The 115,343-nt window shown below is 43.3% G+C and carries 106 protein-coding genes, 2 rRNA genes and 1 riboswitch (1 of these 109 running past the window's edge); of the genes, 81 read left to right on the top strand and 27 right to left on the bottom strand.

What is annotated here, in order from left to right:
- The 9 genes from IEW05_RS00005 to IEW05_RS00045 all read left to right on the top strand — a co-directional run.
- Window positions 1–93 (top strand): 23S ribosomal RNA (locus IEW05_RS00005); the annotation flags it as partial.
- A 93-nt stretch (window positions 94–186) separates the two neighbouring features.
- A 5S ribosomal RNA gene (gene rrf / locus IEW05_RS00010) occupies window positions 187–303 on the top strand.
- 168 nt (window positions 304–471) lie between these two features.
- Window positions 472–2,103 (top strand): formate--tetrahydrofolate ligase, encoded by a 1,632-nt coding sequence (locus tag IEW05_RS00015; RefSeq protein ID WP_188534603.1) that lies wholly within the window; start codon window positions 472–474, stop codon window positions 2,101–2,103.
- Between the two features lie 186 nt (window positions 2,104–2,289).
- A complete protein-coding gene (locus tag IEW05_RS00020) occupies window positions 2,290–3,636 on the top strand; it encodes an ABC transporter substrate-binding protein (RefSeq protein ID WP_188534605.1) in 1,347 nt (448 codons plus the stop codon).
- A gap of 100 nt (window positions 3,637–3,736) precedes the next feature.
- Window positions 3,737–4,696, top strand: coding sequence for a carbohydrate ABC transporter permease (locus IEW05_RS00025; protein WP_188534607.1), 960 nt, complete (start codon window positions 3,737–3,739; stop codon window positions 4,694–4,696).
- Window positions 4,693–5,556 (top strand): carbohydrate ABC transporter permease, encoded by an 864-nt coding sequence (locus tag IEW05_RS00030; RefSeq protein WP_188534608.1) that lies wholly within the window; start codon window positions 4,693–4,695, stop codon window positions 5,554–5,556. The genes IEW05_RS00025 and IEW05_RS00030 overlap by 4 nt, the downstream gene beginning before the upstream one ends.
- A gap of 107 nt (window positions 5,557–5,663) precedes the next feature.
- Window positions 5,664–7,385 (top strand): sensor histidine kinase, encoded by a 1,722-nt coding sequence (locus IEW05_RS00035; protein WP_188534610.1) that lies wholly within the window; start codon window positions 5,664–5,666, stop codon window positions 7,383–7,385.
- A gap of 14 nt (window positions 7,386–7,399) precedes the next feature.
- The gene (locus tag IEW05_RS00040) at window positions 7,400–8,743 is read left to right on the top strand and encodes an ABC transporter substrate-binding protein (protein ID WP_188534612.1); all 1,344 of its coding nucleotides are present in this window, start codon (window positions 7,400–7,402) and stop codon (window positions 8,741–8,743) included.
- A 23-nt stretch (window positions 8,744–8,766) separates the two neighbouring features.
- Window positions 8,767–10,356: a response regulator gene (locus tag IEW05_RS00045; RefSeq protein WP_188534614.1), complete on the top strand. Its 1,590-nt coding sequence runs from the start codon at window positions 8,767–8,769 to the stop codon at window positions 10,354–10,356.
- Window positions 10,357–10,426: 70 nt separating this feature from the next.
- On the opposite strand, the gene IEW05_RS00050 is transcribed toward IEW05_RS00045, so the two are convergent.
- From IEW05_RS00050 to IEW05_RS00065, 4 genes are all read right to left on the bottom strand, one after another.
- Entirely contained in the window at window positions 10,427–10,684 is a 258-nt protein-coding gene (locus tag IEW05_RS00050) for a GlsB/YeaQ/YmgE family stress response membrane protein (protein WP_188534616.1), read from the bottom strand.
- A 168-nt stretch (window positions 10,685–10,852) separates the two neighbouring features.
- On the bottom strand, window positions 10,853–12,859 hold the full coding sequence (locus tag IEW05_RS25675; protein ID WP_229753196.1) for a CotH kinase family protein: 2,007 nt from the start codon (window positions 12,857–12,859) through the stop codon (window positions 10,853–10,855).
- 15 nt (window positions 12,860–12,874) lie between these two features.
- Window positions 12,875–13,576, bottom strand: a complete 702-nt coding sequence (locus IEW05_RS00060) for a DUF4956 domain-containing protein (RefSeq protein WP_188534618.1) — start codon at window positions 13,574–13,576, stop codon at window positions 12,875–12,877.
- Between the two features lie 3 nt (window positions 13,577–13,579).
- A complete protein-coding gene (locus tag IEW05_RS00065; RefSeq protein ID WP_188534620.1) occupies window positions 13,580–14,293 on the bottom strand; it encodes a polyphosphate polymerase domain-containing protein in 714 nt (237 codons plus the stop codon).
- Window positions 14,294–14,509: 216 nt separating this feature from the next.
- On the opposite strand from IEW05_RS00065, the gene IEW05_RS00070 reads away from it, so the two are divergent.
- Window positions 14,510–15,733: a purple acid phosphatase family protein gene (locus IEW05_RS00070; protein ID WP_188534622.1), complete on the top strand. Its 1,224-nt coding sequence runs from the start codon at window positions 14,510–14,512 to the stop codon at window positions 15,731–15,733.
- Window positions 15,734–15,768: 35 nt separating this feature from the next.
- Here the strand turns inward: IEW05_RS00070 and IEW05_RS00075 are convergent, their stop codons facing one another.
- Entirely contained in the window at window positions 15,769–16,563 is a 795-nt protein-coding gene (locus IEW05_RS00075) for a histidinol-phosphatase (RefSeq protein ID WP_229753197.1), read from the bottom strand.
- Between the two features lie 150 nt (window positions 16,564–16,713).
- Here IEW05_RS00075 and IEW05_RS00080 point away from each other — a divergent pair, with 150 nt between their 5' ends.
- Complete coding sequence (locus tag IEW05_RS00080; RefSeq protein ID WP_188534624.1) at window positions 16,714–17,559, top strand: AraC family transcriptional regulator; 846 nt, start codon at window positions 16,714–16,716, stop codon at window positions 17,557–17,559.
- 202 nt (window positions 17,560–17,761) lie between these two features.
- Here the strand turns inward: IEW05_RS00080 and IEW05_RS00085 are convergent, their stop codons facing one another.
- Window positions 17,762–19,504, bottom strand: coding sequence for a SulP family inorganic anion transporter (locus IEW05_RS00085; RefSeq protein ID WP_188540605.1), 1,743 nt, complete (start codon window positions 19,502–19,504; stop codon window positions 17,762–17,764).
- Between the two features lie 89 nt (window positions 19,505–19,593).
- Entirely contained in the window at window positions 19,594–19,923 is a 330-nt protein-coding gene (locus IEW05_RS00090; RefSeq protein WP_188534626.1) for an ArsR/SmtB family transcription factor, read from the bottom strand.
- Between the two features lie 237 nt (window positions 19,924–20,160).
- Here IEW05_RS00090 and deoD point away from each other — a divergent pair, with 237 nt between their 5' ends.
- On the top strand, window positions 20,161–20,868 hold the full coding sequence (deoD, locus tag IEW05_RS00095) for a purine-nucleoside phosphorylase (protein ID WP_188534628.1): 708 nt from the start codon (window positions 20,161–20,163) through the stop codon (window positions 20,866–20,868).
- 92 nt (window positions 20,869–20,960) lie between these two features.
- Here deoD and IEW05_RS00100 read toward each other — a convergent pair whose 3' ends face one another.
- A complete protein-coding gene (locus tag IEW05_RS00100) occupies window positions 20,961–22,103 on the bottom strand; it encodes an MFS transporter (RefSeq protein WP_188534630.1) in 1,143 nt (380 codons plus the stop codon).
- A 154-nt stretch (window positions 22,104–22,257) separates the two neighbouring features.
- On the opposite strand from IEW05_RS00100, the gene IEW05_RS00105 reads away from it, so the two are divergent.
- The 3 genes from IEW05_RS00105 (at window position 22,258) to IEW05_RS00115 (ending at window position 24,405) form a co-directional block, all read left to right on the top strand.
- Entirely contained in the window at window positions 22,258–23,031 is a 774-nt protein-coding gene (locus IEW05_RS00105) for an exodeoxyribonuclease III (RefSeq protein ID WP_188534632.1), read from the top strand.
- 3 nt (window positions 23,032–23,034) lie between these two features.
- Window positions 23,035–23,988 (top strand): DMT family transporter, encoded by a 954-nt coding sequence (locus tag IEW05_RS00110; protein WP_188534634.1) that lies wholly within the window; start codon window positions 23,035–23,037, stop codon window positions 23,986–23,988.
- 78 nt (window positions 23,989–24,066) lie between these two features.
- Window positions 24,067–24,405 carry an antibiotic biosynthesis monooxygenase gene (locus tag IEW05_RS00115; RefSeq protein WP_188534636.1) on the top strand — a complete coding sequence of 113 codons (339 nt, stop codon included), beginning with the start codon at window positions 24,067–24,069 and terminating at the stop codon, window positions 24,403–24,405.
- A 54-nt stretch (window positions 24,406–24,459) separates the two neighbouring features.
- On the opposite strand, the gene IEW05_RS00120 is transcribed toward IEW05_RS00115, so the two are convergent.
- Window positions 24,460–25,689, bottom strand: coding sequence for an aminopeptidase (locus tag IEW05_RS00120; RefSeq protein WP_188540607.1), 1,230 nt, complete (start codon window positions 25,687–25,689; stop codon window positions 24,460–24,462).
- A gap of 333 nt (window positions 25,690–26,022) precedes the next feature.
- On the opposite strand from IEW05_RS00120, the gene IEW05_RS00125 reads away from it, so the two are divergent.
- From IEW05_RS00125 to IEW05_RS00135, 3 genes are all read left to right on the top strand, one after another.
- Window positions 26,023–26,670 (top strand): FusB/FusC family EF-G-binding protein, encoded by a 648-nt coding sequence (locus tag IEW05_RS00125; RefSeq protein ID WP_188534638.1) that lies wholly within the window; start codon window positions 26,023–26,025, stop codon window positions 26,668–26,670.
- Window positions 26,671–26,892: 222 nt separating this feature from the next.
- Window positions 26,893–28,332 carry a DHA2 family efflux MFS transporter permease subunit gene (locus IEW05_RS00130; protein ID WP_188540609.1) on the top strand — a complete coding sequence of 480 codons (1,440 nt, stop codon included), beginning with the start codon at window positions 26,893–26,895 and terminating at the stop codon, window positions 28,330–28,332.
- A gap of 158 nt (window positions 28,333–28,490) precedes the next feature.
- Window positions 28,491–29,168: a class I SAM-dependent methyltransferase gene (locus tag IEW05_RS00135; RefSeq protein ID WP_188534640.1), complete on the top strand. Its 678-nt coding sequence runs from the start codon at window positions 28,491–28,493 to the stop codon at window positions 29,166–29,168.
- Between the two features lie 27 nt (window positions 29,169–29,195).
- On the opposite strand, the gene abc-f is transcribed toward IEW05_RS00135, so the two are convergent.
- Window positions 29,196–30,941 (bottom strand): ribosomal protection-like ABC-F family protein, encoded by a 1,746-nt coding sequence (abc-f, locus tag IEW05_RS00140; protein ID WP_188534642.1) that lies wholly within the window; start codon window positions 30,939–30,941, stop codon window positions 29,196–29,198.
- A gap of 463 nt (window positions 30,942–31,404) precedes the next feature.
- On the opposite strand from abc-f, the gene IEW05_RS00145 reads away from it, so the two are divergent.
- From IEW05_RS00145 to IEW05_RS00170, 6 genes are all read left to right on the top strand, one after another.
- Window positions 31,405–32,319 (top strand): winged helix-turn-helix domain-containing protein, encoded by a 915-nt coding sequence (locus IEW05_RS00145; protein WP_188534644.1) that lies wholly within the window; start codon window positions 31,405–31,407, stop codon window positions 32,317–32,319.
- A 239-nt stretch (window positions 32,320–32,558) separates the two neighbouring features.
- Entirely contained in the window at window positions 32,559–34,280 is a 1,722-nt protein-coding gene (locus IEW05_RS00150) for an ABC transporter substrate-binding protein (RefSeq protein WP_188534646.1), read from the top strand.
- Window positions 34,281–34,335: 55 nt separating this feature from the next.
- Window positions 34,336–35,292 (top strand): ABC transporter permease, encoded by a 957-nt coding sequence (locus IEW05_RS00155; protein WP_188534647.1) that lies wholly within the window; start codon window positions 34,336–34,338, stop codon window positions 35,290–35,292.
- Window positions 35,293–35,304: 12 nt separating this feature from the next.
- A complete protein-coding gene (gene opp4C / locus IEW05_RS00160; protein WP_188534649.1) occupies window positions 35,305–36,234 on the top strand; it encodes an oligopeptide ABC transporter permease in 930 nt (309 codons plus the stop codon).
- A 14-nt stretch (window positions 36,235–36,248) separates the two neighbouring features.
- Window positions 36,249–37,232 (top strand): ABC transporter ATP-binding protein, encoded by a 984-nt coding sequence (locus IEW05_RS00165; RefSeq protein WP_188534651.1) that lies wholly within the window; start codon window positions 36,249–36,251, stop codon window positions 37,230–37,232.
- Window positions 37,225–38,190 carry an ABC transporter ATP-binding protein gene (locus tag IEW05_RS00170; protein WP_188534653.1) on the top strand — a complete coding sequence of 322 codons (966 nt, stop codon included), beginning with the start codon at window positions 37,225–37,227 and terminating at the stop codon, window positions 38,188–38,190. The genes IEW05_RS00165 and IEW05_RS00170 overlap by 8 nt, the downstream gene beginning before the upstream one ends.
- A 55-nt stretch (window positions 38,191–38,245) precedes the next feature.
- Here IEW05_RS00170 and IEW05_RS00175 read toward each other — a convergent pair whose 3' ends face one another.
- Window positions 38,246–39,130, bottom strand: a complete 885-nt coding sequence (locus tag IEW05_RS00175) for a helix-turn-helix domain-containing protein (protein ID WP_188534655.1) — start codon at window positions 39,128–39,130, stop codon at window positions 38,246–38,248.
- A gap of 207 nt (window positions 39,131–39,337) precedes the next feature.
- Between IEW05_RS00175 and IEW05_RS00180 the strand changes: the two genes are divergently transcribed.
- From IEW05_RS00180 to IEW05_RS00205, 6 genes are all read left to right on the top strand, one after another.
- Entirely contained in the window at window positions 39,338–40,948 is a 1,611-nt protein-coding gene (locus IEW05_RS00180) for a glycoside hydrolase family 43 protein (RefSeq protein ID WP_188534658.1), read from the top strand.
- A 206-nt stretch (window positions 40,949–41,154) separates the two neighbouring features.
- A complete protein-coding gene (locus tag IEW05_RS00185; protein WP_373285812.1) occupies window positions 41,155–42,864 on the top strand; it encodes a sensor histidine kinase in 1,710 nt (569 codons plus the stop codon).
- Window positions 42,861–43,649 carry a response regulator transcription factor gene (locus tag IEW05_RS00190; RefSeq protein ID WP_188534661.1) on the top strand — a complete coding sequence of 263 codons (789 nt, stop codon included), beginning with the start codon at window positions 42,861–42,863 and terminating at the stop codon, window positions 43,647–43,649. Before IEW05_RS00185 ends, IEW05_RS00190 begins: the two co-directional genes overlap by 4 nt.
- A 111-nt stretch (window positions 43,650–43,760) precedes the next feature.
- Entirely contained in the window at window positions 43,761–45,083 is a 1,323-nt protein-coding gene (locus IEW05_RS00195) for an extracellular solute-binding protein (RefSeq protein WP_188534663.1), read from the top strand.
- A gap of 101 nt (window positions 45,084–45,184) precedes the next feature.
- Window positions 45,185–46,066, top strand: a complete 882-nt coding sequence (locus IEW05_RS00200) for a carbohydrate ABC transporter permease (protein WP_188534665.1) — start codon at window positions 45,185–45,187, stop codon at window positions 46,064–46,066.
- 13 nt (window positions 46,067–46,079) lie between these two features.
- Window positions 46,080–46,967, top strand: a complete 888-nt coding sequence (locus IEW05_RS00205; protein WP_188534667.1) for a carbohydrate ABC transporter permease — start codon at window positions 46,080–46,082, stop codon at window positions 46,965–46,967.
- An 83-nt stretch (window positions 46,968–47,050) separates the two neighbouring features.
- On the opposite strand, the gene IEW05_RS00210 is transcribed toward IEW05_RS00205, so the two are convergent.
- Window positions 47,051–47,497: an OsmC family protein gene (locus IEW05_RS00210; protein WP_188534669.1), complete on the bottom strand. Its 447-nt coding sequence runs from the start codon at window positions 47,495–47,497 to the stop codon at window positions 47,051–47,053.
- Window positions 47,498–47,765: 268 nt separating this feature from the next.
- Here IEW05_RS00210 and IEW05_RS00215 point away from each other — a divergent pair, with 268 nt between their 5' ends.
- A complete protein-coding gene (locus tag IEW05_RS00215; RefSeq protein WP_188534671.1) occupies window positions 47,766–48,875 on the top strand; it encodes a nitric oxide synthase oxygenase in 1,110 nt (369 codons plus the stop codon).
- A 341-nt stretch (window positions 48,876–49,216) separates the two neighbouring features.
- Here the strand turns inward: IEW05_RS00215 and IEW05_RS00220 are convergent, their stop codons facing one another.
- The 3 genes from IEW05_RS00220 to IEW05_RS00230 form a co-directional block, all read right to left on the bottom strand.
- Window positions 49,217–50,077: an AraC family transcriptional regulator gene (locus IEW05_RS00220; RefSeq protein WP_188534673.1), complete on the bottom strand. Its 861-nt coding sequence runs from the start codon at window positions 50,075–50,077 to the stop codon at window positions 49,217–49,219.
- 289 nt (window positions 50,078–50,366) lie between these two features.
- Entirely contained in the window at window positions 50,367–51,560 is a 1,194-nt protein-coding gene (locus tag IEW05_RS00225; protein ID WP_188534675.1) for an oxalate decarboxylase family bicupin, read from the bottom strand.
- 185 nt (window positions 51,561–51,745) lie between these two features.
- A complete protein-coding gene (locus IEW05_RS00230; RefSeq protein ID WP_188534677.1) occupies window positions 51,746–52,501 on the bottom strand; it encodes a class I SAM-dependent methyltransferase in 756 nt (251 codons plus the stop codon).
- A 265-nt stretch (window positions 52,502–52,766) separates the two neighbouring features.
- Between IEW05_RS00230 and IEW05_RS00235 the strand changes: the two genes are divergently transcribed.
- Window positions 52,767–53,288: a TetR/AcrR family transcriptional regulator gene (locus IEW05_RS00235; protein ID WP_188534679.1), complete on the top strand. Its 522-nt coding sequence runs from the start codon at window positions 52,767–52,769 to the stop codon at window positions 53,286–53,288.
- A gap of 62 nt (window positions 53,289–53,350) precedes the next feature.
- Window positions 53,351–54,754: an MFS transporter gene (locus IEW05_RS00240; RefSeq protein WP_188534682.1), complete on the top strand. Its 1,404-nt coding sequence runs from the start codon at window positions 53,351–53,353 to the stop codon at window positions 54,752–54,754.
- Between the two features lie 5 nt (window positions 54,755–54,759).
- On the opposite strand, the gene IEW05_RS00245 is transcribed toward IEW05_RS00240, so the two are convergent.
- Window positions 54,760–55,380 carry an HAD family hydrolase gene (locus tag IEW05_RS00245; protein WP_188534684.1) on the bottom strand — a complete coding sequence of 207 codons (621 nt, stop codon included), beginning with the start codon at window positions 55,378–55,380 and terminating at the stop codon, window positions 54,760–54,762.
- 244 nt (window positions 55,381–55,624) lie between these two features.
- Window positions 55,625–56,146 (bottom strand): signal peptidase II, encoded by a 522-nt coding sequence (locus IEW05_RS00250; protein WP_188534686.1) that lies wholly within the window; start codon window positions 56,144–56,146, stop codon window positions 55,625–55,627.
- A gap of 323 nt (window positions 56,147–56,469) precedes the next feature.
- On the opposite strand from IEW05_RS00250, the gene IEW05_RS00255 reads away from it, so the two are divergent.
- From IEW05_RS00255 to IEW05_RS25680, 8 genes are all read left to right on the top strand, one after another.
- Window positions 56,470–56,652, top strand: coding sequence for an MmyB family transcriptional regulator (locus tag IEW05_RS00255; protein ID WP_188534689.1), 183 nt, complete (start codon window positions 56,470–56,472; stop codon window positions 56,650–56,652).
- A gap of 272 nt (window positions 56,653–56,924) precedes the next feature.
- Window positions 56,925–57,497, top strand: a complete 573-nt coding sequence (locus tag IEW05_RS00260; RefSeq protein WP_188534691.1) for a dihydrofolate reductase family protein — start codon at window positions 56,925–56,927, stop codon at window positions 57,495–57,497.
- A 60-nt stretch (window positions 57,498–57,557) separates the two neighbouring features.
- Window positions 57,558–58,370: an alpha/beta fold hydrolase gene (locus IEW05_RS00265; protein ID WP_188534693.1), complete on the top strand. Its 813-nt coding sequence runs from the start codon at window positions 57,558–57,560 to the stop codon at window positions 58,368–58,370.
- A 43-nt stretch (window positions 58,371–58,413) separates the two neighbouring features.
- Entirely contained in the window at window positions 58,414–58,848 is a 435-nt protein-coding gene (locus tag IEW05_RS00270; RefSeq protein WP_188534695.1) for a YciI family protein, read from the top strand.
- The gene (locus IEW05_RS00275; protein ID WP_188534697.1) at window positions 58,845–60,110 is read left to right on the top strand and encodes an RNA polymerase sigma factor; all 1,266 of its coding nucleotides are present in this window, start codon (window positions 58,845–58,847) and stop codon (window positions 60,108–60,110) included. Before IEW05_RS00270 ends, IEW05_RS00275 begins: the two co-directional genes overlap by 4 nt.
- 110 nt (window positions 60,111–60,220) lie before the next feature.
- Window positions 60,221–60,652, top strand: a complete 432-nt coding sequence (locus tag IEW05_RS00280; protein WP_188534699.1) for a YciI family protein — start codon at window positions 60,221–60,223, stop codon at window positions 60,650–60,652.
- A gap of 31 nt (window positions 60,653–60,683) precedes the next feature.
- Window positions 60,684–61,025, top strand: coding sequence for a DUF1801 domain-containing protein (locus tag IEW05_RS00285; RefSeq protein ID WP_188534701.1), 342 nt, complete (start codon window positions 60,684–60,686; stop codon window positions 61,023–61,025).
- Between the two features lie 69 nt (window positions 61,026–61,094).
- The gene (locus IEW05_RS25680) at window positions 61,095–61,265 is read left to right on the top strand and encodes a VOC family protein (RefSeq protein WP_229753199.1); all 171 of its coding nucleotides are present in this window, start codon (window positions 61,095–61,097) and stop codon (window positions 61,263–61,265) included.
- 276 nt (window positions 61,266–61,541) lie between these two features.
- On the opposite strand, the gene fabF is transcribed toward IEW05_RS25680, so the two are convergent.
- The gene (gene fabF, locus IEW05_RS00290; RefSeq protein WP_188534703.1) at window positions 61,542–62,780 is read right to left on the bottom strand and encodes a beta-ketoacyl-ACP synthase II; all 1,239 of its coding nucleotides are present in this window, start codon (window positions 62,778–62,780) and stop codon (window positions 61,542–61,544) included.
- 132 nt (window positions 62,781–62,912) lie between these two features.
- Between fabF and IEW05_RS00295 the strand changes: the two genes are divergently transcribed.
- From IEW05_RS00295 to IEW05_RS00305, 3 genes are all read left to right on the top strand, one after another.
- Complete coding sequence (locus tag IEW05_RS00295; protein ID WP_188534705.1) at window positions 62,913–63,752, top strand: helix-turn-helix transcriptional regulator; 840 nt, start codon at window positions 62,913–62,915, stop codon at window positions 63,750–63,752.
- 82 nt (window positions 63,753–63,834) lie between these two features.
- The gene (locus IEW05_RS00300; protein ID WP_229753200.1) at window positions 63,835–64,461 is read left to right on the top strand and encodes a carbohydrate-binding family 9-like protein; all 627 of its coding nucleotides are present in this window, start codon (window positions 63,835–63,837) and stop codon (window positions 64,459–64,461) included.
- A gap of 214 nt (window positions 64,462–64,675) precedes the next feature.
- Complete coding sequence (locus IEW05_RS00305) at window positions 64,676–66,007, top strand: alpha/beta hydrolase (RefSeq protein WP_188534707.1); 1,332 nt, start codon at window positions 64,676–64,678, stop codon at window positions 66,005–66,007.
- 99 nt (window positions 66,008–66,106) lie between these two features.
- On the opposite strand, the gene IEW05_RS00310 is transcribed toward IEW05_RS00305, so the two are convergent.
- A complete protein-coding gene (locus IEW05_RS00310; protein WP_188534709.1) occupies window positions 66,107–66,556 on the bottom strand; it encodes an SRPBCC family protein in 450 nt (149 codons plus the stop codon).
- Window positions 66,557–66,685: 129 nt separating this feature from the next.
- Between IEW05_RS00310 and IEW05_RS00315 the strand changes: the two genes are divergently transcribed.
- Entirely contained in the window at window positions 66,686–67,519 is an 834-nt protein-coding gene (locus IEW05_RS00315; protein ID WP_188534711.1) for a helix-turn-helix domain-containing protein, read from the top strand.
- A gap of 57 nt (window positions 67,520–67,576) precedes the next feature.
- Here the strand turns inward: IEW05_RS00315 and trpS are convergent, their stop codons facing one another.
- Window positions 67,577–68,566 carry a tryptophan--tRNA ligase gene (gene trpS / locus IEW05_RS00320; RefSeq protein ID WP_188534713.1) on the bottom strand — a complete coding sequence of 330 codons (990 nt, stop codon included), beginning with the start codon at window positions 68,564–68,566 and terminating at the stop codon, window positions 67,577–67,579.
- Between the two features lie 520 nt (window positions 68,567–69,086).
- On the opposite strand from trpS, the gene IEW05_RS00325 reads away from it, so the two are divergent.
- On the top strand, window positions 69,087–69,926 hold the full coding sequence (locus IEW05_RS00325; protein ID WP_188534715.1) for an ROK family protein: 840 nt from the start codon (window positions 69,087–69,089) through the stop codon (window positions 69,924–69,926).
- Window positions 69,927–69,948: 22 nt separating this feature from the next.
- Here the strand turns inward: IEW05_RS00325 and IEW05_RS00330 are convergent, their stop codons facing one another.
- Window positions 69,949–70,566 (bottom strand): DUF1349 domain-containing protein, encoded by a 618-nt coding sequence (locus IEW05_RS00330; protein ID WP_188534717.1) that lies wholly within the window; start codon window positions 70,564–70,566, stop codon window positions 69,949–69,951.
- Between the two features lie 282 nt (window positions 70,567–70,848).
- Window positions 70,849–71,430, bottom strand: coding sequence for a TetR/AcrR family transcriptional regulator (locus IEW05_RS00335; RefSeq protein ID WP_188534719.1), 582 nt, complete (start codon window positions 71,428–71,430; stop codon window positions 70,849–70,851).
- A gap of 294 nt (window positions 71,431–71,724) precedes the next feature.
- On the opposite strand from IEW05_RS00335, the gene IEW05_RS00340 reads away from it, so the two are divergent.
- The 4 genes from IEW05_RS00340 (at window position 71,725) to IEW05_RS00355 (ending at window position 76,812) form a co-directional block, all read left to right on the top strand.
- Complete coding sequence (locus IEW05_RS00340) at window positions 71,725–72,879, top strand: MFS transporter (RefSeq protein ID WP_188540613.1); 1,155 nt, start codon at window positions 71,725–71,727, stop codon at window positions 72,877–72,879.
- Window positions 72,880–73,073: 194 nt separating this feature from the next.
- Window positions 73,074–73,436, top strand: a complete 363-nt coding sequence (locus IEW05_RS00345) for a BlaI/MecI/CopY family transcriptional regulator (RefSeq protein ID WP_188534720.1) — start codon at window positions 73,074–73,076, stop codon at window positions 73,434–73,436.
- Window positions 73,437–73,438: 2 nt separating this feature from the next.
- A complete protein-coding gene (locus IEW05_RS00350) occupies window positions 73,439–75,514 on the top strand; it encodes a M56 family metallopeptidase (RefSeq protein ID WP_188534723.1) in 2,076 nt (691 codons plus the stop codon).
- 323 nt (window positions 75,515–75,837) lie between these two features.
- Entirely contained in the window at window positions 75,838–76,812 is a 975-nt protein-coding gene (locus IEW05_RS00355; protein WP_188534725.1) for an iron-hydroxamate ABC transporter substrate-binding protein, read from the top strand.
- 216 nt (window positions 76,813–77,028) lie between these two features.
- Here IEW05_RS00355 and IEW05_RS00360 read toward each other — a convergent pair whose 3' ends face one another.
- The gene (locus IEW05_RS00360; RefSeq protein ID WP_188534727.1) at window positions 77,029–79,305 is read right to left on the bottom strand and encodes a preprotein translocase subunit SecA; all 2,277 of its coding nucleotides are present in this window, start codon (window positions 79,303–79,305) and stop codon (window positions 77,029–77,031) included.
- Between the two features lie 432 nt (window positions 79,306–79,737).
- Between IEW05_RS00360 and IEW05_RS25685 the strand changes: the two genes are divergently transcribed.
- The 3 genes from IEW05_RS25685 (at window position 79,738) to IEW05_RS00370 (ending at window position 81,126) form a co-directional block, all read left to right on the top strand.
- On the top strand, window positions 79,738–80,097 hold the full coding sequence (locus IEW05_RS25685; RefSeq protein WP_229753201.1) for a hypothetical protein: 360 nt from the start codon (window positions 79,738–79,740) through the stop codon (window positions 80,095–80,097).
- A 58-nt stretch (window positions 80,098–80,155) separates the two neighbouring features.
- A complete protein-coding gene (locus tag IEW05_RS25690; protein WP_229753202.1) occupies window positions 80,156–80,422 on the top strand; it encodes a type IV toxin-antitoxin system AbiEi family antitoxin domain-containing protein in 267 nt (88 codons plus the stop codon).
- 443 nt (window positions 80,423–80,865) lie between these two features.
- Window positions 80,866–81,126, top strand: a complete 261-nt coding sequence (locus IEW05_RS00370) for a hypothetical protein (RefSeq protein ID WP_188534729.1) — start codon at window positions 80,866–80,868, stop codon at window positions 81,124–81,126.
- A gap of 323 nt (window positions 81,127–81,449) precedes the next feature.
- On the opposite strand, the gene IEW05_RS00375 is transcribed toward IEW05_RS00370, so the two are convergent.
- Both IEW05_RS00375 and IEW05_RS00380 read right to left on the bottom strand, forming a co-directional pair.
- Window positions 81,450–82,298, bottom strand: coding sequence for a sulfurtransferase (locus tag IEW05_RS00375; RefSeq protein WP_188540615.1), 849 nt, complete (start codon window positions 82,296–82,298; stop codon window positions 81,450–81,452).
- A 138-nt stretch (window positions 82,299–82,436) separates the two neighbouring features.
- The gene (locus IEW05_RS00380; RefSeq protein WP_188534731.1) at window positions 82,437–82,649 is read right to left on the bottom strand and encodes a hypothetical protein; all 213 of its coding nucleotides are present in this window, start codon (window positions 82,647–82,649) and stop codon (window positions 82,437–82,439) included.
- Window positions 82,650–83,218: 569 nt separating this feature from the next.
- Here IEW05_RS00380 and IEW05_RS00385 point away from each other — a divergent pair.
- The 14 genes from IEW05_RS00385 (at window position 83,219) to IEW05_RS00450 (ending at window position 99,654) form a co-directional block, all read left to right on the top strand.
- Window positions 83,219–84,016 (top strand): hypothetical protein, encoded by a 798-nt coding sequence (locus tag IEW05_RS00385; protein ID WP_188534733.1) that lies wholly within the window; start codon window positions 83,219–83,221, stop codon window positions 84,014–84,016.
- Between the two features lie 34 nt (window positions 84,017–84,050).
- On the top strand, window positions 84,051–85,370 hold the full coding sequence (locus IEW05_RS00390) for a GGDEF domain-containing protein (RefSeq protein ID WP_188534735.1): 1,320 nt from the start codon (window positions 84,051–84,053) through the stop codon (window positions 85,368–85,370).
- Between the two features lie 91 nt (window positions 85,371–85,461).
- Complete coding sequence (locus IEW05_RS00395; RefSeq protein ID WP_373285766.1) at window positions 85,462–86,484, top strand: NAD-dependent epimerase/dehydratase family protein; 1,023 nt, start codon at window positions 85,462–85,464, stop codon at window positions 86,482–86,484.
- Window positions 86,484–87,554, top strand: coding sequence for a dihydrodipicolinate synthase family protein (locus IEW05_RS00400; RefSeq protein WP_188534739.1), 1,071 nt, complete (start codon window positions 86,484–86,486; stop codon window positions 87,552–87,554). The genes IEW05_RS00395 and IEW05_RS00400 overlap by 1 nt, the downstream gene beginning before the upstream one ends.
- 17 nt (window positions 87,555–87,571) lie before the next feature.
- On the top strand, window positions 87,572–88,255 hold the full coding sequence (gene sdaAB, locus IEW05_RS00405) for an L-serine ammonia-lyase, iron-sulfur-dependent subunit beta (protein ID WP_188534741.1): 684 nt from the start codon (window positions 87,572–87,574) through the stop codon (window positions 88,253–88,255).
- A complete protein-coding gene (gene sdaAA, locus IEW05_RS00410; RefSeq protein ID WP_188534743.1) occupies window positions 88,252–89,136 on the top strand; it encodes an L-serine ammonia-lyase, iron-sulfur-dependent, subunit alpha in 885 nt (294 codons plus the stop codon). Before sdaAB ends, sdaAA begins: the two co-directional genes overlap by 4 nt.
- Before the next feature lie 2 nt (window positions 89,137–89,138).
- Window positions 89,139–90,308, top strand: a complete 1,170-nt coding sequence (locus IEW05_RS00415; protein WP_188534745.1) for a M20 metallopeptidase family protein — start codon at window positions 89,139–89,141, stop codon at window positions 90,306–90,308.
- Between the two features lie 32 nt (window positions 90,309–90,340).
- Window positions 90,341–91,258, top strand: coding sequence for a Gfo/Idh/MocA family protein (locus IEW05_RS00420; protein WP_229753203.1), 918 nt, complete (start codon window positions 90,341–90,343; stop codon window positions 91,256–91,258).
- Between the two features lie 318 nt (window positions 91,259–91,576).
- Window positions 91,577–93,196: an extracellular solute-binding protein gene (locus IEW05_RS00425; protein WP_188534750.1), complete on the top strand. Its 1,620-nt coding sequence runs from the start codon at window positions 91,577–91,579 to the stop codon at window positions 93,194–93,196.
- 142 nt (window positions 93,197–93,338) lie between these two features.
- Window positions 93,339–94,265, top strand: coding sequence for an ABC transporter permease (locus tag IEW05_RS00430; RefSeq protein WP_188540617.1), 927 nt, complete (start codon window positions 93,339–93,341; stop codon window positions 94,263–94,265).
- Entirely contained in the window at window positions 94,259–95,122 is an 864-nt protein-coding gene (locus IEW05_RS00435) for a carbohydrate ABC transporter permease (protein WP_188534752.1), read from the top strand. Before IEW05_RS00430 ends, IEW05_RS00435 begins: the two co-directional genes overlap by 7 nt.
- Before the next feature lie 34 nt (window positions 95,123–95,156).
- Window positions 95,157–97,415 (top strand): helix-turn-helix transcriptional regulator, encoded by a 2,259-nt coding sequence (locus IEW05_RS00440; RefSeq protein WP_188534754.1) that lies wholly within the window; start codon window positions 95,157–95,159, stop codon window positions 97,413–97,415.
- Window positions 97,416–97,441: 26 nt separating this feature from the next.
- Window positions 97,442–98,437: a zinc-dependent alcohol dehydrogenase gene (locus tag IEW05_RS00445; protein WP_188534756.1), complete on the top strand. Its 996-nt coding sequence runs from the start codon at window positions 97,442–97,444 to the stop codon at window positions 98,435–98,437.
- A gap of 14 nt (window positions 98,438–98,451) precedes the next feature.
- Window positions 98,452–99,654, top strand: a complete 1,203-nt coding sequence (locus IEW05_RS00450) for a GNAT family N-acetyltransferase (RefSeq protein WP_188534758.1) — start codon at window positions 98,452–98,454, stop codon at window positions 99,652–99,654.
- Window positions 99,655–99,830: 176 nt separating this feature from the next.
- Here IEW05_RS00450 and IEW05_RS00455 read toward each other — a convergent pair whose 3' ends face one another.
- The gene (locus tag IEW05_RS00455) at window positions 99,831–100,838 is read right to left on the bottom strand and encodes a ketoacyl-ACP synthase III (RefSeq protein WP_188534760.1); all 1,008 of its coding nucleotides are present in this window, start codon (window positions 100,836–100,838) and stop codon (window positions 99,831–99,833) included.
- Between the two features lie 266 nt (window positions 100,839–101,104).
- Here IEW05_RS00455 and IEW05_RS00460 point away from each other — a divergent pair, with 266 nt between their 5' ends.
- The 3 genes from IEW05_RS00460 to IEW05_RS00470 are packed head-to-tail and all read left to right on the top strand — an operon-like array spanning window position 101,105 to window position 103,902.
- Complete coding sequence (locus tag IEW05_RS00460) at window positions 101,105–101,536, top strand: DUF4183 domain-containing protein (protein ID WP_229753204.1); 432 nt, start codon at window positions 101,105–101,107, stop codon at window positions 101,534–101,536.
- Between the two features lie 45 nt (window positions 101,537–101,581).
- Entirely contained in the window at window positions 101,582–103,708 is a 2,127-nt protein-coding gene (locus IEW05_RS00465; protein WP_188534762.1) for a DNA topoisomerase III, read from the top strand.
- A 56-nt stretch (window positions 103,709–103,764) separates the two neighbouring features.
- A complete protein-coding gene (locus tag IEW05_RS00470; RefSeq protein ID WP_188534764.1) occupies window positions 103,765–103,902 on the top strand; it encodes a hypothetical protein in 138 nt (45 codons plus the stop codon).
- A gap of 121 nt (window positions 103,903–104,023) precedes the next feature.
- On the opposite strand, the gene IEW05_RS00475 is transcribed toward IEW05_RS00470, so the two are convergent.
- Window positions 104,024–105,289: a Gfo/Idh/MocA family protein gene (locus IEW05_RS00475; RefSeq protein WP_188534767.1), complete on the bottom strand. Its 1,266-nt coding sequence runs from the start codon at window positions 105,287–105,289 to the stop codon at window positions 104,024–104,026.
- A 270-nt stretch (window positions 105,290–105,559) separates the two neighbouring features.
- Here IEW05_RS00475 and IEW05_RS00480 point away from each other — a divergent pair, with 270 nt between their 5' ends.
- The 11 genes from IEW05_RS00480 to purF all read left to right on the top strand — a co-directional run.
- Window positions 105,560–106,210 (top strand): TetR/AcrR family transcriptional regulator, encoded by a 651-nt coding sequence (locus tag IEW05_RS00480; RefSeq protein ID WP_229753205.1) that lies wholly within the window; start codon window positions 105,560–105,562, stop codon window positions 106,208–106,210.
- A gap of 164 nt (window positions 106,211–106,374) precedes the next feature.
- A complete protein-coding gene (locus IEW05_RS00485) occupies window positions 106,375–106,638 on the top strand; it encodes a DUF1294 domain-containing protein (protein WP_188534768.1) in 264 nt (87 codons plus the stop codon).
- An 18-nt stretch (window positions 106,639–106,656) separates the two neighbouring features.
- The gene (locus IEW05_RS00490) at window positions 106,657–107,091 is read left to right on the top strand and encodes a universal stress protein (RefSeq protein WP_188534770.1); all 435 of its coding nucleotides are present in this window, start codon (window positions 106,657–106,659) and stop codon (window positions 107,089–107,091) included.
- A gap of 206 nt (window positions 107,092–107,297) precedes the next feature.
- Window positions 107,298–107,399: riboswitch (purine riboswitch) on the top strand.
- A 214-nt stretch (window positions 107,400–107,613) separates the two neighbouring features.
- Window positions 107,614–108,111, top strand: coding sequence for a 5-(carboxyamino)imidazole ribonucleotide mutase (gene purE / locus IEW05_RS00495; protein WP_188534772.1), 498 nt, complete (start codon window positions 107,614–107,616; stop codon window positions 108,109–108,111).
- A complete protein-coding gene (purK, locus tag IEW05_RS00500) occupies window positions 108,111–109,295 on the top strand; it encodes a 5-(carboxyamino)imidazole ribonucleotide synthase (RefSeq protein WP_188534774.1) in 1,185 nt (394 codons plus the stop codon). Before purE ends, purK begins: the two co-directional genes overlap by 1 nt.
- Window positions 109,292–110,590 (top strand): adenylosuccinate lyase, encoded by a 1,299-nt coding sequence (gene purB, locus IEW05_RS00505; protein ID WP_188534776.1) that lies wholly within the window; start codon window positions 109,292–109,294, stop codon window positions 110,588–110,590. Before purK ends, purB begins: the two co-directional genes overlap by 4 nt.
- A 78-nt stretch (window positions 110,591–110,668) precedes the next feature.
- A complete protein-coding gene (locus tag IEW05_RS00510) occupies window positions 110,669–111,568 on the top strand; it encodes a phosphoribosylaminoimidazolesuccinocarboxamide synthase (RefSeq protein ID WP_188534778.1) in 900 nt (299 codons plus the stop codon).
- A gap of 64 nt (window positions 111,569–111,632) precedes the next feature.
- Window positions 111,633–111,878, top strand: coding sequence for a phosphoribosylformylglycinamidine synthase subunit PurS (purS, locus tag IEW05_RS00515; protein ID WP_188534780.1), 246 nt, complete (start codon window positions 111,633–111,635; stop codon window positions 111,876–111,878).
- Between the two features lie 3 nt (window positions 111,879–111,881).
- On the top strand, window positions 111,882–112,571 hold the full coding sequence (purQ, locus tag IEW05_RS00520; RefSeq protein WP_188534783.1) for a phosphoribosylformylglycinamidine synthase subunit PurQ: 690 nt from the start codon (window positions 111,882–111,884) through the stop codon (window positions 112,569–112,571).
- A complete protein-coding gene (gene purL / locus IEW05_RS00525) occupies window positions 112,549–114,792 on the top strand; it encodes a phosphoribosylformylglycinamidine synthase subunit PurL (RefSeq protein ID WP_188534785.1) in 2,244 nt (747 codons plus the stop codon). Before purQ ends, purL begins: the two co-directional genes overlap by 23 nt.
- Window positions 114,777–115,343, top strand: partial view of an amidophosphoribosyltransferase gene (gene purF, locus IEW05_RS00530; RefSeq protein WP_188534787.1) — the start only. 909 nt of this gene lie beyond the right edge of the window; the window shows 567 of its 1,476 coding nt (coding positions 1–567); the start codon lies at window positions 114,777–114,779; its stop codon lies beyond the right edge, outside the window. Before purL ends, purF begins: the two co-directional genes overlap by 16 nt.

The raw sequence follows: 115,343 nt of genomic DNA on the forward strand, positions 1-115,343 counted from the left end.
GACCCCTTGAAGACGACGAGGTAGATAGGTTGGAGGTGGAAGTGCAGCAATGCATGGAGCTGACCAATACTAATCGGTCGAGGGCTTATCCTAAAAGCTTTACGGTTATATCGTAAGCATAGGCGATTACACACTACACACAATGAATTTCGTATCCAGTTTTCAAGGATTAAACCTTGAACCATGTTTGGTGGCGATGGCGGAGGGGTTCCACACGTACCCATCCCGAACACGACCGTTAAGCCCTCCAGCGCCGATGGTACTTGGACCGCAGGGTCCTGGGAGAGTAGGACGCCGCCAAGCAACTGAAACACTACCTAGACATTAGGTAGTGTTTTTTTTGTGTTGATTTACTTAATATTATTGTTTTAGTACAGATGTTACTGCATATTTAATCCTATCTGATGTACAATAATAAGGGTCTTTTATCGGGAATAACAGTGCTAGAATTACTGGAGGTAGTCTGCTAGAATGAAGCCTATTATTGAGATTGCACGTTCTTTTGGTATTAATGAGGATCATCTGGAGTTGTACGGCAAGTATAAGTGTAAATTAGATTTATCCCTCGGAGAAGAGTTACAAGATGGGCCGGACGGGAAGCTAGTTCTAGTTACGGCGATGAACCCCACGCCTGCTGGCGAAGGGAAAACATTGACGACTATAGGGCTGGCACAGGCGCTAAATGCAATAGGAGAACCTACGATAGCAGCGCTTAGAGAACCATCGCTGGGTCCTTGCTTTGGGATGAAGGGTGGAGCAACTGGAAGCAATAAGGCGCAAATTATCCCCTCAGAGGATATAAACCTTCATTTTACTGGTGATATTCATGCGATAACCTCAGCTCACAATTTGCTCTCAGCAATGATTGATAATCATATTTTTCAAGGGAATGCATTACGGATAAATCCACAACGAATTTTGTGGAAACGCGCGATGGATATGAATGATCGAAGCTTGCGCAACATTGTGACAGGTCTTGGTAGTGGAAATGGAGTAGTCCAAGAGACCGGATTTATGATTACGACAGCATCTGAGATTATGGCAGTTCTATGCCTAAGTCAGGACTTGATTGATCTTGAGCAGCGGCTAGGGCAAATGCTGGTTGCCTATAACGAGTCTGGTGAAGTGGTGACAGCTTCTCAGCTTGGTGCAGTAGGTGCAATGGTCGTACTCCTTAAGGATGCAATCAAACCTAATTTAGTTCAAACAATAGAAGGCACCCCTGTAGTAGTTCATGGCGGCCCTTTCGCTAATATTGCTCATGGGTGCAGCAGTGTTATTGGAACGAAGCTCTCTTTGAAGTTAGCTAAAGTTGTCGTGACAGAGGCGGGTTTTGGAGCTGATTTGGGCGCTGAGAAATTTTTCGATATAAAATGTCGTCAAGCTGGTCTGATTCCATCCGCGTCTGTCCTTGTAGTAACAGTAAAAGCCCTTAAATATAACGGTGGAGCTTCCAAGTTGGAACTCGATCAACCAAATCAGCAGGCACTTGAATTAGGTCTACCGAATATGAAACGTCATATTGAAAATATACAAAAGTTCGGGGTACCTGTTATGGTTGTCATTAATCACTTTGCATCGGATCTTATGGAAGAGCTTGATCTGGTTATCGATTACTGTAGATCACTGGGTGTTAAGGTGGAGATTTCGAAAGTTTGGGCTGAAGGTAGTCAAGGTGGACTGGGTGTAGCTAAGACACTTACCGAGATACTGAACCAAGAAAACGCTAATTTTTCTACTTTGTATCCAGACAACATGGATACACAAACAAAGATTGAGCAAATTGTACGTGAAATTTATCGCGGAGCTGAAGTATCATTCTCTCCTGCCGCCGTTCGGAGTATGAACGAGATCGAACGTCTTGGATTTAGATCATTGCCTGTTTGTATGGCCAAGACACCGTATTCATTCTCTGATCAACCAAGTTTATTAGGTGCTCCGGAAGGATTCACTTTGCATGTTAGGGCGGTTTCCGTATCTGCGGGAGCTGGTTTTATCGTTGTTCATACTGGAAACATTGTAACCATGCCAGGATTGCCTAAGTCTCCAGCTGCCGAGCAGGTTTATCTGGATGAACAAGGTGAAGTTGTTGGTTTGGAATAGTCAAAGTAAGTTAGAAATTTACGACCTACACTGCTTAAAAACAGTGCTAGGTCGTTTTTTTTAGTAATAAAGACAACTCACCGTAATAATTCCAACCACAAATCGCAAGTTTACCTCCTCAAAATGGAAGATTAATTGCGTTAGACTGAAATAGAAAAATATGTATTAGGAAGGGGTTATAAAAGAATGAAGAGAGCAAAATCTTGGGCAGTTCTGATGGTAGCAGTTCTGATGATCGCCTCATTGGCAGCATGTGGAGGGAAGAATAATACAAGTAGTTCGAATGCTACGAATAAGCCTGCTACTACGAACACAGATACAGCAGCTCCAGCGGAAACAACAGAGCCTGTGGAGGATGTTGTACTTAGTTTCTGGTCACTTGGAACGACAAACTATGAGGATCTTGCCAAAGAATACACAGCGTTACATCCTAATGTAACATTTAAGTTCCAAAATACGTCAGACCAAACAGCTCATCACAACAATTTGACGACAGCATTGTCTGCTGGATCAGGAGCTCCTGACATCTTCATGCTTGAAATCGGATTCATGGAACGCTTTATTGGTGCTCAAGATAAATTTTATAACTTGAATGATCTTGGAGCAAAGGACATTGCTAGCAACTATCTTGATTGGAAATGGAAACAAGCTTCATCTATCGATGGTTCATTCCAATTAGGTCTCCCAACTGATATTGGCCCTACAGTTGCTTATTACCGTACAGATCTAGCAGAACAAGCCGGGTTGCCGACGGATCCGGATCAATTCTCCGCAGCAATCGATACTTGGGATAAATTTGCAACGGTTGCTAAAGCTTTTAAAGATAAGACAGGTAAACCATTTACAGACTTAACTGACCTATTGTTCAACGGTCTGCGTGACCAATCTGCTGATGAGATCTACTTCAGCAAAGCAGATGGTTCATTTATTGGAGATAAGAATCCACAAATTAAAAAAGCATTTGACTTTACAGTAAAAGGGATTCAAGAAGGTTGGGTAGGTAATACTCAGCTATGGTCTCCAGAATGGAATAAAGCAATTAATGATGGAGATTTCGAAGTTATGTTAGGGCCTGCTTGGATGGCTGGTACGATCAAAAATGCTAAGGATACTGCAGGTAAATGGAAAATTGCTCAACTTCCTGAAGGTGCAGGTAACTGGGGTGGTTCCTTCTTAACGCTTCCTAAAGAAGGTAAACATCCGAAAGAAGCATTTGAATTTATTTCATGGTTGGTAAGCAAAGAAAATCAATTGAAATCATTCGAAGCAAGTGGTTTGTTCCCTTCCATTCCAGCACTTTATGATGATCCTGCCTTTACAAAAGGAGACGACTTCTTTGGTGGTCAAGCGATTGCAGGCGAATATGCAAAATCAGCAAATCGTGTTAAACCTGTATACTACGGACCGCTACATGACCAAACAGATGCTTTCTTCAAAAACGCTCTTAAGAACGTTCTAGAGAAAAAAGCAGATCCTGCTAAAGAATGGGATAACGCGATTAAGCAAGCTAAGACTCTTGCAGATCGTAGCTAATATGAAACGAATTGAAGTATAGTTAGTCCTTCTAAATTCGCAAGAAGAGGATATCTTCTTGCGAATTTGGATTTATCTTAACTTCCTAGGAGGTGCATCCATGGCTGAACCAGCTACTGCAACGCCAGCCCAACTCATTAAAAGCAAAAAGCCATTTCTGAATGAGACAAGACGGAGTCGAATTACAGCGTATACGTTTATCTCTCCTTTCTTTATCTTGTTTGCTATCTTTGGTTTATATCCGATATTATTTACGATTTATTTGTCCTTTTTTAAATGGGATGCGCTTGGTCCTATGAAATATGTAGGGTTTAAAAATTACCATCTAATAATTGATGATCCAACCTTTTGGATTTCATTCAGTAATACACTGATCATGGCTTTAATGGGAACGGTACCCCAGCTCATACTAGCCTTATTTGTGGCAGTCATGCTCAATTCTGCGATCAATCGATATAAAAAGACTTTTCGTTTGTTGTTTTTCATGCCGAACATTACTTCCATCGTTGCCGTAACGTTAGTATTCAGTACGATGTTTGGTAACAACGGTATGATTAACTGGGTGCTAAATAGTCTGGGAATGGATAATGTAGCATTTAACTCGGGATGGTGGGGCGTAAAAATTGCAATCTCTACTATGGTGATGTGGCGCTGGATGGGATATAACGCGATTATTTTCTTATCTGGTCTTCAAAGCATTCCAACCGATATTTATGAGGCATCACGAATTGATGGAGCTAATCGAAGTCAGCAATTATTGTTTATTACACTACCGTTATTACGTCCATTTATTTTGTTTGTTACCCTAATCTCTACAATTGGTTCACTTCAACTCTTTACTGAACCGTATGTATTCCTTGGGCAATCGGGTTCAGGAGCAACTCGTCAAGAGGGCGTTACCATGGTTACTTATCTTTACAATGAGGCCTTCAGTAATGGATTCTTTGGTACGGCGGCTGCATCAGCTGTTATGCTGTTAATCGCTACTATTTTCTTCTCCGTCCTGAATATGGTCTTATCTAACCGTTTGGGTGGAGACACAGGGGGGAAAGAAGCATGAGCTCAGCAGCAGTGAATAAGAAAAAACCTGATGATGCGGGAATTTTTCTCAAGATTTTGTTTTATATCTTTTTGATTGCAGGAGCGCTTGTATCGATCTTTCCGTTCTACTGGATGTTTGTCATTGGTACAAATGATAAAACAGGAGCTTTTCATGTTCCACCGTTATTGACACCAGGGAAGGAATTTTTCAATAACTTTCAACGTGTTTTAGATCGGACGGACTTTTTCACAGCCTTAGGAAATTCAGTATTGGTTGCATCCGCAGTAACCATTTCTGTTGTATTCCTCTGTACATTAGCGGGCTATGCGTTTGCCAAGTATGAATTTCCACTAAAAAAAGTATTATTTGTCTTTGTTATTGCAACGATGCTTGTACCCGCGCAATTGGGTGTTCTTCCTTTGTATGTAATCATGGCCAAACTGCATTGGATTGATAGCTATAAAGCTCTGATCGTTCCAGCAATGGTTAATGCATTCGGAATATTCTGGATGAGACAGTATATTTCCTCTGCCGTGCATTCTGAATTAATCGAAGCAGGGCGGATTGATGGCGGGGGTCACTTCCGTATTTTCTGGAATATAGCGATTCCTGTAGTAACTCCAGCAATGGCGACATTGGGAATCCTCAATTTTATGAACGTATGGAATGATTTCTTCTGGCCGTTAGTTGTACTAAAGAATAAAGAGCACTATACGATTCAGCTTGCACTACAACAATTGTTTACAAACAAAGATGGTTTGGATTTTGGGATGATTATGTCCGCAACATTTACGGCTACTTTGCCGCTATTGATCGTGTTCTTATTGTTTAGCAAATGGATTATTGCCGGTCTAACTTCGGGTGCAATTAAAAGTTAAGAAGAACTTTTCGTCAGCATAACTTAATGTTCTACTTAATATAGCAAGGAATATGTAACATAATGAAGAATAATAGAGTTAGGAGATTATGAGGGGGATACCAGGTTATGAAGCTCCGTCGAAAAATCTTGCTGGCTATTATTCTTCTTGTCTTTATTCCGGTCATTCTGATGGGAGCCGTATCCTATTACAGTTTCTCTAAGGCAATGGAGAATAAGTCGAGCAACTTCTATTGGATTTCATTGCAGGAAAGTGATCGTAAGTTGAAGTTTGCTCTAAACGAAATAACGACGCTTTCTAATTCGGCTATTACCCAACCGGTTATTCAACAGATATTGAAACAGCCGAATTTTGTTGTTAATTATGAGAACAAGCAAGTTATAAACAATCAAATTAACCACCCCATGATTAACTCATTCGGATTATATTCTAACGATCGATTGTTATATCAATATAATGAATCCATGTCCTTTAATGAACTGAAAATACAAAGCTGGTATGGTGCGATGAAAGCAGCTGAGGGTCGCCCAATATGGGTTGGTCCAGGTGAGAACGGTTCCGCAGCTGCAGGTAGACCCGTGCTCATTCAGGCTCGATTGATCAAGGATTATGACTCATTAGAGGACATCGGAGCGTTAATTATTTACGTTAAACCGGACATATTGGATCAGGTCTTCTGGGAGGCCGCCATGCTCAAACAGGGGGATATTCTACTGGTGAACAAGCAGGGGAATATCGTTTTTGACAAGTCTGGTAATCATATTGGGGAACAAACACAATTTCCATTTTTAGCAGATGGATATTCGAACGGTAAAGGGTATTATGTTGACAAATACTTAAATGAGAAATCATTGATCACTTATTTACCCTCACAAAACAAGGGATGGTATTTAGTGGCCATCACCCCGCACAAGCTAATCACATCAGAGTCAATAAATATTCGGAATATTGCGATCATTTTAGTGCTGTTCTCGTTAATATCTGCATTCTTATTTGATCGTTATTTCGTTCGAAGAATGGTACGCAGTATTATTAGTGCAGTTAATGGGATGAAGCGCGTGAAGCAGGGGATATTTGTTCCGATTACAACTAATGTACAAACTGAGGATGAAACGGATTTATTAATTGATGGTTTCAACCGAATGAGCACGCAAATTAATGAACTGATTCAGCAGGTACAAGTCGAGCAAGCTAGAAAAAAAGAAGTAGAGCTTCAAGCGTTGGTAGCTCAGATTAATCCTCATTTCATTTATAACTCCTTAGAGTCTATTAATTCTATGGCTGTGCTTCAAGGGAACAAGAACATAAGCAAGATGGTGATTTCTCTTGGCAAGCTTCTGCGAATTAGTATAAGTGAGAATCAAGAACTTATTCCACTAAACATGGAAATGGAGCACGTTAGACATTATCTAGATATCCAAAAGTTTCGTTTTGAAGACAAGTTCTCATATCAAATTGAAATTCCTGATTCATTAAAATACTTTGTAACCCAGAAGCTGATTGTTCAGCCCATCGTAGAGAATGCTCTGTATCATGCGATTGAACCTATGGAGGGTAACGGATTTATTTCAATTGTGGCGAAGGAAAATGGGCGCGATATTCTAATTGATGTAAGCGATAATGGCCCAGGCTTTGATCAAACAACTCTTCTAAACTTGTGGAGTAAGGAACGAGGCAATCTGAAGAAATACCGTGAGAATGGCGTTGGGCTTAAAAATGTCCATGAGCGACTCAGCATCCAATTTGGTGGATATTATGGCATTTTGATATGTTCCTCTCCCGGATTTGGGTCTACTATTCGAATTCGTATTCCCAAAATACTTCCTTAAAGGGGGACATTACCATGAAGTGGATCATGAATTGGGGCTGGATATTACTGTATTCTGTCGTTCTTATGGCTTCTGTGCTGTTTATTGCAGCAGGTAATCGGGAACCGATTGAGGAGGTCCAGACGGAGAAAATAACACTGACGTTTCGTCATTTCTGGATCACGGAACATGACCGTCAGATGTTGGATATTTTTGAGGATGTTGTTCATAAATTTCAAGAATCTCACCCTAATGTTAAAGTGAACTTTGAAGGCATGGACCAGACTGTACATCGTGAACAGAAGCTGAAGAGTGAAATGGTGACTGGAACCCCGCCAGATATGTTCGTTTTATTTGGTGGAGCCGAAATTGAGCCGTATGTTAGGTCTAATCGATTGATGGATTTGAGTGATTTTGTTAAAGAAAACGGATTGCAAGATCAATTTCAGGACCTGCACTTATGGACATTTAATAACAAGATTTATGGTTTGCCTATTGAAGGAAATGCTGAGCCTCTCTACTATAATATGGAGATATTTGAGAAGTTGGGCATTCAGCCACCGGAAACGTTATCTCAATTAAACGATGCTATTGATATCTTGAAGGAGAATGGATATATTCCTTTTGCGCTTGGAAATGAGGAGCGTTGGCCAGCAGGAATCTTTGCCCATTATTTGATGGATCGATTTGCAGGTCCTGAGTTAATCAATGACTTAGTGCAAGGGCAGGAAAGTCAGCGTTTTGATAATATAGATTATTTGCGAGCTTTTGATCAACTGGAACAGTGGATTAAGCAAGAGGCGTTCAGTCCGTCTTCCAATACGTTATCAACTGAAGAAGCGATTAAGCTATTCACTAACGAAAAGGCGGCAATGTATTTGAATGGGAACTGGGACATTAATTTATTCCATGATGAGGATGCGCCGGCCAATTTTCAGGATAAGGTTGGGGTGATTCCTTTTCCCTCCTTGCTAGCTAATGGAAATAGGTCAATAGCTGGTGGATACACAATTGGAATTGGATTATCTTCAAATATGGAGGATGCCAAGAAGGAAGCAGCAGAGGATCTACTTAAGGCGTTGTTTACGAAGGAAGTTCAGAGCAATGTAGTGTATAAAGGATTGCGAATACCTTCGATGAAAGTGTCCTACGATTCGAATAAGACGGGACCGATCTTCGCACAGGTGATAGCACTGATGGACGTCAACCATCAAAGCTTCGTACCCTATGACAACATATTGTCGCCAGAGGTCAAGAAGTCTTTCCTTAAAGTCATTGAGGAAATGATCGCCGGAGACACATCTGCCAAAGAGGCATTAGAGGAGATACAGGTATCTTCTCAGGAGTACTGGAAGCAACGAAGAAACTTCTCGCCCTAATAATCGCCCAGGAGGTATATGATATGGAAGCGTTAGAGAAGAACTATCGCGTGATTCTAGTAGATGATGAACCGATCATTCTGCGCAGTTTGAAGGTAGCTATTCCTTGGAATGAACTAAATCTGACGATTGTTGGTGAGGCGAGGAATGGAGAAGAGGCACTTCGCTTAGTTCGAGAATTGTCGCCGCATATGATCATCAGTGATATTCGCATGCCTGGGATAGATGGAATTACATTGATGAAGGAAGTCTTGGCCGAGAATTCCAAGCGGTTATTTATATTTATTAGCGGTTACGGGGAATTTGAATACGCTAGGGAAGCACTTCGACAGGGTGCGTTCGATTACCTACTGAAGCCGATCGATCACGATGAATTGATTGAAATGATTTTACGAGCTAAACATGCTTTAGAGAAGCAAATGGAAGATGAAAAGCTGCTTCATTCCGTTCAGGTATTGTCTACATTGGCGCGTGAGCGGATGTTTGCGGAGTTTATTGAGGGGAATAGCAGTCCATTGCAACATATGCGCTGGCTAGAGAACAGTGAGCTAGAGCAGGATTATTTCATGGCTGTTATTCAACTAGATCATTATATGAAGCTGAATACACACTGGACTATTGGGGAGAAGAGACTGTGGTTGTTTGCAATCCGTAATATCTTGGGAGAGTGGTCACTTTCCAATGGGGGGCTTACGGTATTTCCTTTTCACAGTGGGGAATGGATACTGTTGTTCTCAGGCTTACAAAGCAGGAATAAAGAGAGCCTTGGAAGAGATGTTATTCAACAAATTAAAATGAATACCAAATTATCCTGTTCGGTTGGGTTCAGTCAAAGTACGGAAGGAATCGAGCAACTTAGCAATGCCTATCAAAGTGCGGTTAAGGCACTGTATCGACGTTTCTACCGCGGAGAAGAAGGAGTATTCGTTGATGGTGGACCAGAGCAGATCATGGATCGCTCTGAGGTAAAGTATCCAAAACATCTGGAAATTCAGTTTCTCGAAAGTATTCGTACGTTGAATAAAGAACGTATGCTCCAATTATTTGATGAGACAAAGCTGTATATTGAGAATCAAGCTCTTACTAAAGAAGTGGCAGAGCGAGTAATTGTCGAGCTGACAGTGGTATTGTATCGGCAGTTTGAGCAGATGAATCTTCTACTGGAATGGTCACTTGAAGGCCTACTACAGGAATTACATTCTCAGGGAACATTAAACGATATTATGGATGTTCTCAGAATAAACTTTGGTAAATGGATCATGGAGGGAGTTGCGAATCACTCCAAAGAGAACGTCCAGTCTGTTATTGCCAAGTCACAAGAATACATCTCCAATAATTATCATAAGGATCTTAGCATTGAAGAGGTTTCTGAGCTTGCCGATCTTAGCATAAGCCATTTTTGCATGTTATTTAAGCAAGTGACGGGATATACTTTTTTGGAGTATTTAACTCAGTGCCGTATAGAGAAAGCCAAGTATATTTTGAAGAACAGTAATGTAAAAGTGTATCAGGTTGCTCCACTAGTTGGGTACCAGGATCCAAGATATTTCACACAAGTATTTAAAAAAGTGACGAGTATGACTCCCTCTGAATATCGGGAAGAAGGGGCATGACCTAAAGGCCAATGATAACGACGAAAAGAGGACTGCCACTTAGGGCAGTCCTGTTCATTTTTAATATATATTAAGAGCGACTCCGTCTCATCATGCTCATAACCATACTAACGATCATTACAAGCACGATCGCACCAATTAGAGCTGGAACAAAGTAGAAGCTCCCAATTACTGGTCCCCAGTTTCCTAAGATAATACTGCCTAGCCAACCTCCAACGAAACCAGCGATAATATTACCAATAGCTCCACCTGGAATATTTCTGTTCATAATCAAACTAGCTAGCCATCCGATGACCCCACCAATAATTAATGACCATATGAAACTCATTCAAATCACCCCTAAATTATTAATTTTCCTTGTTGTTTACTATTAACCAAAGGTAACAATTTTAAACAAGGTAAGAGTATTTTTAGGGGGAGTTAGATAAATTGTAAAAAATAAAGAGACAGCCCGATCATGATGATTTCTCACAATTGGGGCTGTCTACTTTGGATTTTAGAGGCGTTTTCGTTTATAGAAAGCTACGAATATACAGGCGAGGATAACGACTAGGATGGATATACCGGCCGTTAGGGCATTATTGGTATTATCTTGCTCTTGACCAGGTTGATTACCAAAATCACCACCAAATTTTCCGCCAGCACCGCCGTCATTGCCCATAGGGCCACGACCTCCACCAAAACCACCTCCGCCAAACCCACCCTGTTGGGCTTGGCCCTGAGCATTTGGAGCTTGAGGGGCTTGATCGCCCTGTTGGGCTTGACCCTGAGCGTCCGGAGCTTGAGGGGCTTGATCACCCTGTTGGGCTTGGCCCTGAGCGTCCGGAGCTTGAGGGGCTTGATCACCCTGTTGGGTTTGGCCCTGAGCGTCCGGAGCTTGAGGGGCTTGATCGCCCTGTTGTGCTTGGCCCTGAGCGTCCGGAGCTTGAGGGGCTTGATCACCCTGTTGGGCTTGGCCCTGGAAACCGCCTCTCATGCCGCCTCCGCCCATACCGCCACCACTTCCAGAACCATCACCGGATGATGCAATGGTACCATCGAGCTGTTGAGATATGTTATCCACTTGACTTGCATTTGTGGAGATTAACTGAGTAACGCCTTGTTCATATTCCTCATACGTGTAAAAGGCGGTTGGATCTGCCTTCACATATGATGAGATCATCGCAGAGATCTCGTTGACTCGTGCAGTGAAGGTATCATTCGCTAGAAAGCCTTCCACTGCTTGCTTAATAACATTGTGGTACATTTCCTTGTACTCATCAACTTCCAATAGCTTTGCAACCAAAGGACGTTCAGCAACCGCGCCTTGAGTTGGTTCATCAATTAGAAGATGGCTACTTCCGCCCATTCCTCCAAAATTACCAGCATCAAATCCTTCTGGCAGGTCAGGTGGAACCATGCCATCAGCATCAAATCCTTCAGGAAGATCAGGTGGAACCATACCATCATTATTATTATCAGTAGTAGTTGTGTCGGTAGAGGTATCGTTATTTTGAGCGTCTGTCCGTTGTCCACCACGACCGCCAAAGCCACCCATACCACCGCCTCCCAAACCTCCAAAGGCCATGTTATAATCCCATGGAAGAACAGAGAAGACACCGTCGTCTTCATACAAATAATAATTTTGTTTGGTGCTGCCAATGTAACTGTCAGTATTGTTTGTAACGACATTAAGCGCAATGTATTTTAATGCTTCCTCGACGTCAATATATTTCTCATAATCGGAACCATTGTTAAGTTCATTGATCATATCGATCAGGATATCTCCATTAGTGGTGTCCGATTTCAGTGTTAGCCCCTTGTAAGAGTCGGGATTATCATCGATCCAGAGCAAATCGCCCCCGTTTCCGGACATTTCAGCTTTATACAGGGCTCCGTAAGAATTTCCAAAATGTCGCTCTAGATAAGCATCACCGATCTGTTCAACAGCTAAATAGAATCCCCACAGTTCATCATTGATATATACATTGACAAAAGAATGCTTGGGAGTGGGGAGGCCCATCGTTTCGGCTAACTCATAGGTTAGAAATTCACGCATACTACTTGCATCACTGTAGTTATTATTTAGGTTAATTTTGCTGATGCCACCTAGTGTCTGATTTACATATTCATCAAATGACAGCTTGAAGCTATAGCGATCCGAGTCGGTCATTTGAACCACGCTACGTAAAGTTAAGTTACCTTTTGTACGAATGCCGATATTATCGAAATGTTGGCCATTATAATCTACAGAGGCTGTCTTTATCTCTTCGTTACTGGCATTGTCGAGCATATCTTGGAACTCGTCTTCATCAATGGTTATTTTGACATCGACAACCTTATCCTTGGGGAATACTTCTTCATCTAACTTCTGTTCTACCGCGGACACTTTAGTTTGTTCTTTATTTGTAGTGCCACTATCAACGATATTTGCGGAGTTATTCGTTGCCTCACAGGCAACGAGTCCAAAGATCAGAAGCAAGGAGCATAGCCTTAGAAGAAGTGAGGACCACGTTGCTTTCATCTTCTTCACCTCCACTTAGGATACATAGTCCCCGTTATAGCTGATCAGTACCGCGTTCTTTACACCACCTAGCCCCGAGATCTGGTTAACAAAACGTCCTTCATTATCGCGAAGACGGACCTCGAGAGTCATTTCAATATTCCCAGGGGACACTGTTTTTTGTTTCACATTGTAACGTTTGACGAGTGAACCCATTTGGGAATGCACTAATTGTTCACTTTCATCGCCATCACAGTTAATAACGAGAAGATAAGGGGTATCAGCAGATACATTTTTAATAAAGAAGAACATAACTAGACCGATAATTACCGAACCTACGGCAGCTAAAGTAAAGAATCCTGCACCTGTCACGATACCTGCAACAGCAGCCCAGAACAGAAATATCAAATCGGTTGGATCTTTAATAGGTGTTCTGAAACGGACAATAGAAAGGGCACCGACCATACCGAGTGACAGAACTAGGTTAGAGCTGATTGCGATAATAACCATTGCCGTTACCATCGTCATACCGATGAGCGATACATTGAAGCTCTTGGAATATAACACCCCACTAAATACCCGTTTATAAAGAATGAAGATAAAGAGTCCAATAATAAAGGAGATACCGAGTGTAATTAATATTTTGGTTATACTGATATCTGTCGAGAAGCTACTAGCAACCGACTTTTTAATGATATCTCCAAAGTTTACTGTTGTATCTGTAGTTGTTGTATCCATTGATTAATAATCCTCCCATATGTTTGTTTTAAGATATTTGCGGCAAATAACATATTTGGATGCGGACTGTTGATTCAGTCCCTCTAGCTGTAATGCCACGCGGATGTATTCCGGAATGTATTCATCAAATTTCACTTCAAGTATGATTAAGTTATCATCAATCGCAGGTATTGAATTTAAGGATTCATCAAAGATATTCGTGGAATTAAGCCCTGTTCTTAACTCTTTGTCAAACGTAATCCGAACGTTCCCTCTCGGACAAACATAAGGCTCGCGTGCATAATCCACAATAACTTTGGGTCGAAGTAGATTGTTCCTCATCTCGTAATAGAGCTCTTGAAGTAGAGGTCTATCCGGAATGTTTAATACTTCGTAATTTCCGCTGATGATGGAATCGTGCATATCCCGAGTTAGAGGTTCTTTTAACTTGGCGATGAAATCATTAAACTTAATTTTTTTCTCAAAATGAATCAACTTGTCCGAATTGTTGTATATACGAATTCGATACTTAGACCGATCCCGGATCCCACCTAATTTCTCATGAAGAGCCGTATTGTTAATATCATCAAAATACAAGCTTCGGATATGGTATTCTCCTGTAGGCCCTACATGGGAATCTTGTTCAACAATACTCTTCAGTTTTTGGCGTATAACAAAATATTGATGCCGATTAATCATAAATTTGAGCTCATGGCGATATTTTAATTTCGTGTTCACTAGTACACCTCATTTCCGTATGAAAATCTAAGTTTCGCCGTTTGTTACATAACACATCCTAACAGCCCTTCCTGATTGCTCACTTAAGGCTAACTGAAAATAAACTGAAAGTTTTTACACTGCGTTAACAAATGTAGGCGGAAGGTAGATCGTAATTTGACTTTGCAAGACAATGCGAAGTATCGTTATTCACATACGACGAAAGGAGGAACTGGAGTGAATGTAAGTCGAGATATTTACTGGATCGTGTTCGTATGTATTCTCTTGATCGCTGGAGTAGTTGTCATACAGTGGTTACAAGCAGATGGCAAAGCTTCAACGATCCCTAAATCTTTGGTTACAACTTGGAAGGAAGATCCTCGTACATCCAGGGCCTTCACCTGGTATACAGAAGACCCTACAATTCAGGGGATAGTTCAAATCGCTAAAGGAACCGATGCAGCAGACCTTAATGCCGAAGGTGTTAGTGTCTGGAGTGCTGTTTCAACGGTTATCGACACCGGAAAAGGGAAGCAACAAGGTGTTCATAAAGCGGAAGTAACGGGCTTGGAATCCGGGACGGAGTATATATATAGAGTAGGCAGTGGGGAAGCCGGTGGCTGGAGTCAGCCAGCAATATTTAAGACAGAGGAAGATGACATCAAGAGCTTCACTTGGATTAATGTTACAGATTCACAAGGGGAAGTGGAGTCAGATTTTGATTATTGGGGCAAGGTATTGGATCAAGCATTTCGTATATTTCCTGATTCACGTTTCATTGTACACAACGGTGATCTGACGGAAGAACCCGAGGATGAGGCGGGATGGGATTACTTTTTTAACAAGGCAGAGAAGTGGGTATCTCGGATCCCACTCTTACCCGTTACGGGGAACCATGATGAAATAAACGAAGATGCTGACCGCTTCACGTCTCACTTTAACTTGCCGAATAATGGGGCAAAAGATTCTAATCCTGGGACGACATATTCGATTGATTACGGGAATGCCCATTTCGTATTTCTGAATACAGAATCGAATATCAAAGGCCAGAAGAAATGGCTGCGTGAGGACTTGAAGAAGAATACCAAAGAGTGGACTATCGTGGCTATTCATCGGCCTGCATATGGTGGTAATAGTTATGAGAAAATTGAAGACTGGGTAAAGGTATTTGATGAATTTGGTGTTGATCTTGTGCTCCAGGGTCACAATCATGAATACTCACGTTCTTTTCCTTTGAAGAATGGGAAAATCGTAAATGAAGGACAAGGAACCGTATATGTCACAACGAATACAACGGGGCCAAAGTTCAATGAGAAGAAGAGCGATCAGTTTTACCAAGCCATGCATTTTCAGAATAATAAGGGAATGTTTGCGGGCATTACAATCCAAGGAGGCATGTTGACCTACCAGGCTTACGATGTGGAAGGGCAGAAGCTCGATGAATTTACGCTTGAACATTAGATAAATGACCAGCTGGGTAGTCTTTCAATGAATCATTAGAGAGGAATCATCATTCTTTGACGTTTATTAAATATGGCCCATTCGCGGTATCCGATTTCTAATAAATGTTGTCTTACTCCCTCGAAGTGATCCCCGACACGTTCAGGCTCATGCGCGTCTGATCCAAAAGTGACCTTTACACCATAATGGAATGCTCTCTCCAGAAGTACTCCGTTTGGAACCCAATGCTCATCTGAGGAATTAATCTCGATGACTATGTCATTCTCCGCAATCGTTCGAAGTGTCTCATCAGCAACTTCAGTTTGATATTCTTTATAACCGGATAAATAGCGATCTAAGGCATCCACATGCCCTAAAATGTCATATAACCCGCATTTTGCAGATCGAGCAACATGATAATAATAACTGTTCTTATAGTCTAGTTTGCCTTGGGTGGTCAATTGTTCCCAATACTCGGCATTATAGAGACTATTCCCAGCGAATTCGTGCACAGAGCCAATGACATAATCGAATGGATAACTGCCGATAATCTCGCGATATAAGCCTAAGCAATTAGGGATAAAATCGGCTTCTGCACCGAGAAGAACGTCGATCTTTCCAGCGAATTCATGCTTTAGTTGCAGCACTTCATTTACATAATTGGGAAACTCGCTCTTAGCCATGCATTCACCAGGCGAAGGATGATTCGTTTGCTCCGCGAATAAGGGTAGGTGATCTGCGAGTCCAATGATCTGTAAATTGCTCTCTACTGCGGCAATAACATATTCGCGCAATGTTCCTGTAGCATGACCGCAACGTTCATGATGGGTATGGAAGTCAAATTTCATCATAAACAATCCCCCTTATACGTCCAAATGTGCTTTATCTTGAAACAAACTATAACGTATGATAATATCATTTTCATCACATATCCTCTCTATTTTTTATTTTTTCTACGTATATTACTTTGGTAAGTATCACTAGGGTGAGGAGTCGAGCGAATGGAAATGGAATCTGATTTTTATGAAGCTGCGCTCTTTCACATTGACCGCGAGAGGAAGCTATACTCTAGCATGCCCTCACGTCATTATCATAATGGATACGAGATTTTCTACCTGGTATCGGGTGATACTTGCTATTTTGTCGATGATAAAGCCTATCAGGTTGTAGGCGGGGTCCTCATGATCATCAATATGAATGAGATCCATAAGCTTGTGAATTCAAGTGGTGAAACCTTCGAACGGATTACTTTGGAGTTCAAGAGTGAGTTTATTGAGGGGATTTTCCCGGACAATTCATCGATTGATATCTTCTCTAGTTTTACGAAGGGCTTGCCCATGATCAAGTTATCTGGTCAAGAACAAGGTGCTATTGAGAAAAGGTTTGATACGATGATCCACGAGTACACTCAGCAGCCTCCAGGATATGAATCTTATTTGAAAATGTTACTCTTCGAACTCTTGTTGTTTATTTATCGTAAAATGGAATCTAATCCCCGGCCTGCGTTGAACGAAGCGAATCTGGTTCACAAGAAAATATTCGAAATCGTAGATTATCTGAATCGTCATTACGATGAACAGCATACGATTGGGCAAATATCAAAGAATTTTTATATTAGCCCATCGTACTTCTGCAAAACGTTTCGGGAGAATACGGGATTTACATTTACGGAGTATCTTAATAATGTTCGAATTAAGGAAGCACGAAATCTTTTGACTCATGGGACGGATAAAATATCGACCATAGCGGAGAGTGTTGGGTTTGAAAGCTTGACTCACTTTGGGCGAATCTTCAAGGAAATTACGGGGATGTCACCGTTAAAATACCGGCAAAATTATAAAGTGTAAGGGGTCGTCCCAAAAGCCATCTATGGTGACTTTAGGGACAACCCCTTACATGCATTTTACGATAAATTGTGGGACCGAAACTCAAAACTGGAATCGTTCATGTCCTTAGAATTTGAGATAGAGGATTCCTAAGCAAAATAGCGTTACTGTGATCCGATAGAATCAAATGAATGAAATGCACATAAAGGATTCTTCGGTCATCTCAGGAAATATTTTGATGGAGCGGAGCCGGGGTATTCCCACTTAGCTCGGCACATTCTCGGAATGCAAAATGAGAACAACCTTGGCATTTGTGGCCTTGAATTTTTCCTAAGGCGTAGTTGAGTGCGTCTCCAGTATGCTCGAAGAAGTGTTCCTCACCGATAAATTTTCCACAACCAGATCTGTTTAGAAGTTCCTTCGGTTGTGGTCGAAGTCCTGACACGAGAACAGTAACCCCTCGGTGAGTTAGACGTTTCACCAGTTCAGAGAAATTGGATTCACCCGTTGTATCCATAAAGGGCACATTACTCATTCGGAACAACACGACTTCAGGACCTTGATCATCTTTAAGCTGTAGGCCAGAGTGTTCAAGTGCATGAGAAGCTCCAAAGAACAAGGGGCCATCAACGCTGAAAATACCGATTTGAGGGCAGTCATGCTCCTTTGTTACCATGTGTGCCTTGACCTTATCGTTACTGGAGGAATGGTCCGGTAATACTTTTGCTACCGTAAGTATCTCACTCATCCGTTTGACAAAGAGAATGACAGCCAGTACTAAGCCGACCTCTACAGCAGTAGTTAAAGTGGTGAATACGGTCAGCAAAAAGGTGACGATCAGAATGATAGAATCTCCACTACGTGTCTTAACCATATGGGCAAAAGACTTACGTTCACTCATATTCCAGGCTACCAACATGAGAATAGGTGCCATACTAGCTAAAGGAATTTCTGAAGCATACGGAGCAAATAATACGACGACTAATAACACGATCACGCCATGGATAATGCCGGAGAAAGGCGATACAGCCCCACTTTTGATATTCGTTGCCGTTCGGGCAATGGCACCCGTAGCTGGGATTCCTCCGAATAAAGGGGTAACCATGTTGGCAATACCTTGTCCTATTAACTCACGATTACTGTTATGGCGTGTCCTTGTCATTCCATCGGCCACAACGGCAGATAGTAAGGATTCAATACCGCCAAGCATCGCAATAATGAAGGCTGGTTTTATCATCAGGGCAATACGATCCCATGTTAGTGAAATGGGATGGAAGCTTGGTAATCCACCGGGAATAGCCCCGTAGGCTGTACCGATGGTTGTGACTTGACCAGGAAATAACCATGCAGCAACGAGTGTGGATACAATGATACCTATTAGGGATGCAGGCACTTTAGGTAAGTATTTGGGTGTTAATATAAGTGCAGCCAAGCATATGCATGCAGTCAAAATACTGTATATATTTAGGGTTGGAAGACGCTTGATGATTTCGGCCATATTAGATAAGAAGTATTCATGACGTCCAACATCTCGTAGTCCTAGAAAGTTAGCGATCTGCCCGCTAAAGATGGTTACGGCAATCCCTGCAGTAAATCCAATCGTTACGGGCCGAGGAATGAATTTAATTAACACACCTAATCGAAATACACCCATCAGAACAAGTATAATTCCGGCAAGAAAGCCTGCAATCAGTAAATTTTCATAGCCGTATTGCAGAACGATCGCTAATAAAATGGGAATAAATGCTCCGGTAGGCCCTCCGATTTGAAATCTCGAACCTCCAAAGAGTGAGATCAAAATACCTGCGATAATGGTGGTGTATAGTCCATATTCTGGCTTCACACCAGAGGCAATCGAGAAGGCCATTCCAAGTGGGATCGCAACAATCCCGACAATACACCCAGATATTAAATCCTTGCGAAACGCATCTGCAGTATAACCGCTAAATCGTCCCATCCATTTCATTTTCTGTAACCCTTCTTTTCTCATTTACTTTTTTCCATTTTGTACACAAAAAAAGACCCCCGCAGTTTGCGGAGAAAATAATGGCATCCTTAGTTTTGATTGCGTATATCCTCGAGGAGTGTGATGGACTCCACCAAATGATTGTCGAATATCTGCCGCGCTACAGCTAGCAGATCACGAATCAATGGGTCTCTAAGTGAATATACAACGGTCGTTCCTTCCTTGACCGTGTTAACCAGATTTTTGGACCGAAGTACCGCAAGTTGCTGAGAAACGGCCGAACCCTCTGAACCAAGAATACTCTGAAGCTCGTTCACATTACGGTCTTGCTGGCTCAATACCTCCAAAATGCGAATCCGCATTGGATGAGCGAGTGCTTTGAAAAATTCGGCTTTAAACTGCTGAACACTTTTATCCATCGCCTGTTGTCTCCTTGCCTTATATATTCAAATATCTAAAGTTTTGAATATTTGAACAAATATAATGTTAACATCATTTCCAGTCCATATCTATGACAAATATTACAAGGGATACCAATAGATAAACACCATTTGGAGATTTTGTTCTATTTACGGTATGATATGGGAGGAAACGAGAAATGTCAGTTGCTGATGTCCAAGGTTTCTTTTTAATAGTATGAAGGAGGAACGTTATCAATGAGTGTTCATATCGCAGCAAAACCAGGGGAAATTGCGGAAACGATACTACTACCAGGTGATCCACTTCGGGCCAAGTATATTGCGGAAACATATCTTGAGGATGTAACTTGTTACAATGAAGTCCGGGGTATGCTCGGCTTTACAGGACAGTATAAAGGCAAGAGAATTTCTGTTCAAGGAACCGGAATGGGGATTCCTTCGATTAGTATCTATGTTAATGAATTGATGGATGAGTATAAAGTGAAAAATCTAATGCGTGTGGGTACATGTGGAGCAATGCAAGCCGATGTGCATGTCCGTGATATTATTTTGGCGCAGGCGACTTGTACCGATTCCTCCATGAATCGTCATACTTTCGGCGGGTTGGATTATTCTCCGATTGCCAGCTTCCCTTTGCTGTTGAAGGCTTATGAACTAGCTTCATCGCGTGGGTTGAACCCTCATGTCGGAAACATGTTTAGTTCGGACATGTTCTATAGTGATAACAAAACCTTCACCCAGAAGTTGATGGATTATGGGATACTTGGTGTTGAAATGGAAGCAGCAGCACTGTACACATTGGCAGCAAAATATAAGGTAAATGCACTTGCATTACTTACGGTTAGTGATCACCTTATTACAGGTGAAGCGACAACATCGGAAGAACGTCAAACTTCCTTCAATGATATGATCCAAGTCGCTTTGGATACTGCTGCTACACTCTAGTACGTAGATTAATGGCTTATAACCAAACGACCGCACACGAGTGATTCCCGTGGCGGTCGTTTTGTAGTTATTAAGTCTGTTTCTTCTTAGCATTAGGAACGTCTGCCATATTTTCGTGTGAGTACTAAGCCGAACAACATTCCGATAAACGACATAACGGAGATGGAGAGAAATAATGTTTGTCCACCAAAGACTTCATAGATAGCTCCACCTGCATAAGAGGCGATGATTCCCGATACTCCGAAGAAGAGAAGAGCAAGAACCGTTTGGCCGGTTGCGCGCCATTCCTCGGGAACAATACGGTACAAATATTGAATAGCCGCGGTGTAGAAGACCGGAAAGGTCAGCAACTGGAGAATTTGCAGATAGGCAAGCATATGCGTATCCGTAATCCATGCTGAGATGAAAAATCGTAGGAAGTAAAATGCCGCAGCTATGGATATCGTGAGCAGTTCTTTTCCTTGTCGTAACCACCAAAAGCTTAGAGCGAATACAGCAATCTCACTACCAGCTGCAATAAACCAAGCCTGGCCGACTAATTCCGTACCACCACCCAGCTCCGTAATATATACCCCAAGAAACGTATCGTTCATTCGTGCAGGGACTGAACAAATGAAGACAAGAATAAGGAAAAGCAAAGTTTCCTTGTTTCGCAGAAAATTTTTGAGGCTGCTCAAAGTAACGGGCTTCCCTGATACAGGTGCATCCGGTATGGCCAGGATCACGATAAAGCTCACCAATCCGATTCCCATAAAGAGATAGGCAAGACTATGTGGCCCCAGATAGGACATGATGTAACCCGAGCATAGCGCCATAACTCCATAACCCAAAGCACCATAGGTACGTATAGAGCCATAACTGATCCCGGCAGACTCGGAGATTCTAAAGTTGAGGCTTTCGGTTAGTGGATCAATTGGCATAAGGAAAAAGTACACAAACATCGCGAGTAGGATAAGCTCTGAATAACCGGTAGAAGCGAATAACATGTACCCAACTACGCTAGAACATAACAGCAGAAGAAGTAGCACTTTACGAATTGTTTTGGTGCGGTCACTGATCATTCCCCACAGTGGTTGGGCAATAATGGTGATAATCCCTCCGCTACCTACGATTAATCCAATTTGGGCAGGATTTAGTCCCTGTTGGTCCAGGTAAACGGGGAGAAATGGGATGAACATTGCGAGCAGCGCAAAATATAAGAAATTAAACGTGCGTAAAGGAGTGGTTGGTTTCATAAAGTAATTCCGATCTTTTATGGATTTGACTTCAAGAGTAGTGAATGTCCGTTTGTTATTGTAACATATTTTATTTGACGGGTTGGAATGGATGAGTGAGAATGGTAAACGTGAAGATTGAAATTATAGTGAGCTTGTAAGGAGATCGATGAGAATGAAGCTGGTATCATGGAATGTTAATGGTTTAAGAGCATGTGTGAATAAAGGGTTTAATGATTATTTCAAGGCAATTGACGCAGATATATTTTGCATTCAGGAGACCAAGCTGCAAGAAGGACAAATCAATCTGGATCAGATGAAGGAATATCATCAGTATTGGAATTACGCTGAGAAGAAGGGATATTCCGGAACGGCTGTTTTTACTAAAATTAAGCCGCTGTCCGTGCGCTACGGGTTGGAAGCGGATCAAGAACCCGAAGGGCGGATCATCACACTCGAATTCGAATCCTTCTATCTTGTAAATGTATATACACCGAATGCTAAAAGAGACCTATCAAGACTTGATTACAGAATGGAATGGGAAGAGCGGTTTCTAGGTTACCTTCAGGAATTGGACAAGCTTAAACCTGTGGTTACCTGTGGTGACTTAAATGTTGCACACCAAGAAATTGATATAAAGAATGCAAAATCAAATCATAATAATTCTGGATTTACGCCCCAAGAGCGAGGCAAGATGACGCAATTGCTTGAGTCTGGGTTTGTAGACTCCTTTAGATATCTATATCCAGATCGGGAAGACGTGTATAGCTGGTGGTCCTATATGCCAAAAGTGCGAGAACGGAACGTAGGGTGGAGAATCGATTATTTTCTGGTCTCTTCCAGATTGGCATCTTCGATTATTGACGCACAAATTGATTGCCACATTATGGGGAGCGATCATTGTCCAGTGATTCTAGAATTAGAAGATCAACTTACACAAGGAGCATAAGTAATGAACCAGAATGCTCAGTCATCAAGATCTGTGGGACTTTTTTATATCGTTGGTATTATCGCGATCTCTTTTTCATCTATATTTGTACGGTGGTCTAGTGCAGAAGTGTCAGTCATTGCGATGTACCGCCTTTATTTAACCAATTTACTTATGCTGCCACTGCTCTGGAAATACCGTGGTGAAATCCTTCGGCTAACTTCGAAGCAATGGAAGCTATTAATATTATCTGGGTTGTTACTTGGTATCCATTTCTTATTGTGGATGGGGTCACTCCGTTTGACGTCAGTCGCTAGTTCGACCGTCATTTTAACCTTGGAGCCGATTATCGTTATGCTAGGATCTTTCTTCCTGTTTGGCGCACGGATTAATAGGGCAATGATTGTAGGGATGAGTATTGCATTGATTGGTTCGATTGCCATTGGTTCGGGTGATTTCAAATTATCGGGTGATGCTTTACAAGGTGATCTGTTGTCGCTACTTGGGACAATTGCCGTTGCGGCTCACTTACTTGTAGGAAAGTATGTACTGAAAGAAATGAAAGTCTTTGTATATAATTTCTTGGTTTTTGCAATCGCGGCAACATTGCTGGCTGTATACAATATCTTCAATAGTATTCCGTTTACAGGTTACGCTCCAAAAGAGTGGGGCATTTTCTTGCTGCTCGCTATCGTGCCAACGTTATTTGGACACTATTTATTTAATTGGCTGATGACAATTATTAGCGCTTCTGCCGTGTCGATGGCCGTATTAGGGGAACCCGTATTTGCTTCATTGCTGGCTTGGCTGCTACTTAGAGAAGCGCTCACCCCGCTGCAGTTAGGGGCTGGGATTTTTATTCTGTTTGGCGTATGGATATTTATTCGCTATGGAAAAGAAGGATCCAGCCAAGTAGAGGTTGTAGAAGTTAAGGTACAGGTCGAAGGTGATGTAAAAGAATCTGTCAGTTTACTTTGACAATGATAATCACTATCAATTAGTATGGACATATACTTCTTTTATTCTGAGATGATTATTTCATAGGAGGCGTTGTATTTGTTCATTCAAACGAGAACGATTGTGGTGGAGAAGGGCAATAGTGATAAAGTGGTTTCCAGATTTAGTGGAGAGAGTCCTCTTGATAACATGGAAGGCCTTATTGATATCAGCATCATGGTGAATAGAAAGAGTAAAGAACACGAGGAAGTCGTTGTCATTATCCGCTGGGAATCTCAGGAGGCTTGGAAGAACTGGGAGAAGAGTGATGCACATATACAGGGACATCGGGACAAAAAGGGTCAACAACCCCCTTCCTATATCATTAGCACTGTGGTTAATATGTACGATGGGGAAATTGTTAAGCGGGGCAAAGCCTTTGATTCAATAAATCAATAAAATAAGAAAGGAGCTGCTCGGACAAGTACTTATCCGGGAAGCTCCTTTTGCGTATTAAGCCCAGCTACCTTTACGGAATACAGGTTCAATTGTTCCGTCCGCAAGTTCACCGTCAATTTCCAACTCAGCAGAGCCAATCATGAAATCGACATGAGTTAAGCTAACGTTGGCTCCTCTAGCTAATAATTCCTCTTTGCTTAATTTTGTTCCACCTTCGATATTAACCGGATAGGAACTCCCCAGTGCAAAATGGCAGGAAGCATTCTCGTCGACACCCGTATTATAGAATACTCGGTTTAATTGAGAGATGGGTGAGTCATAAGGAACAAGAGCCATTTCACCGAGATAAGATGCGCCCTCGTCTGTATCGAGCAGTGAAGTCAAATGTTCGCGACCTGATTTCGCATCGTATTCAACGACTTTGCCATCTTTGAAAGTCAGTGTAATTCCTTCAACAAGTCGTCCATTTAAATTAAGTGGGAGTGTACTTGTTACGGTACCGTTGACACCTGTCCGATGAGGCATCGTGTAAATTTCTTCGGTAGGCATATTGGCTACAAAATATACGCCGTCCTCTTTCTCATCGCCACCACCGAGCCATAGGTAACCTTCAGGCATCTCAACATGCAAATCGGTTCCCGGAGCACGATAATGTAGGCTCTTGTAGCGTTTCGTATTCATGTAATTTTGTCTTTTCTTCAATTCACTGATATGCTCACGCCATGCTGCAACCGGATCTTCACTACCTACACGGTTCATGAGGAACACGGCATCCCACATTGCTGGAACTCGTTCTTCTTCTGGAAGATCAGCGAATACTTTATTGGCCCAAGCTCGTGTTGGAGCTTTAATTAACGACCAGCTTACTTTGTTGCTTCGTACATAACCCTGATATTTCTCACGTGCGATTGCAGCGGCTTTGACCGCAGTGGATACCTTGGATGAGTCGATGCCGCGGAATAGTTCCGGATCTGGAACCTTAATATGTAGAATGGCTCCACCGCCCTCGGCGAGCTGTTCCATCATGTCAGCTTGCCACTTTGGATAATAGCTGAAAGAATCATCGGCTGCCTTCTCATAACGGATGCGTGTAACCTGTTCATCTTCCCATTCCACTTGAACATATTTTGCCCCGGCTTCATAAGCTTTGGATACCACCAGACGGGTAAAGTCCACGGTTTCCAAAGGCGATTGAACGATAAGAACTTGCCCAGGCTGAATATTTACGCCTACCTTAATGACCAGTTCCGCATACTTCTCTAACATAACTTCGAAATTTTTCATCATACATTCCTCCATGCTCTTAAAAATAAACCAAAACGAGCCATGCTGCAACTTCAGCAGATCCTGGATAGATAGACCAAGGACCCATCATAATAATTGCGGCATATAGGATTATTTGCTATACTTTTCGCATGAATTTTGATTGGGGGTTTTGTAGATGGCATTGTTGAATTGCTCATTTGCTAGGAAGTCCTCATGCAGAGCCTGATCTGGGGCGATACTTTGCGTGAGGTGCGATAGAATAGATTTCATCGCCCAAACTTATCTTTATCGTTTCTAATAACGGCTTTGCACCTTATATTTTTTTCATTATAAATAAGGGGCTGAAGAGCTATGAGTACACCATTTATTAGAAACCATCAATATAACGTCATTAAGAAACAATCGGAATTTCTTCTGAAAACACTGCGTTCCGTGGCGGATCGGCGGGTCTTGGAGACCGTAAGATATCGTGCTGCAACGATCGTTACGGAAGCATTTTCTTCGCTTACGGAGAATCAGCGGCAGATGCTGGAACAAATATCGACCTTGGAGACAGCGTATGATTTCCAGAGATATCTAAGCTCATTAGAGCCATACCTAGAGCCTTATCCACCGATTACGCTGAAACAAATTCAGAAGTTATTCCCTAAGAATAAGAAACTGAAGTTACCTGATCTACAATCCATCGACTTTCGATATGTGACGTATCTGAGTTGGGTAGATATTGCCACGAATAAATTATTCATTGTGTATCCATTTGAAGGACAGTTCATCGGCATTGAGGGAAGAATCACACCGATTAACCAAAAAGGGTATTGCCTGTTCTGCAATCGGCAACAAGAGCTTGCCTTCTTCTCAGTCAGAACCAAGTCTGCGAATGCTTCGCCGGATAATATTTCTGCAATTGGTCAATACGTATGTATGGAGAACCATGGATGTAATCAGAGTATTACCGATACAGGATCACTGGAGAAATTCATTCTCTCAGTTCGTAAATAATGAAATAAGTAGAAATAGGCTGCCCTTAAGGGCAGCCTATTTTGTTCTATATTCTGTTTTTATGGACACTTTGAAAAATCTTTCTTGTATTACGAATGTAAATCATTACTAACAATTAAAATTTGAATAATTGTTGTCACAATTACATCATTTATGTTTTTATTATAGAGATAGAGAGAAAGAGAAGATGATTAGGAGGATGGAAAGAAATTGGAGTCAACTATGCAAGGAACATCAGGAATTGGACAAAAGCAGATTAAAGCTTTACCCATACTGGTCTCATTATTATTAAGTGGATTTATCGGCATGTTTAGTGAAACAGCACTAAATGTCGCTTTAAGCGATTTGATGCAACTGCTCCATATTACACCGGCGACGGCACAGTGGCTAACGACGGGTTATCTACTTACACTAGGTATTTTAGTCCCGGTCTCCGGATTATTGCTACAGTGGTTTACAACAAGACAGTTGTTCATTACATCACTTGCCTTCTCCATTCTAGGTACATTATTGGCAGCCTTATCTCCAACATTTGCATTCTTGCTTACGGCAAGAGTGGTTCAAGCGATTGGAACCGGGCTATTGTTGCCACTGATGTTCAACACCATTTTGGTAATTATTCCAGCGGAGAAACGTGGAGCCGCCATGGGAATGATCGGTCTAGTTATTATGGTAGCACCGGCGATCGGACCGACTGCTGCTGGATTGCTAATTGAGAACTTGAGTTGGCATTGGATTTTTTGGCTGGCTTTGCCGATTCTTATCATTGCACTTATTTGCGGAATTTTATTCATGCAGAATGTAACGTCGATTACAAAACCTAAGATTGACGCGTTATCGATTTTGTTGTCCTCTGTTGGTTTTGGTGGTATTGTCTTCGGATTTAGTAGTGCTGGTGAAAGTGAAGGGTGGAGCAGTCCTAAGGTTATCATCTCGATTATTGTAGGTGCCGTCGCTCTTATCTTATTCGGAATTCGTCAAATGAAGATGAAGCAGCCGATGATTAATCTACGTGCCTTTAGATTTCCGATGTTCTCACTTGGGGTGCTAATGATCGTACTCTGTATGATGGTGATTTTGTCGTCCATGTTAATTCTTCCGATGTATTTGATCAAAGGACAAGGATATTCTGCGTTTAAAGCAGGTTTAATCCTTCTTCCTGGGGGAGTTATTAACGGGATTATGTCACCGATCATGGGGCGGCTGTTCGATAAATATGGACCAAAGTGGCTAGTTATCCCTGGTCTTATCATTGTTAGCATCACCCTTTGGTTCTTCTCAAGCATATCTGAAGCTTCGACCGTTGCTTTTGTTATTGCGATGCATAGCACGCTAATGATTGGCGTTTCTATGATTTTCATGCCAGCTCAAACCAACGGGATAAACCAACTTCCACGTGAACTGTATCCGGATGGTACAGCTATAATGAATACATTACAACAAGTAGCAGGAGCAATTGGTACAGCACTTGCGGTAAGTATTATGGCGGCGGGACAGAAGAGTTATATGAGTAATGTTACGAATCCAGAAGATCCAGCTCATTTCCTTCCGGCATTTACGAATGGAGTACAAGGAGCTTTCATTTTCGGTATGATCGTTGCTATTGTAGGTCTGATCATGTCGTTCTTCATTAAACGTGTTGTTGTTAGTCACAAGAAATAAGAACAAAAGGGCGCCCAGGAGGCGTCCTTTTTCTATATATAGGAATTTCCTATTAGAATCATATATTCTATATATTTCAAATCATTCGATAATAGATGTAATATACAGGATGAATCGGCATTACAATATGATTATTCTGGGTAAAAGGTGGAACGAAGATGAGTGACTCATTAAAGAGACAATTTGATGCTGTGGCGCAGGATTATGACCTTCAACGACGTCAGTTAATTCCTTGCTTTGATGATTTCTACAGCATGGCCACTTCCGCAGTCCATACAGAACAGAAGGCACCTCGAATATTAGACTTAGGTGCGGGAACAGGACTTTTCTCCTCATTTGTGCGCCTGAAATATCCGGATGCATTGCTGACCTTGATGGATCTAAGTGAAGAAATGCTGAAAGGGGCACGTTATAGATTTAGAGATGATCCTTTAGTTCAATATATTACAGCAGACTTTGCAGCTTATGATTTCGGAGAGCAGCGATATGATGCTGTCATTTCATCACTAGCGATCCACCACTTATCTCATCAGGATAAAAGAACCCTATTTCGCAATGTATTCAACCTTCTACCGGAAGGAGGAATCTTCATAAATGCGGATCAGGCCTCCGGCTCATCTCCTTACTTTGATCTTTATTATAAAGAGCAATGGGAGGATACGATTCGCCGGAATGGCCTTACGAACGAAGTCATAGAATCCGCAATTGAACGAAGGAAGCTAGACAGAAACGCATCTGTGAATGATCAGATCAAATGGTTATCAGAGGCAGGGTTCACAGCGTCAGATTGCATCTATAAATATCATGAATTTGCGTTATTCTACTCACGAAAATAGTTGTGGAAGGGAAGCATGAGAAATCAATTACCCTTCTAACAATTGTTGCTTCTGTTTGATAAGTTGCTTAAATTCTTGATCCAAGGTTTCGTACTCCGAATCCCCGGGTTTGTATTTGCTTATCTCACCAAGCACATAAATGATCTGATTTTCAATAATCATCTTTTGTTCTAGGATTTCTTCCTTTTTTTCTTTGGCTGCTGTTTTCTTTTGCTCTGCTCTTGTTTTATATTCTTCATAACCAACTTCGACCTTTTGAATTTTGTTATTGGCAAATACGAGCAATTTATCGCAGGTTGCCTCAAGGAAATATTTATCGTGGGAGACAAGGAGTAGGGTGCCACTGTACGAAGACAATGTCTTCTCTAATTGCTCTCTGCTGACCAGATCAAGATGATTTGTTGGCTCATCCAGAATGAGCAAATCCTGCTCCTCCATAATTAATTGAGCAAGCTTTACCCTAGTCCTTTCCCCAAGACTTAATTGTTTGATCGGCTTCCTCAACATAGCTTCATTAAAGCCCATTCCCGCAAGCAATGTGCGTGCTTTACTGGACTGCTCACGTAGGGGATGGGCCTCGTGAAGAAGATCCAGTACCGTACGTTCTGGATTCAAATCTGTGACATCCTGCGTTAGGTAGGAGATGTTAGCGGTAGGGCTTACCCATAGTTCTCCAGAGTCGGCGCGCGTTCTACCAAGGATCATTTCGAAAAGTGTTGTTTTACCGCAACCATTGGGTCCAAGTAATCCGATTTTCTCTCCCCGTTGAATGTAGAAAGAGCTATTTCGGAACAGTACTCTATCGCCATACGCCTTACTTATCAACTCCGCTTCGACAATTCGTTTGCCACGCTTTACAGGCTGATCCCAGTCAAAATTTACTTTAACTTCTTCTTTAGGTTTCTTAACCCCTTCGATTTCTATCTTCTCGAGACGTTTGATTCGTGACTTAACCTGGTTATCCATTTTCTTCGCTTTGACCCTATAGTACTCTTTAAATCCAACGTGCTTTTCTGCCTTTTTCGTCGATTCGCGATGAGCTTTGGATGACCAGTTTTTAAGTCGTTCGATTTCAGTTTCAATCTTCTGCTCATATTTTCTCTGCTCTTCGTAGTGATGGAGCTGACTTTGAATTCTCCGGTTTTTCTCCTCGCGGTAAAATGTATAGTTACCCGGATAGTTACTCGATATCCCGTCTTCAATTTCAAGGATTCGCTCTACCGATTGGTCAAGAAAATAACGGTCATGTGAAATGATCAAGGTTGTACCAGTGAACGTCTTCAGTTCATTGATTAGCCATTCCACACCCCCAAAATCCAAGTGGTTGGTAGGTTCATCTAAAATAAGTACATCCGGTTTGGATGCCCAAATATGAGCGATTGCGAGTTTGGTTTTCTCTCCGCCGCTTAATCCACTCAAACGTTCCGAATCCCATTCCTGTACTTTTTTTAATCCAAGGTGACTCGTTAACTCTAGAAAATGATGTTCTGAGTCCGATTCATCGCCTGAAGCTACCATCCTGTAAAATGTATTTACTGTATAGGAAGTGGACTGCAATAAATAACCAATCTTCATTCCCTGACGGTGATGGATAAGGGTGCCTTCATCCGGCTGTATATTACCAAATATGAGGTTAGCTAATGTCGTTTTTCCAGCGCCGTTCATCCCAACCAGACCAATTCGTTCCCCGCTAGCGATATCAAATTGGATATTCTTGAGGACGTCCAAATCACCAAATGCTTTCTTAACACCGCGACAGCTTAATATTGTCATAAAATCACCACTTTGCGTTTAGTTTACAAGCTTGCAACGAGGGGCAGATCATTCATAGACAACAAAAAAACCACAGGCTATACCTGTGGTTTGGATATGCGGAAATAAGGAACTAAACACCTCTTGTAGAACCCAAATGACCAAGAGGCTGTGACAAACCGGCCAGCATTAGCATGATAAAAATTGAGCTAATACGGCGGGGTTAGGGAGTATTCTCCTTTAGACACACGTTACCTATTCCGCTCCACGCACAGGCAGAGCATCAATCGTTGTCATACATGAATTTCACGATTGAAACGGAATTAGTTCCACACGATGTCTAAATAGATACCTCCTAAATACTCACAATTAAGCACATTATAACATGAATGTCTTTATATGTGTAACTTGCACATTTCCTATGCTATACAATAAGATTAAGAAACTAGCGAAATTTTGAAATAAAACATAGGAGGTGTATTGTGTGGCTTACCAGGTAGAAGTAGAATTTCATCCTATTCATGAGTTAATGAACAGTGTACATACGTTTCTTTGCAAGAAATCCTACAAGAAAATAGAGTTAGGACCCATTTGGGTCAAAGAAACAGAAAGTAAGCTAAATACCAAGCTATTAGCTCGGTTAGAGGAAACGGAATTAAATAATGATTGGAAAATGATATATTTGCTCATTCATTTATGTCCAAATAAAGAGAGTATTGAGAGTGTTCTTGGGTGGATTGAGGGTCTATCGGTAGGTGAAATCTATGAAGCATTTTCTGGCTATATGAAGACTATTCCGAGCAATATAAATGATTATCGTAAGCGAATTGTTGAGCTGTTATCAGAATGGAATCATCAGTATTTCAGTAGGTGTAATCCCGCCATAATGGATGCGCTACAAAAACACGCTGAGGATAAGAAGAGTGAACTAGCGCGAAGCCTAACGAACACCTCAGAATTTGTGAATACTACTACCAATGGATTTAATTTTGTCCCTGTGGAGGACCTCGAGAAAGTGGTGCTTGTACCGCAATATCATTTTCAACCCGCAAATATTGTTTATGCTTATGGGAAATTAACTTTGTGTCAGTACTCTGCCAGAATTTCACTTGGAGCGGAGCATGATATTTCGCCTTATATGTATCGCACGATCCGAAGCTTAGGTGAGAAGAGTAGATTGAAGATATTACAATCGCTTCATAGTGAACGTAAAACCTTTACCGAAATTGTGAGAAATGTAGGGATTTCAAAAGGTATTGTGCATGATCATATTTTTAATCTTCGTTGTTCGGGTTTACTCCATGCTTATATCGAGGGAGAGAATGTGACGAGTTACAGCTTACGGCTTGAAGGTATTACTACAATGAATCAAGAAATTTTAGATTATTTACAGCGATAAGTATAGATTCACTAAAAATATGGATCCTAGTGTACTTGAAATGAGTACGCTAGGATCCATATTTTTTTGGAAAAAATAGCTTTAATTCTCCGTGTAGAGAAATTTGTTGAAGTTCTCTCTTTACAGAACTGCATTTACTTTTTATAATGGACCTTATTAGTTAGAAATCATACTTAACAGATCGGAATTATAATTAAGGTATCTGATCAAAAAAATTAGAGGGATGTGGGGATGAATTTATGAAAAAGGGAATTTATTTATTAACATCATTGCTTATAGTTGGCTCAATGTTGGTAAGTGCTTGCTCAAGTAACAATAGTAGCAGCAATTCAGCAAGTAATAATAAACCAAACAGTTCGAATACAGAAGCAGCTCCTGCGGTAGGGTTATCCGAACCTTTCACAGCGACTGACTTAACCAAGCTTCCAGCTGTAGCACAAAAGCGTACCGATACAATCATTGTTGGATTAACGGATCCAAGTGGCGCTTTTACTCCTTATTTTCAACAAAGCGGTTATGACGGGAACGTATCCTCACTGTTATATGCATCCCTGGTAAATGTGGATGAGAAAGGTCTTCCTGTGCCCGAGCTTGCAGAGAGTTGGGATGTATCCGAGGATGGACTTACATACACTTTCCATCTCAGACCAGATTTGAAATTCAGTGATGGCTCACCATTAACAGCGGAAGATGTGGCCTTTACATGGACGGTTCTACACGATAAAGCATATGACGGAGATTCCCAGATACCTGCTCTAAAAATTAAAGGTGGATTAGATTACAAAGAAGGTAAAGCTACCTCCATTGAAGGGATTAAAGTAATTGACCCACAAACCATTTCTGCTACATTAGAGCAACCCAATGCCACAGCCGTAACAATGCTTGGTTCAAATGTATTATCAAAAGCCTATTACGGTAAAGATTATAAGTTCGGGCAACTAGATTACATTAAGAAACTCCATGCTAATCCTTTAGGTGATGGACCATATAAGCTCGAGAAATTTATTCCGGGTCAAGAAGTGCGTTTTGTAGCGAATGAATACTATTTCAAAGGTAAGCCTGCTACTGAAAAATTCATATACAAGACCACGGAGGGTGACGTTTGGCAATTCCTTGAGACTGGAGAGGTGGATTATGCTTCATTCAGTGCAACCACGGAGAATATCGACAAGCTAAAAGCAATGGGTTTCGTTAACATCATTCCATATACACCGAGCACATACGGTTTCTTACAAGTGAATCTTGAACATGAACAACTTAAGGATAAGGCGGTTAGACAGGCTTTAACCTATGGTCTTGATCGCAAAAGTATTTATGTTGATGCTACTCAAGGTGCAGGTTCCGTAGCAAATATCCCAGTTTCGCCAATATCGTGGGCATATACAGAGGAAGGTATTAATCCTTATAACTATGATCCCGAGAAGGCGAAGGAGCTACTTGATGGAGCAGGTTGGGTAGTTGGCACAGACGGCATACGTGAGAAGGATGGTAAAAAGTTATCGATTCACTTCCTTGGATCGAAGAATAGTAATACAGATATTTTCATTGCTGTAGCTAAAGAAAATTTCGCCGATTTAGGCATTAAATTTGAACCTGAAGTATTCGCAGATTTCAACTCGCTAGTATCCAAAGTTGAAGGCGGAGATTACGACCTCGTATCCTTCTCTACACCGATGCTGACTGATCCTGCGGATGGAATCCTTCAATTTGTAGACGGAGAAATTAAGGGTTATGACAATCCGAAATTCAAAGAGCTATACGACAAAGGGTTAGCTACGACAGATATTGAGGAACGTAAAAAAATATACGCTGAAATTTACCAACTTCTGAATGATGAGCTACCGGTTATTTTCACAAGCTATAAGAAAACCGTGTATGCATACAATGGCCGAATTGAGAATGTAACCGTGAGTCCTTACATCGGGCTTGCAGGTAGCTTACCTAGTTGGTCTCTAAAGTAAAAAATAGTCATCCCCTGCCAACCAAGGCAGGGGATGCCATCATAAGGAGACGATCATGAGCACTTATTTATCTAAGAGATTGATTTATATGTTGGTTATATTGTTCGCGGCTTCTTTACTCATATTTTGTTTATATGCATTGACACCAGGGGATTTCATCAGTGGAAATATTAAGTTAACACCTGAACGAAAAGCCGAGCTTAGGGAAATCTACGGATTAAATAAGCCTGTGCTAGAGCGATATGGGCAATGGATGTCCAATGCCTTCCATGGGGATTTCGGTTATTCTCTTGCACAGCAGAAACCAGTCCTTCAGCTATTTAACGAATACATTTGGAATTCATTTCTGCTTGCAGCCGTATCTACGTTTCTAACTTGGGTCATTGCCGTTATTGTTGGGGTTGTTTCTGCGTATAAGCAATATTCTTGGTTTGATACGTTGGTGATGGTAGCTATCTTTGCAGCGATGTCGATTCCATCGTTCTTTATTGGTCTGTTCCTGATTAAAATACTGGCTGTTGATTTAAAATGGTTGCCTCCAGGCGGCATGCTTACTACTGGGAGTAACGCCACAGGTATGGCATATCTAAAGGAAGTCATTCATCATATGACACTTCCTGTTGTAGTCATGACATTGCTCGGCGTGGGTTCATTGACACGTTACTTCCGAAGCAACATGATTGATGTCATTAAGCAGGATTATATACGTACTGCTCGGGCGAAAGGGCTTAAAGAGAGCAAGGTATTATTCACGCATGCGCTACGTAATGCGCTTTTACCCGCAATTACTTTGGTAGGCTTCGAGCTTCCCGCATTGTTTGGGGGATCTTTAATTATTGAGAAAATATTTAACTGGCCCGGTATTGGACAGCTATATATGCAATCTTTTGGATTACGAGATTATCCTTTGCTGATGGGCTTTACGATGTTTATTGCTATTCTGACCGTTATTGGAACGTTATTATCGGACATTTTGTACCATGTTGCCGATCCGCGTGTCCGATTGCAGTAAGGAGGAGTAGCTATGATAACAAGTAATAGCAATAAAATATTGAACTCGCACACAACCAAAGCTTCACCTGTGAGGTCTTCATTATTCAGACAATCCATCCGCAAGCTACTCAAGAATAAACTGGCTGTATCGGGTTTTGTTGTCGTCATCGTGATGTTCTTGGCTTGTTTCATTGGTCCATTATTCTCACCATACGCTGATAACAAGATTAATATGGCATTAATGAATAAAGCTCCGAACTTACAACATTGGTTGGGGACGGATGGCCTAGGACGCGATGTATTGACCCGTGTGTTACAGGCTGGACGGATATCACTCACTGTAGGTCTAGCATCGATGATCCTATCGGTATTTATCGGTTCTCTACTGGGTGCTATAGCTGGATATTACCGGGGGATTGTGGATCAAATTATTATGCGTATCGCGGATTTGTTGCTAACGATTCCGAGTCTCCCTTTACTATTTATATTTGGGGCACTGTTATCCGAATGGAAGATTCCAACGGATTATCGCATGTATATCGTGATGTTGATGTTAAGTTTCGTTGGATGGCCTGGTTTGGCGCGGATGGTGAGAGGGCAAATGCTTAGTCTTCGTGAACGTGAATTTATGCAAGCGGCCGTAGTGCTGGGTTTGCGTGACCGCCGGAAGCTGTTCAATCATTTGTTACCGAATATCGTACCGCTGTTAATCGTTATTGCAACCCTAAACATCGGGGGGGCAATCCTTAGCGAATCTGTCCTGAGCTTCTTTGGTCTAGGTGTTATGCCACCTACACCAACCTGGGGAAATATGATCGATGCTGCAAATAATTTGATCGATTTTCAAGATCATCCTTGGTTATGGATTCCACCAGGGTTCTCAATATTCGCTACGGTTATCGCTATTAACATATTCGGGGACGGGCTTAGAGACGTACTCGATCCTAAACAGAAGAGGTAGGTGACATACATCTTATGGACAATTTAATTAAAGTAGATCACCTCAGCACCTACTTTTATTCCGACGAAGGTGCAGTTAAAGCGGTTGATGATGTTAACTTCCGAGTGAAGGCAGGAGAGATCGTTTGTATTGTAGGCGAGTCGGGTTGTGGTAAAAGCGTTACCGCAATGTCGATTATGGGACTTGTAGAGGAACCGGGGGGCAAGGTGGTTTCTGGAAAGATAGAATTTGATGGAGAAGATCTACTTCAACTCGATAAAAATACTTTGCGAAGTATCCGGGGAAACGAGATTGCGATGATTTTTCAAGAGCCGATGTCCTCGCTAAACCCAGTCATGAAGATTGGTGAGCAGATCATGGAACCACTTCTTATCCATTTGAAGATGAGTAAGAAGGAGGCGCGTACCCGGGCGATTGAATTAATTAAGCAAGTGGGAATTTCTCGTCCAGAGGAAATTGCTGACTCTTATCCGCATGAACTCAGCGGGGGGATGTTACAACGGATTATGATCGCCATCTCCATCTCATGTAAACCTAAATTATTGATCGCAGATGAACCAACCACAGCTCTGGATGTGACAATCCAAGCTCAGATTCTCGATTTACTGCGTGAATTTAAAGAAACATCAAATATGTCTATTATGCTCATTACACATGATCTTGGTGTCGTTGCAGAAATGGCTGATTATGTGATTGTAATGTACTCCGGAAAAATTGTAGAAGAAGGAGAGGTTGTGGAGTTATTCGAACGACCTAAGCATCCCTATACTAGAGGACTATTGAAATCAAAACCAATCATTAATCAAAGACAAGAGGAATTATATTCTATCCCTGGTCAAGTGCCGAACCCACTAGAGTTACAGGAATCTTGTTATTTCCATGATCGCTGTGAGCATTGTATGGCCATTTGCCAGACCAAACAACCGCAGTTACAAGAAGTAGGTAATCAACAAAAAGTCGCTTGCTGGCTTTATGAGGAGGCAGTTACTCATGCCTGAAGCTTTACTTGAAGTCAATCATTTGAAGAAGTATTTTCCGATCACCAAAGGATTGCTTAATCGTACGGTAGGTCATGTTAAAGCTGTAGACGATATTAGTATTACATTGAAACCAGGCGAAACCTTTGGGTTAGTTGGAGAATCTGGGAGCGGTAAAAGCACTGTAGGACGGACTATATTACGACTTACAGACAAGACGGATGGCGAGATTAAGTTCAAAGGTCAAGATATTCATAAGCTTAGTCCATCGGAGTTACGTACGATTCGCCCCAAAATGCAATTGATCTTCCAAGACCCGTATAGCTCACTTAACCCTAGGGTTCGGGTGGGCGATGCTATCGGTGAGGCTTTGCTGGATCACGGATTAGCATCAAAAGGTGAAGTACGTGATCAGGTCTTGGAAGTACTAGCCTCATGTGGTTTGTCATCGTATCATATTGATCGATTCCCACACGAATTCTCGGGTGGGCAACGTCAACGGATTGGGATCGCGCGTGCGCTGGTACTAAATCCAGAATTGATTATTGCGGATGAACCGGTATCTGCGCTGGATGTGTCCATACAAGCCCAGATCATTAACTTATTTAGTAAGCTGCAAGAGACACGCAACTTAACCTATTTGTTCATATCCCATGATTTAAGCGTGGTAGAGCATTTGTGCTCTAGAATTGGAGTTATGTACCTAGGTTCCATGGTAGAGACGGCTTCTAGGGATGAACTATTCCGAAACCCACTTCACCCGTATACCAAGGCGCTTCTCTCAGCCGTTCCTATCCCGATTCCGAAGCTGAAGAGGGATAGGATCGTGCTAAAAGGCGATATCCCTAGTCCTGCTAACCCACCTTCTGGTTGCAAATTCCATACTCGGTGCCCGTTTGCTGTGGATATCTGTAAGCAACAGGTTCCAGAATTCCGTGAAGTTGGAAGCCAGCATCATGTCGCTTGTCATTTGGTATAAAATATCTAGTAGATGACCCCTCAATTAAATTTGTGGGGGTCATCTTTTTTTATGTCTACTTGTAAAAGCGACTACGGAAGCTACTAGGTGACTCCCCAGTCCAGCGTTTAAATTGTCTACTGAAATGAGCAATATTCTTGTATCCAAGCTTTGCAGAGATTACTTCTATAGTCAACTCTGTGTCCATCAGCAGTAATTTGGATTTCTTCAACATTAAAGTAGACATATATTGTCGAGGTGATACACCATAGACAGCGGTAAACATCCGATTAACGGAAGACATGCTGTAACCAATTTCTGCTGCGATAGACTCAATCGTTTCGACATCATGCTCGCTCATGCTTTGCTCCTCAGCCTCATCGACAGCACGTTCGAGTCTTGAGGCGATTTGTGAGGCTGCCTGAGACATTCGGGAGACGGCATTGCCATGATCCCATTTGGATAACGTGCCGCTAATCCCGGCGAATAGCTCGAATAGAGCAGATAGGGTGATCATTCGGGATTCAACCCGCTCAGCTCCCTCATCTTGTGTTAATCTGATCAACTTATCTAAAGGAGGCCGAATTGCAGCTGCTAATTCACTATTTGAAGCATGAAAGTATGTTTTGTTACGACATAGAAGTTCGCGTAAGGCCCGTTCATCTACATCAAAATGTAGACAATAATAGGTCATGTTCTCCCTGCCAATCGCTCTACTTTCATGTTCATCTCCAGGACCGAGTAATATGATATCGCCTGGCTTCTGTATATAGCTTGTTCGATTGACAGTCATTTCTTGTGTCCCTGATAGTACTAAATTGACTTCAAAAAGTGGATGCTTATGAAGTGGATACTTCCAGTCCTGGTCAACGGTACGCCAATGAGCTGCAAATACACGGAAAGTTGAATCCATGTCGGGGAGCAAATATTCTTTTCTCATACGCTCAGGTACATCTTCCATACAGATCTATCCCCTCATGTTCGATTCATATAAATTTGTTATTTTGATTGATTTGGGTAAATTATAACTTGGAATGGATATGGGATTAGAAAATAATCACTGATATCATGTAATTATTATACCATGTAATATTGCGTTATTAGATTCGTTGATAAGGGTAAATTAACCAGTATATTAACATCAAATACGTTCATGAAGGAGAATAAAATGGCTACTATTCAAAATCCGATTTTGACGGGCTTTAATCCAGATCCTTGCATTTGTCGTGTTGGGGAAGACTATTATATTGCTGTATCGACCTTTGAATGGTTTCCTGGTGTGCAAATTTATCATTCTAAGGACCTCAAAAACTGGCGTTTAATAGCGAGACCACTAAATAGAATTAGCCAACTTAATATGATGGGGAACCCGGATTCTGGAGGAGTGTGGGCACCACAACTATCCTATTGTGATAATACCTTCTGGCTCATCTATTCGGATGTCAAAGTCGTCGATGGGCAATGGAAGGATGGCCACAATTATCTCGTGACATGCGATACTATTGATGGTGAGTGGTCAGAGCCCATCTATTTGAATAGCTCTGGATTTGATCCATCGTTATTCCATGACGAAGACGGCAAAAAATATTTGGTTAATATGCTATGGGATCATCGTGTAGGCAATCACAATTTCTATGGTATTGTGCTTCAAGAGTATAGCGCCAGCGAGCAAAAGTTAATTGGTAAAACGGAGATCATTTTCAAAGGAACAGATATTAAGCTGACAGAAGCTCCGCATCTATATAAAATAAACGGTTATTATTACTTGCTGACAGCGGAGGGTGGTACAAAATATGATCACGCTTCAACGATTGCTCGTTCCAAGAACTTGCGTGGTCCTTACGAGGTACATCCAGAGAATCCGTTGATCTCGTCCTGGTCTTCACCTCGCATTACTTTGCAAAAGGCAGGACACTCATCAATTGTACAGACACATACAGATGAATGGTTCTTAGTACACTTAACAGGCAGACCGCTATCAAGAGAAGGTCAACCATTGTTAGATCCACGGGGCTATTGTCCACTTGGGAGGGAAACAGCAATCCAACGTTTGGAGTGGAGAAACGACTGGCCTTATGTGGTAGGAGGTAATCAGCCTTCACTTGAGATTGAAGGACCACGGATCGCAGAAGTTCAGTGGGGACCGGATTTCCCAGAAAAAGATGATTTTAATGCGGATGCGCTTAACCCGTACTTTCAAAGCTTACGGATTCCACTCGGGGAGCATATTGTCTCATTAAGTGATAACCCAGGACATCTAAGATTGTATGGGAAGGAATCATTAACGTCTAAATTTACACAAGCTTTTGTTGCAAGACGTTGGCAGCACTTTAATTTCAAAGCAGAAACCAAACTAGCTTTTAACCCAACTACCTTTCAACAGTCGGCAGGGCTAGTGAATTACTATAACACTCAGAACTGGACTTCCTGCCAGATTACGTGGAATGAAGATAAGGGTAGAATCCTTGAACTCGTGTCGTGTGATAACTTTACATTTACGCAACCTATTCAAGGGAATGAAATTGTTGTACCGGAATATGTAGAGTATGTGTATTTGCGGGTCGATGTTAAAAGCGATGTATACCATTATTGGTATTCATTTGACGGAGTAGCATGGACAATCATACCTGTAACATTCCACTCCCATAAGTTGTCGGACGACTATATTCAAGGTGGAGGTTTCTTCACAGGTGCGTTTGTTGGTATGCAATGCCAAGACACTTCCGGGCAAAATAAGCATGCTGATTTTGATTACTTTATGTATAAGAGTCATTCCTGATACACAATGGGTGGATAAGTGTAGTACGCTCGAAAGATATAGATGATTCCTGAAGATTGGGGATCATCTTTTTCGTATGAACCAAGCTTATCTTTTATTTTTAGAATGTGTATAGTAGTCGTACAATGAGATGACAAAAAGGAGTGTAGGAATTGATCAAGCTTGGACAATTAAACACATTACGCAACCAAATTTTCCTAGGTTTCATGTTTGTCATGGTGATTGTGCTAGCAACCGTTGGCTATTTTATGTATGATCAAGTTTCGGTTCTTTTGCGAAATAGTGCAGAGAAGCACATTCAGCAGACTGCAATTCAGGCAACAGGGAAACTGGATGAACTAATTCGGCAGATTAACACTTTGACTGCGCAAGTGGCGACCAATGCCTCCATTCAGCGGTTACTAGCTCAAGAGGTCGATGGGAAGCAGATTAGTTTCACCGAGCGACAAACCATTCAGCAAGAAGTGCGGAAGTATGAGGCGTATTCAACGGGAATTCGCTCAATTGAGCTGTATACGGGTGACTTTCGAAGGTTACTTCCGCTTGATGACACCAGTCTGAGTAGTCGTGTATCTGATGAATGGATCAGTCGTGTGGATAGGGGAAAAGGGCGTCTCGTATGGTTCGGGCTTGATCCAAGGAATTCTGATGTCGTCATCGCTATTCGTAATATTCGACTTATTGACCGATCGTTTATGAAGGCTGGATATATAATGGTTCAAATTGAGAAAAGTTATTTCCAACTAACGGACGAGGTTGATGGCACGCAGAGTGAGACGCGTGAATTAATGAGCCTGTTTGATGAAACGGGACGAACAATCTCTTCTGACTTTTCAGCAGATGTTGACGGGAATACTATACTGGATCATGAAGGAGAAAAGGTTACCGTTAGCGGAGAAGACTACATCGTAGTACAGAAACAGTCGAAGGCAACAGACTGGAGACTTGTTATCCTGACCCCAGTAGATTATACGACTGAGGGTATCTCTGTACTCCGTACAGCTATTATCGTGTCTGGTATTGTAGGTAGTTTATTATTTCTCGTCTTCACCTTTATTCTATCAACGATGATTACACGTCCAATTCTAAATCTGATTAAGGTGATGCGAGGTGCACGATTTGGAACACTGATTCCGATATCTTCTGTTACATCTACAACTATGGAAATCAACGAACTTAATAATACGTATAACCAAATGGTTCACTCTTTGAATGAGCTTATTGAAGTCGTCTATCAGAAGGAGATCATCCAAAGTCGTACTGAACTTAAGGCTCTGCAAGCTCAGATTAATCCGCATTTCCTATTTAACACACTAGAGGCATTTTATTGGTCACTTGATGAAAAAGGTGAAGAAGAACTGGCTCAAATCGTGGTCGCGATGTCGGGGTTATTCCGATACGTTATCAATCGGAGTGACGAGGATGAGTGGGTAACCATTGGTGATGAGTTGGATCATGCTGAAAGATATCTGAAAATTATGGAGATGCGTATGCTCGATAGACTGACTTGGCGAATTGAGTCTGATGAGGCTTGTAGGCGTGTTCCACTACCAAAATTGTTAATCCAGCCTCTTGTTGAGAACGCAATTCTTCATGGAGTAGAGCAAAAGGTCGGGCCGGGAACAGTAAAATTATGTATCAAGCCTTCAAGTCGTCTGGGGTATACAATGGTGATGGTAACTGACGATGGTCCAGGGATGGATGCTGCGAAGATTTCGTCACTTTACTCTGCTATGGAAAAAGGGAGAACGAACTCTACCAAGGGAACCGGAATTGGTATTTCTAATGTAGAGAGGAGACTAAGGCTTAGTTACGAGGATGAAACGGACGGGCTAGAAATACGAAGTGAGGAAGGTCAAGGTACTACCATTCTTTTTGAAATACCGAATGAACATCGAGAGGGGACAGAAACGTGAAGACGATACTTATCGTGGACGACGAACCGAGAACAAGAGAAGGTGTTCGTAAAACATTGGAAGCATGGTCATCAGGTCATTATCGAATTGAGGTAGCAGCAAGTGGGGTAGAAGCACTGGAGTGGCTAAAGGATAATGAAGTCAATCTGCTCATTACCGATGTACGAATGCCTGAAATCGGAGGGCTCGAACTAGTCGAGAAGCTGAATGCAATGGCCCATCCTCCGGTCGTCATCGTGATCTCCGGTCACCCTGAATTTGACTATGCTCAGAAAGCATTGCAGTTTGGTGTTGTTGAATATTTGCTCAAGCCACTCGACAAAACGAAGCTAGTTCAAGCGGTAGAACTGGCATTAAAACGTCAAGATCAGATTCATCGAATTGAACGAATGGAGATGCTTGTCGATCCTAAGCTTATGGAAACGGTACAGCAGGAGAAAGTGTATAGCATTCAAGTAAGTGAGGCGCTCCTTTACTTGGACGAGCATCTCCACGAGGCGGTATCCATGCGTGATATAGCAGATCATTTACACATGAATGCCAGCTATTTTAGCGTTCTCTTTAAAGAACAGACAGGATTAACATACAGTGAATATGTAACTAGAAGGAGAGTACAACGGGCCAAAGAGCTTCTTGTAAGCACACGGCTGTCGATTGCCGAAATCTCGGAACAAGTAGGATATCAAACGGCTAAATATTTTGTAAAGGTGTTTCGTGCACTTGAACACGTTAGTCCAGGGCAATATAGGCAGAATGTCATGAACCCGGAGGAAATAATCCAATAAAAGTGGTATTAGTTCCAATCCTTATGACCTTACGACAACATGAGTCCATTGCTACAATTTAGTTAAGCGGTTTCAAGGCCGCCAGACACCAATAGAAAAGGGGTTGTAAGCGTGTTCAACAAAAAATGGACGATACTGTTTGTAACGATGTGCCTCGTTCTTGTCACAGCCGGTTGTGGTCAAAAAGGAAATGGTGCAGGTGAATCCAAAGGTAATTCAAGTGGGGGCGGAGACAAAGTAACTGTTAACTTCATGCATCTATGGCCTGAAGGCGTATCTGCCGGGCAGAACAAAATTGTTAATCAAATCATTAAAGAATACCAAGCTGAACATCCAAACGTTGTAATCAAGCAAGAAGTTCTGGATAACGAGCAGTATAAAAATAAATTGAAGGTATTGTCCGCTTCCAACGAATTACCCGATGTTGGTGTAACTTGGGCAGCTGGATTCTTACAGCCTTACGTTGAAGGAAACTTGTTCGCGCCTGTAGATGATTTGTTGAATGGAGAATTAAAAGACAAATTCGTATCAGGAACAACGGAGGCTTATGCAATTAACGATAAAACGTATGCGCTTCCACTTGAGTTTAACATCGCTCCAATCTATTACAATAAAGCTATTTTTGAAAAATATAACCTTCAAGTTCCACAAACCTACGAAGAATTTAAACAAGTTGTGAAAGCGCTATCTGAAGGTGGTGTCGCACCGATTGCACTCGGTAACAAGGACCGTTGGACGGGCTCCCTTTGGTACATGTATCTAGCAGATCGGATTGCAGGGCAACAGACGCTGACAAGTGCGATCAGCGGATCGGGATCATTCATGGATGAAGGGCTAGTTAAGGCTGCTTCAGAGGTTCAATCCCTTGTCGACAGCAATGCATTCGTTAAAGGCTTTAACGGATTGTCGAATGAAGAAGCCAAATCTGAATTTGTGAATGGCAAAGCGGCAATGTACATGATGGGCTCATGGGATCTTCCTAACTTCACAACGAACGAAGAAATTCCACTGGAATTCCGTAATAGCGTAGGATTCTTCAAATTTCCAACAGTTGAAGGTGGTAAAGGGGACATCAACAGTTGGGTAGGTGGACCAGGTGTAGGGCTATTCGTTGCTGAGAACTCTGAAGTAAAAGCAGAGGCAAAAGCATTCGTAGAGTATTTCGTGTCCAAATGGGGTGAGCAATCCGTAACTGGAGCGGGTGTTATTCCAGCTACGAAGGTTGATACATCCACATTGGAGCTACCACAATTGTACATTGATCTGTTTAATGAAATGAACAAAGCGAGCAGCATTACTTTATTCGCAGATGTCCAAATGCGTGCAAATGCAGCGGAAACGCATTTGAATATGATTCAGGCACTCTTTGGTAAAGTGATAACACCAGAGAAGTATTCGGAGGAGCATGACGCAGCGATCTCCAAAGGCAACTAAAGCTTCGACAACTAGGTGATGGGGACAAATAGCTTATCCGGCTAGATGATGCCGGATAAGCCTTTCCTCAAACGATTTATGAAGGAAAGGAGTCGGACACTTTGGATAAAGTGATGTCTAACAAAAAGATAATCGCATTGTATGTAATGCCGGCCTTGCTTCTGATTCTGGCCATCGTGTATATACCGATTGTTCTAACTGGTTATTACGGGCTAAATAAATGGAATGGTATAGGCGCTCTGACTTTTATCGGATTGGATAACTATCAAGCCTTAATTAAAGACCAGACGTTCTGGAATAGTGCTTGGCACTCACTGCAATTAGCCGTATTTTCTACCCTTAGTCTCGTTATTTATTTGGCAATTGCTATGGTGTTAGCTGCTCGAATCAAAGGAGCGAACTTATTTAGAAAAATATATCTGATTCCGATGCTGTTATCGTCAGTTGCGATTGCCCAACTTTGGCTAAGAATTTATCATCCGACGAACGGTATTGTGAACAGTTTGTTGGAGTCCATTGGTATTGCTAATCCCCCTGCATGGCTTGCAGAACCATCACTAGTATTGTTTGCATTGTTCATTCCAATTCTGTGGCAATATGCTGGTTTCTATATTCTGATCTATTACGCAGCGCTTAAGAATATCCCGACTTCTTTGGAGGAGGCGGCGAAGATTGACGGTGCTTCCGCACTACAAATCGCCTGGAAAATTAAGCTTCCGCTTGCGATGGAAGTCATTAAGGTTACGATAGTTCTGGCCGTTGTAGGTTCTTTGAAATATTTTGACTTAATTTTTGTTATGACAGATGGAGGGCCAAATGGCTCTAGTGAAGTGATGGCATCTTATATGTATCATCAGGCTTTCAGGGCTTATGATTTCGGATACGGAAGCGCAATTGGATTCTTCCTGCTTGTCATCTGTCTCGTCATTACTTGGGTCATTCGCAAATTAACTGCTACAAAAGATTCGATCCAATACTCATAAGGAGGGACGCTTCATGATGTCTGGAACTGCAGGAAGGCTAGAGGGTGGGGCAGGCGCAGGTGCGGGTGCGGCCGTTACACGTAAGTTCGGCTACTCATTGCTATATATTGTGTTGATTGCCGTTGCTGCTCTGCAATTGTTTCCACTGGTATGGCTGCTGTTTTTCTCATTAAAAAATAATCAGGAAGTGTTCAACCTTCCTGCATTATCGTTGCCAATGAATCCTCATTGGGAGAATTACGCGAAGGTGTGGAATGTAGGGAACATTAATTTGTATTTCTTCAACAGTGTATGGATTACCGTTGTTGCTACTGTGCTAACCGTTATTTTTGGCAGCTTGGTCACGTATGCAGTTACAAGAATGAAGTGGAAGGGAAGTTCTTTTGTACTTGGTTTGTTTATGGTAGCGATGATGATTCCCGTTCACTCTACGCTCATACCGCTATTTAGTATATTTAACAAGGTGGGTTTAACGGATCATCCATTGTCACTTATTTTGTCTTATGTCGCTTTTAACATGCCAATTACGATCATGATTCTACTTGGTTTCTATTACGCACTGCCTCGAGAAGTAGAGGAAGCCGCAGTCATCGATGGTTGTAGCGTTAACAGGATGTTCTTCCGTATCGTGTTTCCTATGACAAGCTCCGTGCTCGCGACGACTGCAATCATCAATATGATCTATAACTGGAACGAATTTATTTTTGTTAATACGTTTATTAGTTCGGATGCTTATAAGACGCTGACTGTTGGAGTTCAAAATTTCATTGGTCAATATACGACGGATTGGGGTGCGATCGGAGCAACGCTTATGATCAGCATACTACCTATCTTGATCACATTCTTGTTCCTTAGTAACCGAATTGTTGAAGGTATTGCAGCAGGTTCGGTTAAAGGTTAAATAGAAAGAAGACCTGAATTTCTCAGTAAGAACACTGAGAGAGATTCCGGCCTTCTTTTTTTATAAGGGAAGTAAGATGAAATTTAATTTTCAATAATAATGTTTGCTAATTGAAGATTAACAGGGTTGGCAATAGTATCTCCAACGGGGCATTTGCTCTCCAAAAAGTGTACAAACTCCTCGACCTTTTCTCTCGGGGAATCGGTTTTGATACGGAACGTATACCGGATGTCAGAATACCCTGGACGAACCTCAGATCTATTGAAGAAACCATCTAAATCGAGATCCCCTTCAACATCCACTTGAAAATCATCGAGTTTAACACCAAACTTAGGTGCATATACTCTAGCAACAATAGACTGACATGCGCCTAACGAGGCGAGCAGAACTTCGACCGGGTTCATACCGGTATCTGTTCCACCTAAGCTTTTTGGTTCATCAATCGTCAATTCAAAATGTCTGGAAGTTGTTTTGACCTGTACCCCATCTTGCAAATGCGCAGTGGCTTTGAAAGTTTGAACAGCAGCCATGTTCTAATCCCCCTTGAGTATGTAGTTAATTTTATTCTACTTGCATTTAAACAAACTTATCCGCTAGGTATTATATGTATTATATTGTTGGTGTTAGATACTGTCAATCTATTAAGTTGAATCTTTCAGGATTAAAGCGAAAATTACAAGTTCCAGCAATACTGTTAAGGGACCGACATTGACTTGACTGCTGATAAGCAATAGCCTATAACAAGATACTTCGATACAAAATGCATCGGCTTGTAATCGCAACGGAGGCAGACATTACATGAATAGAGAAATACATCATAACGAAAATCAACTACAACAAGAAGCAGAGTTGTTCATTCGTAACTGTTACTCTGAGCTAGGGAAAACCACTGACGATATGGAATGTCGGGTTGAGCAGGTTCTTGACGAAATAAATCAAAGTGGATCGTATATCCATTCTTACGAGGAACTAGTGCATGGTGCCAAGATGGCATGGCGCAATTCCAATCGTTGCATTGGTCGATTGTTCTGGAATCGGCTTCATGTCTTTGATGCCCGTGATTTAGATAATGAAGAAATGATATTTCAGGCGTTGCTGAATCATATTGAATTTGCTACTAACGGCGGAGAGATTCGGCCAACCATAACTATATTTAAGCAGGCTGAAGTTGGACGGGAGCCCCATTTAATCTGGAACCATCAGTTGCTTCGCTATGCGGGATATGAAATGCCAAATGGAGATGTGATTGGAGATCCTTCGTCTATTAGGTTTACTAAGGTATGTGAATCTCTGGGCTGGAGAGGCAAAGGAACATCGTTTGATCTGCTTCCAATAGTCATTCAATGCAGCGGAAGGGAACCCCAAGTGTTTGAACTGCCGAAAGAGGTCGTTCTAGAAGTTCCTATACGCCATCCCGAATTGGATCTATTTCATGGGGAGGAAGTGAAATGGTATGCTGTCCCGATTATTTCTGATATGCGTCTGGAGATCGGCGGCATTTCCTATGTTGCTGCTCCGTTTAATGGCTGGTACATGGGAACGGAAATTGGTGCACGTAACTTAGCTGACGAGTTCCGCTACAACATGCTTCCTCGGATAGCCGAAGCTATGGGATTGGATACGACCTCAAGCGTGTCGTTGTGGAAGGATCGGGCGTTGGTTGAATTAAATGTTGCTGTATTACACTCGTTTCGGGAATGCGGGGTCAGCATTGTCGATCACCATACGGCAGCTCAACAATTTGGCGCTTTTCAGAGGAATGAACACAAAGAAGGCCGTGATGTTACTGGACGGTGGTCATGGCTTATTCCGCCAATGTCCCCGGCAACCACAGATATATTTCACAGCACCTTCGATGATCGGATCTTAACTCCTAATTTCTTTCATCAGCCGAATCCATACAGATAGCGCACACGTAAAAACAGGTCAAGATGAGTCACTTGACCTGTCTTTGTGGTAAATTGCTTTAATGATTGGGAACTAAAGGGAAAAACTCCTGTTAATTTGGGTGGAAAACCCAAATGTTTCTTATTTAACTGGAATAACTCCCGTAAATTGGGCTGCTCATCGTCACCATGACTTCAAACCGACGAATTAGATGGAGAAATTCCAGTTATGTCGCTGATTGTGAGCATGCAAGTCGTATGAACTGGAGAAATTCCTGTTAATCGCTCACTTGAATACACCGTGAACATACTATTTGCATATCAAGCATCAGGCAGGGCGATCTAGTTCATGTCTGCTACCCGTTACTTTTTCTTAATTGGTACCCATACTTCGCAGACATAATCCTCAGCATTCGGATCACCTGGTGGATAAAGCTCAAATTCCGGCTTACCCGTATGTTCGTATCCGGAGCTTGGGAACCACTCTTGAAAGATGCGCTCCCATACTTTTTGAATAGCATGCGGCATAGGACCTACAGAGGTGAATACAGCCCAGGTTGCCGCAGGAATAACGGTGGTTGCATAACCCTGTGGGTCGGTATCCGGACCAACTTCTACCGCAATCCAATAAGAAAATGTCTCTTGAGCATAATTCATGTCTTTGCAAATGCCTAGTACATCTTTGTTTACTCCAATTTTGGCGAGTTTATCGGAAGTTCCATCTGTATTTACTTCTTGCCAGAAGAGGGGGATTCCACGTAAATTTTCGCCGTCTTTCGTCGTAAAATCAACCGATTTACCAACGACCGTAAATTCTTCTTTTTCCACGATTTTGTAATCCATTTCTTTATCTCCCTTCAAAGATAGGTGGAAGGAGAGGCGGGGGAAAGCCTTGAGCTGTATCCCAGGTTCTCGCGCAGTCGAAGGTGATATACCGTGCGCTTTGCGAAATGCCTTAGCAAAAGACTCCGGAGAGTCATATCCGTACTTCAGAGCCACATCCAATACTTTGACTTTAGAGATTGCCAGTTCCTGTGCAGCTAGCGTCAATCTCCGTCTACGGATATAATCTGCGACCGATACTCCAGTTATCATGTAGAACATACGTTGAAAGTGGAAGGGGGAAGAGAAAGCTACTTTTGCGATATCATCAATATTTAAGTTGTCCTCCATCTTACTTTCCATGTAATCCAGAGCATCCTTCATTCGGATAAGCCATTCCATGTTTGCCCATCTCCTCTTGAATCCATACTATCATGCTGGCGTTTATTGCTCCTGTTATTCCGTGCTCTCTATAGACAGGTAACAAAGCTCATTTAGTTGATTTTGTATTGTACATTCCTGTTAGCTATTTACTATGCCTAATACAAACCATCATAACCTTTATTGTTAACTGTTTGAATAGTAGGATTTGAGATTCGAGATTCCTCAGTTATACAGCAAAGAGGCCGTGTGATCCACGACCCCAATTTACGAAAATTCCAATGCGGAATAGGCTTTTAAGCATACTTGTTTAGAGCTTACTTGTTATTGTTTCATTTGGATATTTAACAACTGGCCATTTTTCCTTGCGTAGTGCATCTAATAATTCTGGTCCGACATGCAAATTGTCTCCAACTAGGTCGCGAGGAGTAAGTGCCATCCATTGGTTTAATGATACATCGACAAATCGATCGCTCTTGAACATTTCCAAGAACCACAAGGTTTGGTCGCCAGTATTTTGAATGTAGTGGCCGAGAGCGAAGGGAACATAACCAACATCACCAGCTCTATAATCAAAAGTTCGGGCTGTACCGTTTCCTGCAAATACCGTCATACGTCCTTGCCCGGTGAGGTAGTATTGCCACTCGTCATTATTGGGATGCCAATGAAGTTCTCTCATTGCACCAGGTTCAATCTCAACTAGCGCTGCTGCAATGGTTGTAGAAATAGGAAAATTAGAAGAGTCCACGATTCGCACACTACCACCTGGTGTACGAATTGGTGTTTGCGCTAGTAATTGGTGCTTAAAACTTTGGGGAATGGTACCGTAAGGGGACTGAACCTTCTGACTTTCTAGTGAACCGGGAACGTGATCTTGGTAAATATAGACCTGATCAGGGGGAATGTTGTTAAAGGCACTCTCGGGAACGCCAAAATTGGCTGACAGGACATCCTTTGGGGTATGCGCAAACCAATCGGAGATGGATAAGGTATTTAGATCGGAAAAATGACCATCATCAAAGACAAGGAGAAATTCACAACCTTCTGCTAGCCCTTGAATCGAATGAGGGATTCCAGCAGGAAAATACCAAAGGTCACCCGGACCGATATCTGCAATGAAATTTCGCCCATCTTGATCAACTGAGGTGATCCGTGCGCTTCCTAATAGCATATATGCCCACTCTGCTTGCTGATGCCAATGGAGTTCTCGCACACCACCAGGTGTCAGACGCATATTAACGCCAGCTAGTGTGGTCGCAATCGGTAACTCTCTAATGGTAACTTCTCTTGACCAACCACCGTGATTTAACTGCATATGCGCATCAGAGAAAGAAAATTTTAAGTTAGGAATCAGTCCAGCATCTGTAATCGGTGGAACCAGCATATTAGGGTTCTCCATATCCCGCATGACGTCACGGGGACCAAAATCCGTCGCCCCGGCACCATCACTTCTAATCGGTTGCGGTATATTTCCGCTCTCGGGAGTTTTAGGTCTGTTTTCCATGAGACATTTCTCCTCTCAATTGCAATATTACAGGGAAAAATCAGCGTTCTCATTCAAGTAATGTATGATATAAGCTCCCCTAGTATGACTGTAATCGTGTTGTTGTCATTAAATATTGCATAACAAAAAAATCAGCAGGAGTGCGTGTAACTCCTGCTGATTCTTACTTTAAATCTATGGATAATTTATTTCAAAGCGCAGATAAGGAATCGATGTTCAATGGTTTCAATGAATCCATTTTGTTCGACCTTTTCATGTAATAAGCATAGTTGCTCAAAGCATCTCTCTACTGAAAAATCAGGGAATTCCCATTCGATGATTTTGGCGTAATACACCAAAGCGCCGATATCAAAAAAATGATGAGGCTGGAAGCATTCCATAGCATCAAAGATCGTTAAGCCGGCGCTACTAAGATCAGCCTTGGCTTTTTCAAGATTGAAATCAGCATGAATGAGGGGAGTATCATGGCCCAACAAAAATTTGGAGAGCTCTCTATTGTTATGACCACCGACCTGCTGCGTAACAAAGATACCACCGGGCTTTAGAATTCGGAATACCTCTTGCGGTGAAAATGCTTCGTGGTTGTTGATGATTAAATCAAAAAATGAATCTTCAAACGGCAATTCTTCATCATCAAAGATTTGCCGAACATCTATGCCATATTGGGGTAAGGTATTTTTGCAGAGTTCAACATTTGGCGGATAGGCTTCAGTCGCAAATGTTTTACCTTGTGGAGGGTTAAGAGATAGTAGCAACTCTCCACCACCTGTTCCCATGTCTAATATCGTTTTGGAATGATCCATGTATGACGTGACGATTGATCTATAGTCCCAAGGTAGCTGAAGTGTTGAATTGCGTTCTGCAATATAAGAAAAATCCCAGCCCTTGAATGTCTTTTTTTCCTCAGATAACCAAAAGTTTTTTAATTGATTGATGTTCATACTGTAACCTCATTTCACAATTTTGTGGTAAATCCTTGTGAAGAGGTGCAGTTGACTGATAACTTCGTTCTTTATGGCTCGGCACAATCTGTTATCAGATTATTTCAACTGCACCGAGCAGTTACCGAATTTCATCATTGTGGTCACCTTGCTTTCTGGATTGATTCCTATCCATCATAGTACCAAACAAAAAAAAGTCCAAGCATTGAATTGACTAAAGTGAATATTCGTGTTATTTATTGAGTAATAAATAAATTCAAGGAGAATGTTTCCATTGAGTCAAAAAGAAGAAATATCAGCAAACCGTAAAGAACAAATTATGAAGAGTGCAGCTGCCTTATTTGCTACTCAGGGTTATTATAAGACAACAACTGCCCATATTGCAGATGCCGTAGGGGTTACTCAACCCTATGTATTTCATTTTTTTAAAACCAAGGAACAACTGTATTTAGCTGTGCTAGATCGGGCGTTTACTCAAATGGAGTATGCCTTCAATCAAGTAGAAGCTCCAGCAGATAAGTTATGTACAGCGATGGGAAGTGTCTTCGAAGAACTGCTGAATACTCAGCGTAATGAGATGCTTTTGCTTATGCAGTGTTCTGCTACTCCAGAGCCTAAGGTCAAAGAGTTTGCTAGAGAAAAATATACCTTGATTTACGAATCGGTCAAAACTCGCTTTGAGCTAGCAGGGATCAACAATAGCGCTCATGAAGCCAGCATGTTCCTTGCTTATGGCTTGATCATTTCACTATCAGCAGTTCTAGAATTACCGCAGCTAATGCCATAGCGCGGTTTTCTATATACTTCATTTATTTATCAATAAATAAAATAAATAAGGAGGAATATTTTATGTCAACATCAGCCAGAGTTCGTCTGCTTGTTATTACTTGTATTGCCTTGTTCATGGCCATGCTCGATAGTTTGATTCTGGGGGTATCACTTCCTTCCATTCAGAAGGATCTTGGGGCTTCGATGTCCGATCTGGAATGGTTCATGAATGCTTATACGTTGGCCTTTGCTGTTCTAATTATTCCCTTTAGCTTGTTGGGTGAATCCATTGGTAGGAAGAAAGTGTTCTTAGCAGGCGTAGCGATTTTTACATTGGGTTCGTTATTTTCCGGACTAAGTACTTCTTCATCCGCACTCATTGTGTTCCGTACGATTCAGGGAATCGGGGGAGCAGCCATTGTTCCCTTAAGTCTCACACTTGTGAATGCAGCATTTCCTCCTGCAAAAAGAGCACTTGCGATCGGACTATGGTCCGGAATATCGGGATTGGGACTTAGTGTAGGTCCATTGGTTGGCGGTTTGGTCATGGAAGGAGCCCCGTGGCAAATGATTTTCTATATCAATTTACCTGTTGGACTGATTGCGTTGCTTTTGGGTTTAAGTTGGATCAAAGAATCCCGGGGCGTACGCAAGCCACTTGATCCTTTGGGCGTTATTCTGCTGACAACGGGGTTGTTTGGTCTGATTTTTGGTTTGGAAAAAAGTAAACCGCTGGGCTGGGGCGCTCCATTAGTGGTGATATCGTTATTGGTTGGCCTCCTGCTATTGGTTCTATTTTATTATTGGGAAAAAAGGAGAACCAGTCCAACCATAAGATTTGATCTGTTTCGCAATAAAACCTACACCTCGTACATTTTGGCGGGATTCTGGATGTATGCCAGCGTCTTTGGTGCGATATTTATGCTGACTTTATTCCTTCAACAGGCACAGGGATATACTCCCCTTGAGGCTGGAGTCCGGGAGATGGCCTGGACGATCATGACCATGTTAGCAGCACCATTTGCCGGAATGGCGATCGGGAAGTTTGGATCAAAGTGGGTGCTGATTACCGGACTATTCATGCAGGGTGCCGGTCTTAGTTGGTTAGCCATTTTGATAGCTATGAAGGGAGCTATATTTCCTTTTAGTGATGCAATCGTACCTCTGATGTTGGCTGGTGCAGGTATGGGGCTTAGCATTACACCACTATCACATGGACTGCTTGCCTCTGTACCTGAAGAATTTGCAGGTGAAGCGAGCGGGGTAAGCAATACAACCCGGCAGCTTGGGTCCGTATTTGGCATAGCTATCACTGGAATTATTTTTGGGACGGGAGCCTCCATGACATCCCCTGAGCAGTTCGCCGATCATTTGGTGCCGAGCCTAGCTGCTGATTCGGTGATGATGTTTATTGGCCTGCTTGTCATTGCGATCTTCGTCTTTGAAAAGCGCACTGAGGTTATTTCGAATAAGGCTTCTCTATGATTTGATTACAAGAGTTCTAAGATGTCTAGCGGTTCATTCAATTTATACTTAGCATCGATGCCGTTAGGTGATTGGGCCGCTCCCCATACCGCAAGTGCGAAGTCCACTCTGGCATCGGAGGCACACCTCATATCGTAAATTGTGTCTCCGATATAGATGGCTTCGGATTGGTTCGCACCCGATATTTCAAGAAATTTCTGAATGGGTTCCGGATTTGGCTTGTGCTTGAGGGTGTCATCAGCAGTAACAATAAATGGCAAGTATTTCATAAGCCCAAAAGGAACGAAGTCGTCCTGTAGTTCCTGTCTCGTCTTCGAGGTAACAATCCCCGTCATCACATTCCGTTCCTTTAACGTTCGTAATACTTGGTCGATCTCCGGATAGATATGAATATCAGCATAAAAATCCTTCATATTCTCATTCCATCTATCATTAACTTCAGCAATATTCTGAATACCAAGCTTGGGGAGCGAGGTTGTTCCCGGTACGCCCAGCACAAAGGTAAGCTCTTCACGCCCGTATTCGCGGCCTAACACTTCTTTAAGTGTTTTTTGTAAGGAGCCAATCACTGCCTTTTCTGTATTGATGATCGTTCCGTCTACATCGAAAATAATGCATGTATACATATGAATCCCTCCGTTGTTTGGATAATAAAAAGAGCAGCAACATCACAGCCATCTGACATTCCGGTAGTGAAAGATGAAGTGAGTTATCACTAAACAATTATTGCAGTTGGCTGAAGAATTGTTGAAGTAGGATAAAATATAGAATAAGCACGAAGAGGCCACTTCAAAGTGGCCTCTTCGGTTATGCTCTCATGGTTTTAACTCATTACAACCTCGATCAAAATTAGGTGATAGGGGTGACCTTTTATGACAATTTACAGCCATTACTCATCCATGTTTTGAAAGAGATGCTTTCATTTTTCCTAGATTTATAAGCTTTAGAGTTAAACCATATGAGAATACTTATCCATCCAGCATTTAAGAATACATCTTTCATGTCAAAGATATACCAGTCAAACAGGCCGATATAATCAAGACTTCCTCCCCAGAGAACAACATCAAGAAACGAGCAACCAATACCCGCTAATGCCATACAAAAACCCAAACTGAGCCACAGATTTGTCTTTTCACTCGTATATCTTTGATATCTGTAAAATAGGGTTACTGCAATTGCAGCGGACAGCTGAAATACAACCATAAAAAAGATAGGCATAACAATATTCGCCATGCTTGCGAACCAATTTAAATTTGTGTTTTGAAAAGGTTCAAACCGCATAACGTTTGGAATGAAGATTAGTCGTTTCTCTAAGGCAAAATTCCAAATAAAAATCTTTACTAATTGATCAAGTGCTATGAGTAGTCCCGCAATCAACCATTGTTTTTTCATACACATCTCCAAGTTATACTTTATGTATTTCTAATGAGTCATTATATCATGAAAGAATACAAACGCTACTTATAGATTATCTTAATTTCAGTCAACGTGCAGTAAGTACAATCATTACTTTGTCATGAGAAGAAAGCGGATGCTGACAAAATCTCCACATGTTATAATCAAAGAGAAAATTGTGAAATTTTGTAATTTATATCCTTGCATGGAAGAGTAAATCTTTAATAAGGGTTAATTAAGATGTAATAGTATAAAAACTACCAGATTGGAGTCGAGCTCTCATGGAAACTTTCCATCAACGCAAAATATTGGGGGGATTTATGAAAACGCGAAGATCGAATTTAAATCAAATAATCAAAGTAGTGCTTTCCTTCTATAGAACACCTTACGATCGATCCGCCGACCAATCTTGGTATATTAAGCTGATTGGAGAGTTGACCGAACAAAGTAAGGAGTTCAGAGAATTATGGCAGCAATCCACAATGTCAACAGCACGTATTTGAGCGCCCGGCGCCAATGCGGGCTTTTTTTGCATGACTCTTAAATTAACCTGTTAGTTTTATACTAGTTTAAATATGATCTAGCTGTCCCCTCTTTTGAGGTGTAAATTATACAAAAAAAAATTTATGAAATTGCCGGTGGCAAAATGTCGATTTAACCTTCTCTCGTTCGTTGTCTATATAAAGACGAAGTTCGGCGGACTGCGGATAATGGAAATCTGGTAGAAACGCAGCGTTGGAATCGTCCCGAACGACACGAAAGGAAGGGGATAGAGATGAGTAAAATCATCATGCAGCAATTTATTACGTTGGATGGCGTTATGCAGGCGCCAGGCGATCTCCGTGAATTCGAGCATGGGGGATGGCAACGGCCATATGTTGGCGAGGAACACCTGACACTCATTGTTGAACAGGCCCATGAGGTTGGAGCACTCCTCTTAGGACGCAAAACTTACGAGAGCTTTGCGGCAACATGGCCATCCGCGGCCGGTATGCGAGGGCTGGCACATCGGATGAACTGCATACCGAAATTCGTTGCTTCGAGAATCTTGAGCCATGCGGAGTGGAATGCCACAATCATTCAAGGCATTGCGGCAGAAGAAGTAGCGAAACTTAAGCAGAAGTTCAGTGAAGACTTGCTGGTCGTAGGCAGCGGTGATCTGGCTCAGACTCTGATGAAGCATCATCTCATTGATGAATACCGGATCTGGGTTCACCCTGTGATCTTAGGTAGCGGACAACAGCTGTTCAGAGAAGGGAACGAGAAGACTGCTATGCGCCTCATGGATGTCAAAACGTTAAACACTGGTGTCGCGATTCATATCTATCAGCCCGAGATAGTCAATTAAAAATATACGCTCGCGAGTGAAAGAAGAACCAAAAAATATGGAATGAAACGGAGACATACGATGAATACAGTAATTTCAAAAGACGGTACCAAGATTGCTTATGATAGAGTCGGCCAAGGACCATCACTCATTCTGGTAACGGGTGCATTCAGTTATCGTAAATTCCCCGCACAGGTACAACTGGCTAATCTGTTATCGGAGCATTTCACAGTCTACAATTACGATCGACGTGGCCGCGGTGATAGCGAGGATAAGCCGTCATATGCCATTGAACGCGAGATGGAAGATCTTCAAGCCATGATTGATGAAGCCGGTGGCTCGGCTTATGTTTGGGGACTGTCATCTGGCGCGGTTCTGGCTCTGCAGACAGCAGCGAGAGGTGCGAATATTAAGAAGCTCGTATTACACGAACCACCCTTTGTCGTCGATGATGAGGGTCATCAACCGCCAGGAGATTTGTTAAAGCAGGTTTCAATGCTTATATCCTCGAATCGTCGAGGCGAGGCTGTTAAGTATTTTATGACCAAGGGGATGGGGGCGCCTTCATTTGTGGTTAATATGATGAAAGTGATGCCAGGCGTATGGTCCAAGCTCAAGGCGGTTGCACATACACTTCCTTACGATGCGGCCTTGCTAGATGGATATATGGATGGAAAGGCACTGCCTAGTAAATTGTGGGGTGCAGTCACGATGCCAACCCTCGTAATCGAAGGAACGGAGAGTCCAGTTGCGCTACGTCATGGTGCTCAAGCTCTAGCGGGCGTGCTTCCGAATGCAAGATTACTGAGTAAGAAGGGGCTCGGTCATACCCAAAAACTCGATGCCCCAAAGATTTCATCGGAGCTTATAACATTCTTTTTAGATAATCGGTAAGTAACAGACGAAGCTTCTTCATAATATTAGGAGGGATCAACTTATGAGATTTATGATGATTGTCAAAGCCACAACCGATTCAGAGGCAGGAGTTATGCCAAGTCAGGAGCTTATCGATGCCATGCAGAAGTATAACGAGGAATTGGTAAAGGCCGGTGTACTGTTGGCAGCGGATGGACTACAGCCTAGTACAAACGCAATCCGGATTTCTTATCCTGAGCCCGGTGGCAAACCTAAAATGATGGATGGGCCGTTTACGGAAGCAAAAGAGATCATTGCCGGATATACGCTTATTGAGGTCAAATCGAGGGAAGAAGCGATTGAATGGGCGCTGCGCATGCCGGATCCTCATGGGTTTGGCCAGGGTGAGATTGAGCTCAGACAGGTGTTCGAAGTGGAGGACCTCATGGAGAATACCGAAACGTTGGCCAAGGAAACGGCGCTACGCAAACAGGTTCATGAGCAACATAAATCGTGAGTTCGTCTCAGGCACATCGAACCATTGATGCGATTTGGCGAATGGAGTCGGCTAAGCTTATTGCGGGACTAACGCGAATGGTAAGGGATGTTGGTCTTGCGGAGGATCTTGCCCAGGATGCTCTGGTGATTGCCCTGGAGCGGTGGGCTGAGACCGGTATTCCTGACAATCCGGGGGCCTGGCTGATGACGACGGCGAAGCGACGCGCGATCGATTTTATACGTAGGAGCAAGCTGCGCGATCAGAAGTACGTAGAAATCGGGCACTCGATAAATTTGTATACGGAGGATGACGTGGATCAAACGTTGGACGGGGAGATCGGTGACGATCTCCTTCGGCTGATCTTTATGACCTGCCATCCGGTGTTATCGCAGGACGCTCGGGTGGCTCTGACGCTTCGCTTGTTGTGCGGGCTAACCACAGATGAAATCGCACGTTCTTTCCTCGTTGCTGAGTCCACGGTCGCCCAGCGAATTGTGCGGGCGAAGAGGACCCTCAGCGCGGAGAAGATTCCTTTTGAAGTACCGGCACGGGAGGAAATGAAAGATCGTATGTCTGCAGTACTTGAGGTCATCTACTTGATGTTCAATGAAGGGTATTCAGCAACTTCCGGGGATCACTGGATCAGGCCACTGCTATGTCAGGAGGCGCTTAGATTAGGACGCATTCTTGCTGAAATCACACCTCATGAACAGGAAGTTCACGGCCTTGTTGCGCTGATGGAAATCCAAGCTTCAAGATTGAAAACTCGGGTTAATGCTAAGGGAGAACCCATTCTTCTCATGGATCAAAACCGTGCGAAATGGGATCAACTCCTGATCCACCGCGGTTTGGCGGCGCTGGATCGCAGCCGAAAGTTGGGACAAACGCTCGGGCCATACTCACTACAGGCTGCGATTTCCGCTTGTCATGCGAAGGCGCGCTCCGAAGCTGAGACCGATTGGATCCGCATAGCGGCCCTTTACGAAGCGCTTGCGAGAGCGACGCCCTCGCTCATTGTTGAATTAAATCGTGCGGTTGCCATATCTATGGCATTCGGTCCGGCCTTCGGGCTGCAGATTGTCGACGAGCTGAATATCGAACCTTCTTTACAAGGGTACCACCTGCTTCCAAGCGTTCGTGGCGATCTTCTTGCAAAGGTAGGACGTCACGATGAAGCACGAACGGAATTTGAACGCGCTGCATCGATGACTCAGAATACCCGTGAGCGGGAGCTTTTGTTTCAACGGGCAGCAAATCTCAGAGTGGATAGATCTACATAATTTTTTCTCCTTATGTCGATAACATGGTTTCCCGTTCGTCGTGTTAGTAGGGAAAGTGATGACAATGCGTTGCTGTCTCAAGTTATCTTCCCATAGGAGGAGTGACCCAAATGCGATTTATGTTAATAGTCAAGGCGACCGGCTTCTTAGAGGCTGGGATCAATTACAACCAGGAATATGTTGATGCGATGATGGCGTACAAGAAGTCTTTGGCTAGAGTTGGTACGCTTCTAGCTAACGAAGAGCTTCAGCCTAGTTCCAGCGGGATCAGAATATGTTATTCGCCTCAAGGTGGGGAGCCGGAGATACAAGTTGACCCCTTCCCGGCAGATCAAGAGCTTATTGCGGAATATATGGTGATCGATGTAAGAACGGAGAACGATGCCCTGAAATGGGCGCTTCGGATGCCGGTTCCAGCGGACCGTGTGAGTATGATCGAAATACGAAGACTCGGAGAGAATTCGGACACCTTACCTGAGCCTGGCATACAGGCCTTGGAAGCTGATTTGCAGGACCATCTCCACATGTTAAGAAGATTATAGCCACTAACAACTTTAAAGGAGTGTATGAAGAATGAATCAGGAAGTAACCGAATTTATCGAAGCATTAAAGGAACCGTGGCATAGGGAGCTTTCCGGCAATCTGCGTGAAGTCGTCCACCTAGCGATTCCAGATGTACATGAACGTATTCAGTATAAGAAACCTCACTTTTTGAAAAACGGCAAATACGCCGCGGCGATCTCTACATCAAAAGAAGCGGTTAGTTTTACCATCTTTAATTTTTCTGCGTTGGAGCTTCCAGAAGGCATGTTTGATGGTCCTCCAGAAAGAAAAACATTGAAGTTGCATAAAGGGGATACGTTTGATTCCAAGCAACTGGTATCTCTGGTCAGTCAGGCTTCAAGCTCTCTTTAATAGAAAAGCTACCATGCGTATAATCACAATATATTTTTAGAAGCACAAGCCGAATTCTACATCCAAGCATTGGGTGGTGAAATTCAATCGGTGCTGACACACGGCGAATTACCTGGAGCCGCTGAGCAGACCAAGGACAAGGTGATGCACATGGTGCTGACGGTAGCCGGAGGGAAGATGCTGTTCCTGGCCGTGCCTTCGGTCCGGTTGGCACGGAGGGAAGTATTGCATTTGGACTGACCTTTGGCGACGTGGAAACGGCACACCAAGCCTATGCGAACCTCGCGGAGGGCGGAACTCAGATCTATCCATTGAAAATGCAGCCATGGGGGCACACTATGGTGAAGTCGTAGACAAGTTTGGAATCAAATGGATGATTGTACAGCAAGGTTAATCTATATTCAACACTGCAAGTCTCTTTCAACGATATAGCATAAATAAAGGGTTCCACATATTAATCAGATACAATATGTGGAACCCTTTATTTCGAGATCGTAAGCCTGTCGCGAGGCAGCTTCATTCATTGTATTTTTTCAGAATAATAACTGCGTTGTGACCACCAAACCCGAATGAATTGGACATTCCGACCGTTAGATTGGCTGCACGAGCTACGTTAGGAACATAGTCCAAATCACAGTCTTCATCCTTTTCCTGCTGGTTAATGGTTGGGGGAATGATGCCGGTTTGCAAGCTTTTCACCAAAGCAATGGCCTCTACTCCTCCAGCGGCACCAAACATATGCCCCGTCATAGACTTATTAGCCGTAACGGGAATACGATAGGCATCTTCGCCGAACATGTTCTTGATCGCGGCGGTTTCTGACTTATCGCCAACCTCTGTGCTAGTAGCATGAGCGCTGATAACATCTACTTGATTGGGCTTTATGCCCGCTTCTTGCAGCGCCAATTTCATGGCGCGGTATGCCCCATGACCTTCTGATGGTGTTGCCACCATATGATAAGCGTCAGAGCTTGCTCCGTACCCTATAACTTCCGCGTGTATCCTAGCTTTTCGGCGTAAGGCATGGGATAACGATTCGAGTACTAGAATTCCAGCACCTTCCGCCATAACAAAGCCATCCCTACCGGCATCAAATGGTCGGCTAGCTCGTTCAGGCTCGTCGTTTCTCGCCGATAGCGCCGTTGCTTTTGTGAAGCTGGCTAGCGATATTTCGGTTATCGCCGCATCCGATCCTCCAGCGAATAGAACGTCGGCCCTTCCAGATTGAATTTGATAGAAAGCTTCTCCAATAGCTGTATTCCCGATGGAACAAGCGGTTACGGGAGATAAGGAGGAACCTAATGCTCCTAGTCTAATGCTTATTAATGCCGCGGCCATATTGGAAATCATCATCGGGACGAGCGTAGGACTCACCCGATCAGGTCCACGCTGACTTAGTAGGGCTTGTTGGTCCATTAACGTCTGTATTCCTCCGATTCCGGAGCCTACATAAACGCCTAATCTCTCTTTATTTATTTGATTTAGATCGATCCGAGAGTCCGCTAAAGCTTGGTCGGCTGCTGCTAAGGCAAATTGGCTGAACCGATCCATGCGCCTTGCTTCCTTGGGACCCAATAAAGTATCAGCATCAAAATCTCGTACGATTCCGGCAATTTTAACTTTAAAGCGAGTTGTATCAAATGCATCTATAGATGAAATCCCTGAATCTCCACGAACTAGCCGAGTCCAAAAGGTCTCAACATCATTCCCGAGCGGTGTTATAGCTCCCATTCCTGTTATTACAACTCTTTCCACAAGTTATTACCTCCTTGATCATCTTTAAATAACACTCTATACTCATCATGTCACGCATATTATCCTATTACAAGTTGTTGTTTATCCTAGTATAATTAATAACATGATAATTTTACGCAAGGATGTGTAGCCATGAATCCTCAACATAGACTCCAAGCATTGTCACAATTCTTAAAGGCCCAAAGAGCGAAACTCACCCCCGAATCTGTTGGTTTACCCGAAGGAAGTCGGAGAAGGACTCCCGGTCTTAGACGAGAAGAAGTCGCACAGTTAGCAGGTGTGAGTCACACTTGGTATACCTGGTTAGAACAAGGACGGGACATAAAGGTATCATCGTCTGTCCTGGATAACGTGGCCATGGCTCTGCAATTAACCGCCGATGAGCGGAAGTATTTGTTCTCACTGGCACTAGAGACAACTCCAGGTGTAAGCCTCCTTACAGAAGAACTTCCTGAGATTAGTCCCGCTTTAAGGGTCATTCTTCAAGAACTCACCTACTGTCCGACGATTATTTCGGATCGTAGGTGCCAAATCGTCGGATGGAATGATGCAGCTTCACATGTCTTCCTGGACTTCGAGCATATTCCACCCGAACAACGAAACATGATTTCTTTATTATTTACGAGAAAAGAATTTAGGCGCCTAGCTGTGAATTGGGAGCAGTTCGTTAGCGGGTATCTGGCGATATTTCGGGCTTATTACGGACAATATGTTGAGGATGAATGGTACGAGGAGTTTCTAAAGGAAATGAGAGAGACGCATCCTGAATTTAATCGTCTGTGGGACCAAAGCAAGGTGAGCACCGCACCTGAGGTATTACTAGAGTTCAGACATGCCAAGGCAAGAAAGATGCTCTTCCAGCTCACATCGTTACAGGTACATGGCGGCACGGATTTAAGATGCAGTATTTATACACCCGCACCGGATACCTCAACGAAGGCGAAGCTAAAGAAATTGATGCAGGATGATTGAAAAATCGTCTTGTTTACGTGTATTATTACTGGGTAGTAGACGCATTTCGACAAAATGGATTAAGTAAAATTGAGGTGAGAAATTGCAACCCACAATCGTCAAAGAAGATTACGTATATCAATGTAAACAAGTTCAAACAGGATGGAGCTCCATTGATTGGGATAGCTGCGATGTACTCGAATTAAGCGACACGGTCACAGGTTTACCACCGAAAGAGTATACCGAAGTGAGAGCTTGCTGGAACAAGGACTATTTATATGTCCGATTCTTATGTAAGGACAGTTATATTGTGTCTGATTTTACGGAAAGAGATGACCCACTGTACGAGCAGGATGTCGTTGAGTTCTTTATCGACGAGGAGGGCAAGGGTACACGCTATTTGGAACTGGAAGTCAGCCCAAAGAACGTGGTGTTTGATGCTCTAATCGAAAATGATGGCTCAGATTCGGTTAAAGGCTTGGACAAAGTGTGGTGCTTCAAGGATCTTCTTACATCTGTCGACGCAAATCGTGAGGGCTATTTAACCACTTTCATTAGCATTCCAGCATCAAATTTCATTCAGCCACTTCATGAAGGATTGCGTTGGAATGTTAATTTCTATCGAATTGATGAGGATTTAGAAGGAACGAGAGAATACCAGGCATGGAGTCCTACTGGAAAGGTCAATTTTCATATTTCTTCTCGGTTTGGAACAATGGTATTTGTGTAAGTGAAAATGATAAGACTGATTTCAGGTCAGTAACCATTCGAAAGAGTGTTACTGGCCATTTTTATGTGGATTATATGTTAAATAATTCTAGTAACTACAAATTAAAGCGTGTATATTAATAGTTGTGAAAACGTTTGAACTACTAGTTAGGGGGGATTAGATGAACCAAAATGGCCCAATAAGATCATGTTTTTGGGGGTTCATTATAATATGTATGCTAGCCCTGGTAAGTTGCCAGGACAAAGGAAATTCAATCACTACGTCTCCAACATCATATGAGCCCAAGACAAGTGTGGCCGTACAAGCAACCGAGAATCCCACCGGCATGATTGTGGAGCATGGAAGTGTACATATCGATAAACTTGAGAAACGGCGCATTTTTGTTTACCTCCCTCCCGGTTACGAAACCGACAATGAGCGTTACCCCGTTGTGTACATGAACGATGGGCGTAATATATTCCAAACGAATACAAGTTCTTTTCAAAAGGAGTGGAAGGTTGAGAAAATCATAGATCAGCTTGTTGCTGAAGGGAGGATGAAGAAGGTCATCGTGATCGGAGTCGACTCAAGCGAGGGCTCCGAGAGGGGAGAGGAGTACGTACCTTTTCTCGATGAGTCTATTCCGTCCGATGGCAAGAGTGCTGAGGAATTTACCCGTTATTTCATTGATACTGTCATTCCTTATGTTGATGGAACCTACAGAACTAATCCTGACCGAGACAATCGAATGATCATGGGCTCATCCTTTGGTGGTGTACAGGCGTTATGGATGGGTTACCATCACCCAGAGACGTTCTCCTCGATTGGAGCGGTATCCACTTCCACCTGGGTAGCTAAGGGGAGACTGTTTGAAGAACTGGCGAAGGAGAAAGAAAAACCAAACGTGAAGATTTGGTTGGATATGGGATATGCCGAAGGAATGCTTATCGAGCCGTTGGTAGATATTCTGAAATCGAAGGGATTTGTATACGGCCAAGATTTATTTTTTCAGATGGATATTTTAGGTAACCATGACGAGAATTCCTGGTCCAGACGTGTCCACAGTCCGCTACTCATGTTCGCCGGAAAAGCACCCGAACAAGCGGTCGAACTGGCAGTAGATGACTCGCTGATGATCTTCGAACCTGACAGCTCGTATATCCGTCTTAATCCGGTAACGAGTATGGATAATGGGATGGATTATTCCGTTTCTGATGGGGCCGATTATAAAGTACTGAATCCTGAGGTTGGACGGGTAGATGAGTCAGGGAAAGTGAAATTTCTTAAGCCGGAGTCCCTGGATGTGGAAGTGACTTATCAAGGCATTACCGTAGAACATAAAGTAGACTATGATCGTTTGGTAAGGATTCTAAAAAACAAATTGGAGTCACTCGTAACCGAAGAAAAGGATAGTAAGATCAAAGTTTTGCTTAAGCCCACGGCTGAAAATCTGAAAGCGACAACGAAGGAAATTACTGATATAGCGATTTCACTCGAGAGTACAGGACTTTATACCATTGAGGAAGTTCGGGAAGATTATATTCTCCTCTCCTTGAATACAAAATAACTAAGGTGAGGACAAAGATAATAAAGTAAGGGGAAGCCTAAACGGCTTCCCCTTAATACTGTCAAATAGGTATAGTCACTACACGATGAACTTATTAATTTACCAGCCAAACTCCAATGTTTTACCAGTTTCTACATAGGTTTTAAGGTTGCTGAGGATCATCGGCCAAGATGACTTTGTATTTTCGTAAGAAGGGTGGTTCTCTGGCCATTGATCGTTAACTAGCGTAAGCTTCGTACAATTGCCAACTGTCTCTGAAGTTAGCGTAACCCTAGTTTCCAGTTCTGCGTGATTCTCTCTATATGAGGGTCCGGGATGTTCTGTGTAGCTCATGAGTCGATTCTCCTCAAAGGCCAGAACATTACCGTAGACATGCACGGTTTCATCTCCATCGGCACCGGGTCCAATGTAGGCATAAGTTGCACCGATTTCGAAGGTTGATTGGAGAATGCAGCCATAGAATATGGCTTTCGTTCCTTCAGGCGATATCAAGGCTTGCCAAACATCCTCAGGTGTTGCTCCGATATAAATTTCGTACTTAAGATCCATAAATTTTCCTCCGCTCGATTCATATATTAAATTGCCTAATCAACCTCGAACTGCTAGTCTCATTATAGAAAAGATGAAATGGAACGTATTGTAAAAACGCGACAATAGCGGACCGTCTGGAGGTAGTTCATGAAACCAAACGATCAACGATCTGATAAGGGAATTCTGAAAGCAGAAGCAGGTATGCAAAAATTTTCGCTTATGAGATACGAACCTGCTGCTAGTCTGTCTCAATTTATCGAGCATTATTGGGTGGTGCGATGGAACTTAAATGGAAAAGCTCCTTTTCGCCAAGTTATCTTATCTTATCCGAACGTAAACTTAGCGTTTGAGTATGAGAATAACGAGATCTTTACTGGAGTTTATGGAGTTACTACAACTACTTATCCACGCCTTTTGAATGATGAGGGGAGGGTACTGGGGGTCAAATTTCGTCCAGGAGGTTTTTATCCTTTTTGGCAACAGCCTATTCTTCTTCTTACCGATAAGGTTCTAGGCTTTAGAGATGTGTTCGGAATCGATGAGAAGGAACTAGAGCAGCAAATTTTTGCTATGGAGAACGAGGAGGAGATGGTCCAGCTTGCAGAACAATTTCTACTGGATCGCCTTCCAGAGCAGGATGACAACGTTGAGCTAATCAATCGCATTATACAATTCACCGTTGATAATCGTCAGATTACCAAAGTGGAGGACATCGTGCAACAATTCGGCATGAATAAACGGACCTTGCAACGTCTATTCAGTCGTTATGTCGGTGTCAGCCCAAAATGGGTCATCAAGCGGTATCGGCTGCAAGAGGCTGTGGAGATCATGGAAAAAGACGCAGCCCTAGATTGGCCGAAGTTGGCGCAGGATATGGGTTATTACGATCAAGCCCATTTCATCAAGGATTTTAAAGCGATGATAGGCAAATCACCAGAAGAGTATGTGAGAGAAATCGAGTTAAAAAGAGGCGTAAAATGATAAAAAGAGCCGACCATCGTTGTTAAGAATGGTTGGCTCCCTTAAATATTCGAGCATTTAGTCAAAGTAGTTAAGGCTCATGGCTTCTCGAACCTCTTTCATCGTTTCTTGAGCTATTCCACGGGCACGCTGAGTCCCCGTCATGATTATGTCGTCAACTACTCTTGGCCTAGCGGCATAATAAGAGCGACGCTCCCGCATGGGTTGGATAAGTTGTTCTATTGTCGACGCGATAAGCCCCTTACATGCAGAGCACCCCATTGTCGCTTGTTCACATCCTTCGCGGATTTCTGAAGCTGCGTTCGGGCGAAAAGCACGATGATAAGCATAAATTGGGCAAATATCCGGGTGACCGGGATCATGCTTATGAACTCGTGCGGGGTCTGTTGTGGCTTTTTTTATTTGGTATGCAATTTCTTCTGTTGAAGAATCTAATGCTATTGAATTACCAAGGCTTTTGCTCATTTTGGCATTTCCGTCTGTGCCGATTAGCCTAGGCATATCTCCAACAAGAGGTTTAGGCTCGACCAATATGGGCCTATACAATTCGTTGAATCGTCGTACAATTTTACGTGTTAGTTCCAAATGCGGGAGTTGGTCTTCTCCAACGGGGACAATAGTTGCTTTGCAAAAGGTTATATCGGCTGCTTGGCTTACGGGGTAACCAAGAAATCCGTAGTACATGTCGTCTAGGCCGCTATTTTTGGATTCGGATTTAACGGTTGGATTGTGACGCAACACATTCACCGTAACAAACATGGAGAATAATACGGTTAACTCGGCAATTTCCGGAATCATCGATTGAACAAAAATAGTTGATCGATCTGGATTAATGCCAACGGATAAATAGTCGAGCGTGATCTCGCGTAAATGTGTCCGAATTAAATCCGGTTTTTCAAAGTGCGTAGTTAGTGCCTGAACGTCTGCGAGAAGAACAAATGTCTCATATTGCTCTTGTAAAATAACGCGATTCTGTAGGCTGCCGACGTAATGGCCTAGATGAAGTTTTCCGGTAACCCGATCTCCTGTCAAAACTCGTTCTGTCATGGTATAACATCCTCCTTATTTGTATGACAATCCTCAGCAACAGACACCACCAACCATCCTCCACGGCCATCACCCCCTTAAAAAAATCAAAAAAACTCCGTCCTATAAGGACGAAGTTATCGTTGTACCACCTTAAATGATCGCTTCGTTACATCTTTCGTAATCGTTTCGATCTTCTCTTAACGGTGCGGAGATATTAGATAATGATCTCGATACCGTTCCCGTGATAACGGTGGGAACCCCGGCGTATCCCTACTGGATTTTAACGATCATTCGGGACAGCAACTCCAAAGGCCATTCGATCACACGGTGGACACCGGTTCACAGCAACCACCGGCTCTCTGCAGGTCCTTTCTCGTATGCCTACTTACCCTTTTTCTTCGTTGTTATAATATGTGGAATATATTACTACTTCTAGATTTAACGGTCAATCTAATAATTCACCATAACTTACATCCCATTATTGTCGCTGTTTTTCATAACTTGTATAATATGGATATGTGACGGGAGGGGAAAAGAAATGAATACATATGTTGGGATTGAAATAGATGGCGGCCAAATGTATATGATGGCGGAAACTGTAAACGGCTACATGGAACATGTGGTGCCTACGGGCAGAGAATGTACATTGCTTCAACTACAACATGAAGTTGAGGCTTTTGTAGCCAAGTTGCCCTACATTGCAAGTGGCATTGGAATGGGGATGCCAGGGTTAGTAGTAGGGAGCGATAAAGTAGAGTTAAGCCATGTTTTGCCTGCGCTAAACGGTGTTACAGCAGATATGTTCGCAACATCAGCCAACATTCCTGTTGCATTTATCAATGACGTGAAAGCAGCGACAATGGCTGAAGCGGCCCATTACTCAGATGGTGAAACAGTTGTTGTAATCATGGCCGATGCTTTTCTTGCGGCTGGCGTTGTAGCCTCAGGTGAATTACTGCTTGGTGCAAAGGGGTGGAGCGGAGAGTTGGGCTATATGGTCCTATCTGTGGATGGGCAACCAGTACTCCTAGACACGCTCGCCAGTGGTTATGCTATTTTGAATCAAGCGGGGATAGATGATATTGCATTGCGTGAGCGTCTTGAAGCAGGAGATAAGCAAATTACTGAAATTGTGCGCCAAGCAGGACAGTACTTCGGATATGCACTAATTAATTTAGTACATCTATATAACCCTGATGTTATTGTTGTTGGCGGTAGCACCCCGACATACAAAGGCTATATGGACGCAGCAACAGTAGCCCTTGAAGCACATGCTTTACCTGAATTGCTGAAGTGCTGTTCAATCAAGGCACCACAAATTCAAAATAGGGTGATTGCTTTCGGCGCACGGGAGTGGATTCGCAAGTTTCAAAAATAAGAAACAAAGTATATGTGAAGCGTTAATAAATGGATGCCACGTTTCGAATATCCCCGGTCGTTTCTGTAACAATCGTGAAGTGTTCAAACCACACTTGGCATCCTTCGCTGATTGGAGCTTGGGCCGCAACGCCTACTCTGATTTCCTCCGGACAGTCCATTCCAAAATATCTGACCAGAATCCAATGTTGCCCGTCCAACGAATAATGAAATGCAAAGCAGTTACCGGAGCGAGCCGCTCTCAAATAGGGCTGTTGAACCTCTACTTGACTGGAGACGCAATCGTCCGAGGTGTTTCTTGTGACTACGCTAAGGATGGAAGGGAAATTGTCAAAAAACTCGAAGCATACTTTCGCCCAAGTGCGATCATCGGCCATAAGCATAAGGCAACCAGAGTCGTATTGCTGTTTCATCTCCACACTAACGCGGGTTACAACGCTAAAATCGCCTTTTAGTAGGGTGTATAAATAAGGGGCAGAAGCTTTATTTGTCTCTCCTGACGGATCATTGAAAAAGTCTGCGATTGCAGGCGCAGCCACAGATAAGCTATGGTCCGATTGAAAGGTCCAATTACTCGGTTCGTTTAGCCAATGGAAACTAGAAGGTAGGGATTTCCCATAACTGCCCTCAAATAAATTCATCGTATGCACTCCCAATAAGTAATGGTAACACTTGTATATTTGATATGGTTCAAATATACAATAAATTTGCTAATTTTGAACATATACTTTATTCAGAATTCACGAACCCCATTATCACGAGTATGTCACAGAGAAGAGGACAACGAACAGATCACAGTCAAGCCTTCTGAGGCATGAGCCTGAACCTTAACCTTGACTCTGTAAAACTGGCCATATATGAAAGAGCTCGCGTTCAACGCGAGCTCTTTATTTATCATAATAGTTTTCCACTATTAAATGATTCTATTTTAAAAGTGTAAGTATTTCTGTTACAGAATTCTCAACAAACGATCGTTCAGGACGGGATTTCATGATCACAGTAAGTCCGATTAACGACACGACTAGTGTCTGTGCCAAGCTCTTTGCATTAATACCTGAATCTAGCTCACCTGAGCGCAACCCTCGTTCAATCGTCTCTTGGAAGATTACCGAGAGATACATCTGATGCTCTCTGGTTAGGATTTCAAATTTCTCATCATGGGGTGACAGTTCCACCATCGAATTGATGCAAAAGCACCCCCAGCTCGGGCTTTTTTCATACTCTTTTTCTATCATATTTTCAAAAAAGGCACGGAATGCCTCTTTAACAGAATTTTTGCTTTGAAGACTAGTACGAACATAGGTAGCATGGGAACTTGTATATTTTCGCAACGCAGCTTCGAATAACCCTTTTTTGTCTCCAAAGGTTGAGTATATGCTTGGTCGCTGAATACCCATTCTTGATGTTAAGTCACTTAAAGAGGTAGCTTCGAACCCTTTTTCCCAAAATATCTGCATAGCTGCATCTAATGCCTTGTCCTCATCAAATTCGCGTTGTCGAGCCATAGCAACTCCCTCTTTTCATATCGAATGGTACGATATTATTTTATTATGCGAAGATTGTCCTGTCAATTAGTTTAGTAATACCTTGACAGTTATCTTTTTTTGAAGTTATATTTATCATGCATTATTTCGTACTGATCAGTATGTTATTTTGAAAATTTGATATCCATAAATTTAAGGGGGGTGCCATCTTTGAGGAAGTTTGAATCGAAAGTCATTACAGTCGAACATACAGGAACAAAAGTTGAAACAGCTCAAGAAGCGATTATAGGTACAGAATCAAAGGCCGCATCATTAATGTCTCGCAAGGTGGCCATCTTATTTGCAATCGCCTGCGGACTGGCAGTCGCCAACATTTATTACGCGCAACCCTTGCTGGACGCAATTTCGAGCGAGTTCGGTATTACTCATTCAGCTGTCGGTATTGTAATTACAATTACTCAAGTTTGCTACGCACTTGGACTGCTATTGTTAGTGCCTCTTGGCGATTTTTTAAATCGACGTTGGCTGATCGCTGGACAGATGCTGGTATCCGTGTTGGCATTGATTGTGGTTGGCACTGCACCCACCAGTATAGTGTTATTCATAGGCATAGCTGTGGTTGGATTGCTTGCCGTAGTGACACAGACGCTTGTTGCGTTCGCGGCAACTTTGGCTACCCCGGCCGAACGAGGGCGTGTCGTTGGTGTTGTGACAAGCGGAATTGTTATTGGTATTCTACTGGCACGAACTTTTGCGGGCGTGTTAATGGATTTAGCCGGTTGGCGAATTGTTTACCTTGTATCTGCGGTACTCATGCTAATCATGGCAGGTGTATTGTTTCGAGTCTTGCCGAATTTTGAGCATAAAAGAGAGTCATTATCCTACTTTCAGTTGCTTCGTTCGATGCTCGCATTGTTCACACAAGAACCAATCCTGCGAATCCGTGCTGCATTAGCCCTGATGATTTTTACCGCTTTCAGTATATTATGGACTTCCTTAGTGCTGCCTCTCAGCACTCCACCGTTGTCTCTTTCCCATACGGCGATTGGAGCGTTTGGTCTTGCAGGAGTTGCTGGGGCGTTAGCAGCAGCGCGAGCAGGTCGCCTTGCCGATCAAGGTTTAGGGCAGAAGACCACCGGCGTAGCATTGTTTCTTTTGCTTATATCATGGTTGCCGATAAGTTACACTCAGCATTCGCTTCTCGCATTAATCGTCGGTATTGTTCTTCTTGATCTCGCAGTGCAAGCTGTACACGTCACCAACCAGAGCATGATCTTAACTTTGCGTCCCGAGGCACGCAGTAGACTTACTGCAGGTTACATGGTTTTCTATTCTATTGGCAGCGCCACTGGGTCAATCGCATCTACCAGTATCTATGCTTACTCAGGTTGGAGCGGTGTGTGCTTGTTAGGTGCAAGCGTCAGTGCTTTAGCTCTTCTATTTTGGTCATTGACCCGTCGCCTTTCCTGATTAAATTCGGGTGAATATGATGTGCGTTGGGGCTTTTGCTGTGAATCGGCAAAAGCTCCCTTCGAGATAACACATCATTTTGTATTACAGTGCAGTTTATTTCCCTAATGGATTTTTTTGACAAACAAGTCTACAAGTTGTAGACTGAAAATAAATAAGGTCTACGATTTGTAGACCAGAGGAGACTATGCATAATGAAAAACATAAGACTGACCGAAATGGAAGAAAAATTTGCCGATTTAATTTGGCGTAACGAACCGATCCAATCAGGGAATCTGGTGAAATTGTGTGAGGCAGAGCTCAACTGGAAGAAATCGACCACATATACCATGCTAAAACGTCTTGAAGGCAAAGAGCTATTTAATAACCGAGATGGCGTGGTGGTATCTAGTGTGAAAAGGGATGATTTCTATGCTGAGCAAAGCAAGCAATTTGTGAAGGAAACTTTCGACGGCTCGTTGCCAAAGTTTTTGGCTGCATTCACTCGAAGTCGAAAACTAAGCGACAGCGAAATCGATGATGTTCTAAGGCTTATCAACGAGCATAAGGAGGGATAACCGTGGATCAGCTGTTGGTACATACTGTAAATATGAGCATAACCGCGAGCTATGTCATTTTGTTTGTACTCGTAACACGGCTGCTACTCCGAAAAGTCCCCAAGATTTTCTCCTATGTCCTTTGGCTAGTAGTATTGTTCCGTCTCGTATGTCCATTCTCCTTCGAGAGTGTGTTCAGCCTTGTTCCTATTGACGCCCAAAATACCCCAATGGATCGAATCTACTACTCACAAACTCCACAAACCCCACTTACTCCAAGCGAAATTACTAGCACGGACCAAGCAGTAAATAACATAAATCCTGAACCAATTTCAGCAGCACCTATGACTACGATTAGTACAAATTCTATAGATAAATGGTTTGATCTCGGACAGTATATATGGATATTGGGTATTGTCATTTTGCTGACCTATTGCCTAGTTACCACTGCGCGACTCCACCTACGATTAAGGAGCGCTGAGCACGTATTTGATAATGTATATGAAAGTAGCAGCATTACAACACCATTTGTATTTGGAGTGCTGAGACCTAAAATTTATCTTCCTATAGGTCTATACGAGAAAGAAAGAGCTTATATTATCAAACACGAACAAGTACATATCAAAAGGCTTGACCATAATATAAAACCATTTGCGTTCTTCGTGTTATGTGTTCATTGGTTTAATCCGCTGGTTTGGGTAGCGTTCTTTCTTATGAGCGAAGATATGGAAAAATCCTGTGATGAGACTGTTATTAGGCAGATGGGCAGCGAGATTAAAAAGGATTATTCGACCTCACTGTTGTCCTTATCCACCGGAAGACGATTTATAGGTGGTTCTCCGCTTGCTTTTGGCGAGAGCAACACGAGAGGGCGAATCATGAATATTTTAAACTACAAGAAACCTGCATTTTGGGTTGTTATCGTAGCAATTACTGTGGTAGTTGCCCTTGGTGTGGGACTGATGAGCAATCCGAAGAAACATCAAATCACCGTTGAGGATTATGCTAACCAGTATATTGAACAGGTCATTACAGGACATGAGCAACATGATGTCAAAATTGTTGACCGAAAAATAACAAAGCTTGAAAAGATCGCGGAATTCGATGAACTATTTTCATCACCTATGGAAATTTGGGCCCTTGAATATCGCCTGAAACCGGATGATCCAAGTAAGGCGATCGTGCCGGAAGGAATGACAGCTGACGGTTTGATTACCGAAGATGGAAGCATGGGAAAGCCGATGCTCGTATTTTCGTATAAAGGTTCAACACCGCAGTTTCTAGGAGTGATCAGGAGCGGAGAGAATGATCTGACTAAAAAGGCCGGTCAGGAAATGGCGCTTCGTGTGTTTCTTGAAGCAAATGGACAATTGCCTCATGAAACCTATAGCGGGAATCACATGCTGGTGAAATTTCCACTAACCACAGGAGAAACAAGCCAACTTTTATTATCTCAGCCGGTTGTTCAGGGAGATTTGGGGATTTGGTGTGTCGAACGCTGGAAGGATACCAATGGCAATGAATATTACAATACACCTCAAACGGATGATTCGATAGCCGATTACTATGACCGTTTGCAACAACAAGCTGCTCAGGGAGAAGATCGATCCCTTCTTGATCCTTTACAGGTTGCCATGAAATATATAAGCAATGATATAGGTATGGGGAAACATATTTCATTGGATCAGCTTGTTGTTGATGATACAGCTACTGCCAAGGACTTTGCCATTACTCCAGAAAGTACATTGCTGGGCTATGTGTTGAATCTTAGTATGGATAATGACTCTTTTGATTTTGATAATATCGAATGGCTTACACTTGAAGATTCCGCTCGGTTTAAGAGTTTGAACATTAACCCAGATGAGGATATGCCGAATGGATTTTATATTCTTAACAAATATACCTATACGGACCCGCTTCAGGTTGCAGGTGAAACGAAATATGGCATTCTCGATAATCAGAATCTCGATTCTCCAAAAGTGGTAAGTAAGCAAGATTTTATTGAACATTTCAAGCAATACTCCGATTTCATGCCACCATGCACAATCACTACAAGGGACGGATATGTGACCAGCATAACGGAGATATATGTGCCTTAATCGTGCTGATGTAGATCCGACTATATAGCAAGAGCCTGCGTACGACGCGGGCTCTTTGCCGTTTCGACGGTTAGTGGTTAGTCTAAGGTCATGGATACGTTTATTTTCAACTACAAATGTCAATTCCCACCGAAAACGCTGATCACACGCTAATATTTTTATTGACAGCTATTATGGTGCCCCTTACAATGATCAAGTGAATATGATAATCATTCTCATTATAATTAGGTGTTGCTCCTCGCATTCTGAGTTGCACACACAATAGACACGAATCGATTCATCAATTATCAATAGCACGAGATGCTATAGGGGAGAGTCATCTTATGAAAAAAATATTCGTTCCATTAACTCTAGTTCTTATTCTTCTACTTAGCGCATGCAGCAGCGGTAACTCTCCGAAGACTGCCAACAATGAGAGTAATCAGTCTGCAGCCGCGTCGGCAGATTCGGCATCACCTTCTGATTCAGGCGATTCGGAATCCGGCACGTTTATCTACCAATCCGAGGATGGGCCGGTAGAGGTTCCGAAGAATCCACAACGTGTTGTTGTCATTACCAGATTTCTAACGGGTAACGTTATGGCGCTCGGCGTTCCAGTGGTTGGTGTGGATGAGATGTCCAAGACCAATCCGAGATTCGAAGAGCAGCTCAAAGACATCGAGACGGTTACGGACGAAAGTATTGAGAAGATTATCGAGCTGAATCCGGATCTCATTATCGGGCTCTCGGATATTAATAACATTGATAAGTTCAAGAAAATCGCTCCTACAGTCACTTATACTTATGGAAAAGTGGATTACTTAACGCAGCAACTGGAAGTTGGAAAATTGTTGAACAAAGAGAAGGAAGCGCAAGCCTGGGTCGACGATTTCCAAGTACGGGTAAAAGAAGCCGGAGATAAGATCAAGGCGAAGATCGGTGAAGATGCAACGGTCTCGGTCATTGAGACATTCAATAAACAGCTCTATGTTTATGGTGATAACTTTGGACGCGGAACTGAAATTCTCTATTCGGGATTTGGGCTAGCCAAGCCAGAAAAGGTTAGTCAAGCGACGAAGAAAGACGGTTACTTTGCCGTGTCGTTGGAAGTTCTGAAGGATTACTTTGGTGATTATGTTATTTTCAGCAAGAACACGGATGAAGATAATTCGTTCCAGGAGACCGAAACGTACAATAATATTCCCGCAGTGAAGAACGATCGTATCTACGAGGCTGATGCGAAGGCATTCTACTTTAACGATCCGTTGAGCATGGAATATCAGTTGGAATTCTTTATTCAAAAATTTCTAGGTGAGTAAGGGATTAGCGCATCTGGTAACTGTATCGGTTTGGGATATTACGATAATAGACTACACCTCAAACAAAAAGGCAGAGCTATGGCGCTTATTCAGCCATGCTCTGCCTGATGTTAGTTATAGAATAATATTTTTCGATGCTCAACAACCGCCTAAGTGTCCGTTATTTCGTGTTGCAAATGGGCGACAATGCGATCTCCTTGAAAAAGCTACGCTGCATCAATATTCTGATAGCTTGAATATAGGCCTTATAGCCTTGCGAAAATAATATGCCAATACGGTTACTGTGGTCCATGAGCTGCGTTTATTCTGGATGTATTGATCGTTGATAATATAAGTCCGAGTGGAAGTAGGGCTCTTCAGACCGAACTTTTCCCACACCTCCGGATCATTCGAACCTCCGAGCCTTACAAGCATATTCTCCGACTCACTATTTATTTTAGCTGGAATTTGCTCGTATGCTTGGGTGATTTGCGCATGAAATTCGTCGATCGGATTGCGGCTAGCAAGGCTCTCCAAGTGGATGCCTTCGCGAATGTAAGAAACGTATGCCAGATGGTCAGCCCAGAACTCGTCGATATAAAAAAGCCGCACCCGCTGCTCCGAAAGGCTCATCGGCTTCTCGCCCTTCAAAATTTCGAGCCGCTCCTTGTATAGAAGTCGCCTCTGATCCTCCACCATATCCGAATAACAGTTCAGCTCCTGATGGATATCGAAGTTTTGGCCCATAATGATGCGTTGGATTTGCGCGATTTTGCTACGGAGCACCGAATCTTCGAGGGCCTCATCCTGCCTAAGATTACGAATCGCTTTATTGATGCCGAACCGAAGCATCAACTCGTCCTCCAAACTTACGAAAAACACAGAAGATCCCGGGTCGCCTTGGCGACCAGAACGCCCGCGCAGTTGGTCGTCGATCCGCACGCTTTCGTTCACATGCGTACCAATCACGTACAATCCGCCTAACTTGGCGACAACTTCTGCTTGCGTGGGGTTGCCGCCACCGAGCCGAATGTCGACGCCACGTCCCGCCATATTCGTAGACACCGTTACGGCGCCGATTTCTCCCGCTTTGGCGATGATCTCGGCTTCTTTTGCGTCGTTTTTTGCATTCAGAACATGGCAAGGAACGCCTTTAACGGCTAGCGCCTCCGCCAGCATGTTAGACTCTCCGACGCTTGACGTACCAACTAGAATCGGACGGCCCGTCCTATGGACGGATGAGATTTCTTGCACAAGCGCCTTAAGTTTGGCTTCGTTATGGGTATAAATCCGGTGCGGATGGTCGATCCGTATGTTGGGCCGGTTCGGTGGAATTTGGACGACCTGTAGCACATAAATTTCTTCGAAATCCATTGCGGAAGCATGCGCCGTAGCCGTCATTCCGCAAATCTTCGGATATAGGCTAAGGAAGTGTTGAAGCGTAATCGTTCCGAGAATTTTTCCGCCGGAGTTCGACTGTAGCCCTTCTTTAGCCGCAAGCGCGGCTTGCAGCCTGTCCGGCAAATGCCTGTTCTCCGCCACACGGCCGGTATATTCGTCGATCAGCTCGATATTACCGTCCCGGACGATGTAATCGACGTCTTTTTTTAATATTGATTCCACATGTAGCGCGCAATTTAATGACGATAACAAATGACTATTATGGCTTTCGTACAAATTGCCGCATCCTAGCAGCGATTCCACTTTTGCAGAGCCCGCTTCATTCAAGTAAACGTTCCGCCTGAACTCGTCGAAGTCGTAATGCTCATTTTGCTCGAGTTGGCGAGCTACTTCAGCGAAACGAATGCCATCGTTGCCAGAAGAGCCCGGTTCGCAGGCGATGACTAGCGGCACCCGAGCTTCGTCGAGGAGCAGTGAGTCCGCTTCGTCGACGATGACGTAGTGGAAAGGACGATGTACGGTATCGCCTTCGTCCAGTGCGATCGTGTCGCGCAAATAATCGAATCCCGCCTCTTTGGCCGTAACATAGGTTATATCCGCGGCATACGCTTCCCGTTTCTCGGACAGGTCCATGCCCGCTTGAACCGAGCTTACCTTTAACCCGAGGAAACGATAGATCGGGCCCATCCACTCCGCATCTCGATTTGCTAAATAATCGTTAAATGTCAGCACATGAACACCTTCGCCGGTCAGCGCATTTAGATAAGCAGGCATAACAGCAGAGAGCGTCTTCCCTTCACCGGTATGCTGCTCGATCAAAAATCTCTCGTGCAGAGCGATGGCAGCCATGATCTGAACTTCGTAAGGCTGTAAGCCGAGCTTTCTCTTCGCTGCCTCGCAGACTAACGCATAAGCATCGACAAGCAGCTCATCCAAAGGCGTACCTGATTTTGCTTCTTTTTGCAGCCGTAGGGATTCCGCTTGAAGCTGCCCATCGTCCCATACTTCCAAATTCCGTTTCCTGATGAGCTCCGCCTTGTTCCGATAGACTTTCAGCTTATTCTGGGTATCGTGGTCTTTGAATTTTTGCATCAACTTGAGAGCTATATTCATTGGAATTTGATCTCCCCTCGGTAGATACGCTTAGTTTTGAACATATTTGCACTGCTCTGTCACCCATCAAGCACGAACGTTGTTAACTAGCATACGATAGATTCCTTCCAGCTATTGGTTGGGAAAGATTGTAACTTATGTATTTCAAAATGTAAACAACTAGTCATTGAAGAGTAAAAGAAGAGGGCAACACGTTATAACCGTCATGCAGCCCCCGAACCCGTATTCGATACGGCATCTTGAACTAATCACTCTAACATTCTGTTTCAAAGTCCAGTCTTATTGGATTCTTAAGTAAAATTGTGGCATATTAAATATATACATGAGAAAACGTGGCAAAGAATGCCCCGTCTCCTATCCTATTTGGAATGGAGGCGGGGTTTTGTACGTTTGCAAGCTTAATTTTTTTGTTGGAAAGTGAGGGGGTAGAACATGGGCTTTGAGAAGGAACATGATAAATGGTTATGCGATCACCTTAAGAGGAGAAGGGGGGAGCGGCTTGATGCTCTAAAACGAGGTCATGGCTACGGAAATCGATTGTTTGTCGAGCAGGTATGGTGGCCGCTTGCTGGACATTTTTACGGGTTGCACCCGGAATATGAAGTTAAAGACTGGCGTGGAAGATCTTATTTTGTGGATATTTTGTGGGAAGTTGGAGCCTCGCGTATTGTATTTGAAATTATGGACTATGGCTCGCATGGTACAGACCGCAGTAAATACCGGCTGGACTTGAACCGTGGGCTTTTTTTTACAGTCACAGGACTGTATGGTGCTTTATATCTCGCTGGATGAGCTAAAGGAAAACCCGTCATTCATCCTCTCCACGCTACGCAGTATCCTGTTTCCTTATTTGTCAGTTGGCAAAAATGCAAAAACAACCGCTGAGAGAGCTTATTCCAAAATCGAGCGCGAGCTGATGCGGGCAGCTATTCGGCATCATCGTGTCCTTCGCCCGGCGGATGCCGCGCGAGAGCTGGAACTTCACACGATGACGGTGATTAAATACTGCCGTTTGCTGGTGGATAAAGGTAAATTTCGGCCGGTAGCAAGAGGAGCATCTCAGCGGACTATTTACTATGAGTATATAGGAGCGCTCCAAAGTGCAGATCTGGTCTGACAATGGAGAGAATTACTGCGAATGTATGCGAAAAATCGTGTACAAGGTGCGGCGGAGGCGGTTTTCGATGCAAATGTATGCGAAAAACCGAATACATGAGGCGTTGGTGACGGTTATCAAGGCAAATGTATGCGAAAAACCGAGTACATGGTGCGGCGGAGGCGGTTGCAGAGGCAAATGTATGCGAAAAACCGAGTACAAGAAGCGTTGGTGGCGGTTGTCGAGGCAAAAGTATGCGAAAAACCGAATACAAGGTGCGTCGGTGGCGGTTGTCGAGGTAAATGTATGCGAAAAACCGAATACATGAGACGGAGGGGGCGGATTTCGAGGCAAATGTATGCGAAAAATCGAATACATGAAGCGTTGGTGGCGGTTGTCGAGGCAAATGTATGTGAAAAACCGAATACAAGGTGCGTTGGTGGCGGTTATCGAGGCAAATGTATGTGAAAAACCGAATACAAGGTGCGTTGGTGGCGGTTATCGAGGCAAATGTATGCGAAAAACCGAATACACGAGACGGTGGGGGCGGATTTCGAGGCAAATGTATGCGAAAAATCGAATATATGAAGCGTTGGTGGCGGTTGTCGATGCAAATGTATGCGAAAAACCGAATACATGATGGCAAATTGGCATCGAAATTCATCCTCAGTCGCTTCAGTTTCCCGAATCCAATTTCACCTTCACATAACCTTGCTGCTTTTTAAGGCGATGAAGTTCGAGCAGGCGGACACGCCTGAGCCGCAATAGTCGATAATCTCTACGATCTTTATCCAGTCTCGCAATCTATCCTCCCTTATTTATTTAAGTCTCTCTTTATTTGACTCAATTTAAAGTGGGTCACCTTCAGATCAGGTGCCGATTTGCAGATTCCGCATAGAGAAGATCGCTGAATATCTAAGAAATACTTGTAATTCTGTTATCAACGACGTTAGACACTATCATGTCACTTATATTGATTAACCCTTTACGGACATATCGTAGACTAACGATACAACAAGAGGCTGCGCTCTACGCAGCCCCTTACCTGCTACTCTTCTCCTGTCGCCACCGGATTCTCCGGATACGAAACCCAATCGCTCCAACTACCCGCATATAAACGAACCGTAGGATAGCCAAGCTTATGCAGCGCAAGTACATTCGGACAGGCGCTTACGCCTGAACCGCAATAAATAATAGCTTCTCGTCCTGTGTCCATAGCTTCTGTAATTGGCGAAAAATGTTCCCGTAACTGTTCATCACTTTTCCATGCTCCGTGGTCATCTAAGACTTGCTTCCAGAAGCTATTGATGGCTCCAGGGATATGGCCCGCCTTAGCATCAATCGGTTCTTGCTCACCAACGTAGCGCGATGCATCTCGGGAATCGACCAGGAGAACATTAGAATTACCGATCGATTGTTGGACTTCTTTCACATCGGCGAGCATCTCATGGCGAATGGCTGGGATGAAGGAGGATGGAATGATGACAGGTTGTGCATCTGTAACTGGATAGCCACTGTCTTTCCACACTCCGAAACCTTCATCCATGACGAATACGGAGTCATGTCCAAGCCAGCGAAGCAGCCACCACAAACGGGAAGCATACATGCCATCTTGATCATCATAGGCAACGATCACTTTATCGTTGCTGATACCAACCCGGCCCAGGTTCTGGGCAAGTACATCGGGATCTGGCAAAGGATGTCTCCCGCCATGCTCGCCAACTGGTGAGGAGAGATCCGCCTCCAGATCAAGGTAGACGGCTCCCGGAATATGTGAAATCGCAAAGGCTTCCCGTCCAGCAGTAGGGTTCCCTAACTCGAATCGACAATCCACAATAACAAGGTCCGATTCATACATACGGGCAAGTAACCACTTTTTTGACACGATAGGATTCATGGAATTCATAGGATACCTCCTAAAAGTTTTGTGAGCAAAGCACCCGCGAATAAACATAGAGCAAAACTTACTTCGTAAGCATCAGCTAGTTTTGTGAGCAAAAGCACCCACGATTAAGAAACGAGCAAAACTTACTTCTTACTTTTTAATCTCAAAGAACTGACAATCGCGTATGGAGTGGTAGCTCAAATCACTTACACTGGATTGGGTAATGATGGTATCAGCTGTAAAGCGAATCATAGTACTGCCGGATTCTATCAAATGATTATCGCGGAATACGCGGACAAGAAGACGTCGATCCACGGCTTCCTGAAAATCTTGTTCTGTAATAAGCCGTCTGAGGATGGGCATGTAGATTCAGTCTCCTTTGTAATGTAGGCTATTATGATTATAAAGGATTATGATGTATGTAAGATACCTCTCCGCAATCTTATTACTGAGAAATGCATTGATATCACCTAATTAATTATGAGAAGATGATAAAAAATAATTTTGGGAAAAAGTATCCTTATATTGAGTACACCATTGCTTATATCTGAAGAGTGATGGGATACTAGTAAGATACAGTTGGCCAAGCCCGCCAGTAGCGGGAAATCCTCCATGTAATTTTTTCGGTTGACGGAGACGAATTTAATTAGCAGGATTTTCTCCCTTTAAACTAGATACATTGGGCTGAAATCTTGATTTTTCGATAGATTACCGGGAGTTTTTCCAGTTAGTTCTCGTAAACGGGGTCATATAGACCAATTTAACGGGAGAAATTCCAGTTAGAGCGAGTTAAGAGTAAGGTATTAGTAAGATAGAGCAAGGTTTTATCAAGATATTAGCAAGGTATTAGCAAGGTAGAGCGAGGCTAGAACAACGTAGTAACAAGTAAAGGGAAGGTAAATTTCTCAAACAAAATGAAAGGTGGAGAAGTTATGACACATGCATTCATCATCGAGCCTACGACATATAATGCCTTCGAAAACGAGGAGGCACTGATCGACAAGTGCAAAGAATGGGGGCTACTATCTGATAAAGCGGTCAAGGCAAAAGCGTTTTTCTACAGGGGGAACGGTGTCAATTTACCGTGCGATATTGTAGGCTATGTAGATAATATTACCGCGGTTATTGAGTTAGATAACAAGCAGAAACACTGCATTCACCCCTCATATTTGAAGGAGATGCAGGCGGCCAACTACGGACAAAAGACCTCGAATATGGCAGAAGAATCAATAAGTATCGAGTCGGATAATGTAGAGCTTGAGGGCATAAAAGAAGAAGCTATTCCACCAGTGGAAGCCAAGACACAACTACCTGAGCTGGACAAACCTGAGTCTAAAGAATCATCAATAACTGATATCGTAGATATATCAGAGGCCCCAGAATCACCGGAACCTCCAAAGACTAAGCCTAAAAAAGAAAAGAAACAGAAGCTTCAGCTTCCTGAAGAAAAAGTAAAAATGACCGCTATTGTACAGGAATTTACAACGGTTCCGAACCATTTCTCTGATAACGATGATGAAGTGGTTATTTACGAAGCGGTGACCATCATTGAGCCTGAGTTAGAAGTAGGTGAAGCCTGGTCTAGCCACAGCGCTACGCTCAAGAAGCATGAACTAGCTATCGGAGACAAGATTACATTTGAGGCCAAAATCGTTGCTAAGAAGCTGACGAAATACCCAGTTCCATATAAGATTAACAATCCTGCGAAAATCCAAAAGGTAGAATCTTAAGCGGCTTGCCTCGCTATAAAGGAGTTTGAGTAGCATGCAAATCAAAATTGGCATCGTCGGAATGCAGCTCGTCGTAGACAAGCTGCTGAAGGTTATTAAGGCATTTCCGACGTTTACTCCAATTGTACGGATTGTGAAGAATGAGGACGAGGCACCTTCTGTCGTTGAAACATTGATGCTAGAGGTGGAGGTGCTTCTTTTGTTCGGCGCGCAATCACATCGTAAGGTTAAAGATAATGTGAATGTGATAGTTCCTGTGCACTATGTCCCGTTAACGGGAGCAGGTCTGTACAAAACATTATTCCGAGCTTTGCAAACAGGTCATTTAAGTGGTGGTATTTCCATCGATTCGCTTACTAAATCCATGGTTATGAACGCTCTTAAGGATCTTGGTATTGAGCAAACGCAGGTCATCGTTTATAGCGGTCCTGCTCATGCCTCACCGGACAAGCTGTTTGCATTTCATCATAATCTGTTGAATACGGCAGCTTGTTCATTCGCTATTACCGGGGTAGAATCGGTTGCCCGGCGGCTGTCTGAAATTCAGGCTCCGAATGAATGGCTGATTCCTTCGGATCAGGACATGAGCGTGACGTTGGAACGTGCGCTTCTATCGACGGAATCGCGGCGTAGTAAGGAATCGCAAATTGTAGTTGGGATGATTAAGGTTGATGATTTCGGTAAGTTGGTGATGAAGCGAAATAATGAGCATGAGGTTCAAAAGCTCAAACTGGATATTCATCGCATGGTGTTGGACTATGTTGAATCACTAGACGGTTACTTGACTAATCTGGGCGGTGATGAGTATCTGTTCTTCACGACTAGGGGGATCTTCGAGCGGGAAACGGGAGGTTATAAGACCATTCCGTTAGCAAAGGATGCAAACCAGTCATTTGGGCTGTCCTTAAGTTTGGGAGTAGGATTTGGAACGTCAGCCAATGAAGCGGGAACAAATGCAAGGGCTGCGCTTCGCAAATCGAAGGAAGCTGGAGGGAATACCTGCTTTATTATTCGCGAGGATCAGACGTTGATCGGTCCCCTCGAAATGGCAGATTCCATACAAACGGTGTTATCACCAACGCATGCTGGACTAATTAAGAGAGCAGAGGACGCTGGCATGACAAGCGCTTATTTAAGTAAGTTGCTTTCTTATACTGCTAAACATGGCAAATATGAATACAAGGTTCATGAGCTAGCTGCATTGCTTGATATTACGGTGCGAAGTGCTCATCGTTTGCTGCTACTCTGGATCGATAATGGACTCGTAGATATTTCCGGTATGGAGAAGGTTCCGAAAGGAAGACCACGGCAAATTTACCGCTTTTCTTTTTTGAAGGATAAAACGATGATGTAACTTATTTACTTATTTAAAGACGATTAAAAGATTTGTCTTTATATCCTTCCTGTCGGTATGATGGGGATAGATTCATACTAAGGAAGGGGAAATGACGTTGAAAACACTAGAGGAATTGGAAGCAAAGTTAGCAGAGCCTTCAACGGCCTTAATAAAGGATTTAACTTCAGTTGACGGAGACATCCTGATTCTTGGAGTAGGTGGGAAGATGGGGCCAAGCTTGGCAAGACTGGCTCAGAATGCTATTCGTGAGGGTGGACTGAACAAAAAAGTTATTGGTGTATCGAGATTCTCTGATGATGCAGCAAGACGTGAACTGGAGGATGCAGGGATCGAGACGATTTCCTGTAACTTATTGAATGATGATGAGCTGAATCAATTACCTCATGCAGACAACATTATTTATATGGCTGGTAATAAGTTCGGAACGACGGGTAGAGAGCATTTCACCTGGGGGATGAATACGTATTTGCCGGGCAGAGTAGCGGAGAAATATAAGGATTCACGAATTGTAGTGTTCTCATCAGGCAATATTTATCCGTTCATGTCCATTGGTAGCGGTGGGGCAAACGAATCGGTATCACCTGAGCCTATTGGCGAATATGCACAATCAACCTTGGGCCGTGAGCGGGTGTTTGAATATCATTCCCACAAGAACGGAACACCGATGTTGTTCTATCGTTTGAACTATGCGAATGATATGCGTTATGGCGTATTATTGGAAATTGCAAAATCCGTGAATGAACAACGTCCAATTAACTTATCTATGGGCCATGCCAACGTGATTTGGCAGGGAGATGCCAATGAAATGGCACTGCGTTGCCTGACAGAATGCACAAATCCACCAAGCATCATGAACATTACAGGACCTGAAACGATGTCGATCCGCTGGGCTGCCGAGGAGTTTGCTAAGCGAATGGGTAAGGAAGCCATATTCGAAGGTGTAGAGTCAGAGATTGCGCTGTTGAACAATGCATCTAAATCGCACCAACGTTTCGGTTATCCTTCGGTGTCGTTGCTTCAAATGATTGATTGGTTAGCAGAATGGATCGAGGCTGGTGGGACGACATGGAATAAACCAACTCATTTCCAAGAAAGAAAGGGGAAGTACTAATGGCTACTTCAACACTTTCACCTGAATTGCTTAAAGCGCTGCATGAAGGGCTGGTTATTCCGGCGCATCCGCTAGCACTAGATGAGAATCGTCAACTGGATGAACGACATCAACGAGCATTAACTCGATATTATGCAGCTTCTGGAGCAGGTGGTATTGCAGTCGGAGTTCATTCTACTCAATTTGAAATTCGCGATGAACCTTATAATTTATATGAACCTGTGTTACGTATGGCTGCTGAGGAACTCGCAAAAGCGAATATCGGACGTCCATTTATCAAGGTGGCAGGTATTTGTGGGCCTACTGAACAAGCCCTTAACGAAACACGAATCGCTCAATCGCTTGGTTATGATGCGGCTTTACTGAGCATGGGCGGTCTTACTAGCTGGAGCGAAGCAGATATTTTGGAGAGAACGAAGCAGGTTGCAGCTATTATGCCTGTTATCGGTTTCTACTTACAGCCATCTGTGGGTGGGCAAATCTTCAGCTTCGACTTCTGGTGCAAATTTGCGGAAATTCCCAACGTAGTTGCAATAAAGATGGCACCGTTTAATCGTTATCAAACCATCGATGTGGCACGCGCTGTTTGCTACTCCAGTAGACGCGATGAAATCGCACTGTATACGGGCAATGATGACAATATTATCAATGATTTATTGACTACTTATCGTTTCGAGGTTGAAGGTAAAACAGTAGAAAAGGCCATTGTCGGCGGGTTACTTGGGCATTGGGCTGTTTGGACGCACAAGGCCGTAGAACTATTAGATGAAATTAAGCATGCTCGAAGCCATGGTCAAATATCCAAAGAATGGTTGACGAGAAACGTGCAAGTGACGGACTCGAACGCTGCGTTCTTTGATCCTGCGCATCATTTTGAAGGCTGTATTCCAGGTATTCATGAAGTGCTACGTCGTCAAGGCTTACTGCAAGGCACATGGTGCTTGAATCCAAATGAGATGTTGTCTCCAGGACAAATGGAGGAAATTGATCGTGTATATCGGGAATACCCACATCTGAACGATGATGAGTTTGTTTCCGCACATCTTGCAGAGTGGCTTGAAGATAAATAATATGGGAGGGCTCAAGCATGCGATTTAAGGATGTATTCTCTATTATTGGTCCGAGCATGGTGGGCCCCTCTAGTTCCCATACTGCCGGGGCTGTCCGGTTAGGAAGGACAGCCAGGCATGTACTTGGTGGATTGCCGGAGCATGCCGAAATTATATTCTATGGATCTTTTGCTACTACCTATCGTGGTCATGGCACAGATCTTGCCATTATCGCAGGCCTGTTGAATTACGATACCGATGATATGCGAATTAAGGATGCTTTTGACAGAGCAAAGGATGCAGGTATGGAAGTAGAGATTCGTTCAGCTCAGAAGGCGGGGATGCACCCTAATACGGCAACGTTAATTCTTCGGCGGGGGGACCAAAAGGTAATTGTGACAGGATGTTCTATTGGTGGTGGTAACATCGAGATCGTAAGCATTGATGATTTCGATGTAAAGTTTACGGCGGTATACCCAACCCTACTTATTTTCCATGCCGATCGCCGGGGGATCTTAGCTGAAATGACGGATATCTTCAAGCATGCGGATGCCAATATTGGCTATATGGAGGTCGATCGGAAGTCAAGAAGCGGAGATGCTCTAACCGTTATTGAAAGTGATGAGGTATTGCCTACCGAGTGGATCGACCAGATCGTCCAATTACGTGATGTTTACAAGGTTCGTGTAATTCATCTCACTTCAAAAGGGGATTTATCATGAGGTTCTCTAATTTAGAGCAATTGATACAACTATGTATTAAGGAATCCGTTACGATTGGTCAATTGATGATTACAGAGCAGGCGGCGGAGACGGGGAAATCGGTACAAGAAGTGATCGGACAAATGGCCGCGTATTATGAAATTATGAAAGAGGCTGTATTCAAAGGGATAGAAAGTGATATGAAACCCCGTAGCGGGTTAACGGGAGGAGATGCTAAGCGAGTCCATACGTATTTGCTCAATGATGTCACTTCCTTGGGGACGGAAGCTTGTACCTCAATGGCTTATGCTCTAGCTGTCTCTGAGATTAACGCATCTATGGGACGCATTATCGCTACACCAACGGCAGGTTCCTGTGGCATTATTCCTGGGGTGTTCGTTAGCTCGCAAGAGAGATTTGGCTGGAGTGATGAACACATGGTTCATGGTCTCTTCAGTGCTGGGGCAATCGGTTATGTGATCGCGAATAACTCGTTCGTGTCGGGTGCCGAGGGTGGCTGTCAGGCAGAGGTGGGCTCAGCGATTGGCATGGCGGCTGGAGCGTTGGTGGAACTACGCGGCGGTACGCCTGAACAGGCGGTACATGCGGTAGGACTGGCGCTAAAAAACTCGCTGGGTCTTATATGTGATCCGGTTGGCGGATTAGTAGAAATTCCTTGTATCGTTAGAAATGGTTTTGGTGCCGTTACTGCGATGGCAGCTGCTGATATGGCGCTTGCTGGGGTAAAAAGTGTCATCCCATCGGATGAAGTGATTGACGTTATGCTTGAGGTGGGAAGTGCAATGCCTGAGAAACATCGTGAGACAGCCATGGGCGGTCTTGCTCAGACCCCTACGGGCAAAAAGATTATGAAAGAGCTTTATGGTAAAGGGGAGCGTTGATCATGACCTTGTCATCATTAGTTCAAACGGGTAAGCAGCTTGAAGCGGAATTGATTGCATTTCGCAGGGATTTACATCGTTTTCCCGAACTAAGCCTCCAAGAGTCGGAAACGGCTGCTAAAGTTGCAAAAGAGCTCCAGCAACTCGGACTTGAGTTCCAAATGGAAGTTGGTGGCTTTGGCATTGTTGCCGAACTTAAGGGAGATGAGCCGGGTCCGGTCATTGCCCTGCGTGCGGATATGGATGCCCTGCCGATTCAGGAAGAAACAGGCCTTGAGTTTGCTTCAGCCCGCCCAAATATTATGCATGCATGTGGACATGATGCGCATACGGCCATTTTACTCGGAGCAGCGAAGTTGCTTGTAGATAAGAAAATAAAGGGCACCGTTCGGTTCCTGTTTCAATCGGCTGAAGAAATCAATGCAGGAGCGAAGGCGATGATTGAGCAGGGGGCATTGGATGGTGTCGATGAAATTTATGGTCTGCACAACCTTCCTACATTAGCAGCAGGAATGACAGCCACTCGTTATGGATCCTTGATGGGATCTGTAGATCGCATCGAAATTCATCTGGAGGGCAGAGGTGGACATGGAGCGATTCCGAATCAAAGTATAGACCCCGTAGTGTGTGCTTCGGCGATAATCATGGCCTTACAAAGTATTGTCAGTCGAGAGGTATCACCATTTGATCCCGTAGTTGTAACGATTGGCAGTATTCAATCAGGGGAAGCGAATAACGTCATTCCGCATTATGCGACCATGACGGGGACGATTCGTACGTTCGACGCTAGAGTTCAAGAACAAATGCCCGAAAGAATAGAGCGAATCGTTAAACAAATTGCGGAGGGCTACCAATGCAAGGCGAAGCTCACCTATATTCAACAGACTCCAGTATTGGTCAATCATGATGTTTGTGTACGGCATGTTGAGGAAGTCATAGATTATACGATTGGATCTGAGCGAAGAATCGTGGCTGATCCAACTTTGGCGGGTGAGGATTTCTCCGTCTATTTGCAGCATGTACCAGGCTGTTTCTTTTGGTTAGGCTCTGGTCCCGAAGTTGATGCGGATCAAGCTTTCGGACTCCATCATCCGAAATATGAATTGAATGAGCAATGTATCCCGCTAGGTTCTTCTTTGTTAGCAGCTATCGCTTTACAGAGATTAACTTAAGGTTATTTAGTGATTGGAAAGGGGATGAGCAAGTGCAAGATTTGAATATAGGTCTTATTGGTACGGATTCCTCCCATTCTGTTGCATTTACTAGGCTGCTCAACGACCCAACCGATGCTCATCATGTGTCGGGAGGGAAGGTTGTTGCAGCCTTTTTAGGCGGTTCTCATGACTTCTCGCTTAGTTACGATCGCGTGGAAGGTTTTATGGAGCAGCTGGAGTTGGAATACGGCGTTCGAAGAATGGATTCTCCAGAGGATGTTGCAGTAAATTGTGATGCTATTTTACTTACATCTGCAGATGGTCGGGTGCATCTGGATCAATTTAGAAGGATAGCTCCTTACGGCAAGCCGGTATTTATCGACAAACCGCTCGCCTTAAATACCGCAGATGCTAAAGAGATAGTTGAGATCGCGCAGCAATACCAACTCCCGATGATGAGTTGCTCAGCTTTAAGATACGCACAGCAAATTACAGATGATGTGGTTCGCGAGAACCCAGCGACCGTGATTCGAGCTGCTGTTGGTGGCCCTTTGGCCGTGGAGCCGACCCAATCCTACTATTATTGGTATGGAATTCATTCCGTGGAGCTTCTCTATGCGATTATGGGTACGGGTTGCTTGGAAGTAAGAGTTAATACGACAAAAGAGTATGATTTAATAGCTGCTCAGTGGGAAGATGGACGCACAGGAACGGTTAAACTCAGCCGCTTACCAGAGAGTCCTTTCTGCGCTACGATTTGCCGAGAAGGACAAACCTCGTTGATCGAGATTGATCCTAATGCGAAACCATTTTACGCAAGTTTACTTGAGCAGATTATGATCCTGTTCCATACGCTTAAAGCTCCGTTAGATTGGAAAGAGACCTTAGAAATTATCTCTTTTATAGAAGCAGCTGAGAAAAGTAAACAGTTAGGGAGATTGGTATCTTTGAAGGAAATTACATTTTAGAAAAGATTTATGTATGGTCAATTGTGTTCCATTAAGTGAGGTCATGCGGAAAATGAGAAAAAATCAAAATATTTATATAGCATTTTCCGCCTCTTTAGCAAATTCCACCTACAAAAACCCTTGGTACATAAGGGTTTTTGTGTTTTTTTATAATTAATATCATCGAAAATACAATGTAAATGAAAACGCTTTATTTACGAAAGATTTGCTCCGATCTACAATTTGAATTGTCCGAAGAACACCTCGGTCACAGTCCGATTGAAGACTTCGGTCATAACCAATGAAGTGCTGTATTTATTACAAAGGGGAGGTAAAAAAATGTCAAAAAGGCTTCTTAGCATGGCGCTTACTTTGATGGTAACAAGTTCATTATTAGCTGCATGCGGTTCGAACAACAATGCAAGTGGCAAAGAAACGAACACAACAAATGGTGCAACAAATGCTCCAACGAACGCGGTGGTGGAAGAGGCCACGAATCAATATGGTGATACCGGTGGATTAAAACTTCCATTGGTAGATAAGCCGACGACGCTTACCTGGATGGTCGTTAGTGATTTTCAGCTTAATGATAAGCTGATTGCTAAGGAAATTGAGAAGCGTACGGGGATTACAGTAGATTTCCAAAGTTACTCTGCTACAACTTTTGATGATAAGCTTCGTTTGGTCGTCGCATCCGGTAAACTGCCTGATATTTTCAGCGGACTTAGACCGGATGAGTTGAAGAAAATCGGTCAGCAAAAAGCGGTAGTGGCTATTAATGATTATGTTGATATACTACCGAACTTCAAAAAATTGTACGTAGATGAAAATCCATGGGTAGCTAATTCATTTGGTGATGAGAATAACAATCTCTATTCATGGCCGATCTATAACATAAACCGCGATGTTAACCACGGGATGATGTATAGAAAAGATATCTTTGATAAGAACAATATTCCGGAGTGGACCAATACGGAAGAGTTCTATCAAGCGTTGAAGAAATTAAAAGAAATTTACCCGGATTCCTATCCGATGGCTTCCAAAACCAAAGACGATATCTTTAGAGATCTTGCTTACGGTTGGGGCATTGGTGGCTTAAGCTACCCAGCTTACTATGATGAAGCTAATAGTACCTGGAAATTCGCAGGCACACAGCCAGAGCACAAAGAAATGCTTGATTTCCTGAAAAAACTGTATAACGAAGGTTTGCTCGATCAAGAATTTTTGACCGACACACCGGAATCCTGGACAGCAAAGATGACGACAGGTAAATCGTTCGTTACATGGGACTGGATTGGTCGTCTTGATCTGTTCTATAACCAAGTCAGCTCGGAAAACCCAGAGTATAACTTACGTTACGGTAATCCGGTCGGACCTACGGGCAACATTCGTACGTTGCCAAGAATCGATGCAGATTTCGGGATAACCGTTGCTAATAACGGGAATAAAGAAGCCGCACTCAAATTGCTTGACTATTTGACGAGCCCATCGGGTTCACAGTTGACCACGCTTGGTATTGAAGGTGTGAACTTTAACTTCGATGAGAATGGCAAACCGGTATATCAGGAGCTGACCGACCTTCCTAATGTAGATATTAAAGCATTGGAAGATCATTACGGAATGTGGGTAGAAGGTATGTACCTGAATCCGGATCATCGCTCTGTATACTACAACTTCACAGAGAAAGAACAAGAAGCTCAGGACAAGATCCTATCTGCCAATAAATTTGAACCACTTGATCCTGTTCTCAATCTTAACGAGGATGAAATCGCCACGATTGCAGAACTGCAAACTTCAATTATTAAATCGATGAATGAATTTAATGCGAAGTATATCCTTAACAAGAACTATGGAGATAAGGAATGGGCAGATTGGCTTGTATCGGCTGAGAAGATGGGTGCAAGCAAGTATTCTGACGTCTATAACCAAGCTCAAAAACGTTATGATGCCAATAAATAAATAGAACAAACCAGATAAATAGGATGATGAATGGCACGAAGGACATTTATGTTCCAAGTGCCATTCTCTAACATCCAGGAGGAGAAGAAACGTGGCAAACCTTAACACGGAGAAGGTCCTTACACTAAATAAACCAACGCTCATGTCACGGATTTCGACGTCACTGACCGGGACGTGGCAGCATATGAAACGGGACAGACAGCTATTGGTTCTCTTTCTACCATGTCTCATATTTTATATTATTTTCCGATACGGGCCGTTGTTCGGCTTAACTATCGCGTTCAAGGATTATAACGTATTTGAAGGCATCTTCGGCAGTAAATGGGTCGGTCTCAAGCATTTCGTCAAATTTTTCTCAGGTAATGATTTCTTGATGCTATTCAAAAATACGCTGACATTAGGCTTTTTCACACTGATATTTGGGTTCCCGATTCCGATTCTTTTGGCAATTTCGCTCAATGAACTTCGAGTGAAGTGGTTAAAGAAATCGATTCAGACACTTACGTATTTGCCAGCATTTTTGTCTATCGTCATTATTTGTAGTATGGTGATCGACTTTTTATCGCCTAATACCGGCTTGATCAACAAGTTGATGGCCGCGGTTGGATTAGAGAAAATTTATTTTATGATTATACCTGAGTGGTTCCGAACGATTTACGTCGCGTCGGATATATGGGCTAACGCGGGCTATGACGCCATCATCTATCTTGCAGCGGTTGCGGGAATTAGCCCGACGTTGTATGAAGCAGCCAAAGTAGATGGATGCAGCAGGTGGAAGAGCCTGTGGAATATTACGCTTCCAGGTCTAATGCCGACGATTCTCATTATGTTCATTTTGCGAACGGGAAAAATGTTGCAAATCGGATACGAGAAAGTATTGCTTCTCTATAATCCGACTACGTACGAAGTAGCGGATGTATTCTCTACTTATGTATATAGAAAAGGTCTGATTGAATCAAATTACAGCTACGCCGCCGCTGTTGGTATGTTTGAAGCGTTTATCGCTATGATCATGCTGTTGTCGGCAAACTTCATAAGCAAAAAGGCAGGAGGTAAGGGGCTATGGTAGGAGAATCAAAATTAAACCTGTTCGGAGTCATCAACGCCCTGCTCCTAATCTGCGTTGGAATTGTTACAGTCTATCCGATCCTTTATATTTTCTCGATATCGATAAGTGATACGGCTTCCGTTGTTCAGGGGAAAATCACTCTATTTCCAAAAGGCATTAACTTTGATGCTTACTTGGAGGTTCTTAAAGACAAACGGATACCGAGAGCCTATTTGAATACGATCTTCTATACGGGCCTAGGTACTTTTATTAACCTACTGCTAACTGCGATAGCGGCATATCCGCTGTCCCGTCCTGATTTCATCTGGCGTAAATATTGGATGTTTGGGATCGTATTAACGATGTTCCTCAACCCAGGTATCATTCCGAACTATTTGATTGTTTCGGGGCTTGGACTTACTGATTCGGTGTGGGCGCTCGTTATTCCAAATGCAATTTGGACGATGGAGCTTATCATTCTGAAGAGTTTCTATGAGGGCATGTCAGAGCAGGTCCGTGAAGCGGCGCTAATAGACGGTGCTTCTGAATTCCGGATATTGTTCAATATCGTGATTCCGCTATCCAAACCGGCGCTGGCGTCGATCGCACTCTTTTATTTTATGGGGCACTGGAACAGCTACTTCCTGCCGATGATTTATTTGAACGATTCAACCTTGTACCCGCTTCAGGTCGTACTTCGGGATATGCTCATCTTCAGTGAAGGCAACCGTGCAAGCTTAGTTGATGCGGCGGCACTCGCTCCTCAGGCGAAGAAGAATGCCACGATTATACTGTCGATGATTCCGGTCTTAATGATCTATCCGTTTGCTCAAAAGTATTTTGCATCGGGCGTAATGATAGGTGCTGAGAAGGGATGAGTTTCTTCATGTAGAATTAGTTGGATAAACAACTATGAGAAAGGATGACTACTACTTGAAGCGCTTTTTTACGAATCTGGGTATCGTACAAATCTTTTGTTCGTTGCTCCTAGTCATCGGCATCATGTATGTATCCAATTATACTGTATACAAAAACTCGATCTCTGGTATTTATGCCAACGTAACACAAAACAACAATCTTGCGGTAAAAACGATGATTCAATCTTTCGACAACAGCTTTCGGTCGATCAACAACATTATCCATTCCATTCATGGGCTTCCTTATAGCAATCTGGAATCGGAAGAAGACGGGCGTATTGACATGGCCAAGGTTTATACCATGCAGGAGAGCATTGCTACGCTCGTCTCCTCTGTGGATTTCATCGAGGAGGTCATCGTATTCTACGATGATATGGATCTGGCCATCACCTCAACCGGCACAAGTAGTCTTAGCCATTTATTTGAGAACAAATACAAACACGATTTGTATAATGAGAGCTATTGGCGGACTTATACCAAGGGGAAAAATTCATTTAAAGTAATGCCCGGGCAATATTTTAAAGTCGCAACGAATACAACGTGGCAAAGGAAAAAGCTGATGGTCGCTGTCGGCGGGAACAAGATCCGTATGTCGAACAAAAACATCATCATTCTCATTGATGAGGCAGCCCTACTGAAGCATGTGAACCAGAAGCTGATGATTCCAGGTGCTTCACTTATCGTACTGGATCAAGAACGCAGAGTCATTCTTAGTACAGACTCGAATTCCGATTTATCGGGAGTGATTGACGAGATCTATTTCAATTCGTCCCAAGAAGCTTCATTAAGGAAAGAAGACTATCAATACAACTTTTACAAGTCGGATTTTAACGATTTTGTTTATATCAATAAAGTACCGTATCAATTCCAGAATATCGATTCTGTGATAGAAGCCAATAAAATGATTATGTTGTCGGCCATTATTGGCGCGGTCCTGTTATCTGTGCTTCTAAGTATTTATTTAAACAAACCGGTCAAAAAAATTATCCGTCAGCTTGGCGGAACCAGTAGAGGAAATGATTTCCGCAAAATTCTAAGCGGTATTGTAAAAATGCAAATGGAAATTGACTCAACCAAAAAGAAGCTGGAAGATGTCGAATCGGAAGCGCGCAGAAGTGTGTTCCTACAAGCTGTAGATGAATACGCATGCTCCACAGAGCATGACGTAGAGATGGATAGATATTGCAGCGATATTTTACATAGCAAGTACTTTGTGTTGCTTATGGTTCATTTGAATAAGAAAGGGAATGAGCAGCAATCAACGATGCCTGTAGAGAGCATTGTATCGGTTCTCAATACAGCTTTGCTGAAAGAAAAAAGTGATGTTCAGGTGTTCTATGATAAAAACTTACAATTCATCTCGCTTGTCGGCATCAAGCAACCAGATGAACGTGCCATATTAATAAAACGTTTGAAATTGTTGTTTACTAACCTGGAACAGGGAGAGTTGTTAGGCTACTCAGTAAATGTCAGTGTAAGTAAGCTGTACGCTACAGAATTAGTAAATTATAAGTTTGCTTATCGTAATGCGGTGAACGGCTTACTGTACAGAGTGGTGAATGAAACTTCGATTGTGCTGGACGTTGAGAAGATTCATTACGGTTGGAGTCTATATTTCCCTTTCGACAAAATAGAGAAGCTCTCTAATTACATTTCCAATGGCAAACTGCAGGAAGGTAAAGAGATCATTTCGGAGACGTTAAGAGAGAATGCAGATCGAAATATACATCATCACCAGATGGCCCATATTGCCAAGACCATGTTTATGTATATGTTACGACATGCTAGCGGTACTGCTAATACTGATAACGAAATGTATAAGCTTGAACAACAGTTTCTGCAAAAAATAGATTACGCACATGATTATCTGGACATTGAGAATGCCCTTATAGACGTAGCCAAACATATTGCTAAGCATAATAAGTCCAATGAAACCAATAAATTGAATCCTAGCTTCATTTCACAATACATTGAGCTGCACTATATGGAAAATTTATATTTAGATCATATTGCTGAGGTTGTGGAAACCTCACCAAAATACTTTTCGAGTTATTTTAAAAAGACGTTTGGTATCAATTATGTCGAGTATCTCAACAAAGTAAGGTTGTCTCATGCTAAGGAATTGTTGAAGGATAGCGTATTATCAATCGGTGAAATTGGAGAGAAAACGGGATATTTAAATTCTTCGACCTTCACGACGACATTTAAAAAGTATTTTGGCATTTCTCCTAGTGAATATCGAAAACAAAATTGACAGAATAGGTTGGAGTGAAATACAAGATGAAGACGATTATGACTCAGAATGGAAAAATTATCATCGCGGATAGAGAGAAACCGATGCTATTGCAAGGTCATGTACTTATACGAACTGAATATTCTGCGATAAGTCCCGGCACGGAAATGATCTTCGTTAAGCGAGCTTCCGATGAACCGGCAACGCTAGGCTATAACGCCGTTGGAATTGTCGAACAAGTAGGCGAAGAGGTTAAGCATATTCAAGTGGGTCAGCGCGTAGCCTGCTATGGTGCACCCTATGTGCACCATGCGGAGTGGCTAGCAGTTCCAGCTAACTTGGTTGCCGTAGTTCCAGATCATGTCGATCCACAAGAGGCTGCATTTGCTGGTCTTGGTGCGATTGCCATTCATGCACTACGTGTAGCTGATTTGCGGTTTGGAGAGTCAGCTGTCGTCGTCGGGCTCGGTATTCTAGGTAACATCATCACACAGATTGCCAAAGCAGTGGCGTACAGAACCGTAGGCTTGGATTTGAGAAGCGACCGGGTAGCCATGCTTCAAGAAGATGGATTTTCTCATATCTATCACAATCAAACTGAAATGGAAGAGTCATTGGCGGATGCCGTTGGACCTTATGGGGCAGATGCAGTTTTGCATTGTGCGAGCGGACCAGGCGAGGAGTTGATGAATAGCTCACTGAAATGGATTCGGGACCGTGGAAAAATTGTCATTGTCGGTGATTTATCGGCCGAATTTTCTAGAGAGCTGATGTTCGGGAAAGAAGCCCAAGTGCTTATTTCGCGGGCAGGTGGTCCAGGCCGATATGATGCTCAATATGAGAGAGAAAATAGAGATTATCCGATTGGACATGTTCGTTGGACGGAAGGCAGAAACGTTGAGGAGTACATTCGTTTATTAGCTGAAGGCCGCATCTCGATCAAGAAGCTCATAACTAACATGTATTCAGTTGATGACGCTGCAGAGGCTTATGACAATTACAGAACGCCAACAGAAACGATTGCGACAATCATCAAATACTAGGATGTGATGATGCCATGGCAGAACATCAACCAGAAATTCGCAGCATTGCAAACCGTACTGAATTAGAATCCGTGTATGATATTTTGGGAGACGCATTCCCCGTTGGAAAAGACTTTTTTCAAAATCGACTTGATCATGATTCCACTTATGACAGGTCTACAACCTGGATTGCCAAACAGCAAGAAGCTATTACTTGTACCATTCAGATTTTCCCTTTCATGAGCCGTGTTGAGGATGCAGAAGTTAAAGTCGGAGGGATAGGCAGTGTAGCTACCGTGCCTAAGTACAGAGGACAGGGACATTGTCAGCTGATGCTTCGCCACCTCACAGAATGGATGGAACAGCAGGAATATGACCTTTCTTTACTATTTGCTGTCATAAATCCTTTTTACGAAAAAGCAGGCTGGAGTACCGTTCCAGAGATTTTATACGAATTAAACGTGGGAAGTATCCTTAATTCTAGCAGAAATTCGGAATATGCTATCCTACCGTTCGAGTCATCCTATTCAGAAATTATTTCCAATATTTACGAACGATTTAATGACAAGAGGACCTATACGGTCATTAGACCATCAACCCATTGGCAGGATCGACTTCATTGGCCCAGATGGAATTCTTCCACATGTCTTGTTGCTGTGCGAAATGGAGTTACCGTTGCTTACGGGCATATTTCCGAGACTGGAGAAGATGGGGCAGCTTATTTAGAGGAATTATGTTATCTCAAGGGTGAAGAAGATGCAGCGATTCCCTTATTATGCGCTTTAGTTGAACAGCGACCTGATGCGGCTCGTGTTCTTGCATATCTTCCAGATGATCATGTTTTGACTGAAGGATTTCTCTCGTGGGGGGCTGTAAAGAAGAGAACAACGGATGCGATGTGGAAAGTCATTAGGTTTCAGCCTTTGCTGGCCAAGCTCGCTCCCGTCTTTCAAACAAGGCTACAAGAGAATAGCGAATATGCCAATAAACCCCTACAGATAGGACTGAAATGTGCAAGTCAAAGGGCATATCTCCATTATATAGATGGAGGAATAGCGATCGAGTCTGATCCGCGCCATGGGATTGAATACTTAAGTATTACCTTAACCGAGAGAGATTTTGTATCCCTACTGATTCAAGGATATGATGCCTCTATTCCAGAAGTACCACATAGCGATGTGCTCAGGGCCCTTTTTCCTAAGCAAGATTCTGTTTTCTACAATATAGATAGGTTTTAAAACTATAAAATCAAAAAACTTATTCCCTTATTTCCTGCAAGAGTTGTAAATCTGAAAAGTCCGTTGCTACTGGGGAGCAACAAGAGATGATTTTAGCAACTCTTGCGGATATAAGAAGCAGTACTCAGAGTGTGATTATGCTTAGATTGAGCGAGTGATCTACTGGATATAGTGCGTTAGGATTGTTCAATAAGGTTCGGAACACCCCAACGAATAATCAGACCGGAATGAGTCAGGCCACTGCCAAAGCCGTAGATCAGTACTCGGTCCCCGTATTTCAATTGCTGATGATCTATGCCAGCCTGCAGAGCAAGTGGAATGGATGCGGAAGACGTGTTACCCATTTCTTGCACGCTCTGCAGTGTCTTGGACAGAGGGATATCTGCTTTCTCACAAATAGACTCGATGATACGAAGGTTGGCGCTATGAGGCACAACCCAGTCGATCTGATCAAGTTCTAAGCCTGCTTGTTCAAGCAGTGTATTAATCCCTTCAGATACCGTCCTTACCGCCCATTTGAATACCTCGCGTCCATTTTGCACAATCCGGCCATCTCCCGCTAGCGGAGTTTGGTCCATTTGTGTTGACAATCCGGATTGGTATACATGAATGCCTCCACTGCCTTGCGTCCCCATCGTAAAGGATTCAAATCCAGCTTGCTCAGGGTCATATTCAACCAGAACAGCCCCAGCCCCGTCCCCAAATAGAATACAGGTGCTACGATCCGTATAGTCTGTAATCTTAGACATCGTCTCTCCAGCCACGACTAATATCTTCTTATGCAGACCAGAGGTTATTAGGCCGTTCGCCACATGCAAAGCATATGAAAAGCCTGCGCATGTCGCGTTTAGGTCGATTGCTCCGGTTTCTTTTATGCCAAAATGCGCTTGAACTCGGCATGATACCGAAGGAAATGAATAATCAGGTGTTGCAGTAGCCGCGATAATAAGATCAACATCGTCCAGGGAAACAGCGTAGGTGTCCCTAAGTTTTTCCGCTGCGCGAATGCAGAGGTTGGAGGTAAACTCATCGCTTGCTGCGATATGTCTCGTCTTAATTCCTGTACGTTGAACGATCCATTCATCGTTTGTATCCACAAGTCGTTCCAAGTCTTCATTCGTCATAATAGCTTCGGGAACATAAGTACCGATGGCGGTAATGCGTGCCTTGGATAATGCTGACAATAAAATCACTCCTTTATCGTTAAATACTGAATTGTTACTAGCTATTAGTACTTGGTACTAAAAAGAGTATATCACTGTTTAGCATTAATGTATATTACTTACCCAAGCTAATATCACTACTAACTGAATAATGGGCCAATGCGGTTATAAACGCTATAGCCTTTTTATGCTCATTTCGACGGTATTATATCCAAACCATAAGGAAATGAACTTCATAGAATATAGTAACAATCAGCAAATTGATAGTGAGGAAGGAGGGGATGTGGATGTCAGTAATAAAAATGTATCTAACTGCAACAAGTACTGTTTTAGGAAATGTGAACACTACTACGACTACGAATACATCGCCTACTGTAGAGCGTTACACGGCATCTATCGTCCTGGGTAACATCATTGGAGGTACAACTGTAGTTCCTGCAACGAGCTTTACTAATGATAGTGGTAGTGCGGTTGCTGTTAATGGATTGGTTGTTCCATCTAGCGACGGTTACTACAGTTTGTATGTGAATAATGAACTTCAAAGAGGAGGAATTAGTTCATTAACCGCAGCTAATTTAACGATAGATACAGTTCTAGTAGTGGGTGTTACGGTCGTTATCGAGGTGGTTACCTTAAGGTGGTTACCTTATCTTCAACTTCAACATCCAATTCAACCAACAACATCGCTGTTTCAACATCCATACAAAATTAACTTCTGATCCTCATGCTATAATATGGGGTAGGAAGGAGTGTTTGATTAATCTATGAAAACGTTAGTATTAGCGGAAAAGCCCTCGGTCGCACGGGAAATCGCGCGGGTAATGGGCAGCCGAGACAAGCATAAAGGTTATTTTGAAGGTCCCAAGTATGTGGTGACCTGGGCATTGGGGCATTTGGTTGGTCTGGCTGAACCTGAGGATTATGATGGGAAATTTGGTACTTGGGCGTTGGAGGATTTGCCTATTTTACCTGGGAAAATGAAGCTGAAGGTGCTGCGTGAATCCAGTCATCAGTATAAGATTGTGCAGCAACTTATGCGGCGGCAGGACATAAAGGAACTAATCGTAGCCACAGATGCAGCGCGGGAAGGTGAACTACTGGCGAGATGGATTATTGACATGGCTAAGTGGAACAAGCCATTTCAGCGGTTGTGGATATCCTCTCAGACGGATAAAGCCATCAAAGAAGGATTTGCTTCATTGAAGCCGGGAGCCCAGTTTGAGCGATTATATCAATCAGCTCGTTGTCGTGCGGAAGCGGACTGGATGATTGGGCTGAATGTTACGCGGGCATTAACCTGTAAATTTGGCGCACCGTTATCCGCAGGTCGAGTACAGACTCCAACTTTGGGGATGATTATGCAACGCGAGAATGAGATTATATCCTTCGTTTCGGAAGGCTATAGCACGCTCCGCGCTGATTTGGGATCATTCCAAGCTATATGGCGGGGGAATAATGGCGATTCACGCATATTTAATCCCGAAGAAGTTACACGGCTACAAGGGAAGCTAGATGGACGCTCAGGGAAAATTATAAAGCTTAAGAAGAGTGAGAAGAACGTCCCTCATCCATTAGCTTATGATTTGACGGAATTGCAGCGGGATGCCAACCGTCTACTGGGATTTTCGGCGAAACAGACTTCAAATGTACTACAACGCTTGTATGAACAACATAAACTGGTTACTTATCCGCGTACGGATTCACGTTATCTTACCTCGGATATGAGCGATACGCTTAAGGAACGGTTGAACAGTGTGGCTGTGGGGCCGTATGCCCCGTTAGCGAGACCATTGTTACGCAAGCCATTGCCGCTAGGAAAACGGATCGTAGATGATAGCAAGGTTACGGATCACCATGCGATTATTCCCACAGAGCAAACAGTTCTATTGAATGCACTTAGTACTGAAGAACGTAAGCTATACGATCTGATCGTTCGGCGATTTATTAGTTTGTTCTATCCTCCAGCTCGTTTTGATAATGTCGCTGTCACAGTCGACATTGCAGGGGAAATATTACATGCCAAAGGGACGACCATGAAGGATAGTGGATGGCGTGCAGTCTATGATGGGCAAGCGATGGATGAGGATGAAGATGGAGATGATGCAGAAGAACGTGGTGCAGCACTTCCAGAATTGCGAGAAGGTGAGGCAGTTACCGTTAAGAAATGCCTCGTGCAGACGGGACGGACATTGCCTCCAAAACGCTATACGGAAGCAGCTTTGCTAACTCAGATGGAGAAGCATGGACTGGGTACTCCAGCAACGCGTGCTGATATTATTGAGAAGTTAGTTAATTCCGATACGATTGAAAGACAGGGGAATTCACTACATCCGACAGGGAAGGGAAAGCAATTGATTCAGCTTGCCCCAGCTGACTTACGGACACCGGAACTAACGGCCAAGTGGGAAGCGGAACTGGAGCGGATCGCCCGTGGTCAAGGTAAACCAGATCCTTTCCTCGTTGGGATACGGGAAATGGCACAGGGATTAGTAAGTGGTGTTAAGAATAGTGAAGCTGAATATAAACCACATAATGTTTCAAATAGTCATTGTCCGGATTGTGGTACAAGATTGCTGGAGAAGAAGACCGCTCGTGGTCTTGTATTAACTTGTCCAAGTGAGGACTGTGGTTATCGCCGTTCAGGCGAGAAGCGTCTGTCCAATCGTCGTTGTCCTCAGTGTCATAAGAAGATGGAGATGAAAGAAGGCAAGGCAGGTCTCTATGTTCAATGTCTGGGATGTGGCATTACGGAGACAATGAATAAGGATTCGAAACATATCAATAAGCGAGAGCAACAGAAACTGGTTAACCAGTATGCGAAGAAACAGGAATCCATCGGCTCCAACCTTGGAGATCTACTCAAAGCTGCAATGGAGAAGAAGGGGCAGTAAATTTATTGTATAAAATGTAGTAGACCTCGAGATGCTAAAGCTGGGAGGTGATGAACGTGCCGCATCACAAAGCGCGGAAGACCGAGAACCAGCAGAATAAATCCAGCATTCTGGAGGAGACGATTGAGGTTAAGCCGAAGAAACAGGCCGATCTTCCCCCGAGTTTAAATCAAGTTTCAAAGAACGAATCATAAAGTCACATAAGTGAGATCCAGTAACTCTAGCTCCCCGGAAGGGGAGCTTTTTTACATAGAAAAACAAAAGCTGGACAGGGGGACAAGGGAAAGGTGGGACAAAGAACCTGTCTCTTTGTCCCTAGATTCCAGCCTTGATTTGCTCGGCATAATCTTTAAACACGATAACTCGGTTCTCCAAACGGGATTTCTCGGCTGCGAATGACATCAGATGGCTTTGCACGGACACACTGGCTGAGGATAATCCTTCATTGATCTTGTTGTCGCGTACCAATTCAACGAAGTTGCTAATTAGTCCGCTATCCCCGCCACCATGATCGTCAATGCCACTCGGTAGTGAAATGAGCTCTTTGTTCCCTGTAAGGAAGTCCGTGACCTCAAGCTCACACTTATTAAACGACATGATACCTTTGACCTCACCCTTAGTTCCCATGAGTTTGATCGTTCTTGCATATTCGTTCGTGAATGCGCACATCGTAAAGGCCACGGTAACATCATTCTCAAATTCAATATTAACGACTTGATGATCAACGACGTCGTTGTCACACTTGTAGACGCATCGGCCATATGGCCCTTCTTGGAGCGCCTTCATAATTCCTTCATCGCTAACATCATTGCTTAGGACGTAACCCCAACTTGGGTTACCTAGATAAAACTTAGGTGCAAAGAACGGACATTCCTCGGCATGAGGGCAACCATCTGTACAGCGATCAGTAGCTTGAGGGGGTGCATTTTCAGCCTTAAAGTGAGATAAGGAGCCAAATGAAGATATACTTCTGCAATCGCTTCCAGCCAGCCACAGCAAAATATCCATGTCATGGCATGACTTGGCGAGAATCATAGGGCTTGATTCACTTGAATTTCTCCAGTTACCACGGACGTAGCTATGAGCTTGATGCCAGTAAGCGACATTCTCATTGTGTTGAATGGAGATAAGGTCACCGATTGTCTTGTCCTCGATGATCTTTTTGAGCGTAGAGAAGAACTCCGTATAGCGAAGTACATGACAGATGTTAAAGATCCGGTCATATTTAACGGCATATTCCCCTAATTTCACCACTTCTGTAGGATCAGTCGACATCGGTTTTTCCAAAAGGATATGATAGCCGGCTTCAAACGCCTTTACGACAGGGTCGAAATGGTATTGATCTTGCGTACAAATGAGGGCAGCATCTGCAAGCTTTGGCTCACGCAACATGTCTTCCCATGAGCTAAAGCATGCTGAGTCTGGAATATTGTGAGCAAGTTGAAATGCTTCTCGTCTCCCTTGATCCGGTTCGGCTACCGCTACGAATTGAAGTTCTTCAGGATGCTGTAATCCGTAAGGAGCATAGGCCTGAGCTCCGCGATTCCCCGCCCCGATAAGTATTGCTGTAACCTTCTTCATGATTTTCTCCTCCATTGTTCGTGCTAGTTAAATGTGTTTACACAGTGTAAGTACTATAGTTTAATATTAATAGGGTACTTACACTGTGTCAATACTATTTTAAACGTCTAATAAATGCCTTGAATATGGAGCTAGACATCACATTCTCACATGTTGATTTCATTTACTAGATAGTGTACGCTAAGCAGCGTATACCCTATTTACGTTATGGATACACTGTGAACAATTGAACAATGAGATAGTCTTTTTAAGACAGGAGTGAACCAACCCGTGGGGACAAAATGGGAGCAGGAATTGGATCAAATGCGTTATTCACGACGCAAACAGATCATGGATGCTACATTCGAGCTTGTATTGGAGAAAGGGCTCATGGATATTACAATCGTCGATATCGTAAAGAAGGCAGAAATTAGTCGCGTGACACTCTATAAATATTACAATTCGATTCATGAAATTGTATTTGATATTCAACTCAAAATTTTGAATGAATTAAGTGAACTGCTAGATGAACGGTTAAAGGGAAAGAACGGTCTTGAGAAGCTGAAGGACTATTTTGCGACTTTTATTACGATGTTTCAGACTCATCCGGATCACTTTCGTTTTGCAGCCATATTCGATCAATATTATCAGTCTTCATATCCAACGTTGGAGCTCGAAGAACGGTATCAAAGCTATACGAAGCAAGGCATAGTCTTGATTGAACAAATCATTGACGAGGGCATCCATGACGGGTCGATTCGCAAGGGTACGGATCCTATCATGATGGCCCAGATTCTATCACATATTACGATGGGCACGACCCAGCGGATAGCCGTTCGTAGTGAGATTTATAAGACTGAGAGTAAAGTTGATTCCGAGGAAATGTTGAACTATTTAATGACTTTTTTAGCCTCATCCCTAGCTGCTGATCAGCCCCAGTAAACATAGGCATTGAGGTAATGTAGGACATCGATCCGAAAATGGATTCGTTAATTGGTTAAGACAAAGACGCCGTGAGGCGTCTTTCCTATTTAGAGAGATAAGCGTTATAATATAGATAAGAAACGGTGGATCAGATCTAATAGAGTAAAGGGGGCGGGGTCGACATGATGACGGCAATACTATTATGGTTTCTATTTATTAATGGAGTAGGTTACTTGATCATGTCGGAAGATAAACGCCGTGCCCGACGAAGACGCGAACGAATTCCTGAGCGTACTCTATTCTTACTTGCTGCCATTGGTGGAGCTCTTGGCGTGTTGATCGCAATGAATATCAAACGTCATAAGACGAAACACGTCAGCTTCCGATTGGGTGTTCCACTGCTTCTGCTTATGAATGCTGTGCTCTACGGTTATTTCCTAATATGAAGAGAGAGGTGCGTTCTTATGTTATTTACTAAAATTGTAGCTGCTTATGATGGTTCTAAAGCTGGGAAGAAAGCGTTGGATAAGGCAATTGAACTTGTGAAGCTGACACCAGGTGCAACGCTAGAGGTGCTTCATGTATTCGATTTCCCGCGTTTTTATGTGGCCGACGGCTTTGCTCCGGTACCAACTTCTATAAATCAGGACTTCTACGAATTGGCTGAGGGAACGGCTGATGAAGCCAAAGCACATTTGGAGAAATTAGGAGTCGAGGGTAAGGTTGAGTTGGCTCAGGGGGCACCTGCTGAAGTGATTCTTGATTATGCGAAGAAACATAATAATGATCTTATTATCATTGGTAGCCGTGGTCTTGGTGGTATTCGTGAGTTCGTGCTCGGTAGTGTCAGTCACAATGTCGTTCAACATGCCCAAATTCCAGTATTGGTAGTTAAATAAAAATACAACACAAGGGATGCCAGTTGATGGCGTTCCTTTTTTTTGCAGTTTGTGCAGAAAAATAACTGGATTTGAGGGTTTTCTGTTAATTAGTAGGGGATCTTTTGTTAAAAAGCGAACAATATTATTTTCAAGACTTATAATGTTCGGGTTTAAGTTGACACAGTATGTACGAGATTGTTAAACTAATAAGGGAATAATAATTATATCGCTAAAATAATAGTCCTCGTATAAATCCGGGAATAGGGCCCGGAAGTTTCTACCTGAGAACCTTAAATTTTCGGACTACGAGTGAATACGTAATACAGGAAAGTCCACTCCATTTAATTCAAATGGGAGTTCTTCTTTCTTATGGGCCAAATGAGACAATACTATGGCTGGAAGTTTCGTATTCACTTTGCGTCCGGAAATTCTGAAAATACTTGTTATTTTCCAGAGAACACCGGACTTTTTGTTTTTATGGAAAGGTCCTGATCTCTTGGATCTAAAGAATGTTCATCATATTGGAAAGTAGGTTGAGTCATGTCAGCACAGGTTGCAGTGATCATGGGCAGTAAATCAGATTGGGATACGATGTCTCATGCATGTGCCATTCTGGAGGAGCTCCAAATTCCTTATGAAAAGCAAGTTGTTTCTGCTCATCGTACGCCAGATTTAATGTTTGAATTTGCTGAGAAAGCGGCTGGTCGAGGGTTGAAAGTGATTATTGCTGGTGCGGGTGGAGCGGCGCACTTACCAGGGATGGTAGCGGCAAAAACAGTACTTCCTGTTATCGGTGTACCGGTCAAATCGGCAGCACTAAATGGTCTTGATTCATTGCTCTCCATCGTGCAAATGCCCGGAGGGATTCCGGTAGCAACAGTTGCAATCGGTAAAGCGGGTGCCATTAACGCGGGATTGCTCGCGGCACAGATTCTAGCTGCATTTGATCCTAAGTTGAATGAAAGAGTGCAAGAGCGCAGAGATCGCATTCGTGATGAAGTGTTAGCTAGTAGTGTTGAATTAGGAGAGATATTGTAATGAGTGGGACAATTATTGGTGATAACTTCGGGCTACCGATTATCGGACCAGGCTCACGTATCGGTGTATTAGGTGGGGGACAATTAGGACGGATGATGGCCCTAGCCGGTAGCAATCTTGGCTATCACTTTGTTACCCTTGATCCGACACCGGAGTGTCCTTGTGGTCAACTAACCGAACAAATCGTCGCTGGGTACGATGACAAGAAGGCAGCTCGCCTATTGGCGGAACGTTCGGATGTAATCACGTATGAGTTTGAGAATGTGGACGCTGAGGTAGCAGCATTGCTAGAACGTTTATCCTATGTACCGCAAGGAAGCAAGCTGCTCTTTACAACGCAGCACAGACTTCGTGAAAAAGCAGCAGTGGAAGCAGCGGGCGTTAAAGTTGCTCCTTATCGTAAAGTGAGCAGTGAGGCAGAGTTACAAGAAGCGGTTACCCAGCTCGGTATCCCGAGCGTGTTGAAGACGGCAACGGGTGGATATGATGGTAAGGGGCAATGGGTTATCAAATCCATCGCTGAGATTGGACCTGCTTATACGGAATTGAGCAAGGCGGGAACTGAGCTTGTCCTGGAACAATTCATACCCTTCGTAAAAGAACTGTCGGTCATATCAGCTCGTAGCCCGCGAGGGGAAATAAAGACATTCCCGGTTGCTGAGAACATCCATGTGGACAATATCTTACATACTTCCATCGTACCAGCAAGGGTGGAAGCGGATGTGTTACATGAAGCGGAACAGCTTGCAGCACGAATTGCAGAGTCGATGGAGGCCGTTGGGCTCCTCGCAGTGGAGATGTTCTTAACACAGGATGGAGAATTATACGTTAATGAGCTTGCTCCACGACCGCATAACTCAGGTCATTATACGATGGAAGCTTGTACGACATCACAGTTCGAGCAACATGTTCGAGCGATTTGTAATTTACCATTAGGTGAAGTAAAGCTCATGTCGCCAGTTGTTATGGTCAATGTTCTCGGAGAACATTTGGATGAGGTAGTAGGTGCCCTATCGCAAGGTGCTTGGACAAACTCTGATGTTGTGCCGAAGGTACATCTATATGGAAAGAGCGGCTCCGCTCCCAAACGTAAAATGGGACATATCAATCTATTATGTCATGATGTACAGCATGGACTTGATTGGATTCAGCAAACCAATATATGGAGGAATCAACATTCATGATCGAACGTTATAGCAGACCGGAAATGAGAAACATTTGGACCGAAGAGAACAAATTCAAAGCATGGCTAGAAGTAGAAATTTGCGCTTGTGAAGCTTGGGCAGAACTGGGAGTCATTCCGAAAGAGGATGTGGCGTTGCTTCGAAAGAATGCTTCTTTTGACATCGACCGTATTTATGAAATCGAACAGGAAACGCGACATGATGTGATTGCCTTTACACGATCTGTATCTGAAAGCCTTGGAGCGGAGCGCAAATGGGTACATTACGGATTGACTTCAACCGACGTGGTTGATACGGCTCTTGGCTATTTGCTGAAACAAGCCAACGAGATTTTGGAGCAGGATATTATTCGTTTTATCGAGATTTTGCGCGACAAAGCGATCGCATACAAGGATACACCGATGATGGGACGTACGCATGGCGTGCATGCGGAACCGACTACTTTTGGTCTTAAGATGGCGCTATGGTATGAGGAAATGAAACGTAATCTGGAACGTTTCCGTCGGGCAGCAGACGGTGTTCAATTCGGTAAAATATCTGGTGCAGTAGGAACATATGCGAATATCGATCCATTCGTTGAAGAATTCGTCTGCCAGAAGCTAGGCACAACAGCAGCACCGATCTCAACTCAAACGTTGCAACGGGATCGTCATGCAGAGTACATGGCATCGCTCGCACTAGTCGCTACATCGCTTGATAAGTTCGCTACCGAAATTCGCGCTTTGCAGAAGAGTGAATTCCGCGAAGTAGAAGAAGCATTCGCTAAAGGGCAAAAGGGATCTTCGGCTATGCCGCATAAACGTAATCCAATCGGTTGTGAGAACATTTCTGGTCTGTCACGCGTTATTCGTGGTCACATGTTATCCGCTTACGAGAACGTGACTTTGTGGCACGAGCGCGACATCTCACACTCCTCCGTGGAGCGTATCATTCTACCGGATGCCACGATGTTGCTTAACTACATGCTGAACCGCTTCGGTAACATTGTGAAGAACTTGACGGTATTCCCAGAGAACATGAAGCGTAACATGGGTCGGACATTCGGCGTGCCGTTCTCTGGACGAGTGCTAACGAAGTTGATCGACAAAGGATTCAGCCGTGAGCAAGCGTACGATACGGTGCAACCACGTGCGATGCAAGCCTGGGAGACGCAGCGTCAGTTCCGTGACATTGTCGAAGAAACTCCGGAAATTACGGCGGTATTGAGTAAAGAAGAGATCGAAGATGCTTTTAATCCATCTTGGCACTTGAAACATGTAGATACGATATTCCGGAAGCTAGGCTTGTCTGAATAATGGTTGGAAACGTGAATCGATGAGACGAGAAGAAGGCTCCGCTATGGAGCCTTGATCGTCAGAAGGAGGACAGCAAATATGTCATCACAAGCAATTTCTACGGCAGAGGACATGATAAGCGCCCCATTGCTGTACAAAGGCAAGGTTCGAGAATTGTATGACCTGGGAGAACATTATTTGATCGTTGTAACGGATCGTATCTCGGCATTTGACTATGTGCTGGATCCAGCAGTGCCTGATAAGGGCAATGTCCTAAATCGTTTGAGTAGCTTCTGGTTCGAGAAGACGCAGGACTTAATTGACAACCACGTGATTCATACGGATATTGAACAGCTCGGTTCGGTCATTAATGAAGAACATAAGGCGATCCTTAAGAATCGAATTATGGTCTCTCGCAAAGCTGAGCGCATTGACATTGAATGTGTGGTGCGGGGTTATGTAACAGGCGGCGGCTGGCGTCAGTATGAGAAGAATGGTGAAATTAATGGCATTAAGCTGCCAAAAGGATTACGTAAGAACGACAAACTGCGTGAGCCAATCTTTACACCTGCGGCTAAGAACGATGTAGGCCATGATGAGGACATATCTTTCGAGAAGATGAGCGATCTCGTTGGTGCCGATATCGCAGAGCAACTGCGTAGCCGTAGCCTGGAGATGTATAGCTTTGCTCGTGATTACTGCGAGGAACAGGGTATCATCCTTGCCGATTGTAAGTTGGAATTTGGTCTAGTAGATGGCAAGCTGATCCTGATTGATGAGATATTTACGCCAGATGCTTCACGCTTCTGGGCTAGGGAAAATTATGCGCTCGATATCGAAATTGATAGCATGGATAAAGAACCCGTCCGCACATATTTACTAGGTTCGGATTGGGACAAGAACAGCAAGCCTGATCCCCTTCCTGAGCAAGTAGTAGCAGAGACTACCCGGCGTTACCGGGATATTTATAAACGTCTTACAGAGCAAGAGCTATCATAATTATTCTTTAGCACGAACTTTGGTTTACTAGATTCTATCCAATATTAGGAGGCACATGAGGAATATGATTAAAGCGACAGTCTATGTCACCATCAAACAAAGTGTACTTGATCCACAAGGGGTAGCCGTTCAAGGCGCTCTACATTCTATGGGGTTTGAAGAGGTCCAAAGTGTTCGGATCGGTAAATATATGGAATTGCAACTGGATACAAGTGACCGGAACGAAGCGGAAGCTCGTGTCAAAGACATGTGCGAGAAGCTTCTAGCCAACACGGTCGTGGAAGATTACCGCTTTGAATTGGAGGGTTGATTCATGAAATTCGCAGTACTCGTATTTCCTGGTTCTAACTGTGATATCGACTGCTATAAAGCGGTGGAAGATACGATTGGTGAGCCTGTCGATTACGTCTGGCATACAGCAACTGATCTCTCGGCTTACGATTGTATTCTCGTACCTGGTGGCTTCTCTTATGGTGATTATCTCCGGTGTGGTGCCATTTCACGTTTTGCTCCAGTCATGGCGGAGGTAGCGAAAGCAGCCGAAGAAGGTAAATATATCCTAGGTATCTGCAACGGATTCCAAATTCTTACTGAAGCAGGTCTACTGCCAGGAACCTTGCGTCGCAATATGTCGCTGAAGTTCCGTTGTCACGATACGGTGCTACGGGTTGAGAACAATCAGAACCCGTTCACAACAGGATATCTTCCTGGACAAGAGATCAAGATTCCGATTGCCCATGGTGAAGGCAACTATTATTGTGATGAAGCTACGCATGCAAAACTGAAAGAAAATAATCAAATTATTTTCAGATATGTAGGTAATCCAAATGGTTCATTAGATGATATCGCTGGAATTTCCAATGAACGTGGTAATGTGGTTGGCATGATGCCACATCCTGAGCGTGCGGTTGACAGTCTACTTGGGTCTGAAGATGGCAAATTGATGTTTACTTCGATATTAAAGGCTTGGAGGGATCGGCATGAGTCAGCAAGTGTCCGCTAAGGAACCAACTGCAGAGCAAATTGCAGAGCAGCAAATATATAAGCAGATGGGTGTTTCGGATCATGAGTATGAGCTGATCTGCGGCTTTCTCGGTCGGAAACCAAATTACACAGAAATTGGTGTGTTCAGCGTTATGTGGTCTGAGCACTGTGCATATAAGAACTCCAAACCACTACTCAAGCGTTTTCCGGTCACTGGTCCAAGAGTCCTAATGGGACCTGGTGAAGGTGCGGGTATTGTTGATATTGGTGATAACCAAGCGGTTGTATTCAAAATCGAGAGCCATAACCATCCTTCCGCAGTAGAGCCTTATCAAGGTGCGGCAACGGGTGTTGGCGGGATTATCCGCGATATTTTCTCCATGGGAGCAAGACCAGTCGCTGTACTTAATTCTTTGCGTTTCGGTAAGCTGGAGAGCCAGCGCGTCAAATACTTGTTCGAGCACGTTGTATCAGGGATCGCTGGATATGGTAACTGTATCGGTATTCCGACGGTAGGCGGCGAAGTTGTATTTGATGATGCTTATGATGGTAATCCATTGGTTAATGCGATGTGCGTAGGCCTGATTGATCATGACAAAATTCAACGTGGTGTCGCTAAAGGTGTAGGTAACCCGGTATTTTATGTTGGACCTCCAACGGGTCGGGATGGTATTCACGGAGCAACCTTTGCTTCGGAAGAACTGACTGAAGAATCGGAAGCTAGACGCACAGCTGTACAAGTAGGCGATCCATTTATGGAGAAACTGGTTATGGAATCATGTCTAGAATTGATTGACTCCGGGATCGTGCTAGGTATTCAGGATATGGGTGCTGCGGGTCTTACTTGTTCCAGTGCGGAGATGGCGAGTAAGGCAGGAAATGGTCTGGAGTTGTATTTGGATCAAGTACCACAACGTGAAGACGGAATGACGGCTTACGAAATGATGCTCTCCGAATCACAAGAGCGGATGTTGTTCGTTGTAGAACCTAAGGATGAGGCGCAAGCAAGGGAGATCTTCGAACGTTGGGGCGTTATTTGCGCCAAAGTGGGTAAGGTTACTGACGATGGCATGTTGAAGCTATTCCACCATGGTGAATTGGTTGGTGATATGCCGGTAACAGCGCTCGTTGACGAATGTCCGATTTATGACAAGCCTTCGGCTGTACCAGCTTATTACGAAGAGAACGCTAACGTGGATACGCTTCGTTATGAAGAAGTTACAGATTTGAATGAGGCGCTGGATAAAGTGTTATCTTCTCCAACGGTCTCAAGTAAAGCGTGGGTATATAACCAATACGATTATATGGTTCGAACTAGTACAGCGGTTCGCCCAGGTTCTGACGCGGCTGTCGTAACGATTCGAGGAACACGTAAGGCGCTTGCGATGACAACCGACTGTAACGGACGGTTTGTATATCTTGATCCTGAAGTTGGTGGACGGATCGCAGTTAGTGAAGCAGCACGTAATATCGTGTGCTCTGGCGCTGAGCCACTTGCGATTACAGATAACTTGAATTTTGGTAACCCGGAGAAACCGGATATTTTCTGGCAAATGGAAAAATCGGTGGACGGCATGGCAGAAGCTTGCCGTGAGCTAGATACACCTGTCATTGGTGGTAATGTCAGTCTTTATAATGAAAATACAAAAGGTGCAATCTATCCGACACCAGTCGTTGGTATGGTGGGGTTGATTCACGATACGGATCATATTACGACACAAGGCTTCAAGTCCGAAGGGGATGCTATCTTATTGCTTGGTGATACGCTTGCTGAACTTGGGGGCAGTGAATTCCAAGCGGTTGTACACGGTGTAACGGAAGGACGTCCGCCACAGCTTGACTTAAGCACAGAGAAAAAATTGCTGGATACCGTACTCGCTTCTATTCAGCAAGGCCTGGTTCGCTCGGCTCATGACTTGTCCGAGGGTGGTCTTGCCGTAGCACTTGCAGAGTCGTGTATTAGTGGTGGACTCGGAGCAACGGTTGTTTTTGAATCTAATCTTCGTTCGGATATTGCGTTGTTTAGCGAAACGCAATCTCGTATCTTGTTGTCGGCTTCACCTGACAAGGCGGCTGAATTGGAACAGTTCATCGCATCGCGTGGCGTACCTGTGAAGAATATCGGTAAAGTTGAAGGTCAGAACCTTGAGATTACCTTGGGAGGTAATTCTGTTCTGAGCAGACCGGTTGAAGGATTGAAGCAGGTCTGGGAGGATGTCATTCCATGTCTGATGAAATAATCATGCCAATGTGGACAGGAGATTATTACAACGAAGGCACGGGAAAAGACAGTATATTTGATAAATTGAAGGAAGAGTGTGGGGTATTCGGAGTGTTTGGTCACTCCGAAGCGGCTTCCTTATCCTACTACGGGCTGCATGCATTACAGCACCGGGGGGAAGAAAGTGCAGGCATCTGTGTATCCGATGGTAAAGAATTTAATTACCATCGTGGAATGGGGCTTGTAAAAGAAGTATTTGACCGGGACAAATTACTCTCTTTGAGAGGTGATCGTTCCATTGGACATGTCCGTTATTCGACGAGCGGTGATAGTCGATTGGCGAATGCTCAACCGCTTATCTTCAAGTACCGTGACGGTGATCTCGCGGTGGCGACAAATGGGAATATCGTGAACGCACCAAAGATAAGACAAGAACTGGAAATGAGTGGCTCGATCTTCCAGACGACAAGCGATACGGAAGTCATAGCGCATCTAATCGCCCGCTCATCTAAAGATTTCGTCGAAGCAGCCAAGGATGCTTTGGGTCAACTTGTTGGCGGTTTTGCTTTC

The sequence above is a fragment of the Paenibacillus segetis genome (assembly GCF_014639155.1).
GTDB lineage: Bacteria > Bacillota > Bacilli > Paenibacillales > Paenibacillaceae > Fontibacillus > Fontibacillus segetis.

What these genes read in the sequence shown, in the direction of transcription:
- IEW05_RS00015 (WP_188534603.1), top strand. Translation starts at nt 472, where the DNA reads ATGAAGCCTATTATTGAGATTGCACGTTCTTTTGGTATTAATGAGGAT.
- IEW05_RS00020 (WP_188534605.1), top strand. Translation starts at nt 2,290, where the DNA reads ATGAAGAGAGCAAAATCTTGGGCAGTTCTGATGGTAGCAGTTCTGATG.
- IEW05_RS00025 (WP_188534607.1), top strand. Translation starts at nt 3,737, where the DNA reads ATGGCTGAACCAGCTACTGCAACGCCAGCCCAACTCATTAAAAGCAAA.
- IEW05_RS00030 (WP_188534608.1), top strand. Translation starts at nt 4,693, where the DNA reads ATGAGCTCAGCAGCAGTGAATAAGAAAAAACCTGATGATGCGGGAATT.
- IEW05_RS00035 (WP_188534610.1), top strand. Translation starts at nt 5,664, where the DNA reads ATGAAGCTCCGTCGAAAAATCTTGCTGGCTATTATTCTTCTTGTCTTT.
- IEW05_RS00040 (WP_188534612.1), top strand. Translation starts at nt 7,400, where the DNA reads ATGAAGTGGATCATGAATTGGGGCTGGATATTACTGTATTCTGTCGTT.
- IEW05_RS00045 (WP_188534614.1), top strand. Translation starts at nt 8,767, where the DNA reads ATGGAAGCGTTAGAGAAGAACTATCGCGTGATTCTAGTAGATGATGAA.
- IEW05_RS00050 (WP_188534616.1), bottom strand. Translation starts at nt 10,684, where the DNA reads ATGAGTTTCATATGGTCATTAATTATTGGTGGGGTCATCGGATGGCTA.
- IEW05_RS25675 (WP_229753196.1), bottom strand. Translation starts at nt 12,859, where the DNA reads ATGAAAGCAACGTGGTCCTCACTTCTTCTAAGGCTATGCTCCTTGCTT.
- IEW05_RS00060 (WP_188534618.1), bottom strand. Translation starts at nt 13,576, where the DNA reads ATGGATACAACAACTACAGATACAACAGTAAACTTTGGAGATATCATT.
- IEW05_RS00075 (WP_229753197.1), bottom strand. Translation starts at nt 16,563, where the DNA reads ATGATGAAATTTGACTTCCATACCCATCATGAACGTTGCGGTCATGCT.
- IEW05_RS00080 (WP_188534624.1), top strand. Translation starts at nt 16,714, where the DNA reads ATGGAAATGGAATCTGATTTTTATGAAGCTGCGCTCTTTCACATTGAC.
- IEW05_RS00085 (WP_188540605.1), bottom strand. Translation starts at nt 19,504, where the DNA reads ATGAAATGGATGGGACGATTTAGCGGTTATACTGCAGATGCGTTTCGC.
- IEW05_RS00090 (WP_188534626.1), bottom strand. Translation starts at nt 19,923, where the DNA reads ATGGATAAAAGTGTTCAGCAGTTTAAAGCCGAATTTTTCAAAGCACTC.
- deoD (WP_188534628.1), top strand. Translation starts at nt 20,161, where the DNA reads ATGAGTGTTCATATCGCAGCAAAACCAGGGGAAATTGCGGAAACGATA.
- IEW05_RS00100 (WP_188534630.1), bottom strand. Translation starts at nt 22,103, where the DNA reads ATGAAACCAACCACTCCTTTACGCACGTTTAATTTCTTATATTTTGCG.
- IEW05_RS00105 (WP_188534632.1), top strand. Translation starts at nt 22,258, where the DNA reads ATGAAGCTGGTATCATGGAATGTTAATGGTTTAAGAGCATGTGTGAAT.
- IEW05_RS00110 (WP_188534634.1), top strand. Translation starts at nt 23,035, where the DNA reads ATGAACCAGAATGCTCAGTCATCAAGATCTGTGGGACTTTTTTATATC.
- IEW05_RS00120 (WP_188540607.1), bottom strand. Translation starts at nt 25,689, where the DNA reads ATGAAAAATTTCGAAGTTATGTTAGAGAAGTATGCGGAACTGGTCATT.
- IEW05_RS00125 (WP_188534638.1), top strand. Translation starts at nt 26,023, where the DNA reads ATGAGTACACCATTTATTAGAAACCATCAATATAACGTCATTAAGAAA.
- IEW05_RS00130 (WP_188540609.1), top strand. Translation starts at nt 26,893, where the DNA reads ATGCAAGGAACATCAGGAATTGGACAAAAGCAGATTAAAGCTTTACCC.
- IEW05_RS00135 (WP_188534640.1), top strand. Translation starts at nt 28,491, where the DNA reads ATGAGTGACTCATTAAAGAGACAATTTGATGCTGTGGCGCAGGATTAT.
- abc-f (WP_188534642.1), bottom strand. Translation starts at nt 30,941, where the DNA reads ATGACAATATTAAGCTGTCGCGGTGTTAAGAAAGCATTTGGTGATTTG.
- IEW05_RS00150 (WP_188534646.1), top strand. Translation starts at nt 32,559, where the DNA reads ATGAAAAAGGGAATTTATTTATTAACATCATTGCTTATAGTTGGCTCA.
- IEW05_RS00155 (WP_188534647.1), top strand. Translation starts at nt 34,336, where the DNA reads ATGAGCACTTATTTATCTAAGAGATTGATTTATATGTTGGTTATATTG.
- opp4C (WP_188534649.1), top strand. Translation starts at nt 35,305, where the DNA reads ATGATAACAAGTAATAGCAATAAAATATTGAACTCGCACACAACCAAA.
- IEW05_RS00165 (WP_188534651.1), top strand. Translation starts at nt 36,249, where the DNA reads ATGGACAATTTAATTAAAGTAGATCACCTCAGCACCTACTTTTATTCC.
- IEW05_RS00170 (WP_188534653.1), top strand. Translation starts at nt 37,225, where the DNA reads ATGCCTGAAGCTTTACTTGAAGTCAATCATTTGAAGAAGTATTTTCCG.
- IEW05_RS00175 (WP_188534655.1), bottom strand. Translation starts at nt 39,130, where the DNA reads ATGGAAGATGTACCTGAGCGTATGAGAAAAGAATATTTGCTCCCCGAC.
- IEW05_RS00180 (WP_188534658.1), top strand. Translation starts at nt 39,338, where the DNA reads ATGGCTACTATTCAAAATCCGATTTTGACGGGCTTTAATCCAGATCCT.
- IEW05_RS00185 (WP_373285812.1), top strand. Translation starts at nt 41,155, where the DNA reads ATGTTTGTCATGGTGATTGTGCTAGCAACCGTTGGCTATTTTATGTAT.
- IEW05_RS00205 (WP_188534667.1), top strand. Translation starts at nt 46,080, where the DNA reads ATGATGTCTGGAACTGCAGGAAGGCTAGAGGGTGGGGCAGGCGCAGGT.
- IEW05_RS00210 (WP_188534669.1), bottom strand. Translation starts at nt 47,497, where the DNA reads ATGGCTGCTGTTCAAACTTTCAAAGCCACTGCGCATTTGCAAGATGGG.
- IEW05_RS00215 (WP_188534671.1), top strand. Translation starts at nt 47,766, where the DNA reads ATGAATAGAGAAATACATCATAACGAAAATCAACTACAACAAGAAGCA.
- IEW05_RS00220 (WP_188534673.1), bottom strand. Translation starts at nt 50,077, where the DNA reads ATGGAATGGCTTATCCGAATGAAGGATGCTCTGGATTACATGGAAAGT.
- IEW05_RS00225 (WP_188534675.1), bottom strand. Translation starts at nt 51,560, where the DNA reads ATGGAAAACAGACCTAAAACTCCCGAGAGCGGAAATATACCGCAACCG.
- IEW05_RS00230 (WP_188534677.1), bottom strand. Translation starts at nt 52,501, where the DNA reads ATGAACATCAATCAATTAAAAAACTTTTGGTTATCTGAGGAAAAAAAG.
- IEW05_RS00235 (WP_188534679.1), top strand. Translation starts at nt 52,767, where the DNA reads ATGTTTCCATTGAGTCAAAAAGAAGAAATATCAGCAAACCGTAAAGAA.
- IEW05_RS00240 (WP_188534682.1), top strand. Translation starts at nt 53,351, where the DNA reads ATGTCAACATCAGCCAGAGTTCGTCTGCTTGTTATTACTTGTATTGCC.
- IEW05_RS00245 (WP_188534684.1), bottom strand. Translation starts at nt 55,380, where the DNA reads ATGTATACATGCATTATTTTCGATGTAGACGGAACGATCATCAATACA.
- IEW05_RS00250 (WP_188534686.1), bottom strand. Translation starts at nt 56,146, where the DNA reads ATGAAAAAACAATGGTTGATTGCGGGACTACTCATAGCACTTGATCAA.
- IEW05_RS00255 (WP_188534689.1), top strand. Translation starts at nt 56,470, where the DNA reads ATGAAAACGCGAAGATCGAATTTAAATCAAATAATCAAAGTAGTGCTT.
- IEW05_RS00260 (WP_188534691.1), top strand. Translation starts at nt 56,925, where the DNA reads ATGAGTAAAATCATCATGCAGCAATTTATTACGTTGGATGGCGTTATG.
- IEW05_RS00265 (WP_188534693.1), top strand. Translation starts at nt 57,558, where the DNA reads ATGAATACAGTAATTTCAAAAGACGGTACCAAGATTGCTTATGATAGA.
- IEW05_RS00270 (WP_188534695.1), top strand. Translation starts at nt 58,414, where the DNA reads ATGAGATTTATGATGATTGTCAAAGCCACAACCGATTCAGAGGCAGGA.
- IEW05_RS00280 (WP_188534699.1), top strand. Translation starts at nt 60,221, where the DNA reads ATGCGATTTATGTTAATAGTCAAGGCGACCGGCTTCTTAGAGGCTGGG.
- IEW05_RS00285 (WP_188534701.1), top strand. Translation starts at nt 60,684, where the DNA reads ATGAATCAGGAAGTAACCGAATTTATCGAAGCATTAAAGGAACCGTGG.
- IEW05_RS00295 (WP_188534705.1), top strand. Translation starts at nt 62,913, where the DNA reads ATGAATCCTCAACATAGACTCCAAGCATTGTCACAATTCTTAAAGGCC.
- IEW05_RS00305 (WP_188534707.1), top strand. Translation starts at nt 64,676, where the DNA reads ATGCTAGCCCTGGTAAGTTGCCAGGACAAAGGAAATTCAATCACTACG.
- IEW05_RS00310 (WP_188534709.1), bottom strand. Translation starts at nt 66,556, where the DNA reads ATGGATCTTAAGTACGAAATTTATATCGGAGCAACACCTGAGGATGTT.
- IEW05_RS00315 (WP_188534711.1), top strand. Translation starts at nt 66,686, where the DNA reads ATGAAACCAAACGATCAACGATCTGATAAGGGAATTCTGAAAGCAGAA.
- trpS (WP_188534713.1), bottom strand. Translation starts at nt 68,566, where the DNA reads ATGACAGAACGAGTTTTGACAGGAGATCGGGTTACCGGAAAACTTCAT.
- IEW05_RS00325 (WP_188534715.1), top strand. Translation starts at nt 69,087, where the DNA reads ATGAATACATATGTTGGGATTGAAATAGATGGCGGCCAAATGTATATG.
- IEW05_RS00330 (WP_188534717.1), bottom strand. Translation starts at nt 70,566, where the DNA reads ATGAATTTATTTGAGGGCAGTTATGGGAAATCCCTACCTTCTAGTTTC.
- IEW05_RS00335 (WP_188534719.1), bottom strand. Translation starts at nt 71,430, where the DNA reads ATGGCTCGACAACGCGAATTTGATGAGGACAAGGCATTAGATGCAGCT.
- IEW05_RS00340 (WP_188540613.1), top strand. Translation starts at nt 71,725, where the DNA reads ATGTCTCGCAAGGTGGCCATCTTATTTGCAATCGCCTGCGGACTGGCA.
- IEW05_RS00345 (WP_188534720.1), top strand. Translation starts at nt 73,074, where the DNA reads ATGAAAAACATAAGACTGACCGAAATGGAAGAAAAATTTGCCGATTTA.
- IEW05_RS00355 (WP_188534725.1), top strand. Translation starts at nt 75,838, where the DNA reads ATGAAAAAAATATTCGTTCCATTAACTCTAGTTCTTATTCTTCTACTT.
- IEW05_RS00360 (WP_188534727.1), bottom strand. Translation starts at nt 79,305, where the DNA reads ATGAATATAGCTCTCAAGTTGATGCAAAAATTCAAAGACCACGATACC.
- IEW05_RS25685 (WP_229753201.1), top strand. Translation starts at nt 79,738, where the DNA reads ATGGGCTTTGAGAAGGAACATGATAAATGGTTATGCGATCACCTTAAG.
- IEW05_RS00375 (WP_188540615.1), bottom strand. Translation starts at nt 82,298, where the DNA reads ATGAATCCTATCGTGTCAAAAAAGTGGTTACTTGCCCGTATGTATGAA.
- IEW05_RS00380 (WP_188534731.1), bottom strand. Translation starts at nt 82,649, where the DNA reads ATGCCCATCCTCAGACGGCTTATTACAGAACAAGATTTTCAGGAAGCC.
- IEW05_RS00385 (WP_188534733.1), top strand. Translation starts at nt 83,219, where the DNA reads ATGACACATGCATTCATCATCGAGCCTACGACATATAATGCCTTCGAA.
- IEW05_RS00390 (WP_188534735.1), top strand. Translation starts at nt 84,051, where the DNA reads ATGCAAATCAAAATTGGCATCGTCGGAATGCAGCTCGTCGTAGACAAG.
- IEW05_RS00395 (WP_373285766.1), top strand. Translation starts at nt 85,462, where the DNA reads ATGACGTTGAAAACACTAGAGGAATTGGAAGCAAAGTTAGCAGAGCCT.
- IEW05_RS00400 (WP_188534739.1), top strand. Translation starts at nt 86,484, where the DNA reads ATGGCTACTTCAACACTTTCACCTGAATTGCTTAAAGCGCTGCATGAA.
- sdaAB (WP_188534741.1), top strand. Translation starts at nt 87,572, where the DNA reads ATGCGATTTAAGGATGTATTCTCTATTATTGGTCCGAGCATGGTGGGC.
- sdaAA (WP_188534743.1), top strand. Translation starts at nt 88,252, where the DNA reads ATGAGGTTCTCTAATTTAGAGCAATTGATACAACTATGTATTAAGGAA.
- IEW05_RS00415 (WP_188534745.1), top strand. Translation starts at nt 89,139, where the DNA reads ATGACCTTGTCATCATTAGTTCAAACGGGTAAGCAGCTTGAAGCGGAA.
- IEW05_RS00425 (WP_188534750.1), top strand. Translation starts at nt 91,577, where the DNA reads ATGTCAAAAAGGCTTCTTAGCATGGCGCTTACTTTGATGGTAACAAGT.
- IEW05_RS00430 (WP_188540617.1), top strand. Translation starts at nt 93,339, where the DNA reads ATGTCACGGATTTCGACGTCACTGACCGGGACGTGGCAGCATATGAAA.
- IEW05_RS00435 (WP_188534752.1), top strand. Translation starts at nt 94,259, where the DNA reads ATGGTAGGAGAATCAAAATTAAACCTGTTCGGAGTCATCAACGCCCTG.
- IEW05_RS00440 (WP_188534754.1), top strand. Translation starts at nt 95,157, where the DNA reads ATGAGAAAGGATGACTACTACTTGAAGCGCTTTTTTACGAATCTGGGT.
- IEW05_RS00445 (WP_188534756.1), top strand. Translation starts at nt 97,442, where the DNA reads ATGAAGACGATTATGACTCAGAATGGAAAAATTATCATCGCGGATAGA.
- IEW05_RS00450 (WP_188534758.1), top strand. Translation starts at nt 98,452, where the DNA reads ATGGCAGAACATCAACCAGAAATTCGCAGCATTGCAAACCGTACTGAA.
- IEW05_RS00460 (WP_229753204.1), top strand. Translation starts at nt 101,105, where the DNA reads ATGTCAGTAATAAAAATGTATCTAACTGCAACAAGTACTGTTTTAGGA.
- IEW05_RS00465 (WP_188534762.1), top strand. Translation starts at nt 101,582, where the DNA reads ATGAAAACGTTAGTATTAGCGGAAAAGCCCTCGGTCGCACGGGAAATC.
- IEW05_RS00475 (WP_188534767.1), bottom strand. Translation starts at nt 105,289, where the DNA reads ATGAAGAAGGTTACAGCAATACTTATCGGGGCGGGGAATCGCGGAGCT.
- IEW05_RS00485 (WP_188534768.1), top strand. Translation starts at nt 106,375, where the DNA reads ATGATGACGGCAATACTATTATGGTTTCTATTTATTAATGGAGTAGGT.
- IEW05_RS00490 (WP_188534770.1), top strand. Translation starts at nt 106,657, where the DNA reads ATGTTATTTACTAAAATTGTAGCTGCTTATGATGGTTCTAAAGCTGGG.
- purE (WP_188534772.1), top strand. Translation starts at nt 107,614, where the DNA reads ATGTCAGCACAGGTTGCAGTGATCATGGGCAGTAAATCAGATTGGGAT.
- purK (WP_188534774.1), top strand. Translation starts at nt 108,111, where the DNA reads ATGAGTGGGACAATTATTGGTGATAACTTCGGGCTACCGATTATCGGA.
- purB (WP_188534776.1), top strand. Translation starts at nt 109,292, where the DNA reads ATGATCGAACGTTATAGCAGACCGGAAATGAGAAACATTTGGACCGAA.
- IEW05_RS00510 (WP_188534778.1), top strand. Translation starts at nt 110,669, where the DNA reads ATGTCATCACAAGCAATTTCTACGGCAGAGGACATGATAAGCGCCCCA.
- purS (WP_188534780.1), top strand. Translation starts at nt 111,633, where the DNA reads ATGATTAAAGCGACAGTCTATGTCACCATCAAACAAAGTGTACTTGAT.
- purQ (WP_188534783.1), top strand. Translation starts at nt 111,882, where the DNA reads ATGAAATTCGCAGTACTCGTATTTCCTGGTTCTAACTGTGATATCGAC.
- purL (WP_188534785.1), top strand. Translation starts at nt 112,549, where the DNA reads ATGAGTCAGCAAGTGTCCGCTAAGGAACCAACTGCAGAGCAAATTGCA.